Genomic DNA, 112256 nt, shown 5'->3' on the forward strand with positions numbered 1-112256 from the left:
AACTCGACATCCGCGCCACCACCTCCAAGGGCGACATCACCGCCCGCAGCCTCTGATCGGCGACAGCGCCGCCATCGCCCCGCCTGGTGCGCCGGCATCGCCGCCGTCCCCTATCTCTGGGCCAAGAACACCGTCAACAAGGCCTGACCATGAACCAGCCGGACAGGGCCGCCAGACCAACAGGTCTGACGGCCCTGAACCTTTCCACCCAGCACACGCCGCATCGAGGAAGTCTCCGATCCAGATCGGAGACTTCCTTTCCTGTTTCGGCGCGTCCCGCCCGCCGCTACGTCCTGTATCGGAAGAGGATCCGGCCGCGGGTGAGGTCGTACGGGCTGAGCTCCACGAGCACCCGGTCATACGGCAAGATCTTGATGTAGTTCTTCCGTATCTTCCCGCTGATGTGCGCTAGCACCTTGTGCCCGTTCTGGAGCTCCACCCTGAAGGTGGCGTTGCGCAGGCACTCGATGACGGTGCCCTCGATTTCGATTCCGTCTGCTTTTCTTGGCATATCTCGCACTTCTCTGGTCGGTGACTGTGAGGACGGTGCGGGTGGGGCGTCAGCGGAGCACCAACTCCAGGTTGCTGCTCGCACGCCGGGCGCCGACGCCCTCGAACAGCGCCATGGCCGCCCCGTTGGATTCGTTCACGTCGGCCGATGCCGCCTCGACCCCGCCGCGGTGCAGCGAACCCAGCACGTGGGCGAGCAGCGCCCGAGCGATACCGCGGCGGCGCTGGTCGGACCGGACCGCGATCAGTCCGATCCGTGGCTGCCGGGTCACCGGCGCCAGCCGGACCAGCCCCACGTATCCATCGGACTGTGCCGCAGCCGCGTACTTCGACGGGTCCAGCAGGGTGACGCCGTCCGGGCGGGGCAACACCTCAGCCGGCATCTCCTGCCATCCGACGGTGGACTCGATTTCGTCGCGCACAACGCGATCCAACTCGCGCAGAGGGCCCTCCTCCGCCTCGCCGACGGCCACCATCGTCACGCCCGACGGCGGTGGCACCGAGCCGAGTCCCGTGACCCGCGGATCGGTGGGCACGAGGTACTCCCACTCGCGGCGCCGGGTCGTGAAGCCGGCTCGCTCCCAATTGGACGTCAAGTCGAGGTCGGCCTCGTCGACCACCGTGTACAACGGCTTCGGCAGGTCCGGCAGCATGGCATCGGCGAGTTGGTCGAAGACCGCGTCGTGCCACGCGTCGATGCTGAGGAAGATCCGCCCGTCGGGCCTGCGCGAAGTGTCACCGCGGCCGACCACCCGGTCGTCCTCCACGGCGTGCCACTGCGTCTCCGCGACCCGCGTGATTACTACGGCATGTTCGCCCATGCCCGAAGTGGAATGCACAGAATTCATAAGTTGTCGCCTTCCGGGATTGCCTGGTCGAGGCACTCCCGGCGACACCTACGTCAATCGCCCGACCGTGACGACGAGGGGGAGCACCCACATCGATACAGCGTTCATGGGTCTCACCTCCTCGCGTGATGTCACGGTCTGCGGCAAACTATCGGCCCGAACGTCGCTTCGTCCAACCATTTTCCCGCCGGCCATCCCGGCGGCCCGCCCATGCGCTCAGCTGCCGCATCGAACGCTGTTGATCGTTCACGAGAGTTCAGCGCGGTCGGCGCGATGGCGTGTGGTCCTGGCAGGCGTGACGGATCGTCGTACGTCCTGATCCGGGAACGGCCGGCTCCCCCGAATGGGGGAGCGGCCGCCCCGCTCCGGCGCGATGCGCGAGCGGCGCCGGGCCGGGAACGTGGAGGAGTCACCCCCATGTCCCCCCGGAGGGCAGACTCCATGAAGATCCGCAGAGCGGGCGCCTTACTGGTCGCGCCCGTCCTGGTCGCCTGTGCGGCCACGTCCCCGCCTGGCGCGGCCGGCACGCCGAGTCCCAGCGCCTCCGCCGTCCTCGCCGTGTACCGGGAGCTCGCCGGCTGCCTGCGTCAGCATGGCGTGCCGAACTTGCCCGACCCGGTCCTGGACGCACAGGGGAACGTCCAGTTCAACTCCCCCGCGCAGGTCCCCGTATCGGCGAAGACCGCGTGCGCGTCCATCGCGGCGCGGCTGCCCCCGGAGAACGGCAAGGGACCGAGGTACACCGCGGCTGAGATGGCCAAGCTCAGACAGCTCGCTCAGTGCTTCCGTGACCACGGCGTCCCCGACTGGCCCGACCCCAATTCCAGCGGCGAGTTCCCCCTGCCGAAACGGCTCCTCGACCTGGGCAAGCGCGGGTTCCGCGACCAGCTCCCCACGTGCAGGCGGTACTTCGTGGGCAAGAGCATCACGATCGTCTCGGCGACGGAGACCAGGTGAACCGCCCGATCGCCGTGGTGGCGGGCGTCGTGGTGCTGGCGGGCGCGGGCGGCGCCTGGGCCGTGCTGCGGACCGATGTCCCGCCGGCGGCCGCCACGTCGACGGCCATGGGCACCGCCCAGGTGATTCGCACCGACGTCGCACAGCAGCAGCAGGTCAACGGGACCCTGACGTATGAGGGCCTCTACCAGGTGCTCGGCTCCGGCGCGGTGATCACGCGGCTGCCCGCCATCGGCAGCACGATCACCAGAGGCCAGACGCTCTACGAGGCCGCCGGTCGCCGGGTCCCCCTCTTGTACGGCTCCCGCCCGGCGTGGCGGACGTTCGCCCTCGGGATGACGGACGGTGCCGACGTGCGGCAACTGGAGGTCAACCTGCGCGCGCTCGGGTACACCGGGTTGACGGTGGACCGGCACTTCTCCCTGGCGACTTATCACGCCGTCCGCAGGTGGCAGCACGACGCTCATCTCCCCGTGACCGGGACCGTCCCGCTGGGTCAGATCGCGTTCCTCCCGGTCGCGCTCCGGGTCACGGGCCACGACGCGCAGCTCGGCGCGGCCACCGGTGGCCCGGTGCTGCACGGCACGAGTGGGGTCCCGATCGTCTCGGTCCCGCTCGATCCCGCTGAGGTGCCGAGCGTCAAGATGGGCGGCCTGGTGCTGATCACGCTGCCCGACGGCACGACGCGCGACGGCCGTGTGACGGCCGTCAGCTCGGTGGCGTCCACCTCACAAGCACAGGACGGGCCGGCGCAGTCGTCGGTCCCGGTCACCATCCGGCTGTCGGGCCGTGTGGGGAACACGCTCGACCAGGCGCTGGTCCAGGTCGCCCTCACCAGCGAGGAACGCAAGGACGTGCTCGCCGTGCCCATCGTGGCGCTGCTGGCCCGGCCGGGCGGGACGTTCGCCGTCGTCGTGGCGGGCCGTCTGGTCCCGGTGCAGGTCGGGCTGTTCGACGAGACCGCCGGCCTGGTCGAGGTCACCGGCGTCGACGAGGGCATGAGCGTGGAGGTGCCGGCCGGATGAACGGGAGCGCGGTCCTGGAGTTGCACGACGTGTGGAAGGTCTACCCGGGGGAGCCGCCGGTGGAGTCCGTCAGAGGGATCGGCCTGACCGTCGAAGCGGGGGAGATGGTCGCGGTCCTCGGGCCCTCGGGGTCGGGGAAGTCCACCCTGCTCCATCTCATGGCCGCGATCGACCGGCCCACCTCCGGTTCGGTACGGCTGGCCGGGCATGCCGTACAGAATCTGGGGGAGCGCGGGCTCGCGGGCCTGCGGGCCCATCACGTGGGAGTCGTCTTCCAGCAGTTCTTCCTTCTGGACAGCCTCACCGCGGTGGAGAACGTCGCCACGGGGCTGCTCTACCGGGGCGTGGCGGCCGGAACCCGGCGTGAGCGGGCGGAGGAGGCGCTGCGGCGGGTGGGCCTCGGCCACCGTCTCGGGCATCGCACGGCGAAGCTGTCCGGCGGAGAGCGCCAACGGGTCGCGATCGCCCGCGCTCTCGTCGGCAACCCGGCGATCGTCTTCGCCGACGAGCCGACAGGCAACCTCGACTCCGCCAACGGCGCGGAGATCGTCACGCTCCTTCGCGAGCTCAACGTCCAAGGGACCACGCTCGTGATCGTCACTCACGACCAGGGCGTGGCCGCGGCCTGCGCGCGCCGGATCGAACTCCGCGACGGAGAAGTGGTCGACCCGGCCGCACGGGAGGCCGTCCGATGACGCCCATCGACGCCGTGACGACCCCGCCGCGATCCCGGGTGCGCGCCGCCGACCTGCTCGCCACCGGGACCCTGGGCCTGCGGACCCGGCGACTGCGGGCCGTGCTGTCCGGGCTGGGCATCGCGATCGGCATCGCCGCCATCGTGGCCGTGGCCGGGGTGACCCGATCCAGCCAGGCCGCCCTGCTCGCCCAGATCGACCGGCTCGGCACCAACCTGCTCACCGTCTCCAGCGGCACGGGCTTCGCCGGCGGCGAGCGGGAGCTCCCAGCGGAGGCCACGCGGATGTTGCGCCGGGTCGACGGAGTGCTCGCCGTCGCGCCGACCGCGCAACTGCCCACAGAGAACGTCTACCGCAATCAACTGGTCCCGGCGGGTCAGACCGGCGGCCTCGCCGTACGGGCGGCGGACGAGTCGCTGCCGGCCACACTCGACGGGCACCTCGGACAGGGCAGGTTCCTCGACGCGGCCACGGCCGCCTACCCGGTCACCGTGCTCGGGCACGAGGCGGCCACGACGCTCGGGATCACCAGAGTCGACCCCGGCACGCGGGTATGGCTCGGCGGCCACTGGTTCACCGTCGCCGGGATCCTCGATGCGCTCCCGTTCGCCCCCGAAGTGGACAGATCGGCGCTGATCGGGTTCCCCGTCGCGCGGTCGATGTTCGGGTACGAAGGTCACCCGAGCCGCCTCTACGTCCGCGCACACCATGAGCGGGTGACCGAGGTATCGGCGTTGCTCGGGGTGACGGCGAACCCGACGAACCCCGATCAGGTCGAGGTGACCCGCCCTTCGGACGCGCTCACCGCCCGCGTGGCCGTGGCCCAGTCGTCCGCCGTGTTGTTCCTCGGGCTCGGCGCCATCGCGCTGCTCGTGGCGGGCATCGGGATCGGCAACATCATGGTGATCTCGGTCCTGGAGCGGCGCGCCGAGATCGGGCTGCGGCGGGCGCTCGGGGCGACCAAGGCCCACGTCGCGGGCCAGTTCCTCGCCGAGTCGCTGGTGCTCGGCGCGCTCGGGGGCGCGGCCGGCGTGCTGATCGGCTGCGCGGTCACGGCGGCGCTGGCGCACAGCCGGGGCTGGGCCACGCAGATCCCGGTGGAGGCGCTGTGGGGAGGCCCGCTGGTCGCCGTCCTCGTCGGCGGGATCGCGGGACTCTACCCCGCGTTCCGCGCCGCCCGCCTCGCGCCGGCCGAGACGCTGCGGACGGGCTGAGATCGGACGGGAGTCAGGTGCCCCCGTCAGGTGTCCAGGGCCTCATCCAGGCGGATGAGGCCCTGCTGTAACCCGAAGATGGCCGCCTGGGTCCGATCGGCGAGCCCGAGCTTGGCCAGGATGCTGGAGACGTGTGTCTTCACCGTCTCCCTGCCGAGCCTGAGGGAACGGGCGATCTCCGCGTTGGAGCGGCCCCGTGCGAGCTCGGCGAGCACCTCGCGCTCGCGTGGGGTGAGGAGGTCCATCGGGTTTCTGCGGCGGCCCTGCCGTACCCGCTCGATGAGCAGGGCCGCGGTGCCCGCCTCCAGGACGCTGCCGCCCACTGCGGCAGCCCGTACGGCCTCCACCACCTGGTCCACAGCCGAGGTCTTCGACAGGTAGGACAGCGCCCCCAGCCGGACGGCCTCGATCACCCGCTCGTCGTCGAGGAAGGAGGCCAGCACGATCACCGCCGGACCGCCCGCCAGCTCCCGGAGCACGGCGAGCCCGTCCATGCCGGGCATGACCATGTCCAGCAGCACCACGTCGGGCCGGAGCGCGGGAATCGCCGCCAGCGCGTGGGCGCCGTCGGCGCACTCGCCGACCACTTCGATGCCGTCCTCCTGGCCCAGGACGAACCGGAGGCCCTGCCGTACGACCTCGTGGTCGTCGACGATCAGCACCCGGATCACGGCCGCTCCCCGGTGCTCGTGAGGACGGCCGTGCCGGTCCGGGACGGCGGCTCCGCCGAGGCGGACGGTAGCGAGGCGGCGACCGTCGTGCCCTGGCCGGGCGCCGTCCACAGGTCGAACGTGCCGTGCAACTCCTCGACGCGTTCGCGCATGAGCCGCAAGCCCATCCCGTGGTTCACGGCCACCGCGGACGGATCGAAACCCGCGCCGTCGTCACTGATCTCCACCCGTACGGTTCCCTCCACCCGGGCCAGCCGTACCCGCACGATGCTCGGATCGGCGTGTTTGATCGCGTTGCTGAACGCCTCCTGGACCAAGCGCAGAACGGCGTGCTCCGCCGCGGGCGCGAGCGGGACCTCGTCGAGCCGCGTCTCGACCCCCAGTCCGAGCCGGGTCTCGTAGGCCCGGCAGAGCTCCTCGATCGCGGGCACGAGACCGGCGTCCTCCAGCGCGACCGGCCGCAACTCCAGCAGGAGAGCCTGCATCTCCCGCATGGCCCTGGTCGCGGTCCGCTCCATCGACTCGGCCTCGTTCTGGAGCCGATCGGACGCCGCGCGCCGCATCCCCGCCGCCAGGAGGCTCAGCGAGAACAGATCCTGGGAGATCGAGTCGTGCAACTCGCGGGCGATCCGTCCCCGCTCCGCCTGCCGCGCCTCGGCCTGCCCAGCCCTCCGCTCGGCCTGCAGCGCCGACTCCAGCCGCTCGGTCATCCGGTTGAACGACTCCTCGAGCCGGCCCACCTCGTCTCCCTCGGTCACCGGGACACGCGGACGGAAGTCACCCTGGGCGACCGCGCCGGTGACGTCCGCCAGACGCCGCACCCGGCCGATCAGCCGCCGCGTGCTCAGCAGCCCGAAGATCAGGCCCACCGGCACGACCAGGACCAGCACCAGGGCACCGGGTACGAGCAGGCGCAACAGCGACCCGGGCACGTCGCCCGCCCCGCCGGAACCGGAGGGCGCCTGCACGTGGACATACCCGGCGATCTTGTACTTGGGTGCCACGGCCGTCTCCATGCCGGAGGACGGCGTGCCTGGGGGATAGAGCAGCACCGGACTCGACCACCACGTCGCGTCTCCCATGCGGGTCTTCCCTCTGCCCCCGCCACCCTCGGGGAAGAGGCGCACGTCGAGCGGGGAGCCCGGGGGATAGATGCCGTTCGCGGAGCTGGTGACGACCCGCCCGCTCACGTCGGCCAGGACCTCGACGGGCTGATCCGTCGCTTTGCCGTCGGTGACAATGATCTGCACGCCCTTGTCCTGCTTCACCGGGCTCCCGTCGAGGGATATCTGCCCTTTAGTCACTTTCTGGGCCATGATGAGCAGTTGCTTCATGGTGGCGGCGGGAGTGGTGACGTTGAGGTTGCTGAGGGCGAGGCTGAGGATGTTCGCGTCATGGTTGGCCTGGGCCTGGACGCGGTTCTGAAGGCCGGTGTCGTCGACGATCGACGGCACGTAGACACCGAGCAGCACCGACTCGACCACCAGTACGGCCGCCGCCGTCACGAGCACATACGAGGCGGCCATACGGCGCCTGAGTCCCATATCGGCAGCGTAATGTTCTGGTTCGCCCCGGTCCTCCCCCTAAAGGGGGACCATCTCCGACCCTGGGGCGCGCTCAGCGAGGCAGCGTGACCAACCCCGTCTCGTAGGCGATGATCACGAGCTGAACCCGGTCCCGTGCGCCCAATTTGGTGAACAGCCGTGACACGTGCGACTTGGCGGTGGCCACCGTGATGAAGAGATCCTCCGCGATCTCGGTGTTCGACCGGCCGCGTCCGACCAGGGTCAGCACTTCCCGTTCCCGCTCGGTGAGGCCTTCGACCGGTCGTGGGGAGCGCTCCGGAGCAGCAGTGGGGCGCCCGACGAAGTCCGCGATGAGACGGCGCGTCACGCCCGGCGCGATCAGCGCGTCGCCGGCGGCGACCACGCGGATCGCCGTGAGGATGTCGTCCAGCGCCATGTCCTTGACCACGAAGCCGCTCGCGCCGGCCCGGAGAGCGCCGTAGACGTGGTCGTCCTCGTCGAAGGTGGTCAGGACGAGGACGCGGGCCGTCGCCGGACCGGCGGTGATCCGGCGAGTGGCCTCGATCCCGTCCATGCCGGGCATCCGGATGTCCATCACCACGACGTCGGGGTCGACGTCCCTGACCAGTTGGACCGCCTCGGCGCCGGTGGCGGCCTCGCCGACGACCTCCAGGTCGGGGTGATCGGCGATGAGGACGCGTAGACCTGATCGCACCAAGGGCTGGTCGTCGGCGAGTACGAGCCGGACGGTCATCGAAGCTCCGCCGGAATTCCGAGGGGTTCGGGCAGCGGCAGCCTCGCCATCACCCGGAAGCCGCCCTCGGGACGCGGACCGGCGCTGAGGTGGCCGTGCAGCAGGCCGACCCGCTCCCGCATGCCGACGATGCCGAAGCCGTGGGACGAGCCGTTCTCGGTGGCGCCGCGCCCGTCGTCGACGACCTCCACGGTCAGTTCCTCGTTCCCGTAGTCGATGGCCACCCGGCAACGCCCGGTGCCCGCGTGGCGGACCACGTTGGTCAGCGCCTCCTGCACGATGCGGTACGCGGACAGGTCGATGTCGGCCGGCAAGGGACGCTGCTCCCCGCTGTGGCGCACGTCGACGCGTACCCCCGCGTCCGCGGTCGCCGCGGCCAGGCGTTCGATGTCCGCCAGACCGGGCGAGGGCTCGAGAGGCGCCTGCCCCGAGGCCGCCGCGCCCGGGTCGGATTGACGGAGCGCCACCAGCGTGCGCCGAAGGCCCGACAGGGTCTGTCTGCTGGTGGTCTCGATGGCTCGCAGCGCCTCGCGGGCCTCCGCGGGCTGTGTCTGGATGACCCGGCTGCCGACCCCGGCCTGGATGGCGATGATGCCGATACTGTGCGCGACCATGTCGTGCAGTTCCCGCGCGATCCGCAGCCGTTCGGCGGTCACGGCCTCGGCCACCTCCTGCGAGCGCAGCGCCACCGCGTGTTCGCGGCGTTCGCGACTGAGCAGACCGACCGTGCAGGATGCGGCCGTCGCCAAGAGGGCGATCACGCCGTTGAGGATCAGGTTGTCCCCGTGAGCGAACCCGCCGATCACCAAGGCTTGAACGGTGAGAGACACGCCCACTACGACGATCGAAGCTCGCCGGGTGCGGGTGGCGACGATGAAGCCCAGGACGAGGTCCACCGCCAGATACGACAGGAACTGGCCCTGGTACGACACCGCCAGGCTCGCATCGTGAGGTGTGATCACCACCACGGCGGTGGCCCCGAGGAGAGTCATGGCCAGAGCCAGCAGCGGCATCCGTCGCAGCACACCGACGAGCAGGCTCACAGCCAGCAGCGACCCGACGGCGTGAACCGTGCCCGAAGCCCGCGGGGCACCCCCCACCAGCAGAGTCACCATGACCAAGTACAGGACACCCCCCACCCAGGCCATGACCTTCGATCTCGTCATCGGCGGAGTCCCCTCTCGCGAGGGAGGTCGCGGTGCGAAGCGCGTGCAGGCAACGGGGTCCTCCGTGTGGTGGCCATGCCGCGAGACTAACCAGACGCCGCCCGCGAGACATCGGCCCGGGGACGTACGCCTGCGGGCTGACCCGGCAGCGCGATCACCGCCCAGGGTCACCCGTGACGCCCTGACTGAAGGTCGTGATGGTGGCCGTGTCGCTCCGTGGAACACCTGTTAATTGTCGCCGTGGATTGTCGCGTGATTGGAAAGGTTAGCGCCAGGTTAAATGGCAAATGGCAGGTTAAGCAGCATTGTTCCAATGTTTGACTACATGCCTTACTGAGGCAAGCCGCGATCTCTAGGTTCTTCTTGCTGCTGATCAAGCTAAGAGGAGACCGACATGGACAGGAGCCCCGCAGTCCGGGGTCGCGGGATCAGGAAGTCCTTCGGTGATGTGGTCGCACTCGACGGCATGGACCTCGACGTGGGAGCAGGGCAGGTCCACGGCCTGGTCGGCCCGAACGGCGCGGGCAAGACGACGCTCCTCGGTCTGCTGCTGGGACTGGCGGTCGCGGACGGCGGCAGCCTCGAGATCCTGGGTACGCCGGTCGGGCGGACGCTCGCCGTCCCCGAGGGCGTCGCGGGCTTCGTGGACGGGCCCGGGCTCTATCCTTCGCTCACCGCTCGGCAGAACCTCTCGGCCCTCGCCTCATTGCGCCGGTACGACGCCGGTCGCACCACCGGCGTCGACGACGCGCTGGAGCAGGTCGGGCTCACCGACGTCGCCGACGACCGTGTCCGGGGCTTCTCGCTGGGGATGCGCCAGCGGCTCGGACTGGCCGCCGCGCTGCTCACCACGCCGCGGCTGCTGGTCCTCGACGAGCCGGCCAACGGCCTGGACCTCGCCGGCAAGCAGCATGTGCACCGCGTCCTCACCGGACTCGCCGCGGAAGGGACCGCGGTGGTCCTGTCCAGCCACCGGATGGACGACCTCGCCGCGCTGTGCTCCGAGGTCACCATCCTCGCCACCGGACGGGTCGTCTTCTCCGGGCCGCTGAGCAAGCTGGCCGCCGAGAGCGGGGAACTCGACTACCGGCTGCTCACCTCCGACCCGGAGGCCACCCGCCGGCTGGCGGCAGAGACACCGGGGCTCCGCGTCGTGCCCGGCCGCGACCCCGGCCAACGGGCGGACGCCGACATCGTCGTCCGCGGACCGGTGCCGGCCCTCGACGAGCTGGTCGTGCGGCTCGTGCAGGCCGGCGTGGCGCTCCGAGAGCTGGGGCCCGTGATGACGCCGCTCGAGGCCGCGTTCCTGGCCCTGACCGGGACCGGCGCCGAGCCCGCGCAGACCGACCAGGAGGACCTGTGATGACCGCGACCGTCGCCCGACCCCGGGCCGACGCCCGACCGGCGCCTGTGCTGCACGGCTACCGGTTCGAGCTGGTCAAGCTGCTCTCCCAGTGGCGGATCCGCCTGCTGCTGCTCGCCTGCTGGATCGCCCCGGCGGCCTTCGTGGCCGTGGTGAGCCTGCAGAGCTCGTTGCCCGCAGACACGGTCTTCGGCCGCTGGATGAACGCGACCGGCTGGGCGGGGTCGCTGGTCGTGCTGGACTTCTCGTGCAGCTGGGCGCTTCCGCTGCTGACGGCGCTGGTCGCCGGCGACGTCTTCGCCGTCGAGGACCGGCTGGGCACCTGGCGCCACCTCCTCGTGGCGGTCCGCTCCCCGCGGCGGATCTTCGTGGCGAAGACCCTTGCCAGCCTCACCGTGATCCTGTTGCTGGTGGCCGGACTCACCGCGTCGGGCATCGCCGGTGGTCTGGCCGCGGTCGGCAACCGGCCCCTTGCCGGCCTGGACGGCCATCTCCTCACCCCGGCGGACGCGGCCGGCACGGTCCTGCTCGCGTGGGCCTGCGCGTTGGCGCCGACGTTGGCGTTCGCCGCGGTCGGCCTCCTCGGCTCGGTCGCCCTGGGCCGCTCTCCGATGGGGCTGCTGATGCCCGCGCTGCTCGCCTTCGTGCTGCAGCTCGCGCAGCTGCTCCCGCTGCCGGTGGCCGTGCAGCTCGCCCTGCCGAGCCACGCCTTCCTCGCCTGGCGCGGGCTGTTCACCAGCCCGGCGCAGGCGGGTCCCCTCCTCATCGGCCTCGTGGTGAGCCTCGTGTGGGCGGTCGTCGCCACCGCGCTGGCCTACCTGCTGTTCCTGCGCCGTGACTTCACCGACCTGACATACGACGGGTCGGGCCGGCGGGCCCTGGTGGCGGGGGTGTTGCCGCTGGCGGGCGTGGTCGCCCTCACCATCGGCGTGATCGCCGTCGCGACCCCGGCCACGGGCACGGGGATCGAGAAGGTGAAGCTGCAGGACTCGCTCGCCACGGCGTACTCCCACCTCTACCGGCTGCAGACGCAGGAGCTCCATCGCCCTGACGTCCCCGAGGCCCAGCTGCAGGCCACCGCGTCCTGCGACAAGGGAGACTCCCTGGTCGTCGACGAGGGACCGGGCAACGACTGGCGGTGTGTCGTGTCCTGGCACGTCCCCGGCGCGACCGCCGTGGGCAACGCCATCTACCAGCTCGACGTCACCGCAGACGGGCGGTACGTCGCCGACGGAGACGGACCCAAGGAGGTGAACGGCTACTTCCAGGTGCGCACCCCGAACGGGGACGCGCCCAACCCCCTGTGGCAGTTCGACGGGAACGTCGACCTGCTCACAAGCACGACGAAGGAATAGTTTCATGCACGTCACGCGTCAGCGCGTCACGAAGGACCGTTTCGGACTCCGACCCACCGGCCGCCGGGTTCAGCTCCTCGCAGCCGCCACCGCCGCTCTGGTCGTCGCCGGCGGGGGCATCGCCTACGCCAGCACCGATGGGTTCGGCTACTACCAGGTCGGCCAGACCACCGGTAATGGCCTGGTCGTGTCCGGCGACCAGGCCATCAAGCCGATCGGTGACCGCCTCGTCATCAACAACGGCAAGATCATGTCGTCCACGGTCAGCCCGGACGGCACCCACCTCGCGGCCGCGGTCACCGACGGTGGGGCGGCGCTCGCCATCGTCGACCTGAAGACCTACACGGTTCAGCAGGTCGTCAGCAACTCCGCGTCGTCCACCCCGCGCCTCAGCGGCGCCGACGTGGGCCAGGAAGGCCCCACGTACTCGCCCGACGGCAAGCACCTGTGGCTGGGCCGGACCGACGGCTACACCCGGCTTGACGTGAACGCGGACGGCAGCGTCACCAACCCGGTCGACATCAAGATCCCGGCGGACGGCTCCAAGCACGCGCTGGCATCCGCGGCGGTCTTCTCGGCCGACGGCTCCACCGTGTACTCGGCGGTCAACGGCCAGAACCGCGTGGTCGCGCTCGACGCGGTGACCGGCGCCATCAAGCAGAGCTGGGTCGTGGGCAACGCCCCGCGCGGCATGGTCCAGGTCGGCAACAAGCTGTACGTCAGCAACGAGGGCGGGCGTCCGGCCAGGCCCGGCGAGACGACGATCAACTCGTACGGCACCCAGGTGCCGGCTGACCCGATCACCGGTGCCACCACCACCGGTACGGTCAGCGTCATCGACCTGGCGACCCCGGCCGCCGCCGCCAAGAGCATCGACGTCGGTCTGCACCCGACCGCCGTGTACGCCAAGGACGGGGCGGTGTTCGTCACCAACACCGCCACCAACGACGTGTCGGTCATCGACACCCGCAAGGACAAGGTCGTCCAGACCATCGCCACCCAGCCGTGGCCGGAGGCCTCGGTGGGCTACGAGCCCGACGCGGTGACGCTCACCCACGACGGTCATCTGCTGGTGACGCTCGGCCGCGCCAACGCGGTCGCCGTCTACCGGTACAAGAACCCGCAGGAGCCGGTCAGCTACGTCGGCCTGCTCCCGACGGACTACTTCCCCGCGGAGATCACCACCGTGGGCGACGACGTGGTCGTCTCCAACACCCGTGGCATCGACGCCCGCCGCCCCACCACCGCGGCCGGGCACGGCACCCACGACACGACGTCGAGTGTGACGCGGTTCAAGCTGCCGTCCGACAAGGCGATCGCCAAGTACACGGACACGGTCTTCGCGCAGAACGGCTGGGGCAAGAACGACCTCAAGGAGGCCCACGGCAACAAGCAGAAGGCCGTGGCGGTCCCCTCGCGTCTCGGCGACCCGTCGACCATCAAGCACGTCTTCCTGCTGGTCAAGGAGAACCGGACCTACGACCAGGTCTTCGGTGACATCCCGCAGGGCAACGGCGCCCCGGCGCTGGCCCAGTACGGCGAGAACGTGACGCCGAACCAGCACGCGCTGGCTGAGCAGTTCGGGCTGTACGACAACACCTACGACATCGGCACCAACTCCGCCGAGGGTCACAACTGGCTGATGCAGGCCGACAACCCGGAGTACACCGAGTCCTCGGCCGGCGAGTACCTGCGCAGCTACGACACCGAGGACGACGCTCTCGGCCACCAGCGGACCGGCTTCATCTGGTCCGGTGCGCAGGCGGCCGGGAAGAGCGTGCGGGACTTCGGCGAGTTCCACCAGTTCCTGACCAAGCCGGCCGGTGCGAGCTGGCAGAACCTGTACTGCGACACCAAGAACATGCAGGCGACGGGGCAGAACACCGCCTACACCCTGAACTCGTCTTCGCCGATTCCGTCGCTCAACAACGTGTCGGTGCCCGGCTTCCCGAAGTTCGACACCAGCGTCCCGGACGTCTACCGCGCCGAGATCTGGAAGCAGGACTTCGAGAAGAACGGTCCGGCGAACCTGAACATGTTCTGGCTCTCCAGCGACCACACCGGTGGTCCGGTGAACGGAGCCGCTCAGGTCGCCGACAACGACCTCGCGGTCGGCCAGATCGTTGACGAGATCTCGCACAGCCAGTACTGGAAGGACTCCGCGATCTTCGTGGTCGAGGACGACTCCCAGGCCGGCACCGATCACGTCGACGGCCACCGTGCCCCGGTCCAGATCATCAGCCCCTGGGCCCAGCACGGTAAGGTCGACAGCCGCTACTACACGCAGATCACCATGGTCCGCACCATCGAGCAGATCCTCGGGATCCACCCGATGAACCAGAAGGACACCGCGGCCACCCCGATGACCGAGGCCTTCACCAACAAGCCCGACTACACGCCGTTCACCGCCCTGCCGAACCGCACCTCGCTGACCCTGGGTCTGTCGACCGCGAACCTGCCGACCTGTGGTGCGGACGTCCCGGCGCCGCAGGACCCGGCCGCCGCGGCCGCGCCGACGGCGAAGGTGCCGGCGGCCGAGCAGGGGACTGCGGCGAAGTGGGGGGCCTGGAAGTCGCAGCAGAAGTTCACCGGGCCCGACGCCAGGGCCGACTCCGCCAGCCCCGAGCAGATGAACCGCTTCTCGTGGTACGAGGCGCACGACTTCAAGAAGCCCTACCCGGGTGAGACCAAGATTTACACGCCGGACCAGGTGCCGGGTGCCTACATCCCGTCGTCGGAGAACGACGGCTGACCTTCGCACAACTCACAGGACGGCCCGCCGGGATCCCGGCGGGCCGTCCGCCCATGTGAGCTCCTGACAGAGTTGGACCGGGCGGCGCCGTCGGATGTTCAGCCTCCGGACGACAGTCGGCGGAGGTCGCGCAAGGTGCCGACGAACGCCGGGGACAGCACGAGCAGACTCGCGCCCGATGCCGCGGACAGAAGGTGCGGTTGCTCGCTGCTCACACTGGTGCCCAGGAGGATCAGCCCTGGAAGGGTGCCCGCGGCGGCCAGGCACCACAGGCCGAGCCGGAGTCGGGCCGGTGACGGCGGTACGGCAGTGGCCGCACCGAGGCTCGCCACGATCCGGCAACTCTGGATCGCTCCGAGTGCGAGCGCCGTCCACCAGCAGATGAGCAGGATCGGCCGGAGCAGAGCCGGCGCGGCGGTGTATGCGCCCGTTTGCACGGCGGCCGTCACGACCGCGGTGAGGATCGCGGGAACCGCGAAGCCGCAGGCCGCGCGGTGCAGCAACGTGAGCGCGGCGTCGAGAGTGGGCCGCGGGCGCGGGACGACCAGCACGAGCCCGAGCATCATCACGATGGCACAGGCGTTCATGGGCCACGTGTGCGCGCCCGCCAGAGAACGCGGGGCGTCCAGTTCCATGGCCGCATGGGTGAGGAACCAGCAGGCCGCTGCGAGGACGACGGCCATCGTGGCCATCCGCTGGCGTCGCTGGACGGGGGAGTCGACCGGCCAGATCGCCGGGCGCAACCACATGCCCGCCACACTCACCGCGAGATTCGCCCAGGCCGCCCGGCCCGCGTGTTGTACTTCGAGCTCCAGGTCCGCGCCCCACCGCTGCCGGAAGGCGGCGGGGTAGAGCCTGATCAGCCGGAGAGCGGGGTTCACGCCGGACTCACCCCGAGCTTTCGCAGCCCGGCCGCCGCAACTCGCGCCATGGACCGCAGTTCTCGTTCGAGCGTCTCGCGGCCGCGGGGCGTGAGCTGGACGGGGCGCTGGCGGCCGGTGCCGTCCAGGGACTCGATCAGCTCCTTGGCCTCCAGGCGGCTCAACGCGCCGTACAGGCTGCCCGGTCCCAGGCGTTGCCCGGTCAGCTCCTCGATGGCGTTGTTGATCGCGTAGCCGTGCATCGGACCGTCGGCCAGCACGCACAGCACCAAGGTCTGAGAGTCGTTGATCTGCACGCCCTCACATTACTACGCGCCGAGTAGTACGTGCCGTGTACTATGACCCTTGTGAACGAGACACCTTCGGCGGCGATCGGTGAGCGGAGCAGGCGACGGCTGCAGGTCCGTACAGGCCTTCGCGGGCGCTCCTGGGTACGGGGAGTGCTCCGGATCGCCCTGGCGTCCGTGTCGGCCGTCGCGGCACTGGGCGGCGGGTACATCGCCTTGGCGGCGGTCCGTCACGCGCAGCCCGTCACGCTGCCGACCCCGACCGGTGCGTACGGCGTGGGCCGCACCACCTTCGACTGGACCGACCATGCCCGCGCCGACCCTCTCGCCACGACCCCCGGCCTCGCCCGCGAACTGTCCGTCTGGTTGTGGTACCCGGCAGATCCCCGGGCCGGGGGACCGCCTGCGCCGTACGCGCCCGGTGCCTGGGAACAACTGCACTTCACCGGTCCGGCCGGGTTGGGCCAGACCAGCTTCGACGCCATCCGAACCCAGTCGCGTGACGACGTGCCGGTGGCCGCCGGCCGGTTCCCGGTCGTCGTCCTCGAACCGGGGCTGGGGATGGCCGCTCCGCAGTACACCTCGCTGGCGGAGAACCTGGCCAGCCACGGTTACCTCGTCGCGGGCGTCACCCCCACCTACAGTGCGAACCTGACCGTGCTCGGCGGGCGACCGGTGCACGCCACCGATGCCGGCAACCCGCCCGTGTTCGACGCCGCCGACGCCGGCGAAGCCACCCGGGCCGGCGACCGTCTCGTCACCGTGTGGGCCGCGGACGCACAATTCGCCGCCGCGGAGGTGGCGGGTCTCGACGGGAGCGCCCGCTTCGCCCGGCACGTCGACGCGACACGCGTCGTGTATCTCGGCCACTCCCTCGGCGGCGCGGCGGCGCTGGAGGCCTGCCGTACGGATCCGCGATGCCGGGGCGCCGCGGACCTCGACGGCGCCCAGTTCGGCTCGGTCGCACACGTGGGGTCGAGCGAACCGATGATGATCCTCGCCAGTCAGGACTCGTGTGTGACCGGTTCCTGCCAGGCGGACGACCCCGTCGGCCTCGCCGAGCGCGACGCCGCCCGAGCTCTGCTGGCCGCAAGCACGGGGCCGGTCTGGTGCCACCGGATCGACGGCAGCGGCCACTTCAACTTCAGCGACCACGCCGCCTACTATCTGGCCACGCCCCTGCACCGCCTCCTGGGGTTGGGAGCCGTCGACGGCCGCCGCGGCCTCGCCATCACCAACGCCTACCTGACCGCGTTCGTGGACCATGTCGTCCGTGGCACCGCCGAGCCTCTGCTCTCCGCGTCGTCGGCGGCCCCGGACCGGCGGTGCTCGCATTGATCGAAATCACCGGCGACGCTCATGCCCGTTCCGTCCGGAGAATCTCGGTCACCGACTGGCGGGCGCCGAACCGCGTCGTGATGGCGGTGAGCAGAGCGACCACGAGTAGCGTGCCCAGCAGGATGGCGACCAGTTGCCAGGCCGGCGGGATGGTGAGCATCCGCTGTTGCGCCGCGGCGCGGTACAGGTAGAGGCCTGCCGGTATGCCGACGATCGCGCCCGGCAGCGCGGGGAGCAATTGCGTGGCCGCCATTGCGACGCTGACCTGCCGGGACGTCGCGCCGAACGCCCGGGAAAGCGCCGTCATCCGCCTTGCGTCGGTGATCGTCGCCCGGGCGATGAACAGGGTGTTGACGGCGGCCACCACGATGAGCATGACGGTGATGATCGCGGTGAGCTGGCCGAGCCGGTCGGCGCGCGGGCCGGGCGCGACGGAGAGGTCCTGGCCGGCGGTGGGAAAAATCGCGACGACGCCGGTGACCGCGACCGCGATGCTCAGCGCGTTGAGCGCGCCCCGGGCCGGCCGGCGGGCGATCAGCCGTATGCCGAGCAAGAGCGGGACGGGCAGACGCGCGGAGATCGCGAGCAACCGCGCGCGGCGTCGCGGGGGGCGGGGGTGTTCGGTGAGCGCGCGCACCGTGCTGACCCGCGCGGCGCGCATAGCCGGCACGAGCGTCGCGACGATCGCGACCACCACGGCGATCGCCACCGGCGGGGCGATGGTGGCGGGGGTGAGCGCCGGCGCCCCGGGTGCGCCGACCAGTCCGGCGCCGGCGGACGCGATCACCGGCGTGAGCAGCCGTCCTGCGATGATGCCGAGCGCGGCGGCGACCAGCGCCATGGCGAGGTGTTCGGCGAGGAGCACGGCCGCGACCAGTCGAGGTGTGCCGCCGACGGCCTTGAGCAACCCGACGCGCCTGGTCTGGTCCACTATGCGGCGGCCGGCGAGCACGGCCATCCCGGCGATCGCCAGCATCGCGAGCAGGAGGCCGCTGACCTGCATGGCGATTTGCTCGCTCTGTACGAGGCCGGTGTCGGCGTCCTGTATGTCCTGCCACGAGATGAAGAACGTCCCCGGCCACCTTTCGGCGAAGGTGCCCGGCCCGGTGCGCTGGGCGGCGAACGCGGGCGCCGCGGACGGATCGGCGAGCTTGAGGTTCAGATAGAAGGACAGAGGACGGGCATCGGTGGCCAGCGCCGTCGTCTCCGGGCCGGTGAGCCAGACGAGCCCGATGTCCGGGGCGCCGCCGGACGGCGGGCTCGGGAACGGCACGTCGCAGACGATGTGACAGATGTTGCTGGGGTAGGACGGCAGGCCGGCGGTGACCGCGGTTCCGGCGACCCGGTACGGCCTGCCTCCCAGGGTGACATCGTCGCCCGCGTGGACTCCGAGGTCGTCGGCGAATCCGCGTTCGATCACCACCTCGCCGTCGCGCACCCATCCGCCCTCTGCCACCAGTGGCTGATCGACGGAGGCCGGACTCGGGTCGCGGCCCTCCGCGGCGACGCCCTTCGAACGGCCGTGCGCCTCGATCGTGGTGTATGCCAGGGGATAGGGCCCCGTGTGGCCGACGACTCCGGGGGTGCTCATGAGTTCATCGACGGCGCCCGGGGGGAACGTCTGGTTGTTCCTCAGCATGAAGCTGGCGACGACGTCGGGTCCGGCCGTCGCCTGCCGGGTCTGCCGGTAGGGGTTGTCGGTCACGCCGTTCAGGGCGAGCCCGACGGACAGCGCGGTGACGGCGACACCGATCACGAGTACGACCATGACCGCGTCGAAGGGGCGCCGGCGCAGGTCACGGGCTGCGAGACGGCCGAGGAGCACGAAGCGGCCCATGCCCGTCACCCGTCCAGCCCGGCGAGGGTACCGAGGTCGCCGTGGGTGCCGCCGGTGAGGATGGTCTGGTCCACGAACGTGCCGTCGCGCATCGTGATGAGCCGGTCGGCGGTGGCCGCGATCCGTGCGTCGTGGGTGACGATCACCAGGGTCTGCCCGGCCTGGTGGAGGTCGTCGAACAGCCGCAGCACCTCGACGGTCGCCGCGCTGTCGAGGTTGCCGGTGGGTTCGTCGGCGAGGATCACACGCGGCCGGTTGCTGAGTGCCCGGGCGATCGCCACCCGCTGACGCTGGCCGCCGGAGAGCGCGGACGGGAGGAATCCGGCCCGGCCGGCCAGGCCGACCCGGTCGAGCAGCTCTGTGGCGTGCGCCCGGGCCGCACGGGCCGAGCGTCCGGCGAGCAGCGCTGGGACCTCCACATTCTCCACCGCGGTCAGCTCGTCCATCAGGTGGAAGGCCTGGAAGACGAAGCCGATGGCGTCGCTTCGCAGCCGCGCCAGGGCGCGTTCGCCCATTCGGTCGATGCGCCGACCCGCGAGATGGATCTCACCGCCGGTCGGCCGGTCGAGGCCGCCGAGGATGTGCAGCAGCGTGGACTTGCCGCAGCCGCTCGGGCCCATGATGGCGACCGTCTCACCGGCGACGACGTCGAGGTCGACGTCGTCGACGGCCCGTACCAGCCCGGCCGCCCTCCCGAACTCCTTGGTCAGGCCGCAGGCGCGCGCACCGGCATGTCGTCGATCATGAGTCGGCCCTTCGTGTGGTCCAGTTGCGTTCGCAAGCTTCGAGCCACCGCAGATCCGCCTGGAGCCGCAACACGAGCCCCTCCAGGAGCAGGGTGGCCTGGGAGCCGTTCGGCTCGCCCATCGCCGCGCGTTGTGCGTCGCGCAATCGGCGCAGCAGTTCGCGTCGTTGCGTGTCGACCAGTGCGATCGGGTCCGCCAGCCGGGCTGCGGCGGCGGCGAAGAGCTTGAGGTGGAACTCGGTCGGGGCGAGCCCGGGCCAGTCCACTTCGGCGAGCCATTCGGCGACCCGTCGCTGGCCGGCGGGAGTCAGCGCGTACACCTTGCGGTCGGGCCGATCAGGCAGACCCTCCGCGCGCTCCCAGCCGACCAGGCCCGCCTTCTCCAGTCTCGTCAGCGTGACGTAGATCTGGCCGGCGTTCATCGATTCACCGAGCGGACCGAGAGCGTCGAGGAGCTGGGCCCGCAGTTGGTATCCGTGCGACGGCTCCTTGGCCAGCAGGGCCAGCACCACTTCCTGCATCACGCCCCCTAGGGGATAACGGTTATCTAAATGAATAACGGTTATCTACAATGACGTCAAGAGCCGCACAGTGCGTCGCGGTGAGGCCGGGGGAGGATCAGGTCACCGGGCGCGGACGACCGCCCTGCTCACTGCGCTCGGGCCGACTCCCGCCGATATATGGACCACCTACGCGCCGCACGTTGTTCTTTGCCTGGTGAGGGGAATCCGGGAGCGCGCCGAATCGTTACTCAGCGTAGTCGGACGTCGCCGAACGCAACGTAGGTGGGTATGAGCAGCAGCGTCTCGCAAGGCAGGATCCCGGCACACTCACCCCCCAACCACGTTGTGTGGCGCCGTTGGGCCGGTTGGCTGGCGCTCATCGTGATCGCGTACGTGATCGGCGAGTCCGCCGAGGCGGTGCTGCCGGCGGCGCATCTGCTGGCTCCACTGGTGGCGGGACTGGCCCTGGCCGCGACGGGACTGACCGCCGATCAGGTACCGGCCCGCCTCAATCGCACCTGCCAGGCCGGGCTCGGGGTGCTGATCGGCAGCTATCTCAACCCGAATACGTTGGAGCACGCCTCCAGCGCCATGCTTCCTCTGACCGTCGTCACCGTGGCGACCATCGGACTCAGCCTCCTCGCGGCCGCCGTCATGGCCCGCACCGGCCGTATCGACCGGGCCAGCGCGACCTTGGGCATGGTCGCCGGAGGGTCGGCCGCGGTGATCTCCACCGCTCAGGACCACGACGCCGATTCGCGTACGGTCGCCTTCCTGCAGTGCCTGCGCGTCGCACTGGTCGCCGCCACCGCGCCCCTCGTGGTCCACTGGATGATCAGCCCGCAGTCGACCGCCCCCGTCACGGCCACGCCGTACACGGGCGGTGGCTGGCGCGTGGTCACGGGCGACCATCAGGGGATCGGGCTTCTGCTCCTGGCGGGTGTCGCCTTCGCCGGCGTCCTCATCGGCCGCGCCGTCCGGCTGCCCAGTCCCGCGCTGCTCGGGCCGATGCTCCTGACGGCCGCCATCACGGCCGCGGGCTTCTTGGAGGAGTTCGCCCCCACCGGCCTGCTCCGCGCGTTCCTGTTCACCATCGTCGGCCTCGACATCGGGCTGCGCTTCACCCGCCCCGCCATGGCGCACATACGCCGGTTGCTGCCACTCGCCCTGTGCTGCACCGTCGCGATCAGCATCGCGTGCGCCGGCCTGGCCTGGCTGCTGTCCGCGACGGTGCGGATCCCCCTGACAGACGCCTATCTCGCCACCACGCCCGGCGGAATCAACGCCGTCTTGACCACGGCCGTCGCCACCCACGCCGACGTGTCCCTCATCTCCAGCGTGCAGAGCGTGCGGCTGTTCATCATGGTCCTGCTGGCACCCTTGGTCATTCGACTCTTCACGCCGAGGCCGAGGCCGGTCGGTCCCGGCAGCGGGTAGACGTGGGCAGACCCGTCTCACGAACGTGGTCGCCGACGGTCGCTCCGTCGGACGTCAGAGCTAGCGGGTGGCCAGCCAGGCGAAGCTCGCCACTCCGGCGGCGGTGCAGTAGACCGCGAACGGGATCAGGGTCCGGGTCTGGAAGTACCTGGTGAGGAACCGTACGGCGAGGTACGCGCAGACGAACGACGCGGCGCTCCCCGCGAGGACCTGGCCGTGGATGCCGTCGCCGAGCGGGCCGAACAGGTCGGGCAGTTTCAGCACGCCCGCGGCGAGGATGACCGGCGTGGCGAGGAGGAAGGAGAAACGGGCGGCGTCGTCGTGGTCGAGTCCGCGGAACAGCCCGGCCGCCATGGTCGCTCCCGATCGGCTGATGCCGGGCAGCAGTGCGAGGACCTGTGCGGTGCCGATGAGCGTGGTGTCGCGCCAGGACCGCGTGGTGATGCGTCGATCACTGGCCAGATCCGTGGTGCCGCGGTCTCCGGTCGTCGCCGTATCGTCCGGCGTCCCGCCGATCATGGGGGGTGTCGTCGCGTGCCGGGTGTCGAGCGCCCGCCGGCGCAACAATTCCGCGCCGTAGAGGATCACGCCGTTGAGGGCCAGGAAGAGCGCCGCGGGAAGGGGGCGGCCGAGGACGGTCCTGAAGGTGTGCTCCAGGAGCAGGCCGGTGATTCCTACGGGAATCGTGGCAATGATGATCATCCAGGCCAGGCGTTCGTCCGCTGTGGCGACGCGCCTGTGGCGTACCGACGTCACGAATCCGGTGACGATCCTGAGCCAGTCGCGCCAGAAGAACACCATGAGCGCGAGCGCCGTCGCCACGTGCAGCCCCACGATGAAGGCCAGGTACGGCGACTCCTGTGTGGAGACGCTGAGATCGTCGGCCCAGCGACCCCCGACCAGCGCCGGCAGGAGCACGCTGTGTCCCAGGCTGGAGACGGGGAACAGTTCGGTGACGCCCTGGAGCGCGCCGACGACGAGAGCCTCCACGTACGAGAGATGTCCGCTCATCGGTGTCCTCCGCCGACGGCGCCGGGCTCGGTCCCTTCGGCGGCGCGACGGCCGCGCCGGTGTCGCACCACTTCGACCAGCAGCGGCATGAGTGAGATCAACACGATCAATGCGATGACGGGCAGAAGGTACCGGTCGATGTTCTGCGCGCCCACGGCGTCACGGAGTGTGCCGGCTGCCAGGTAGCCGACGAGAAGGATGGCGTCGGTCCACAACAGGCCGCCGAGGATGTTCCATCGGAGGAAGCGCCCGAAGGGCATCTGAAGGATCCCGGCGACGGGATTGAGGAGCGTCCGTACGACGGGGACGAAGCGGGCGAGCACCACCGCTTTGGCGGGGCCGTACCGGTCGAAGTAGGCCTCGGCCCGGGCCACGTGGGCGGACTTGAACAGGCGCGAATCCGGCTTGGCGAACAACCGGCGGCCGAAGCGCGCGCCGAGGTGATGGCCGAGTTGAGCGCCGATGATGGCGGCAAGGGGCGCGACCAGGAGCAACAGCGGCAGGCTGAGCCGTACGCCGACGATGTCCCGTGCCACGGGGGAGGCGGCGATCCCGGCGAGGAACAGCAACGAGTCGCCCGGCAGGAAGAAGCCGACGAGCAGACCGGTCTCGGCGAACAACGTCGCCGCCACGCCCACCACGCCGAAGGCCTGCAGCAGCGATTTGGGATCGAGGAGGTTGACGGCGCCGAGGGCCGTGGACGTGGCCGCGCTCACGCGGATCGCACCGCCGTGGCACGGGATCGACACCGTCCGAGGAGAAGCCTCACCGTGATCTCCTTCCATGCATACGGCTGTTTGCCCAGCTGAGTACGGTATGACCCTACACGGTGTAGGAAGTGCGTTCCTACGCGTTGTAGGAGCGATGTCGCCGGGCGAGCGCTCCCGCGACTCCGGCGGGTACGGTGTAGACCGACGAATCGAGGTGAGATGGCACGCAGGGACGCGGCCCGGTCGAGACGGTCGGCGGGTCAGCTGGAAGGCGAGATCCTGAGTGCCCTGTGGGCGGCCGACGGGCCGATGACCGCGATCGAGGTCCAGGCGGCCGTCGGGGGCGATCTGGCCTACAACACGGTCCACACGATCCTCACTCGCCTTCACGGCAAGGGACAGGTTCACCGGCTGGGTCCGGCGGGCCGCTCGACGTACCGGCCGGTGAAGGGGGCCGCGGAGGCGGCGGCCGAGCAGATGCGGGCCGTTCTGGACACTGGCGCCGACCGCAACGAGATCCTGATGCGCTTCGTCACCACGCTCGACGCGGCCGACGAAGCCGCTCTCCGCGCCGCGCTGGGCGACGAGGGCTCGCCGTGACCGTCGCCGTCTACCTGCCCCTGCTGGTCAGCTTCGTGCTGGCGATGTCCGCGCGGCCGGTCGCGAAGGTGCTGCCGCCGCGGGCCGGTCTGTGGACGTTGACGGCGGCGTCGATGATCGCGGGGGCGGGGACCGTCTGGACGTCTCTTCTGCTCGGGTCGCTGCTCGTCGACGACATTCCGGCACTCGACGCCGCGGAGCGGCTGGTGCCGATCGACGACACGGTGTCCCTGGCGGCCGCGGTGCTCCTCGCGGTGGGCGCGGTGCGTTCGTTTCTGGCCGTGCGCCGGCTGCTCCAGGCCCGGCGGCGCCTGCGCCGGCTCAGCGCGATGCCGGGCGGGGACTTTCTCGTGGTGGCCGATCCGAGACCGGACGCCTTCGCCGTTCCGTCGCGCACCGGCGGCGGGCGCGTCGTCGTCACTGAGGGCATGCTCCGCGCGCTCGACGCCGGACAGCGGCGGGCGCTGATCGCCCATGAACGGGCGCATCTGAGGGCGCGGCATTCCGTCGCGTTGTCGCTGGGCGAGCTCGCCGCGGCGATGAATCCCCTGCTTGTTCCCGTACGCCGAGCCATCGGCTTCCTGTGCGAGCGGGACGCGGACGAGGACGCCGTCGCCGTGGCGGGCAGCCGCCGCCTCGTCGCCGAAGCTCTGGCGGTCGCTGCCCTGGCCAGATCGACCTCCGCGGTCGCCTCTCCCTTGGCGCCGGGCTTCCACCAGGTCAGTGTGGCCGACCGGGTCTCCGCGCTCCTGGCCCCCGAGCCGGTCACCCGCGGTTGGCATCTGTGGGCCGTCGCGGCGATGACCCTGCTGGCGGTGGGGGCGTCGTTCGACGCCACACGGGACTTCGCGTCGATCGTCGTGATGCTCGTGATGCACTGAGCGTGCTCACGCCGCGGGAAGGCGCACCTCGATCAGGCCGCCGTTCGAGAGCTTCGCGGTCAGGCTGCCGCCCGCCGCGTCGGTGAGTCTGCGGGCGAGTGCCAGACCCAGGCCGGCGCCCTCCCCGGGGCTCGCGGCGGCTCCCTGGATTCCGGGCATGAAGACGGTCCCGATCTCCTCGGGGCCGAACCCGGGACCGTCATCGGCGACGGAGAAGACCACGTCGTTCCCGTCACGGCACAGTCCCAGCACGATCGTCGCGCGGCCGTACCGCGCGGCGTTGTCGAGCAGAGGGTGGAGTATGCGGAGCACCACATCCCGATCGCACGCGACGACGAGGTCCGCCCGGGCGGACGGATCCAGCCGGACGTCCTTGCCCAGGTCGATGTAGGAGCGCAACGCCGCGTTCGCCGCTTCGACGGCTTTGCACGTACCCGTGGACGGATCGATGCTCTGCTGGGCCAGCCCGATCAACGTGTCGACGGTGTCGGCCAGCCGGTCGGTTCCCGCGAGGACCTGCCGGAGCGCGGCCCGCAACTGCTCGGGCGGCCGGTCCTGGCGAAGTGCGATCTCGGTCTCCAGCCGCAACTGCGTGAGAGGAGTCCGCAGTTCGTGCGCGATCTCGGCCGTGACCCGCTTCTCGTGCCGAAGGGCGGCCGACAGCCTGGCCAAAAGCGTGTCGAGAGTCGCGGCCAGGCCGGTCAGCTCGTCACGCGGAGGTCCCAGTCCGAATCTCCGATCGAGATCCCGTTCTGACCACGTGGCCGCCTGGGCGGTCATCTGCCCCACCGGCCGGAGCGCGTGCAGCACCGTACGGCGGATGAAGAAGGCGCCTATGGCCAGGATCAGCACGTCGAAGACCAGGGCCCCGATGAGGGCGGTGCGCGCGGCGTCCTCGTACGGAATCATCGACACGGCGGCCACCACCGTCGCGTTGGGCGCGCCGGCGTCGCGCAGGCGAAGGGCCAGCATCCGTGTGTCGTGCGACACGTCACGGACGACGGTACGCGGGGATCGGCCGACGTCGCGAGCGTCCCCGTCGAGCGGGCTCGATCGCGGCGGGCTGCTGATCAGAGATCCTTTGCCGTCGAACACCCACACTCTGTTGTCGAGCGCCTCGTCGTAGGGGGTGTCCGTGAGCATCAGCCGCCCCTGCCGGCTCGTGATGTTCGCCGCCGCGGCTTCGGCCCTCGTGTGAAGGACGCCGTCGGCGTCCTGTTGCAGCCGCCACGACAACACGGAGGAGAACCCGATCGTCAGCGCCGCGAGTGCCGCGGCGAGCGTTGCCGTGGCGGTGATGACGAGCTTGTTGCGGATCACGAGATCGAATACCCGACGCCGCGGATCGTGGTGATCAACCCGGCCTGCCCCAACTCGGTGAGCTTGCGGCGCAACCGGACGATGTAGGCGTCCAGTGTGTTGTCGTGAACCATGGCGCCGGGTGGCCAAGCCGCGTTGATGAGCGTCCGGCGGCGGATGACCTCGCCCCGGCGCGCCAGCAGGAGCGCGAGGATGCGGAACTCCGTCGGCGTGAGCGCGGCCGCCCGGTCCCCGTCCCGGACGGTGTGGGTGGCCGGGTCCAGGTGGAGTCCGGGCGGAGTGGGCCGCTGGGAGGCGCTCCGCCGGATCAGGGCCCGCAGCCGGACGACCAACTCGTCGAAATGGAAGGGCTTGGGCAGATAGTCGTCCGCGCCGGAGTGGAATCCCGCCAGCCGGTCCGTGATGCTTCCGCGCGCGGTGAGGAAGAGCACCGGCGCCTCCACCCCGCGTGCCCGGATCGCCATGCACAGATCCCGGCCGTCGACGTCGGGGAGGCCGATGTCCACGATGAACACCTCGGGAGCCGCTGCGTCGATACGGCGGAGCAGGTCGGACCCGGTGGAGACGCAGACGGGCACCTCGAACCCCTCCTCGCGCAGACCACGGCTGAGCACCTGACGCAGGGCGGAGTCGTCCTCGACGATGGCGACGGTCGCGGTCATGGGCGTCGGCTCCCTACACGTTGTAGTAGGTCGGAGTCGACAGACTACGCGACGGCCCGAGAAGCCCCCGACAGAGCGTCGCCGCACGTGAAGCCACGTGTCACGCAGTCAGGTTGAGTTCAGGTGCGGGGTGCCAGCCTGGCTCGATGATGAGTCCTGAAGCGAAAACGGCCCACTGGGGAGCCAGACAGGCCCTCAGCAAGGTGCCCGCGGTCACGGTCCATTTCTGGATCATCAAGATCCTGTGCACGACCGTCGGCGAGACCGCCGCCGACTTCCTCAGCTCCACCCTGAACCTCGGGCTGACCACCACCACCTACGTCATGGCCGCTCTGCTGGCCGTGTTCCTCGTCTTCCAGTTCAGGGCCGGGACGTACAGGCCATGGCTCTACTGGCTCACCGTGGTTCTGATCAGCGTCGTGGGCACACTGATCACCGACAACCTGACCGACGGCCTGGAGGTTCCGCTGGAGACCACCACGGTGGTCTTCGCACTGGCGTTGATCGCGACCTTCGCCGCCTGGTACGCCAGAGAGCGGACGTTGTCCATCCACACCATCTCCACCATGAGGCGCGAGAGCTTCTACTGGCTCGCCATCCTGTTCACCTTCGCTCTCGGAACCGCGTCGGGCGACCTCGTCGCCGAACGCCTGAACATGGGTTACCTCCCGTCCGCGGTGATGTTCGGCGCACTGATCGGCGTCATCGCCCTCGCCTACGGGGTGATGAAGGTCAACGCCGTCCTGACCTTCTGGCTCGCCTACATCCTGACCCGGCCCCTGGGGGCGTCCCTCGGCGACTACCTGTCGCAACCGGGCGACGAAGGCGGACTGGGCCTCGGCACCGTCGTCACCAGCGCGCTCTTCCTGATCGCCATCGTGGGCTTCGTGGTCTACCTGACCATCAGCGGGCGCGACCGGGACCTCCGCGGCGCGGCGCTCCCGGCACATGGGCGGACCGCGTCGGTCGGCCGCGCACGCCGGGCGGCCGACGGACGCGATCACAGGAGGTGACCGTGCCGCAGCGTGTACGGACCTGGCTGCTGGGATCGGGCGCCAGATGGTTGCGCTGGACGGCCCTGCGGCTGCTCGGCCTGGCCAACCTGTGGCGGGCACGCCGCGATCATGCGGCCGGCGCGGACGTCGTCCGCATTCTCCTCTTCCACGCCTTCGGCATGGGCGGCACGATCCGCACGGTGTTCAACCTGGCCGGCCATCTGGCCCAGGAACGAGACGTCGAGGTCATCAGCGTCGTCAGGACCAGGGACAGGCCGTTCTTCGACGTTCCTCAGGGAGTCAAGGTGACCACCCTGGACGACCGGACTCGGCAGAAGACCGGAGCCGCCCGATGGCTGGCGCGGCTGCCCAGCGTCCTGGTGCCCACCACCGAGCCGGTCTACCGGAGTTGCTCGCTGTGGACCGACCTGCTGATGGTTCGCCGCCTGCGCGGTCTCCGTGGGGGCACACTGATCACGACGCGTCCGGCGCTGAACCTTCTCGCTGCCTCCTTCGCCCCACCTGAAGTGATCACTGTCGGCCAGGAACACCGCCACCTGACCGCGCACAAACGGCCGCTCCGCGAGGTCATCGCCCGCAGGTACGGCAGGTTCGACGCGCTCGTCACGCTGACCAGGACCGACCAGGAGCAGTACGCGGCGCTGTTACCCGGCCTGCGCCTCGTCCGCATTCCCAACGCCCTGCCGCCGCTCGGCGGGGAACATGCTCCGCTGGACGGCACCTCGGCCGTGGCGATCGGCCGGCTCGACCGGAACAAGGGGTTCGACCTGCTGATCTCGGCGTGGGGCATGGTCACGGAGCGATATCCGGAATGGAACCTGCGGATCTTCGGGTCGGGCCCGTGGCTCGAGCGCCTGGACACACAGATCAGGGACGTGGGCCTGGAAGACAAGGTGTTCCTGATGGGGCGCACCGACCGGGTCGGCGAGGAGCTGTCCAAGGCGGGGATGTTCGTGCTCAGCTCGCGTTCCGAGGGCATGCCGATGGTGTTGCTCGAGGCGATGAGCAAGGGGTTGCCGGTCGTGGCGTTCGACTGCCCCACCGGGCCGGCCGAGGTGATCACCGATGGCCTGGACGGCCGCCTGGTCAAGGCCGAGGACGTCGACGCGTTCGCCCGCACGGTCTGTGAACTCATCGAGGACGAGCAGGCGCGGCGTGCCCTCGGTGCCGCGGCGGCTCGCACGGCCGCCGCGTACGACCCCGCCGACATCGGCAGGCGGTGGGACGACCTGCTCGAGGAGCTGGTGCGTGGCCGCGACCGGACCACCCGGCGGCGAACTGCATGACCGCACTCGCCGCCGGCGTCGCGCTGCTCGGCTCGTTGTTCTTCGCGCTCGGCGCGGTGCTGCAGCAACATGAGGCCGCCCGTTTCCAGACCCCCCGTATGCTTGTGCTCCTTCGCAGGCCGGCCTGGCTGGCCGGCGCCGCGGCGAGCGCCGCCGGGGCCACCCTGCACATCGTCGCGCTGAGCCTCGGGCCGCTGAGCGTGGTGCAGCCGATGGGAGTGGCCAGCCTCCTGTTCGCCCTGCCGATCGCCGCCGCGATGCACGGCCGCAGCCCGGGACGCGGCGAACTCGCCGCGGCGTGCCTGGTGAGCATCGGGCTGATGGGGCTCGTGCTCCTCGTCCCGCCGTCCTCCCAGACGCCGCAACTGACCAACGCGGGGGCGGTGGCCATGCTCACGGCCATCGGTCTCGCCGCCCTGGCCTGCTTCGGCCTCGCACGGTTCTCGGCGGGTGCCGTCCGCAGCGCCCTGCTCGCGGTCGCGGCAGGAGTCCTGTACGGCGCGACCGCCACGTTCACCCACGTCGTCGTGGGGGGAGCGGGTGACAACCTGTGGCTCCTCGCGGCCCTGCCCCTGCCGGCGGTGCCCGCCCTGATGCTGATCCAGCGCGCGTACGCCGCTCCTGCCGGGCCGGACGCGCCGGGTGCAAAGAGTGGGAGCGGAGAGCGGGGGAGGGGACATTTCGGTGTGGCGTTCGCCACGCTGCAGGTGGCCGATCCGCTCACCGCCGTGACCTGCGGCGCCGCGCTCCTCGGGGAACCCCTGCCGGACCACACGGCGATCGCCGTCGCTTTCGCCCTGGTGGCCGGCGCCGGCATCGCCATGCTCGCACGAACCACGCCGCTGACCACATGAGCGCCTCGACAGCGCCTCGACAACGCCTCGACAAAGGATCGATGACCTGATGAACGCCTTCCCTCTTGACGCCGTGCCTCCCCTCGAACGGCAGGCTCCGCACACGCCGTCACAGGGAGTGGACGCCGGCCGTGGCAGCACCGTCCTGATCGCGACCGACACCTACCCGCCTGACGTGAACGGCGCCGCGTATTTCAGCCACCGCTTGGCGAGCGGGCTCGCCGCCCGCGGCGCCGAGGTCCATGTGGTGTGCGCCTCCGATCAGGGCCCGCCGCGCGTGGAGAACATCGACGGTGTCGTGGTCCACCGGCTGCGTTCCGCTCCACTGCTCGTCCACCCGACGATGAGAGTCAGCGTGCCCGCGGGGCTGGGCCGTACGCTGTCGCGGTTGATCGGCCAGGTGGGCCCGGAGGTCGTCCACGTGCAGGGGCACTTCGTGGTGGGCCGGGCGGCGATCGCGGCGGCTCGTACGGCCGGCCTGCCAGTGATCGCGACCAACCATTTCATGCCGGACAACATGTTCCAGTTCGCCCACGTGCCGGTCCGGCTTCGACGGCGTGTGGGCGACCTCGTCTGGAGTGACTTCACCCGGGTGTTCGCCCGCGCCGACCGCGTCACCACTCCCACGCGGATAGCCGCGGAACTGCTCGCCACCAAGGGCTTCACCCGCGACGTGGAGGCGATCTCCTGCGGGATCGACCTGCACAGGTTCCAGCCGCAGCCTCAGCAGTGGGCGAGGCGACGGTTCGGGCTGGCCGACCGGCCCACGGTCCTCTTCGTGGGCCGCCTCGACGAGGAGAAACGCCTGGACGAACTGGTGTGGGCCCTTCCCCACGTGCTGAACCACGTCGACGCCCAGATCGTGTTCGTCGGGAGGGGCGGGAAGAGAGCGGCCCTGGAGCGGCTCGCGGCACGCGTCGGCGTGGACGGACGGGTGCGTTTCCTCGGTTTCGTCCCTGACGCCGCCCTGCCGCAGGTGTACTCGGCCGCCGACGTGTTCGCCATGCCGGGGGTGGCCGAGCTGCAGAGCATCGCCACGCTGGAGGCGATGGCCAGCGGGCTGCCCGTCGTGGCGGCCCGCGCCATGGCGCTGCCGCATCTCGTGAACGGCAACGGCTACCTGTACCGGCCCGGTGACGTCAGGGAACTGGCCCGTCATCTGACCGCCGTTCTGAGCTCGGCCGAGCTGCGCGGCTCCATGGCCCGGGCCAGCCTCGCGCTGGCGGCCACTCACGATCACCACCGCTCTCTCGCCCGATTCGAGGAAATCTACGCGGAGCTGCAGTGGCAGGCAGCGCGGAAGCTTCGTCGATAGCTGAGGACTGCCGTCTGGGAGAAGGACACGAGCGCCGGACCTCTGACCGCCTGTCGGCGGCTCGTGCAGGTCAGGGCCCGTGTCCCGTCGGTGAGGTGGACGACAGCCACCGGCACGGCTCCCGATGAAGCCATGGCTCAGGCGGAGCGCAGCGCGTCGGTCGGGGCGAGGCGGGCGGCTCGCGTGGCCGGGTAGAGGCCCGCGAGCGCGCCGATCAGCACCGCGGCTCCGAGGCCTGCGGCGATGCCCGCGGGCGGGATGAGCGGGTGCCAGTGGTGGTTGATCGCGGTGATGTAGGTCGCGGCCGAGCCGAGGATCGTCCCGGTGAGGCCGCCGAGCGTGGCCAGGAGCAGTGATTCGAGCAGGAACTGGGTGGCGATGTGCGGTCGGGTGGCGCCGAGGGCGCGGCGCAGGCCGATCTCGGTGCGGCGTTCCAGCACGGAGATGACCATGACGTTCGCGATGCCGATGCCGCCGACGAGCAGGGCGACGGTGCCGAGGCCGAGGAGGAGGGATGTGGTGGAGTCGGCGACGAGCAAGCGGGATTCGAGCGCGTCGGACGGGCGGGTGACCGCGACGTTCTCGGGCGCCTGGGGATTGACGGCACGGGCCAGCAGGCCCGCGGTTTTCGTGACGTGCTCGACGGCCGCGCGCAGGTAGAGGCGGGTGGGATGCCCGGTGTAGCCGAGTGAGCCGGCCACGCCGGTGCCGATGAGGGCGGACCGGTCGATCTCGGGGGCGAGCTCGACGGGCTGCAGGATGCCCGCGACGGTGAACCATCGGCCGCCGAGCCAGACGCGGGTGGCCGGATCCAGGTGGGCGATGCCCAGCGTGTCCGCGGCCCCGTGGCCGAGCACCACGACCGGGTAGCCGCTGGTGGCCGAAGTGAGGAACCTCCCAGCTGCGAGGTGGCCGTCCAGGGTGGACAGCAACGTCGTCTCGGTGACCCGGACCTCCAGCCCGCCCGACTGTCCGACGGGGATGCGGTCGTTGCGGTAGACGCCCGTGTCCTGGAGTTGGGCGGTGGCGGTGACGCGTTCGACGCCGTCGGTGCGGGCGATGCTCGTGCGCGCGGTCGGCGGCAGCGGCTCCTCGTTGCCGCCGAGGTCGGCCACGGTCAGCAGGTTGGTGCCGAGACGGTCGATCCGGTCGAGCAGTTCGGACTGGCTGGAGCGGGTGATGCCCAGCACCGCCACGATCGCGGCGATGCCGATGGCGATGCCGAGCGTCGACAGCGCGGTCCGCGTCCTGCGGCTGCGCAGCCCGACCGTGGCCAGCGGCACCAGATCACCGGCGCGCAGCCGGGAGACGGGCGTGGTCATGACTCACCGCCGATCCGGCCGTCGTGGATCTGGATGCGGCGGGTACAGGCGGCTGCGACATGCGGGTCGTGGGTGATCACGAGCAAGGTGACGCCGTCGGCGTTGAGGTCGCGGAGCAGGGTGAGGATCTGGTCGCCGTTGGCCGAGTCGAGGTTGCCGGTGGGCTCGTCGGCCAGCACGAGGGCGGGACGACCGACCAGGGCGCGGGCGATGGCGACCCGCTGGCGTTCGCCGCCGGACAGGAGACGGGTCAGATGGCCGACCCGGTGGGACAGGCCGACGCGCTCGAGCGCGTCCATGGCGGCGGTACGGCGGCGGCGCGGCGGCAGGCCGCGGTAGAGCAGGCCACCGGCGACGTTGTCGAGGGCCGTGAGATGGTCGAGCAGGAAGAACTGCTGGAAGACCACGCCGATCGTGTGGGCGCGCAGCCCGGACAGCCGCCGGTCCGACAGTGTTTCGATGCGCTCGCCGGCCAGGTGGACCGACCCCGCGGTGGGACGGTCGAGCCCGGCGGCAAGGTTGAGCAGCGTGGTCTTGCCCGATCCGGACGGGCCGAGGACCGCGACCATCTCCCCGGCCCGTACGGTCAGATCCACCCCGCGCAGCGACTCGACGGGAGGCGTGCCCGGGTAGGTCTTCACCGCGCCCTCGAAGGACAGCACGACATCGTTCATGGGGCGGTTCATGAGATCGTTCATGAGATCGTTCATGGGGCGGTTCATGAGACGGGCACCTCCACCTTGGCGCCCTCCTCGATGCCGGTCACCTCGACGGTTCCCGACTGGTCGTCGTAGAGCCCGGGCACGACCTGGACGAGCCTGCGGGCGGTGCCGTCCAGCACCGCGACCTGGTAGCCGCCGTTCGAACCGGCCAGCAGGGCGGTGACCGGGACGGTCAGCACGTTGCGCCGCCGCTGGCTGATCACGTCGACGTTGACCGGAGCCTGGTCGAGTTGGGCGAGTTCCCTGCCCGGCTTGACCAGGCTGATCGTCAGCGGGATGGTGGCCGGGCCCTCACTGCCCGGCGGCCCCTGCTGCTGCTGGGGTGGCGCGGTCGCCACCTTCCCGATGGAACGGATCCGCCCGTCATAGGTGTGTGAAGATCCGTAAAGGGAGACGCTGACCCGGTCTCCCACATGTACCTGCGACCGCCGATCGGTCGGCAGGGAGACGTGGACGACCTTTTTCGTGGAGCTCACCACGAGCATCTGAGCGCCGGGCCCGGCCAGCGCACCCGCGGGGTTCTGGATCTGCGTGACCCGGACGGCCCCCGACAGGAAGATCACGTCGCCGGGCTCCAGTCGTCCCGTCCGGGACGCGTAGGGCAGGCCGCGCGCCTTCTGCCAGCGCCGCACGGCCGCCGCGGTGGAGGCGGAGAAATGCCGGTCCACGGTCCCCGGCTCCATGCCCAGCGCTTTCAGGTTGCGTTCGAGTTGCTTGACGTCGGCGCCGTCGGTCATGCCCAGAGCGAAAGCCCGGTAGGCGGGCGTCCGGCCATACAGCAGCACCGCGGACGCGGCCCCGACGGCGAACAGGCGGCCTCCGCGCTTGATCACCGCACCCGGTGCGGGAACCGAGGTGATCACTCCCGGCGGGAGCTGGCTGATGATCGTGAACGATCCGTCGTAGCCGAGGGTCCCCCCGAGCGGCATCCGGGCGACGATGTCCCCCCGGCCGACCGTCACCGACGTGACGGCCACCGGCGATCCGCTCACCTTGGGAGCGGCAGGATCCTGACGGGTGATCGCCCAGGCGCCGGTCCCGGCGGCCGCGACCGCGGCGACGACAACGAGCACGCCCCCGGTCCTCATGAGCCGAGGATCCTGCCGGACCAGAACTGCTGGCACGCGTCCGCGGCGGTCCTCACGCGGTTCGATTTGCCCTCGGCCTGCAGCGGCGTTCCGGACATCGGGAAGCTCCCGTCGGCCTTGGGGTCGGGCCACTCCGGAAGTCCGTGCTGGCGCATGCATTTCGCGAAGTTCCGCAGGGCGGGCACGTCCTTCGGACCCGGATCCCCCACTCGTCGTGGCCCGCGCTTCCTGGGTGGGGATGCGTCCGACATCTGGTTGAGGAGCGACTTGCACTCGGGGAAGCCCTCCAGCGAGCGGAACACGGTCTTCACATCGCCGTTTCCACCGGGAAGGTTGAAGACGATGTCGTCGCCTTCGGCGTTCGCGACCGGGTCGGGGAAGTTCGGGTGGCCGTGGGCCCGGGCGCACTGGGCCATTTTCCTTCCGATCGTCATCAAGCGCTGGACGTTGTTCTGACTGGGCGAGGGGGACGGTGTGTCGTCGCCGCCGGCGGCTGAGCACCCGGTGATGCACACCAGGGCCAGGGCCGTGCAGGCAAGGATGCGTTTCATGCTCCCAAGGTTGGACGTGGCGCCCGGGCCGCCGCGTCTGCCGTCCGGTGGACCCGGATGTATATCTCACGACAGATCCGCTTTTCATCCCGGCGCGGATACCCTGCCGCCATGCGCACGTTCCTGGGCGACTGCGCCATGGTCATCGTGCTGGCCGTGACCAGTGCGCTGCTGGGCGCCGACCCCTTCTTCGACACGCCGGCGCAGCGCAAGATGATCAGCGTCTACGGGTCGGCGGACGACTGGAGACTGCAGATTCTCTGCTGGTGGCTGGCGGCCCTGCTCGCGGTCGCGGCTATCTTCGCCCGGCACCGGTGGCCGCTGGCGGCGATGCTGCTCGCCACGGCGTGCGCGGCCTCGCACCTTCTCGGCTGGCCGGCGATGACGCTGGTCTCGTCGAGTCCCAAGGCGGTGCTCGGCAGCGATCTGCTGCCCCTCGACCTGGTCGTTCTGGTCGTTCTGTACGCGCTGGCGAGTGCCGCCGGTACTCGCCGGCTGTCGCTGGCGGTGCTCGTCGCCCTCGAAGCCGGGCTGGTCGGCATCGGCCTGTTCGGTCCTCTCCTGGACACCCCAATTCTCACCATCTTGGCGAAGACCAACCCGGCGAAGAGTCCTGCCGACAAACTCGCTCTGGCGGATCCGCTGGCGGACGTGCTGTGGACGGCTCTGTCGTATGCGGTAGTTCCAGCGTTGCTGCTGGGCATCGCCTGGGCCGCGGGTGACAACGCCCGGACCCGCCGTTTCCACTTGGCCGTCCTGCAGGCGCGGGCGGCCGACCTGGAACGCGAACAGGAGCAGCGGACGGCCCTGGCCGTCGCGACGGAACGCGGACGGATCACACGTGAGCTCCATGACGTCGTCGCGCACGGCCTTTCCGTGATGGTCGTCCAAGCGCAAGGGGCGCAGGCGGCTCTGCGCCGGCATCCGGAACGCAGTGAGGTCGCGCTGACCAATGTGATCACGACGGGTAGAGCCTCGCTGGCCGAGATGCGCCGGCTGCTCGGCCTCGTGCGCACCGACCCGTCACTCGCTCCCCAGCCCAGCCTGGCCGCGCTTCCCGACCTGATCGAAAGCGTCCGGTCCAGCGGAACCCCGGTCGAGTTCGCGGTCACCGGCGAGCCCGCGACACTGCCCGCGGGCATCGAGTTGTCCGCCTACCGGATCGTCCAGGAGGCGCTCACGAACGCCTTGAAGCACGCTCCACCGGGCAGCCGCTGCAGCGTGGACCTGTCCTTCAACGCCGACACCTTGCACATCCGGGTCGCGGACACCGGCGTGGCCGGGGAGACACCGGTCTTCGGCAACGGGCTGCGCGGCATCGCGGAACGGGTGAACGCACTGGGCGGGACATTCAGGGCGGGACCGGCCGACCATGGTGGTTTCGAGGTCACCACGGTCCTGCCCGTGGCGGTGCCGGCATGATCCGGGTCGTGATCGCCGACGACCAGGCCCTGGTCCGCACCGGCTTCCGCATGATCCTGGACGAGACCGACGACATCCGGGTGGCCGGTGAGGCCGCCGACGGTCTGGCGGTGTTGTCAGTGGCGGCGCGGGAGGCGCCTGACGTCGTCCTCATGGACGTCCGAATGCCCGGGATCGACGGCATCGAGGCGACCCGCCGCCTGCGCTCCGCGGCGACCGGTCCGCATGTGATCATCCTGACCACCTTCGACCTGGACGAATACGTCTACGCGGGCCTGCACGCGGGTGCCGCGGGGTTCCTGTTGAAAGACACCCTCGCGGCCGACCTGGTCACCGCGATCCGGACGGTCGCCGCAGGCCAGAACGTCGCCGCGCCCACGGTCACCAGCCGCTTGGTCAAGCACTTCGTCGACACGGCGACGCGCCCGGCGGACGGGTCAGGCCTGGCCCTCCTGACGTCCCGCGAACGCGACGTCCTTTCACTCATCGCCCAAGGCATGTCCAACCACGAGATAGCCGACCGTCTCGTCATCGGTGAAGGCACCGTCAAGACCCACGTCAGCCGCATCCTCGCCAAGCTCCAGCTCCGCGACCGCATCCACGCCGTCATCTACGCCTACGAAACCGGCCTCGCCGCCTAGGTGTACTGACCACGGACGTTGGTGACGGGGCAGCGGGATCAGCGACACAGTGCGGGCCCGCGGCGCAACGCCCGCTCATCCGCAGGGGCGGAAGTGTCGCCGGGCGGTATGACGTGGCGGGCAGGGGCGGGAGAACCGCGGGCAGGGGCGGTACGTCACTCGTCGAGCGCTCCGCCACCCCGGTGCGTCGGCGAGGTCGTGGTCGCGTCGAGGAACCCGCTCAGGAGCTCGCCGACCGTGTCCGGCGCGTCCTCGATGCTGTAGTGCCCGACTCCCGGCAGTTCGGTGACGATCCCGTCCGGGAAGGCGGACGTGAACAGGGGAAGAAAATACGCGCTGTTCAAGGTCCGGTCGGCGCCGCCCCAGATCGCCAGGGCCGGGATCTCGGCCAACTTCGCGCGGGCCGCATCGGTCGGAGCTTCGAAGACGTGTGCGCCGGTTGCGAATCCCTTCGCCCACCCGATCGCTCCTCGGCTCTCGGCGGGCGTCGGGAAGGGCGCGCCGTACGCCTCGATCCAGGTCTCGGAAATGATCTGATTGTTCTCGAACCCGTTGAGCTTGAGCGTGCTCAGGATGTTGTACTTCAGCTCACCCAGCACGTTTTCGAGCGTTCCGCTCTGGTTGGCCTGTGCGATCCACCGGAACCATGGGGATTCGTCGCCGTTGTCCTCCAGCGCCTCGGCCAGTCCGGGTTGACCGAACGGCGTCGGGCCGTTGATGGAGACGACCCGCGCGATGCGATCCGGGTGCCGAGCGGCCAGCCCCATGCCGACCGGGCCGCCGAAATCGTGCATGACGAGCGTGATGTCGTCGAGGTCGAGGTCGAGTATCAGCGACTCGAGATTGTCGATGTGGTCCTGCAGCCAGTAGGTCCGGTCCGCCGGCGTCTCGCTCTTCCCGAAGCCCATGTGATCGGGCACCACGACTCTGTGGGTGGGGGAGAAGCGACGGACAAGATCGCGGAACAGGTATCCCCAGGTGGGCTCGCCGTGCAGGCAGAGAAGGACGGAACCGGCACCCTCGTCGACGTAGTGCATCCGGAATCCGGGCGCTGAGCTGTAGTGCGGCGCGAACGGGAAGGTTCCCCGGAAGGTCTCGGCAGCGGCGATCATTTCGGCTTGTTCTCCCTAAGCGGTCAAGCGGTGGTAGTAAATTGAAACCACCGTGAGCATAGGTCAGGTTGGTTTTTATTTGCAACCAGCCGTGGCTTGGAAGGATCCGGAAGGGAAGGCGGTCACATGGAAGCGACGAGCACGAAGCCGGCCACGGGATGCCCGGTGGCCCGAACGGTCGACGTCCTGGGCGACAAGTGGTCACTGCTGATCATCCGAGACGCGTTCGACGGAGTGCGGCGGTTCGGGCAGTTCCAGCGCAACCTCGGTGTGGCCAAGAACATCCTCAGTGCCCGGTTGCGCACGCTCGTCGGCGCCGGCGTACTGCTCAGCGAGCCGGCCTCGGACGGCAGCAGCTACCGCGAGTACGTGCTCACCGACGCGGGCCGGGAGCTGTTCGATCTGATCGTCACCCTTCGCCAGTGGGGGGAGGCTCACGCCTTCGAACCCGGCGAGGAGTACGTCCCGCTGATCGACGGGGTAACCGGCGAGCCGCTGGCGAAGCTCACCTATGTGCGGCCGGATGGCAGCCCCGTTCGGGCTGACGGCACCCATCTCGGCGAGCCGCGCCGGATGCCCTGAGGCGAGGCAGGCCGCGACGCCGTTGAACGCCCCCATCCCGTATGCCGTCGGCCCATCGCGAAGCGGCGGCGGGCCCGGGGGTCTGTCCGCGGATCCGGTGCCCCCGCAGCGAGGGCCGCGGGCGGCCGCCGATCACGGCAGGGCGTTGGTGCAGAATGCTCCGCATGACTAAGACAGTGAACCTCCCTGACGGCACGGCACTGCCGTTGATCGGTTTCGGGACCTGGCAGCTGCAGCCCCAGGCGGCGTACGAGTCGGTGCGTGCGGCGCTTGAGATCGGTTACCGGCATGTCGACACCGCGACCTTGTACCAGAACGAGTCGGACGTCGGCAGAGCCGTGAAGGACAGCGGCCTGGACCGGGAGCAGATCTTCGTCACCACCAAGCTCCGCCCGGCGGACGCGCGACATGCCCGCCGTACCCTCGAGTCGAGTCTTCGGCTGCTCGGCACCGGCTACGTGGATCTCTGGCTGATCCACTGGCCGACGGACCAGGACGAGCTCGTCCCGGCATGGCAGGAGATGTTGTCCGCCAAGGACGCCGGACTGGTCCGCAACGTCGGGGTCAGCAACTACAGCCCGGAACTGATCGACCTGGTGACCGAGGCCACGGGACGGCAGCCGGCGGTCAACCAGATTCCGTGGAGCCCGGCGCAACACGACCCGGCCCTGCTGGAGGAGCACCGCCGCCGAGGGGTGGTCGTCGAGGGCTACAGCGGCCTCAAGAACACCGACCTGCACAACCCGGTCCTCACCGAGATCGCCCGAAGGCACGAAGTCACTCCCGCCCAGGTCGTCCTCCGCTGGCATCTGGAACACGACATCGTGATCTTGCCCAGGTCCTCCCGCCGGGAGCGCATCGCCACCAACTTCGACCTGCAGGGCTTCGACCTCACACCCGAGGACGTCACCGCGATCGACGCGTTGGCCTGATCGAAGACGGGGGTGCGGCGGCATGAACGCGCGGACGCCCCGAGTTCTCCTCTGGAGCTCGTCGCGGGCGTCCGCGCGCCGGTTCAGCCGCGGCCCAGTCCGGCGGCGACCGGCTCCTCCGCCGACTGTGTGCGGACCGGCGGACGCAGCAGCACCAGGACCCTGTGCCAGGGGCGCTCGGCGTCCTGACCTGTGACGAGCGGGGCCGTCATCCCGAGCGCGGACTGGCGGGCTCGGTCTCAGTTTCTCCCCGCCGCGACTCGTGATTCACCTGCCACTGTGCCCCGCGGGTACCGTGGGCCGCGTCCACGCGACTGAGGGGGAACGAAGATGGCCGACGACGCTGCACGCGACGAGGAGTACCGCCGGTCCCTCGCCCGCCACTCCACCGCATCAGGGTTGCTGATCACCGACGTCGCAGGGCGGGCGCTGCTGGTCCGCCCCACCTACAAGGAGGGGTGGGAGTTCCCCGGCGGCTCGGTCGACGACGGCGAATCACCGTGGGACGCCGCAGTCCGGGAGGTCAAGGAAGAGCTCGGCGTGACGCTGTCGGCGTCCCCCGTGCTGCTGTGCGCGGACTGGATGCGCCCACACGATACTGAGGTCGGCGGGTTCCGGCTCATCTTCGACGGCGGTGTGTGGGCCCCCGACCAGCTGTCCGCGATCCGCCTGCCTGCGGACGAGTTGAGCGAGTGGCGGCTGGTCGAGGTCTCGGACGCGGAGGCCTACCTGCCGATCGTTCGGGTGCGCCGACTGCAGGCGGCCGTGTCGGCTCGCCGTACGGGCCGCGTGGCCTACCTGGAAGACGGCTGCCTCCTCGCCTGAGGCCTGCCGCCTCACCAGCAGTGCAGGTTCCAGCGTGAGAGATCGTCAGCTTCGGCGCTTCGCTCGCCGACGCCCGGGCTTCCGCTGGTGGGGTACTCCGGGCGGCTGTATCCGGCCGGGTGGGGGAGCGGGTGGTGCTGCCTGTTCCGGGTTGATCATCTGGCTGAGCGCGGTTGTGTTCCCTCTCAGTGGCGACGAGCGGTGATGATCCAGGCGCGGGAGTCGAACCAGACACCGTCGTCACTCAGGTGTGCGGACAGCGTCTCGCGCAGACGCCCGACCGCGCGTGCCGCGGCGGCGGGGCCCAGTCGCTTCAGCACCTCGCTGGTGCAGGTGAAGCCGCGGACCCAGTCGAGGGCGGCGGCCACATCCGGACCGTAGTAGACCGGCTCGTGGACGTCGGCGAAAACGACGTCGGTGAATCCCGCAGCCTGAAGGATCTCCGTCGCGGTCGGCGGGTCGGCGAGTGAGAACGGATCCGGTCCCCCGGAAACACTGGCTACCGGCCCGTCGGCTACTTCGAGGGATTGGCGGATGGCGACGTCCCACTCGTTGTGCTCGGGTGGCTGCCAGACCATCATCACCAGGCGCCCGGTCGGACGCAGCGCCCGCCTGACGTTGGTGAACGCGGCGACGGAGTCGTCGAAGAACATCGTGCCGAACCTGCTGATCGCCAGGTCGAAGCGCTGTTCCGGAAAGCGGTGGACCTGTGCGTCGGCGTGCTCGAAGGTGACGTTGCGGACCCCCTCCGCCCGGGCGAGTTCGCGGGCACGTTCGACGGCGGGCGCGGAGACGTCGACCCCGAGCGCACCGCCTGCCTGGGCTGTGCGCGCGGCCTGACGGGTCGTCTGCCCGGCCCCGCATCCGATGTCGAGGACGTGGTCGTGGAGCTGGACGTCACAGGCCCGGCGCAGTATTCGGTCGTGCCGCCGTAGTTCGGCGTCGTAGCCGCTGGGGCCGGGCGTGTGTTCGCCTGTGGCGTGTCGCATCGCGATCCCTTCACGGCGGCCTGGGCGCTGTCGATCACCGGCCCCTGTCATGAGTGACCCTTCTTTCAGCCCCTGGGGGCTCTCCGGAGCCTGGCAGGGATCCGGGCGCGGGGGAAGGCGCACCACGATGCCGGCGAGGTGTAGTGGCCGCCGCAGGGCCAGGCAGCGGGTTTGCCCAGGTTGGTACCGTGATTCTGTTCGGGAAGGGGGCCCGTGATGCCTGATGTCATCGATCGGTTGATAAGCGCAGTCAATGCCCATGATCAGGGCGCGCTGATGGAGTGCTACGTCCCAGGGGCTGTCGCCGTGTGGCCGGAGATGCAGGCAGAAGGCTGGGACGAGATCATCGCCTTCCAAGGGCACATCGTCGAGGGCTTTCCGGACATGCGGGTGACGGTGTGGGACAAGATGGTGTGCGACGACAACGTGGTGGTCGAGGGAACGGTCACAGGTACGCACACGGGACCGTTCCTGCTGGCCGAGGGCGAGGTGCTCCAGGCGACCGGTCGAAGCGTCAGTGTGCGTTGCTGCTGGGTCTTCACGGTGGAGCATGACCTCGTCGTCAGCCAGCGCGGCTACTACGACCAGTTGGAGTGCTACAGCCACCTCGGCCTGAGGCTTCCCGCGCCGGAGTGACGTTCGCCCGGCTCTCGCGGGAGAAGGCGGACGACCTGGGGGAGGCACGATCCGGTCTTCGCCGAAGCCCTCAGCCGATGGCTCGCACCGGTATGCATGGCGGAAGGGCCCCCTTGCGGGAGGCCCTTCCGGGTCAGTGCATGAAGGGCCAGATCACCTCTTCTTGATGAGCGTCACGTTGACGGACTGGGTCGCGCTCTGACCTGCCGTGTTCTTGAACGTGATCGTGAGGTTGACGGGAAGCCTGCCCGACTTGATCAAGGTTTGGCGGTACGCGGGCGCGACCGTCACGGGAATCGTGAAGGTGCTCGCCTTGTGCACCTGGCTGGTGTCCGTGACCACCTTGTCGCCGGACAGGGTGACCGTACCGGCCGTGTTCACGGTGACGAGGATCGTTGCCGTGCCCGCGTCGGTGTTGGTCTCCACCTTGTCGATCTTCACCGTCGGCGGCGGGATCACCGGGGCCACTGTGTAGGTCACCGGCTTGGAGCGCGTCGCGTTACCGGACGAGTCGACGACCAGCGCCTGGAACGTGACGTGCTTGCCCGCGTCCTTCGAACTCGGCGTCCAGCTGAGCTGATACGGCGCGGTAGTGGTGCTGCCGACCTTGGTGCCGTCGACGATCAGGGTCGCCGACTGGACGGCGAAGTCATCGGTGCCGCGGATCAGCGGATGCACCGTCGATCCGACCTGGAACTCCGATCCGTGCCCCGGGTCGGCCACTTCGGCCGTCGGTGCGTGGTCGGCGATGCGCCCGACTCCGGTCGGCACCTTGCTCGGCGGCGACGAGCGAAGACCCGTGACGGTCACCGTGGCCGCACCCGTGCTGTCGGGGCCGGAGACCGCCTTGAGCCCTGTGCGCGGCGTGTGGCCGGTGCCGAGGTAGCTGCCCGACACGGCGAACGGGGCGCCCTCGCGGACGGCGGTGTTGTCGGCGTTGGCGTTGTACACCGCGAACCCGTTCCCGGTGATGACGTCGCCCGAAGCAGTGAGCGCTCCGGCAGTGTCGGTACCGGCGTCGGTCGACAGGATGCCGTACGACTGCGACGGTGCGGGCGTGTAGTAGTTCCCGGTGATCCGGCTGTTCTTCACGAAGCCGGTCACACCGCTGGTGTACTTGACGCCGACCTGCGGGTACAGGCTGTTCGGCTCGCCCTTGACGACGGTGCCGGTCACGTAGCCGTGGTACCGGATGCCGGTCCGGACGGTGTTGTCCGGGCTGCCGTCCTTGCCGCGGGCGCCGTCGAACAGGATTCCACCGGATTGGTAACCGGTGATCACGCTGTTCGTGACGGTGAGCTCGCTCTCGACCGTGCCGGAGCCTGCCCCCTGGATGACGCCGGTCTTGACGATGCCCCAGCCGTGCGGGTGTGCGGCCGATTCCTGTGCGTCGGTCGCGACCTTCATCGGACCTATGACGCTGTTCGCGACGCGTCCGGCAGCGCCGAAGTAGGCGACACCCGCCTCGGCCCAGACCTTGCCCGAGGTCACCGTCACGCCCGAGATGTCGACGAACATCTCGTTGGTGTCGGTCGAGCCGAGAGACTGCCTGGATATCGTGATCACGTTGCCGCCACCGTCACGCAGGTACGGCTGATCGCCCGCCAGGGTCCCGAGCGACTGGTCCGGCTCGATGATCACCTTGTCTGCTCCCGCACCCTTGATCTTCAAGGGCTTGTTGATCGTCAGGCCGTTCCTCGCGCCCGCCTGGACGGGGTTGGATGCGCTGTTCGCCGGAGTCGACGACTCCTGGTAGACGCCCGCGCACACCACGATCGTGTCCCAGGGCGCCGCATGGTCGACGGCCGTCTGGATCGAGGTGAACTGGGCGTTCGGGCACTGCTTTTTGTCGTCGTCGACGGTCCAGGTCGTGTTCCCCTGCGGGTTGGCGACCACGTCGTTGAGCTTGACGTCGCCCGGAGTGTTGTCGTACGCGGCGAGGTAGGCCGCCGGGTCCGGACCGCCGAGGGCCGACCGGCCGTAGCCGGCGCCGTTCGCCCTGTCGCCGTCCGAGAGGATCTTTGACCCCGCCTCGCTCTCCTGGAACCGCACATCGGCCATCTCGATCGAGCCGGACTTCGGCAGGTCACCTACACCGAAGCGGAACTCGAGCTTCGACAGGGAGCCGGTGTCCACGCCCTGTGCCGCGAACTCGCCGAGCGGGACGCGGATCTGGTCGAGGACGATGTGCGTGTTCGGTGTGTTCGTACCGGTCGACATGTGCAGAGCGTTGCCCCAGCGCGGGTCCCCGGCGTCGACCGTGCCCTCGTGACCGGCCGTGTCGCTCAGCGCGATCACGAAATGCTGAGTCGTCGAGGCCGGGTCGTACGACGTCGGCGACTCGTTCGGCCACACCGGGTTCGCCGGGGTGCCGTTCACCGTCGTGTCTCTGGTGTTGTCGCCGCGGTTGTCGGCGCCCGGGTTGCGGATGTCGAAGAAGTTGACGGCGGCATCCAGAGCCAGAGCCTTGAGGCCGCGCATGTTCTTCGACGCGGCCGGGATCTGGGCGGTGAGCGTGGCAGGCGAGTTCTGGTCCCACGCGAGAGTGAGCTGGCGACCGTAAGAGTGGTTGATCGGGCTGTTCTCACGGGTGCCGTTCTGCCCGCCGACCGCGCTCGCCGCAGGCAGCGGGCAGGGCTTGGCCGCGGCCGGCAGCCCGCTCTTGCCGAGTTGCGACGGGGCGAAGTCCTGGGGCTCCGGGTTGCACCAGTCGTAGCCGCCCGCGGTCGAGACCGGCTTCGGCGCGACACCGGCAGCCTGCGCGTACGGGTCCGCGAAACCGCTACCGCTCAGGGAACCGCCGAGGGCGTTGAGCGTGAGCGGGTTCTCCACCTCGGGACGTATCACGTCCACCCGCTCCTGCGGCGCGGCGAAGTAGGTCGTGTTGACCCGCTCGTCGCAAGGGATGGCCATGCCGGACGGACTCGTGGGGCAGGCCGCCGGCGGGATCTGCAGCCCGGTGGAGGTGTCCGAGAGTTCGCCGGTCATGTACGGCTGGAAGGCGCCCTCACCACCGATGTAGCGGCGGAGGAAGGCGGCCATCGTCGCCAGTCCGAGCTTCTCCTGGTCACCCATGCGTGCCGCGTCACCCGAGAACTTGGTGTTCACCGCGGGATTGAGCGGATCGGAGTTGTCGATCGCGTAGTTCAGGTTCGGGTCGGTGTAGCTCGCCGCACCACTGAGCCGCAGGTTGTGCGGGTGGATGTTGTTGGTCGCGAACGGTGCCGAGTTGCCGCACGCCGCGTCGTTGTTGCCCTGGCCGTCCGCACCGCCGTCGGCATACCAGACGGTGTTGTACCAGTTGTGGATCGCACCCAGGTGCTCCACCTGGATCCGCGGGAAGGGATCGCCCGGGTTGACGTACTGGCTGCGCTCGAACAGCCGGGCGCCCTGCAGGTTGGAGACGTCGCCGTCACACATCGGCAGGATCGACATGAACGGCATGCCGTACGGAGCCTTGCGCTCGTAGTCCACCGGCGCCAGCGATATGACACCGCGGATCGGATAACGCGGGCCGTCGGTGCGGATGCGGTTGTAGTCGAGGAAGTTCGCGACCGCGTCACCACCCCGTGAGTGGCCCATCAGGCCGATACGGGTCATGTCGAGGTGACCGGAGAGCGTCGTGCCGATGGTCGTGTGCGTATCGACGGGCAAGCCTCTGGCCCGGCTCGCCGCACTGATCGCGTCGAGGGCGGCGGCGATGAGCATGCGCCGGTTGTGCATGCCCTTCCCCTTGTTGTTGTCCTGCCGCATCATCAACTGGTCCTGCGAGATGGAGAACGTCGTGTATCCCCACGTGGCGAGGTTCTCCGCGAGGTATGCGTAGCCGTTCTCGTTGTGCTTGAACTGCGCACAGGTGGCCTGCACGCTGTCCTGGCCGGCGTCACACGAGCCGTGGTTGCCGTGCACCAGGATGATCAGTGGCGATGGCCTGGTACGCCGGGTCCAGTCCGGCATGTAGAGCTGACCGCGGATCTCGACCTGCTCCGGCGCCTGCGCCGTCCCTGCCGTCGGTGCGGCTCCGTCGGAGTTCGGCTCCTCGATGGTCGCCAGGCCGAACTTGGCCTCTTGGATGACCTGATGCCCGAACGGTCCGCGGGCCGTCGGGTCAGGCAGGCCCGCCGAAGTCGTCGTTCGCGTCGCCGCCGCGGTCGGCGCCGCCGTCGTAGAAGCCTTGGCCGGCGCCGCCGTTGCCAGCGAGGTCAGCGCTACCGGGACCGTCAGTGAGACGATCACCCGGAGAAGCACCCGGGCGCTTCTCCGTGTTCGTGCTTTCACAAAGCTCTCCCGAAAAAGGAGTTGATAAGTTTGCACTCGGGACGTTAACCAGCCCACGTTTCTTGGGGGTTTCTTGAGGCGACCGTCTCATTTGTTGAGATCTTGTCGGCGGGGCGCACGGCCTGTTTCGAGGAGGCGTGGGAGGTCGCCTATAACGCCGAACGGCGACCCCCGCTACGATGCCTGGGCCGCCGAATCAACGGCCTGGTCGACCTGTTGTCCTGGGCAAATGGCATTCATGTCATCGTGCGCGGGGAGCGCCCGCATCTCGGCGCCCAGTTGTGTTTCACCGACATCGACGGAGGCCCGAGGGGGAGGGCACCCGTAGCCCCTGTAACACCGGCATCCGGCGCGCCGGCGGGCCATAGGCACGACCACCCGCCGAAGCGAGAACCGGACCGGATTCATGAAAGTCGAGGTCGGGGCGCAAGTTGATTGTCTGCCGGTCGGGAGAGGCCTTGGCAATGCCCCCGCGTGTCGTTAATTTTGTATTAAGAAACTGTATCGGCGACTCAATTATTTAACGCCGAATAATTGCGCGTGTAACAAGGCTCGGCGTAACAGGGCTCAGAATCGAGTTGGCGGAGCCCGCGATTTCCATTACCTCGGCCCGGGGTGATTTCAAGGTTGTTCTTCGCCCGGGGCGGGTCGCTGTCCCAACCGGTGCCGGCCACGCCCGCCGAGGGCTGCGCGGCTTCTACCGGATCGCGGTCGGTCGATTGGCGTGAACGACGGGTCGCCGGCCGATCCCGGCCGTGGTCTTCTCGGTCGCCGTAGGCGCCAAGGGCCGCCTCGCTTGGGCCAACCCGCGTACGGACCGCGTCAATATTCAGGCGATAGCCGTATGTAGCGCGTCAAAGCGGGAAGTACGCCCAGATTTTGCACTTTGCTTTCCCTTGGGCTGCCTGATCGGGTGGCTGACGCCCCCGTCCCAGGAGTGGGGATCGCCATCAGGAAGCGCGGTCGCGACGTCGCGAAGGTGCGGTCGCGCATCGGGGGCACCCCCACCGGCAGGGCCCTCGACCTGGTGGATGAGCCTGTGGTGGACGCTCTCGAGCCCAACCTGTCCCTCGGCAAGGAGTAGTGATCGCAGGTGCCACGCGGGCGGTTACGGGTCTACCTCGGGGCGGCTCCCGGGGTCGGGAAGACGTTCGCGATGCTCGGCGGGGGACGCCGGGCCATGGAGCGGGGCAGGGACGTGGTCGTGGCTCTCGTGGAGACCCACGACCGCCCGCACACCGCCGAACTCCTCGACGGCATGGAGATCATCGCTCGCAAGACGATGGTGTACCGGGGGACGACCTTCAGCGAACTCGACGTCGACGCCGTCATCGAGCGCGCGCCCTCCATCGCGCTGATCGACGAGTTGGCCCACACCAACGTGCCCGGCTCGCGCAACGCCAAGCGGTGGCAGGACATCGAGGAGATCCTGGACGCCGGCATCGACGTCGTCTCGACGGTCAACGTCCAGCACCTGGAGTCGGTGAACGACGTCGTCGAGCAGATCACCGGGGTGGCGCAGCAGGAGACGGTGCCCGACGAGGCCGTCCGGCGAGCCGACCAGGTCGAACTGGTCGACATGTCGCCGGAGGCGCTCCGCCGCCGGATGGCCCACGGCAACGTGTACAAGCCCGAGAAGGTGGACGCGGCGCTGTCGAACTACTTCAGGGTCGGCAACCTGACCGCACTGCGCGAGCTGGCCCTGCTCTGGGTCGCGGACAAGGTCGACGACCAACTCGACCGTTACCGTGCCGAGCAAGGGATAGCCACGACGTGGGAGGCACGTGAACGAGTCGTCGTCGCGCTGACGGGCGGTCCCGAGGGTGACACCCTCGTGCGACGGGCCGCTCGCATCGCCGCCCGCACCAAGGGGGCCGACGTGCTCGCCGTCCACGTCACCAGGGCCGACGGCCTGAAGGGAGGCGATCCGGCCAACCTGACCCGTCAACGCACCCTCGTGGAGGACATGGGGGGCACCTACCACCAGGTCGTCGGCGAGGACATCCCGCGGGCGCTGCTCGACTTCGCCCGAGGCGTCAACGCCACCCAGCTCGTTCTCGGCGCGTCCCGGCGGGGCCGGTTCGCCCAGATCTTCTCTCGTGGCGTGGGCGTGGAGACGACCGCGCTGTCCGGATCCATCGACGTTCACATGGTCACGCATGACGAGGTACGGAAGGGGCGCCGGCCGGCCGGGCCTCCCGCCGCACTCACTCGGACGAGGCGGCTGATCGGGTGGGGTGTCGCCGTCGCCGGAGTGCCGGGGCTCACGGCCGCGCTCATCCCGTTCAGAGACCAGCTGTCGCTGCCGAGCGAGATCCTGTTCTTCTTGCTGATGGTCGTGGGCGTCGCGCTCATCGGAGGCATGTGGCCGGCCATCGTGGCCGCGATCGGCGGCTCTCTCCTGCTCAACTACTTCTTCACGCCACCGATCAACGAGTTCACGATCTCGGATCCGGAGAACCTGTTCGCCCTGGTCGTCTTCGTTCTCGTCGCGGCGGCGGTCAGCACCATCGTGGACGTCGCGGCCCGGCGCACCAGGGAGTCCGCGCGAGCCGGAGCGGAGGCCCAGATCCTCTCGACCCTCGCCGGCCACGTGTTGCGCGGCGAGGCGGCAGTGCCCTCCCTGCTCGCGCGGATGCGCGAGACGTTCGGCCTGACCTCGGTCGCGCTGCTCGAGCGCCGGCCGGAGGCGGGGCAGACGCCGGATGACCGCTCCGACCCGGACACCTGGCGCATCGTCGCCACCTCCGGTGGGGTTCCCTGCACATACCCGGCCCTCGCCGACACCGACGTCGCCATCGACGACAACCTGGTCCTCGCCGCGCGCGGCCGGCTCCTGGAGGCCTCCGACCGCCGCATGCTGGAGGCGTTCGCCGCCGAGACCGCCGTGGCACTGCGACAGGAACGGCTGAGGGAGGAGGCCGAGCAGGCCAGACCGCTCGCCGCGGCCGATCGGATGCGCACGGCCCTGCTCGCCGCCGTCAGCCATGACCTGCGCACGCCCCTCGCCTCGGCGAAGGCCGCCGTGGACAGCCTGCGCAGCACCGATGTCGAGTGGTCCCCCGAGGACCACGAGGAGTTGCTGGCGACTGCCGACGAGTCCCTGGTCAAACTGGATCGTCTGGTCACCAACCTGCTCGACATGAGCCGCCTGCAGGCCGGGGTGCTCGGCCTGGCGCTGCAGCCCGTTGCGCTCGACGAGATCGTGCCGAGGGCGATCGACGATCTCGGACCGCTCGGGACCACCATCGAGACCGACTTCAGCACCGACCTGCCCGAGGTGATCGCCGATCCGGCCCTGCTCGAACGGGTGCTGGTCAACCTGACGTCCAACGCGGTTCGCTACACCCCCGCCGGACGGAAGGTCCTGGTCACCGGAAGTTGGCACGGCAATCACGTCGAAATCCGGGTCATCGACCGCGGACCCGGGATTCCGCGCGAATCCTATGACCGTGTGTTCCTGCCGTTCCAGCGTCTCGGCGACCGCGACAACCATTCGGGGGTGGGCCTCGGCCTCGCCCTGTCTCGAGGGTTGTCCGAGGCGATGGGCGGGACGCTCGTACCTGAGGAGACGCCAGGGGGAGGTCTCACCATGATCGTTTCCCTGCCCATGGCACCGGCGGCGCATCCCGATCAGGTTCCCTTGTGACGCGGATCGTCATCGTCGAAGACGTCCACTGCCACAACGCGTCGCTGTGCCGCTGCGGGCGAGGACGGTAATCCCGCTCGCCGTTGATGCGGGGGATCCCGCCGGTACCAGAGCGGCTTCCTGGGAAGTCCCACCGATGAATGGCGTTGTCGAACCGCCCCCTTTATACGTAGACTCATACGTACAAGTGGAGGTTGGCGATGCCGAACAAAACGATCTATGTGTCCGAGGATGATCTGGCGCTCTTCCAGCGGGCTCAGGAGCTCTCCGGGGGAAATCTGTCTCAGGCGATCTCGGCGGCACTGCGACGCTACATCGAGATGGAGGAGGGGCGCCAGGAGGGTTATGACGAGATCATCGTGGAGATCGGCCTGCAGGGTGTCGGGCGCAAGCAGCGCTTCTCCGGAGTGCTCCTCGGCGAGTGGGGGCGTACCACTGGAAGCCGGGTCGAGATGTTCCGGGTCTATCGGTCCCGCAAGGGCAAGTTCGTCCTGCATGTGGACCGCTCTCCCGACTGGACGGACGGATCGGATTCCGACAACTGGCTGTCGTGGCGGACTCTGCTCGGCCTTGGCGATTCGAGTTGGGGCTTCGTACAGGGTGAATCCACGTTGGAGGTCGTTGACTCCTTCCAGGACCTGCGCGGGAAGGTGCCCGACGAGTTCTACGAGTTGATCGCTGACCTGGCCGAGCGTCCCGCCGTGGAGGATCTCGACATCTGAGGGCTCGACCGGCTGGAGGGGAATCGTCGGTCCTCGGGCCGGCGGTGGTCCGCCGGATCGCCCCTACTAGATCAAATAGGAGGAGCAATGGAAGGAGAAAGGCATGATCGAGGCCAGGCTGAGAGACAGCCGGAACCGCGGGTGCGTGTCTCCGATGGTGATCGGGACAAGGTCGTTCAGCGGCTTCAGCTGGCGTTCGCTGAGGGGCGCCTGACATCTGAGGAGATGGACGAGCGGCTTGAGCTGGCTCTTACGTCCACGTCTCATGGCGATCTGATGCCGGCTGTCGCCGGCCTGCGTGACGATCTCGTGGATGACGTGGTGGAGTTGAAGTCCACGGGTGGGAGCGTCAGGCGAGCGGGCGAATGGCGGGTTCCGCGCCTGCTTCGGGTCGCCTCCACGCATGGCGGCGTGAGGCTCGACCTGTCCGAGGGCGTCATCGACCATCCGGAGATCCAGATCGAACTCCACGTCACGTACGGCTCCGCGACGATCATCCTGCCGCGCGGCGCGACAGCGGAGGCGGATGAGGCGTTCGCTGAGTGGGGCACCGTGACCTGCAAGGTGCCGGGGCGAAGGCGTCCAGGGAAGCTCCACGTCCGGATCACCGGGGAGCTGGCCTACGGTTCCTTGAAGATCCGCCACCGGCGCACATGGTTCGGAACCCACCGCTGAACGACGGGGATATGGCGCTGGCCCGGCACCGGCATTCCCCGCGCTGATCGATCGGGCATGGTCGGGCGGCGGCAAGTAGGCGTCCCGTACATGCCCGTCACCCGGTCGTCGATCGACGTTTTCGACGGCTGAACTTTCGGTTCGACAACCATCCGGACGGTCGGAAATCGATCGGCCGCCCTGCCGTCATGCCCTGACCGCGTTTCCGGACCCCCCGAGGAAGCAAACAACCCCCCGAACAAGCGAGCAGAGGAGAATCCCCATGCCCCCCGCGATCATGGCCGAAGGCCTGGTCAAGAAATACGGCGACGTGACGGCCCTCGACGGGATGGATCTGTCCGTCCCCGAGGGGACGGTGTTCGGGCTGCTCGGCCCGAACGGCGCCGGAAAGACCACAGCCGTGCGGATCCTGACCACATTGCTGAAGCCGGACTCCGGCCATGCCACCGTCGCCGGCCTCGACGTCGTCGGCGACGCCGGGCGACTGCGATCCCGCATCGGAGCGTCCGGGCAGTACGCCGCGGTCGACGATCACCTCACCGGCGCGGAGAACCTGGAGATGGTGGGACGCCTCCACCACCTGGGCACCCGGCGCAGCAAAGAGCGCGCTCGAGAACTGCTGGAACGCTTCGACCTGGTGGAGGCGGGAGATCGCCCGGTGCAGGGCTACTCCGGAGGCATGCGGCGCCGGCTCGACCTCGCCGGAGCGCTGGTCGCCGACCCGCCGGTGCTGTTCCTGGACGAGCCGACCACCGGCCTCGACCCCCGGGCCCGGGCCGGCTTGTGGGACGTCATATCCGAGCTCGTCGCCGGCGGCACGACGCTGCTGCTCACCACCCAGTACATGGAGGAGGCCGATCGGCTCAGCGACGGGATCGCGGTGGTCGACCACGGCCGCGTGATCGCGCTCGGCACGGCCGATGAGCTCAAGGACCAGGTCGGCGGCGACCGGATCGAGCTGACGGTGACGAACGCGGAGGACCTGGCGACCGTACGGCGGGAACTGGCCCCCCTCGCCGTCGGAGACATGCGGACCGATGCCGCCGCACTGCGGGTGACGGTCCCGGTGACCCATGGCGCGGCGTCGCTCACCGACGCCCTGGGCAGGCTGGCCGCCGAGCGGGTCACCGTACGGGATGCCGGCCTGCGACGGCCGACGCTGGACGACGTGTTCCTCGCGCTCACCGGGCACGAGGCGACCGCGAACGAGAGCGCCACCACGAAGGAGAACCCCACCGCGACCACTACCGCGAAGGAGCACAGCCGATGAACGCCCTCCAGGCGGCGATCTCCGACGGCATGACGATCACCAAGCGCAACGCCCTCAAGATCAAGCGGGCGCCCGACCAACTTGGGGGCGCGATCATTCTCCCGATCGTGTTCGTCCTGCTGTTCGCCTACGTCTTCGGCAGCATGATCGACGTGCCGGGCATGTCCTACCGCGAGTACATGGTCCCCGGGGTCTTCGTCGTGGCGATCGTCTCCGGTGCGCAGATCACCGGCTACACCCTGACCCTGGACCTGCGAAAGGGCATCTTCGACAGGTTCCGCACGCTCCCGATGGCGCCGTCGGCGGTGCTGATCGGCCAGACGCTCTGCGACGTGCTCATGAACCTCACCAGCATCGTCGTGATGGCCGTGGTGGGGCTGGCCGTCGGCTGGCGGATCAACTCCACGCCGTACGAGGCCGTCATGGGCTTCCTGCTGCTGTTGTTCTTCTCCTACGCGTTCTCCTGGGTGACGGCGACGGTCGCGCTGGCTCTGCGGACGCCCGAGGTGTTCAACAACGTCGCCACCGTCGTGTCGATGCCGCTGATGTTCCTGTCCAACGTCTTCGTCGACAGCTCACGCCTTCCCGGGCCGCTGAAGGTCGTCGCCGAGTGGAACCCCGTCTCCACGATCGTCCAGGGCGCGCGAGAGCTGTTCGGCAACACCAGCCCCGCCATGCCCGTCCCCGGCGCGTGGCCGCTCCAGCACGCGGTGGCGACGTCGCTGCTCTGGTCGGTGCTGATCCTGACGGTGTTCGCTCCGCTGGCCACGCGCCTGTACAAGAGGGCGGTCAGCCGATGAAGTCCGTGCGCCGGACGGGTTCTGGCGCACGGACGGGGCTAACCGAGCAGGCCGTCGGCGAGGGGGCCGAGGGAGAGCGCGGGCAGGAAGTTGAGCAGCGCCACGATCAGCGCGACGCCCGTGGCCAGGACGACGAAGCTGACGCCCTGGGTTCGCAGCGTGCCGGCGGTCACCGCCTGAGGTTGCCGTCGCACCAGCCTCCCGGCCAGCGCCAGGACGAAGGCGATCGGCAGGTATCGCCCGATGAACATGGCAGCGGTCATCGTGAGGTTGTAGAACATCGTGTTGCCGTTCAGCCCGGCCATGGCGCTGCCGTTGCTGTTGACGTTGCTGGTGTAGGCGTAGAGCACTTCGGTGAGGCCGTGAGCTCCGACATTGCCCATCGACGACACTCCTGCCGGGAGCCCTACGGCCAACCCGGTGAAGGCGAGGATGAGGGTGGGCGAGACCAGCGAGTAGAGCACCACATAGCGCATCTCGGTGAAGCCGATGCGCTTGCCCATGAACTCGGGCGTGCGGCCCACCATGAGGCCGCCCAGGAAGATGGCCACAAGCACGACCATGATCAGGCCGTACAGGCCGCTGCCCGTGCCGCCGGGAGCGATCTCGCCCAGCATCATGGCCGCGAGCAGCACTCCGCCGCCGAGACTGGAAAAGCTGTCGTAGGAGGCGTTGAGCGCGCCGTCGGCGGACGCCGTCGCGGAGACGCCGAAGAGCGTGCTCGCGGGGATGCCGAAGCGGGTCTCGGTCCCTTCCGTCTGGGCGCCCACCGCCTGTGCGACCGTGCCCGTGTGGGCGGCCTGGGCGAGGTTGCCGGCGATGAGCAGCAAGCCGAACAGGATGCCGACCACGGTCAACATGGTCCAGCCCAGCCTGAGGTTGCCGGCCATCCGGCCGAAGGTCCGGATGAAGGCGGTCGGGACGATCAACATGATCAGGATCTCGAGGGAGTTGCTCAGCGACGAGGGGTTCTCGAACGGGTGGGCGCTGCTGGCGTTGAAGAAGCCGCCGCCGTCACCGGTCATGAGCTTGACCGGCTCCCAGGAGCCGACAGGACCGCCGATCAGGGTCTGCGTGCCGCCCGCGACGGTGTTCACAGTCTGCGCGCCGTCCAGGTTCTGCTGCACGCCCATGCAGATCAGCACGATCCCGAAGAGGACCGCCAGTGGCAACAGGACGCGGAAGACGCTGCGGACCAGGTCGACCCAGAAGTTGCCGATCTCCGTGCCGCTCCGCCTGACCAGGCCGCGGATGAGCGCGAGGCCGACGCACATGCCGACGGCCGCGGAGGCGAAGCCCTGCACGCCGAGCCCGGCCATGACGGCCAGGTGGCCCGTCGTGGCCTCGCCGGCGTAGTTCTGCCAGCTCGTGTTGGTCGTGAAGCTGACCGCGGTGTGCAGCGCCAGCTCCCATGACATGCCGGGGTGACCGAGCGACCACGGCAGGGAGCCCTGGAGAGTCAGCAGCGCGAACAGGGCCGCGATGCCGAGCACGGAGAAGGCCATCAGCGCCAGCAGATAGTGGCGCCAGTCCTGCTCACGGTCGGGATCGACGCCGCAGATCCGATAGAGGCGGCGCTCGATGGCGAGGTGGCGGCCGCCGTCCAGGGTGCGGGCCATGTAGTCGCCCACGGGGACGTGGAGGACCACCAGGAGGGTGAGGACGAACAACGCTTGCAGCCAGCCGTACATGATCAGGACTCCCGGTCCAGCGCGAGGTTGAGCGTCAGCACGTTCACGCCGGGCTCCCCGAGGAAGCCGAGAGCACGGCCGGTGGTGTTCTGCTTGATGACGTCCTCGACCCTGTCCAGGCTGAGGCCGCGTTCCCTGGCGACGCGAGGGGCCTGGAGAGCGGCGTACGCCGGTGAGATGTGCGGGTCGAGGCCGCTGCCGCTCGCGGTGACCGCGTCGGCGGGCACCACGGGGTCGGCCGGCGCGTCGCCGCGGACGGGGACGACGAGCGCCTTGCTGTAGTCGTCGCCCGGCTCGGCGCACTCCACGGCGACGCCTTCATAGGTGGCGAGGAAGGGCGTGGCCGGGCATGCCTGGTTCAGGCTGACCACGCGGGTCGCCCGGCCGCTCAGGCCCTGCTCGCGGAACACGCCGAGTACGGCGCCCACGCCGTCGGAGGTGCAGTACGGCCGGGCACCGCTGACCTGCTCCAACTCGCCGACGGCCTTGCTTCGCGCGCAGACCTCGGTGAGCAGGCTGAGCTTGCCCGACTCGGGGTCGGCCGGGTCGGGAAGCACGTCGACGACGCTCTCCGAGCCCTGGTTGCTCGCTCCGGTCGCGCCCGGTTCGTAGCCGTCGCCGGCGGCCGAGGGGCGACTCTGGAAGTACCGCTTGATGGGCTCGCCGTCCGTGCCGGTGAAGGACTGGCCGATGAGTTCGCTGCCGGCGACCTTCCCGTCCTTCTCAAGATGGGAGCCGTCGGCTCTGCGACCGAGGACCGCCTGGGCGATTCCGGTCATTGCGAGCGGGTAGACCAGGCCGACGGTGAGGGTGAGCACCACGACGACCCGCAGGGCCGCCACGTGATGGGCGAGCCACCGTGGAAGACGGTTCATGATCATATTCCTGGGATGAACTGGACGACGAGGTCGATCAGCTTGATGGCCACGAAGGGCACGATCACGCCGCCGAGGCCGTACACCCACAGGTTGCGGGCGAGCAGCTGGGAGGCGCTGGAGGGGCGGTAGCGCACGCCGCGCAGGGCGAGCGGGATCAGCGCGACGATGACGACGGCGTTGAAGATGACGGCGGACAGGATCGCCGAGAGCGGTGAATGCAGGCCCATGACGTTGAGCCGGGACAGGCCCGGATATATGGGCCCGAACATCGCGGGGAGGATCGCGAAGTACTTGGCGATGTCGTTGGCGATCGAGAACGTCGTGAGCGCGCCGCGAGTGATCAGCAGTTGCTTGCCGATCTCGACGATTTCCACGATCTTCGTCGGGTCGGAGTCGAGGTCGACCATGTTGCCGGCCTCCTTGGCGGCCGACGTTCCGGTGTTCATCGCGACCCCGACGTCGGCCTGCGCCAGGGCGGGGGCGTCGTTGGTGCCGTCACCGGTCATCGCGACCAGGCGGCCGCCCTCCTGCTCCTTGCGGATCAGGGCGAGCTTGTCCTCCGGAGTCGCCTCGGCCAGGAAGTCGTCCACCCCGGCCTCGTCGGCGATCGCCCGCGCTGTGACCGGGTTGTCGCCCGTGATCATCACGGTGCGGATGCCCATCCGGCGCATCTCCTCGAACCGGGCACGCAGGTCGGGCTTCACGACGTCCTTGAGATGGATGACGCCGAGGACGCGCGTCTGCTCCGCCACGACCAGGGGAGTGCCGCCGGACGCGGACACGCCTGCGACTATCTCGTCGAGCTCCGGCGGAACCGGCCCGCCGTGTTCTCGCACCCATGAGGAGACGGAGGCGGCCGCGCCCTTGCGCAGGCTGCGTGAGGGGAGGTCGACCCCGGACATCCGGGTGACGGCGGAGAACGGTACCCAGACGCCGTCGACCTCGGCACCCGCCTCCTGGCCGACGTGCCGGCGGGCCAGGTCCAGGATGGAGCGTCCCTCGGGTGTCCTGTCGGCGAGGCTGGACAGCAGGGCGGCGTGCGCGAGGTCGGTCTCTCCGGTCTCACCGACGGGGATGAAGGAGTCGGCCTGCCGGTTGCCGAACGTGATGGTGCCGGTCTTGTCCAGCAGCAGGGTGTGCACGTCGCCCGCGGCCTCCACGGCCCGGCCCGACATCGCGAGCACGTTGCGCTGAACCATCCGGTCCATGCCGGCGATGCCGATGGCGGACAGCAGCGCGCCGATCGTGGTCGGGATCAGGCAGACCAGGAGCGAGACCAGCACGACGCCGGAGATGCCCGCGCCGGTGATGGCAAGGGTGTCGGGGGCGGCTGCCATCACGCCCTTGGAGAAGATCGCCATCGGCTGGAGCGTGACGGTGGCCATCAGGAAGATGATGGTCAGCGCGATCAGGAGCAGGTTGAGAGCGAGTTCGTTCGGGGTCTTCTGCCGCTTGGCGCCCTCGACGAGACTGATCATGCGGTCGATGAAGCTCTCGCCCGGGTCCTGGGCGATCCGCACCACGATCCGGTCGGACAGGACGCGCGTACCGCCGGTGACCGCGCAGCGGTCGCCGCCGGACTCCCGGATGACCGGGGCCGATTCACCGGTGATCGCTGACTCATCGACGCTGGCCACCCCGTCGACCACGTCGCCGTCGCCGGGGATCAGCTCACCGGCGTCGACGACCACGACGTCGCCTCGCCGCAGGAGCCCGGCGGGAATCTCCTCGGCGCGGACCGCCGACGATGGGACGTCCTCGGCCCAGCCCACGACGCGCCGGGCGACGGTCTGCTGTCTGGTGAGGCGCAGCGTCGCCGCCTGAGCGCGGCCCCTGCTCTCGGCCACCGCCTCGGCCAGATTGGCGAAGATCACGGTGAGCCAGAGCCAGACGGTGATCAGCCAGCCGAAGAGCGACGGATGAGGGACCGTGAACACCGTGGTCAGCACGGCGCCCACCTCGGTGACGAACATGACGGGGTTACGCCAGAGAGCCCGGGGGTCGAGCTTGCGCAGCGCCTCCGGGAGCGCCTTCCACAATTGCCGTGGATCGAGTATCCCGGCGGCGACCCTGTGGGCGGGTCGCGGCTCCCCGGCGCGGGTGGTGTCCGGAGCGACCGGCGCTTCGACGGCCATCAGAACCTCTCAGGGAAGCGGATCGCGAGGAGGAGGTACACGAGCAGAGCGACCGAAACGATCAAGCCGATAAGATTTTCAACAGTCACCGGAGATCACCATAAATTCCACTCCAAGGATGCGTTTAGAACGTAGAACCTCTTATAAGGGGTCACGCAAGTCACTTAACGTGTTCACCACGAAATCCCTGCGTCACGTTGACGCGGATCAGCCTTCGAGTAGGTGATCGGTGTCTCGCCGAGATCGCGCCGGTCTCCATGGCTCGACCTCTGGATCGCGAGGCGAGCTGCCGCGGCGGGATCGACCGGTTGGACGTCGATCGCATCGCCCACATGCACGGCCTCGCCGTCAGCGATGACCATCCGACTGATCTGCGTTGTTCCTGTAGGTTGGTGCCTGGTGCGCCGGGAAGTCTGGTCGGCAATGGGGCTTCCGAGGGGATGCGGTGCAAGGCGTACAGATCGTGCTGTTCCTGGTCGCGGTGGCCACCGTCGTGGCCACGTTCGCCGACCGGATCAGCGTGCCGGCCCCGTCATTGCTCGTCGTCGCGGGTGTCGTCGCCGGGCTTCTCCCCATCGCCGACCGGATTCACGTCACGCCGGAGATCGTGAGCCTGGTGGTGCTGCCGCCGCTGCTGTACGCGGCGGGGGAGGAGCTGTCCTGGCGCGAGCTCAAACGGCTGTGGCGGCCGGTCGCCCTGCTCGCGGTCGGGCTCGTTCTGGTCTCCGCCGCTGCGGTGGGGTTCGTCACCGTGATGCTGACCCCTCTCCCGCTGGCCCTGGGATTCGTGCTGGGGGCGGTGCTGGCGAGCACCGACCCGGTCGCCGTGACCGCGTTGGGCCGCAGGCTGGCTCTGCCGCCCCGGCTGCAGACTCTCGTCCAAGCGGAAAGCCTGTTCAACGACGCCACCAGCCTCATTCTGTTCCGGATCGCCACCGCGGCCGCGGTGGCCGGCGGCGCGGTGAGCTGGACCGGCGTCACCGTCGACTTCGCCAGGCTGGCCGGCGGCGGAGTGCTGGTCGGGGGAGTGGTCGCCGTCGGCGTCTCGTGGGTGCGGCGCCGCACCGAGGACCCGGTCCTGGAGAGCGTGATCGCCCTCATCGTCCCCTACCTGGCCTATGTGCTGGCCGAGGCCGTCCACGCCTCGGGGGTGACCGCCGTGATCGTGGCGGCCGTGATCCTCGGCATCAGGCAGCACGAGCTGACCAATCCCGGCACCCGGCTCCAGTTGACCGCCGTGTACGGAACGCTGATCTTCCTGTTGGAGAGCGTCGTCTTCAGCCTCATCGGCCTCCAGTTGCCCGGTCAGATCCGAGAGCTGTCCGCGGCCGAGCGGTCATGGGTTCCCGCCGTCCTCGCGATCGCGCTCACGCTGGTCGTCGTCCGGGTGGCCTGGATGTTCCCCCTGTCGGCGCTCCGGCAATGGCGCACAGGAGGACGCCTCCGGCCGTCCTGGCAGGTGCCCGCGGTGATCTCCTGGGCCGGCGCCCGTGGCGTGGTGCCGCTCGCCGCGGCCCTGTCCATCCCGCTGACCACCGCCACCGGGCTGCCGCTGCCTCATCGCAGCCTGCTCATGGTCCTGGCGACCGGCGTCATCGTCGTGTCCCTGGTCGCGCAGGGGTTCACCCTCGCGCCGCTGGTCAGGCTCTCGGGTCTCGCGGTCAGCCCCGACCACTCGCGTGCCGAATACGTCAGGGCCCGGCGGCGGCTCACCGAGATCGCCGCCGGCTACATCGAACAACTCGAGGACCTTGAGGCCGTCTCGCCGGCCATGCTGGCGCATGTCCGGCGGTCTGTTCAGACCCAGATGGATCTCGACCAGGAGTCCGAGGACCTGACCGATGTCTACGGTCAGATACACCGCGACGTGCTCGCCGTACAGAGCGACGCGCTCTCTCGCATGTACGCCGCGGGCGAGATCGGGCAGGAGACGCACCGCCGCCTCCAGCGCCACCTCGACCGGCAGGACCAGCGCTTCATCGACGAGTGAGAACGGAAGCACCGCAAGGGGTAGTCCTGATGTACATCAGCAGAAGGATCCTCGACCAAGGAGAGGCGATGTCCGACATCGTCGAGCGGTACGACATCCCCGAACAGCACTTCTGGCTGCACGGGCCCCGATCGGGCCCGGCGGTCGAGTTCGACGCCCGCACCGGGCTGTGGAATGTCTACGGTTACCCGGAGATGCACGAGGTCCTCGGCGGCCCCGCGACGTACTCCTCCGACACCGTGCGGGTGGTCCCCAAGGAGCTGATGCCCGGCGAAGACGACTTCTCGCTGAAGGGCTTCATCACCCAGATCGACCCGCCGAAGCACGGCAAGCTGCGCAAACTGGTCAGTAGCGCATTCACCCGTAAGGTCGTCGCGGATCTCGAACCGAGGATCGCCGCACTGACCCACGAGCTGCTCGACGCGGCGCGTGAGCGCGGCGGGTTCGAGCTCGTGAGCGATCTGGCCTATCCGCTGCCGGTCATCGTCATCGCCGAGTTGCTCGGGGTTCCCAGCGGGGATCGTGCCCTGTTCAAGCAGTGGGCCGACGCGTTGTTCCAGCGTGACACCGAGGTCTCGCTCAACCGGACCGCCGAGGAGCGAGGCGCGGACATCGAGGCCACGATGAGACCGTGGAAGGAGATGTCCGCCTATCTCGCCGCCCACGCCGCCGAACGCCGACGGCAGCCGCGCGCCGACCTGCTCACCAGACTGGTGGAGGCAGAGGTGGACGGCGAACGCCTGCCCGACGACCAGGTGGTCAACTTCGCGATCGTCCTCCTGCTCGCGGGGCACATCACCACGACGATGCTGCTCGGCAACACGGTGCTGTGCCTGGACGCCTTCCCCGAGCAGCAGGAGAGGGTACGCGCCGACCGCTCCTCGATCCCGATCGTCATCGAGGAGTCCATCCGGTTCCTGACCCCGTTCGCTCTCCTCGGCCGCGCCACGACCCGCGAGGCCCGGCTCGGCGGCGTGACCATCCCGGCCGACCAGATGGTCATGATCTGGCTCGCGGCGGGCAACCGGGATCCGCGCCGGTTCCCCAACCCTGACGTCTTCGACCCCGACCGCGACCCCAACCCGCACCTCGGCTTCGGCCGCGGCATCCATTTCTGCCTGGGCGCGCCCTTGGCCCGGCTGGAGGGACGGGTCGCGCTGAACATCCTGCTCGACCGGTTCGACGCCCTGCGTACCGACCCGGACGACCCCGTGCAGTTCATCCCCATGCCGTCCCTGACAGGAGTGCGCCGCCTTCCGCTCATTCAGGGGTGACGCCGAACGGCAAAGGCCAAGCCGCCCGGAAGGCCGTCGCAGCCGGCGATCAGGCCAGGGCAGCGGGCGATCCGGGGCGACGGCGAGGCGATGCGGAGGATGTACGGCTTGCCCTCCGTCGCCACGTAGATCTTGCTCCCGTCCACCACGCGCAGTGTGATCGTCGGAACGCCGTTGATCTCCGTGGGCGGCCCACCGTGGCATGTGCACCTCGACATGGTCCGACGCCCCCACGAGGCAGTCGTTCGCCCGGGCACAAGGACCCTGCGCTCGCGCGGAAGCGGCGTCCGGCCCTGTGTCCCAGCATGGATCTCAGGCCCCGCGCCCATGATCGTTGTTTTTCGGGTCCGAGGACCGTGGGCGTTCCTTCGCGCGGACCCCGCGACTGCCCCACGTAGGCGGGGCTCGGCCCCCACACCTGACGCGCTTGGAGACCTCATGACCTTGACCCCGCAGGTGCCCACCGTCAACGGCCCGGTGGCCGTGGACGATCTGGGCACCGTACTGATGCACGAACACGTCTTCGTCCTGAGCGAGGAACTACGGCGGAGCATGCCGGAGAGCTGGGACGAGCAGCGACGCGTCGACGACGCCGTGGCCCGGTTGACGGCCCTTGCGGAAACGGGCGTGTCCACGATCGTCGATCCGACCGTCATCGGCCTCGGCCGGGACGTGCGACGCGTCGCGTCGGTCAACCAGCGCGTGGACCTCAACATCGTGGTCGCGACCGGCCTCTACACGCTGGCGGACGTGCCGCACTACTTCCGCTACCACGGTCCGGGAACGCTGCTCGGCGGCGCGGAGCGCATGACCGAACTGTTCATCCGTGAACTCACCGAGGGCATCGCGGACACCGGCATCAAAGCGGCCTTCCTCAAATGCGCGATCGAGGACGAGCTCACACCGGGTGTGGAGCGGGTGATGCGGGCCGTGGCGCAGGCCCACCTCAGCACGGGTGCGCCGATCACCGTCCACACCAGTGCGCACGCGCGCACCGGCCTGACCGCACAGGAGATCCTGCGCAGCGAGGGCGTCGACCTCGGCGCGGTGGTCATCGGGCACAGCGGTGACACCGCCGACCTGGACTATTTGCGCCAACTCATCGACAACGGCTCCTACGTCGGCATGGACCGCTTCGGACTGGACATCCTGCTGCCCGGCGACCAACGAGTGGCGACCGTCGCGGCCCTCGCCCGGCAGGGACTGGCCGACCGGATGGTCCTGTCACACGACGCGTCGTGCCACATCGACTGGTTCCCTCCGGGTGTACGCGAACAGATCGCGCCGAACTGGCACTACACGCACCTGCACGAGCAGGTGCTTCCGGCGCTGCTCCGCGCCGGGGTCACCCAGGCGCAACTGACCACCATGCTGGTGGACAACCCGCGCCGGTACTTCAGCCCGGCCAAGCCCTAGCAGCGCCCGTGGGGCGGTGCCGCTCGGCGACCGGAGGGTTTCAGCCGAGCGCATCGCCTTCGCCGGATCCGGTGCTCGGCTCGGCTTTCGACGGCGAGGTCCGCCTCGGATGGAGAGCGTCGTTGCGGACGTCGGTGGGCGTTCTGCCGAACTGCTGCCGGAACGCGGTGGTGAACGCCGCATGGCTTCCGAAGCCGCAGGCGTGGGCGATCTGCGAGATGGACGTGGCCGCCCAACTCCTGCTGGCCAGCCTGGACCGGGCGAGTTGCAGCCGCTCGCGACGGATGAGGTCACGCGATGTGGTGTCGGACGCTTGCAGCACCTGCTGGATGTAGCGGGTCGACCAGCCGAGCGCCCGCGCGATCCTGGTGCCATCGAGGTCCGCGTCGCAGGCGTGCTCGCGGACGTAGCGCCGGATCGAGGCCTCCACTCGGGCACGCTGCCCGCTGGGCGCTGAATCGGTGCCGCCCTCCGCCGCCAGGCACACCAGATCGAGCAGCCGGTCGCACGCGATGTCGAAAGTCGTCGCGGAGAACTGCTCACGCTCCTCCTGCAGTGTGGCCACCACCTGCCTGACCACCCTGCCCAGACCGATGGAGGAGTCGAGCGTCACGGGCTTGCGGGTCACTGCCAGGCTGCGGGCGGCCACGTCCTGCTCACGCATGATGAACGCGATGGACAGGAAGTCGGCGTCGTGGGCGAAGGCCAGCGGCCGGTCGATGTCGCACAGCACCATGGAGCCGCGCCGGATCTCGGCCGACGACGGCCCCTGCTCCACCCACGCCGTGCCCGCCAACGGCACCAGAAGCTCGTAGGTTCCCCGCGGATCCGACCGGATGTGCCGCCGGTCCCGGCGTACCACTTCCTGACCTCCACTGCAGAGGGCCAGAGCGTAAGTCGCGGACCGCTGCCAGTCCAGACTCCCTGCCCACGGGGCCGCAGGGTCGGGCACACTGATTCGGCCGGCGCCATGCAGGCTGGTGAACGCCTCACCCCAGGCGCCCACCGAGGCGATCGGAGCGGCCGTATTCCAGGAATACATGCCTGATTCTAAAACGGGCTGAACGGGGCGATAACTAGCCAAAATGGAGATGCCGGCCCCTGGCGATCAGACCGAGACGTACCGATCCTTCCGCTAATCGAGCGCGGAGAGACGGCGGCGCCGTGGCCGCCGGGATGTTTCCGACAAGGGGATGGACACGACGCCCCGTCTGTTCGCTCAGAGTTGTCCGGGGCCGGCCATGCGGTAGAAGAAGGGTCCCAGCCCGGCGGAGGCGACGGCTTGGATGAGTGGGAGGTGGTCTTCCAGCATCCGCGCGTGCTCCAAGTCCCCGATATGGACGGGGTCGAAGCCGGCGTCGACGATGAGTTGCTCGGTGACCTGCCGAGCGTCCGGGTCGGCGGCGAACAGGTTGCCCGGGCGGACCCGCTGCTCTTCGATCTGGTCGTAGATCACCGCCCAGTTGGTGTTGAAGCTCTTGGCGGTCGGCCCGCCGATGATGGACTTGATCTCGTGCGCCTGCGACGGGAACCGGGCGGAGCGTTGCCCATAGGCGTTGGTCGCGTCGATGGTCACCTTGCCGGCGATGCCGGTCACGTTCGCCAACGCCGCCGCGATCGCCGGCCCGGGAACGGCGACCAGGACCACGTCTGCCGACGATCCGTCACCGCCGTCACGGCCCAGGGTGATGACCTCGTGCCCGGCCTTCGACCAGATCTTGGCCAGTCCGCCGCCGATGCGGCCCCGACCCACCGTGACGATCCTCATGTGCGACCCCTGTCTGGTTGCCTGACCACGACCCCTTGGGCCGGAGTTCCGATCATTCCACGGCGGCAGGAGGGCGGCGGCTACGGCTTCGGTGCCGGGGGATCGGGGCGCCGGTGGATGGTGACACGGCCGACGGGGAAGATGCCGATGAGCAGGCGACGTCGAGATGCCCTCTGCGGTGTCTTGACGGTGGCCCCGGACTCAGTCCTGCGGCGGCCAGGTGGGGATCTTTCCCCGCCCGGACGGAAAGCGGATGTTCTTCGACCGGACGAACTCGTGCAGCGTCTCGACGGCGTTCTCCCGGCCGAAGCCGCTGCCTTTGACTCCGCCGAACGGCGAGCCGAGGAACGAGCGACGCATGTAGTTGTTGACGAACACCATGCCGACCTCCAGGCGATCGGCGATCCGGCCGGCGCGGACCAGATCCGTGGTGCAGATCGCGGCCGTCAGGCCGTAGTCGGTCCCGTTGCAGATCTCGATGGCCTCGTCTTCCGAGGTGAAACGCATCACGCAGGCGATCGGCCCGAAGATCTCCTCCTGGGCGAGGGTCATGTCGGCTGTCACGTCCGCAAGGACGGTGGGCGGCACCCAGTAGCCGTCCGCAAGCCGCTCGTCGGTGGGGATCCTTCCCTGCGTCACCAGGCGCGCGCCTTCGTCGAGACCGGTCTGCAGGTACGCCATGACCTTGTCCCGCTGGCGGGCGTCCACCATCGGTCCGATGTCGGTCGCCGGATCCAGGCCGTCACCGACCACCAACTGCTCGGTGGCACGCGCGAACCGCTCGAGGAACTCGTCATGGATGGAGTCGTGCACGAGGATCCGGGCGGTGGAGGTGCAGGCCTCGCCCTGGTTGTAGAACATGCCTTCAAGCGCGACGTCCAGCGCGACGTCCAGATCCGCGTCCTGGAGAATGAGCAGCGCGTTCTTCCCGCCCAATTCCATCGTGGCGTAGGTCAGATGCTCGGAGGCGCTCTGGAGGACCCGCCTGCCCGTCGCGGTCGCGCCGGTGAAAGTGATCCGCTCCACGCGCGGATGCGAGGCCAGCGCACGACCGGCGTCGATGCCCGGTACGGCGTTGAGCACCCCGGGAGGCAGCACCTCGTTGGCCAGTTCGACCATCCTCAACACGGTCAGTGGCGCCTGTTCGCCGGGTTTCACGATCACCGTGTTTCCCGCCGCGAGTGCCGGTGCGCACTTCTTCGTGAAGTGGATCGGCGGCCAGTTGAACGGCAGGATCGCCGCGACGACGCCGTACGGCTCGTAGACCACGCGAGCCTCGATCGGACCCTGGTCGAGGATCTCGCCGTGCAGGGTGTCGGCGAGGCCGGCGTAGTAGTCGTAGCCGGCGTGGCTGTAGGAGACGTCGAACCTCAGCGCGTCGCGACGCGGCTTGCCCACTTCCCGGGCTTCGATCTCGGCCAGTTCGTCGACATGTTCGCGGATCTTCGCGGCGACCAGACGCAACAGCCGGCCGCGTTCGCGAGGCGAGGTGTCCCGCCAAGCCCTGAACGCACCTCGTGCGTCGGCCACTGCGCGGTCGACGAGTTCGGCGCCTCCGGAGACCACCCGGGCGAGCGGCTGCCCTGTGGCCGCCTCCATCACCGTGAAGGTGTCCTCATCACCGGGGTCGACGAAAGCACCCCCGATGAAGGCACCCCAGACCTCGCTTCCCCCGATCGGCGGGGGGACGGTCCCGAACGTCGTGGTCGTCATACGGACTCCTTCGAAGGAGAGACACGCTGATGACGGCAGGGGCTGTGGCTTTCCGACGAGTCGGGCGGTTGCCTCTGCAATCGATTGCGGACAATATCTCCCCTGAAAGGACCGTCAAGGCATGGCCGGTGGGACCGGTCTGATGGAGCTGACGCGGACGTCGCCTGTCGCATCACCATCCGATAATCGAGTGCCGATGCATAATTCCTGTTCAAGCCGTTGTCCAGCGCCTTCTGTGCGTACCCTCGGTGCGGCACTCCTATGGACGGGCCTTCGATGTGTGATCTCGAAGGCCAGCCGGCCGTCCGAATCAACGTACGTCCACTGGGGCTCAACAGCTGCACTCGTTCGCATTTTCCCGTCCAGCGCTGCGAAGGTGAACGTCACGGCGAATGCGCGAGAATCCGGTCACCGGCACACGGATGGGGCTCATGTACGGTCCGACGTATGCACGATGAACGCATGCGGGCCGCCCGCCTGCTGGACGCTCAGGCCAAGGCCGTCGAGCTGTTCGCCGAGGTGGGCGAACGCGGCCTGATCGTCCCAGGTGAGAGCGAGCGGGCGGTCAGCGACCGGATCCGTGACCTGGCGAACGAGATGTTCGGCGTCAAGCGCTTCTGGCACAAGCGGATCCTCCGCTCCGGACCCAACACCCTCCACCCGTACCGGAGTAACCCGCCGGACCGGATCATCGAGGCCGATGACATCGCATTCGCCGACTTCGGCCCGATCTTCGAGGAGTGGGAGGCCGACTTCGGGCGCACGTTCGTGCTCGGCGACGACCCGGTCAAGCACCGGCTGCGCGCCGACCTGCCCGAAATCTTCGCCGCCGGTCGGCGATACTTCGAAGCCCACCCGGACATCACCGGCGAGGAACTGTTCTCCGAGGTCGTACGGCTGACGCGCGAGGCGGGGTGGGAGTACGGCGGCCCGCACGCCGGGCACCTGGTGGGGGAGTTCCCGCACGAGAAGATCAACGGCGATCAGCTCGAGTGGTACATCGCGCCCGGCAGTGACCGGCCGATGCGGCGCACCGACCGGACCGGACACGACTGCCACTGGATCCTGGAGATCCACCTCATCGACCGAGAGCGTGGCTTCGGCGGTTTCCACGAAGAACTCCTCGACCTCGTGCCAGGTGCGTCAGGCGCGGACCGATAGGCCGACCAGAGCTCCTCGGCATCGCAAGCGCGGGCGACCTCCGTCCGGCGACGCACGCTCGTAGGGTGAACCCGTGATGATCGACCCCCACCTGACACCCAACTGGGCGTCGTCGGCGCTGCTGACGATCGACGTGCAACGCGACTTCCTCTCCGGCGCGCCCCACGGGGTGCCCGGCACCACTGAGCTGCTGCCAGCCATGGCAGACCTTGCGGCGGCGTTCCGCCGTGCCGGGCGGCCGATCGTGCACATCGTCCGTCTGTACCGCCCCGACGGCCATGACGCCGACCTCGTCCGGCGGTCCCTGCTGGCAAGTGGCGCTCGGATCGTCCTCCCCGGCAGCGCGGGCAGCGCCCTGGCCGAACCGCTGCTGCCGCCCGGCGCTCCGCCACTGGACGCGGACCTGCTGCTCAGCGGCCGCCCGCAGCACTTGGGCCCGCAGGAGTACGCCCTGTTCAAGCCTCGCTGGGGCGCCTTCCATCGGACCCCGCTCGACGAGATCCTCCGCGGCTGGGACGTGGACACCCTCGTCATCGCCGGCTGCAACTTCCCCAACTGCCCTCGCGCGACGCTCATCGAGGCCAGTGAACGCGACTACCGCCTGGTCCTGGCCGAGAACGCCGTCTCCCGCCTGACGAGCAGCGGATGCGACGAGATCAAGGGGCTGGGTGTGACCCTCGCGGCCACAGACGCGATCGCCGCCGCGCTGGATGCCGAAAGGAGCACCGTATGACGGTCACCCGAGCGGGCGACTTCGACTACGACAGTCACGGGCACGGCTACGCCGTACAGCGCCGGCCTGATCCGCGCATCGCCGCGCAGGTGCACACGGCGATCGGTCCCGTGCGCAGCCTCATCAACGTGGGCGCGGGAGCCGGATCCTACGAGCCCGAAGACCGGTACGTCGTGGCGGTCGAACCGTCGGAGGTCATGCGGGCGCAGCGACCCGCACACCGGGTGCCCGCGCTCGACGCGATCGCCGAACACCTCCCCTTCGACGACGGGGCCTTCGACGCCGCACTGGCCTCGGTCACCGTGCACCAGTGGTCGGACGCCGCCAAGGGCCTGAGTGAGATGCGCCGGGTCAGCCGCGGACCGGTCGTCGTGCTCACCTTCGACGGCGACGCACTCGACCTGTTGTGGCTGGCCGAGTACTGTCCCGAACTCGTCGCCGCCGAGCGCCGCCGATACCCCGAGATCGACTGGATCGCCGAACGGATCGGGACGACGAGCCGCGTGGAGACGGTCCCGATCCCACTCGACTGCGTGGACGGATTCACCGAGGCCTACTACGGCCGTCCGGAGCGCTTCCTGGAACCCGAAGTGCGCAGATCCCAGTCGGCCTGGGGTTTCGTGGACGAGGCCGCCGAACGGCGCGCCGTCGACCGCCTGCGCGCCGACCTCGAGAGCGGTGCCTGGGACGCCCGCTTCGGCCACCTACGCGACCAGCCCGAGTTCCACGGCTCCCTACGCCTGGTCATCGGCCTTCCATGACGGGTCTGGCCGTCCACGTGATGCAGGGTCGCCACCGACGCGACGACGTCGAACGAGGCGGGCTCGAAGGGGTGGGTCAGGAAGTCGCTGAGGAGGTAGTCGACGTCATCTCGGTGCTCGCGGGCTTGGTCGATGCTGGGCGCGTGGAGGTCGATGCCGGTGACGTGCGGCACGACCTGCCGGAGTTCGCGGGCGAGCATGCCCTCGCCGCAGCCGACATCGAGGGCGTGCTGAGCGCCATCGGGGACCGCGCGCAGGATGCGGGGGTGGTAATGGATGTTGTGGTTCCACCGCCTGCCGTTCTCCTCTGCCATGTGATCATCTTGCCGGACACGGGGGCCTGACACATGTCGTCGGCGAATCTGCGTACCGGCTGCCGCGACACGATTCAACGGACTGGTCATGCCCGACGATGCCGAGGCCGAGCTGAACGGCTACCGGATGCGTAGGGCCAGGCGGATCGACCGGCAGCGGCAGGCCGACATCGCCGGCGGCGCAGGGCTCGAGGTGGGTTCGCCTTCCGCAAGGTTTCATCGCGTGCTCGCGGTGGGGCCATCCGCGCTTCTTAGTGGATCTTTTTAATCGGGTGCGCGCCCTTGATCGAACTGGGCGTAGCGGGGGGGTTGCCTCCGTTCATCTCTTGAGCCCGAGGTACCGATGAAATTGATGGTCTTGAACCATCGGTGTACGAGGCCACTGCTGGCGGCGCTCGCCGCGGCGGCCACGCTGGCGGTCCTACCTGCCGCCGCGTACGCGGACGGCAGTCGGCCTGCGCCGGTTACCGGCGGAATCCCCTTGATCAACACGACCGAGAAGATCGGTCCGGGGATCAACCTGCAGCACGTGAAAGCGCTTGACCAGAAGGGCTGGTACAACGCCCAGTTCCTGACTGTGGACCTGTCCGACAAATCGGTCGGCACGGACCTGCTGACCTCCGGGCCGGTCGCGTCCGGCGGGCCGCTCAGCGCGGCCGCCAACAAGGCGGGCGCCGTCGCGGGCGTCAACGGCGAGTTCTTCGACATCGGCAACTCCAACGCGGCGCTCGGCGGCGAGATCCAGGACGGGCAGCTCATCAAGACCGCCGACATCGGCGGCCGCCAGCACGTCGGCGTCAGCGATGACGGCATCGCCCAGCTCGTGGACCTCACGGTCAACACGACCGCGAACTTCACCGGCGCGGACCACAAGGTCCTGTCGATCAACGCCGCGAACGGCGGCGGGGTCCCTGCGGACGGCCTGATCGCGTTCACGTCCGCGTGGGGCGACTACAGCCGCAACCGCGGCCTGACCGGCGTGGCCAACGATCAGATCGCCGAGGTCCTGGTCGAGAACGGCTCGGTCGTGTCGGTCACGCCGAATGGTCCCGCGGGCTCGGGGGCGATCCCGGCCGGCGGCTTCGTGCTCGTCGGGCGCGGCGCCGCGGCGACCGCGATCCGCGCGCTGCGGCCCGGCGACCCCGCGACGCTCAGCTACGCGCTCGCCGACGACGTCGCCAAGACGATGAAGTTCGCGCTCGGCGAAGGCGGCACCATCGTCTCCGGCGGCCAGGTCGTCGGTGGCCTCGACACCTCGATCGCCCCGCGCACCGCGCTCGGCTTCAAGGACGGCGGCCACACGCTCGTGCTCGCCACCTGGGACGGGCCGGGCGGCACCGGCAAGGGCGGCGTCGGGATCGACGAGGAGGCGCGCGACCTCGCCGCGATGGGCGTGCAGACCGCGGTCAACCTCGACGGCGGCGGCTCGACCACGATGGTCGCTCGCGCGCTCGGCGAGGACGACGCGACCGTCCGCAACGTCCCGTCCGACGGTCAAGAGCGCAGCGACCCGAACGGCGTGGGCGTGTTCGTCGCGAAGGGCGACGGCAAGCTGCACGAGCTTCTCCTGAAGGCCGCGCCGGGTGCGGCGTCGGCCGACGGCGGCGTGAAGGTCTTCCCGGGGCTGCACCGCGCGCTCGTCGCGCAGGGCGTCGACAACCACCAGACGCCGGTGACGGTCGACGCGAAGTCCGTGCGGTGGTCCGCTCACGGGGCGTCCGTCAAGGGCGGCACGCTCGCGGCCCCGACCAAGGCCAAGCCGCACGGCACGATCACGGTCAAGACGAAGGTGGGTCACGAGGCGGCGCGTGAGAATGTCACCGTCCTCGAGCCGGTCGACAGCGTCGAGCTGTCGTCCCAGCGCCTGTCGATCGCCGACGCGACGCCCGCCAACGCGGTCACCGTCTCCGTGACCGGCCGTGACGGCCAGGGCTACACGGCCCCGATCGACCCGCAGGACCTGTCGCTCGACTACGACCACAGCGTCGTGGACATCCAGCCGGTCGACGGCAAGCTGAAGATCACGCCGCTCACCGCCGCTGGCACGATCCTGACCGTCTCGGTCGCCGGCAAGTCGGTCCAGCTCCCGATCACGATCGGCGTCGAGACCAAGACGGTCTACGACTTCGACGACGACGTGCTCGCCCGCTGGCGCAACAACAGCACTGCGGCCACGACGTTCTCCGCGGACCCCGACGGCCTGCGGATCACCTTCAACGCGATGCGCAACGTGGGCATCGTGGCGGCGTCGGCGGCCCAGCGCGTCGCGGTGCCCGGCCAGCCGCTGCGCATTCGGGTGCGGATCAAGTCGAGCATCAGCGTGCCGAGCGGCCTGACCTACATCGCCTACTACGACGCCAACGGCAAGAGCACCGGCGTCTACGGCACCGGCCTGACCGCGAGCAGCGACTGGCAGTACGCGACGTTCACGCTGCCGGCCAACACGGCGTTCCCGATTTCGATCTCGACCTTCCAGGGCATCAACACGAGCGTCGCCCAGCAGAAGGCGGGCACGTTCGTCCTGGATCGTATCGAGGCCGACGTCCCGACGTCGATCGACCTGCCCGCCCAGCCCGGCCTGCGGTCCGACCCGCTCATCTCCGATGACGGCTCGCTGCCCGAGGGTCACGACACGTGGCGGTTCGCCACGCTGTCGGACGTGCAGTTCACGGCCGACAACCCGGCGCTGACCCAGGTCGCGACGACCGCCATCAAGCGGATCCGGCAGACCAAGCCCGACCTGCTCGTCCTCAACGGTGACATCACCGACCGCGGCCTGCCGCAGGACCTCGCGCTCGCCCGCAAGGTGCTCACCGACGCCGGATGCGACCTCATCCCGGTCGGCCAGGAGCCGGCCGAAAACAGCACGCCGAATCCGAAGGCCGGCTCGATCCCGTGCTACTACGTGCCGGGCAACCACGAGTCCTACGGCCTCAACAACGTCCAGTCCGACCTGACGAACTTCACCAACGAGTTCGGCCGGCCGTACCGGACGTTCGACCACAAGGGCACGCGGTTCATCCTGCTCGCCAGCTCTCTGGGGTCGCTGCGCGGGTCGGCCTGGGACCAGCTGCCGATGCTGCAGCAGGCGCTCGCCGACGCCAAGGACGACAAGTCGGTGCACAATGTGATGGTGTTCGCCCACCACCCGGTGGACGATCCCGCCGAGACCAAGTCCAGCCAGCTCGGCGACCGCGACGAGGTCGCGCTCATCGAGAACATGCTCACCGACTTCCGTGACTCCACGGGCAAGGGCGCCGCGATGGTCGGATCCCACGCCCAGATCGCCAACGTCCACCGCCTCGAAGGCGTCCCGTACGTGGTGCTGCCGTCCTCCGGCAAGGACCCGTACGGCACGCCGGACCGCGGCGGTTTCACCGGCTGGGTCGACTGGTCGGTCGACTCGCGCCAGGACGCCGACCAGCAATGGCTCGAGGCCGACGTGCGCGCCTTCGCGCAGTCCATCACGCTCAACACCCCGGACTCGCTTGAGGTGAGCACGACCGCGCAGCTCTCCGGCAGCATCGTGCAGCCCCAGGGCGTGTCCACGGGCACGCGTGTCGTGCCGCTGCAGTACCCGATGTCGGTCGACTGGAGCGGCTCGTCCAACCTGGCGATCGGCAGCGGGAAGGACGCCATCGACAAGGCCCGTAAGTCACACAAGATCGTCGCGATCCTCGACCCGCAGACCCGGACGCTCACCGCGCTGCGTACGGGCTCGGTCACCGTATCGGTCACCAACGACTCGATGCGCGCCTACACCGACGACAGCTCGCTCGCGCCGATCACGACCTCGAAGACCATCCAGGTCACGAGCGGCGGAAAGTGACCGTGACCAACTCCGGCACGCAGCCGCTGCGGATCGGCTCCTTGCTGATCTGACGCGCGAGGCGGCCCGGCTGAGGGCGAGCACGTACGTGCTCGCCCTCAGCGCACGCGAACCGACCGTCCGAACGCGATCATCCGCGCGGTGCCGTTCCCGATCCACGATCCGGCCGGCTCCGTGGACGAGATGCGCACCCTCGTCCGCGGTCAATAGCGAAGACGCCGGTCGAGGCGGGCGTTCTTGTGCGCTAGGGTCCGCTCCATGAGCGGAGCCGACGATCTTCTCCACCGGATTGAGACAACCCCGGAGTTGGCCGATCTACTGGTGTGGCCGGGTGACTTCGACATCGAGCGGCGTGACCCTGTTGAGCAGTTGAGGCTGCCATCCGGACTGTCACTGACGCCGATAGCGGGAGACGGCAGTGGCGGTACCTATTTCCTGTGCGGAGCGCCCGGCACCACGCGCCCCGTTCTGTACGCCGATTCCGAGGGCCACGCCACCTTGATGGCGGCCGACCTGGTGGAAGCGCTCACTCTGATCGCGGCGTTCCCCTACTGGCAGGACCTGTTGCATGGACATTCGGCCGAGGAGTTGGAGGAGGAGATCCGAAACGACGACCCTGACTATGCGGCCGCCCACACCGAGCTCATCGGCCTTCTCGGTGTCACTCCGCCCACAGAGGAGGAAGCGGTCACACGCCTACGCGCCTCAGCGTCCCGCACCGTTCCCGACTTCCTGCCCATCGCCCTCCTCGATGAGGGCGAAAGCATCTACGAACTGCTGTGATCTCCTAGCCGTCGGCCCGTCTGAGAGGGCCGAGACCACCGCGGCGGCCGTTCGCCCGATCACCACTCGGCGGCCAGGACGGCGGAGGCGGCTGCACGACCTCGACGAGGTCACCGCCGGCGGCTTCCGGGAATCGATGTGCGGTCGCCGCCGTTGTCGCGAACACGGGGCCCGCATCGGGAACCGTCCGGACGAGACGCGCCGTACCCGGCCTGCAAAGACGACGCTCCCCGACGAAAGGGAGCTGTCATGGCGTGGCTCATGGTTGTCGCCGCTGGTCTGTTCGAGGTCGCGATGGCCTACATGCTCAAGCTGAGCGATGGGTTCTCCGTACCGCCGGCGAGCGTGGGGTTCATCGTGTTCGCCCTGCTCAGCTTCGGTCTTCTCACCCTCGCTCTGAAGGACCTCGATGTCGGTACGGCTTACGCCGTCTGGACGGGCATCGGTGCCGTCGGCACGGCCACTCTCGGCATGATCTTCTTGGGAGAGGACGCATCCCTCCTCAAGATCGTCTCGGTCCTGCTCATCCTCGCCGGCGTCGTCGGTCTCAACCTGGCGGGCGGCGGCCACTAGAAAGTGGTACATCCGATGAGCCGGGAAGTGGACTAGTTCACTGGTCCGCTTCCCGGCTAGCGTCGAAGACATGGACGTAGATGTAAGAGGCAACAGCGTACTGAGCCTGCTTTTCCACGGGACGCCGTCCAAGCTTCCCGACCCCGCCGATGTGATGACCGCGCTCATCGAACTGCCGCCCGGCGACCCCGGCTCCCCGCCGCACCGGCACTCGGGCCCGGTCTACGGCTACATGGTCGAAGGGGAGATGATCTTCGAGTTGGAAGGCGAGCCGGAGCGGGTGATCCGCGCGGGCGAGGCGTTCTGGGAGCCCGGCGGCGACGTCATCCATTACCAGGCGGCCAACAACCTGGCCGACTCGTGGAGCCGGTTCGTCGTGGTCATGTTCTGTGTGCCCGATGTGCCGATGCTCACCTACGTCGACGATGCAGAGCTCGCGGCCCGCGCCGACCGCCGTGCTCCCCGGCCGAACTGATCGGCGGCAGGCATGCGGATCTTTCTTGCGGGAGCGACAGGGGTCATCGGCCGGCGGGTGGTGCCGCTGCTGGTCGCCGAGGGACACCAGGTCACGGCCCTCACCCGGAAGCCCGACCGGGCCGCCGCGCTGCGCGCGTCGGGGGTGGAGCCTGTGGTGGCCGACGCCCTCGACGGCGCGGACCTCGCCGCTGCGGTCATAGAAGCAGCACCCGACATCGTGATGCACCAGCTCACCGACCTGGCCGCGGGCGACTTCGCGGCGAACGCGGCACTGCGCAGGCAGGGCACCCGCAACCTGGTCGACGCGGCACTGGCCGCCGGCGTACGCCGGATGGTGGCGCAGAGCATCGCGTGGATCTACGAGGCGGGAGACGCGCCGGCCGATGAGCCGACGCCGCTCGACCTCGCCGCACCGGGGGAGCGGGGAACGAGAGTAGGGGCCGCGGCGGCGCTGGAGGCGGCCGTCCACGAGATGCCCGAGTGGGTCGTGCTGCGCTACGGGGAGTTCTACGGCCCCGGAACCTGGTACGCGCCCGACGGCCTCGCCGCGGACATGGCGCGGGCAGGGGGACTGGCCGCCGGCGGCGGCGTGGTCTCCTTCGTGCACGCCGACGACGCCGCCACCGCGGCGGTGCAGGCACTCGACTGGCCCGCCAATGGTGCGGTCAACGTCTGCGACGACGAGCCGGCGCCGGGCCGGGAATGGGTGCCCGCCTTCTGCGCGGCCGTGGGCGCCTCACCTCCGACTCCGGCGGACACCGGCCGGCCGGGGTGGGCGCGCGGCGCGGACAACCACCACGCCCGCAAGCACCTCGGCTGGGTGCCGAGGTATCCGTCGTGGCGGGACGGCTTCGCGGCGTTCGCCGGCGGCACCCCTACCTGATGGCGCCGGGCGGCCTGCCGACCAGTGAGACCAGCATGTCGAGCGCGCGGCGCCAGGCGTGCTGCGGCGGCGAAGCGTAGCCGATGACCAGGGCGGCGGGATGCTCCTCGCTCATCGGGTGCCAGTAGCCCGCGGTGTGCAGGCCGTGCAGGAGCAGTCCCGCGCGCTCCGCCGTGGCGACCAGTTCGCGTTCGGCGGCCGCCGAGGCGACCGGCAGCAGCGCGTGCAACCCGGCGGCGACTCCTGTGAGCAGCGTGTCGGTGACCGCCGCCAGCTGGTCGGCCAGCTCGTGGCGCCGGCGCCGGTAACCCAGCCGGGCCCGCCGTACGTGCCGGTCGTAGCCGCCGTGGGAGAGCAGGTCGGCGAGCACGAGTTGGTCGATCACGGGGAGCGCCGAGCCGGTCTCCCGTACGGTCCGCAGCAGCGGATCACGCAGCGAGGCGGGCACCACCAGCCAGCCGAGCCGCGCCCCCGGCGCCAGGGTCTTGCTGGTGCTGCCCGCGTAGATCACCCGATCGGGGGCCAGCGCCTGCATCGCGCCGACCGGTTGCTGGCCGTAGCGGAACTCGCCGTCGTAGTCGTCTTCGATCACGTAGGCGTCGTTCTGCCGGGCCCAGTCGATGAACGCCGCGCGCCTCCCGGGCGCCAGCACGACGCCCCACGGATGCTGATGGGCCGGAGTGAGCAGCGCGAACCCCGTGCCATCCGGGAGGCCCGACGGATCGGCGCCGTCCGCGTCCACCGCCAGCGGCACCGGGGCGAGCCCCGCCGCGGCCACCAGTTCACGGTGAAACACGAACCCGGGGTTCTCGGTCGCCGCACGCCAGGCGCCGAGACGGCGGAAGGTGCGCGCGAGCAGCGCGAGCGCCTGGGTGAACCCCGCAGTGATCACTGTCGATTCGGCGCTCGCCCAGACTCCGCGGGTCCGCGAGACGTAGTCGGCGACCGCCGAGCGCAGCGCGGGCATCCCCGCGAGGTCGGGGTAGCCCATCTGCTCGGACTCCATCGCCGACATCACCCGGCGGACGCTCGAAACCCAGTCCGCGCGCGGAAACGTGCTGACGTCGGGCCGGCCGGGACGCAGGTCACCCAGGGAGGCGGCGCGAGGCTCCACAGGACCGTGGCCGACGGCCTCGCCGGTGCCGGATTCCGGCAGCACGTCGGCCACCCGGGTGCCGGATCCGCGCGCGCCCGTCAGCCACCCCTCGGCGATCAACTGCGTGTAGGCATGGACGACCGTTCCCCTGGACAGGCCGAGGTCGGCGGCGAGACCACGGGTGCCCGGGAGCCGGGTGCCCGCGGTCAGCCGCCCCGACCGCACCGCTTCACGTAGGGCGGCCTCCAGCGACCGCCCCACCCCGCCGGCGCCGGGCAGGTCGAGATGCAGGTCGAGCCCCGACCCGAATCCGGCCCGGCCGTCGTCCGGCGAGCCCTGCATCGACCGACCCCCCTGTGGCGTTCGCCCTCGTCCCGCACCTCATGTCATATCAGGCCGTGACGGCGAGATCGGCGATCGGGATGGATCCGGGGATCCGATGGCAGTGACGCGAATCACCGTCACCGACGCCCGATCGACGTCACATCTCCCGGGCCGATCCCGTCATGTGAGTGAGGCAAGGTTAGGGGGGCCCAATGCGTTCGCTGTCGGCCAAGCGCCGCTCGTTTCAGTTCTCACACTGGTCGTTCATGTTCGCGGAGATCGCCGTCTGGTCGTTCGTCGTTCTGGCGGTGACCGGGGCGGTGCTGATGGTGTTCTACGACCCCGGCATGTCCCGGGTGACCTATGACGGTTCGTACGGCCTGCTGCGCGGAGTCTTCGTCAGCAAGGCCTTCGACTCGACTCTGCATCTGAGCCTGGAGGTGCGCGGCGGGCTGCTCATCCGCCAGGTCCACCACTGGGCGGCGCTCGTCTTCGTGGCGGCCGTCGTGTCGCAGTTGCTGCGTGTGTTCCTCACCGGCGCGTTCCGCCGCCCGCGCACCGGGCAGTGGCTGATCTGGGTGACGCTGCTGGCGCTGGGCATGGCCGCGGGCGAGACCGGCAACGTCCTGCCCGACGACTTGATGTCGGGTGGGAGCATGTGGCTGATCGTGTCGGTCGTGCAGTCCATCCCGGTGGTGGGAACCTGGGTGTTGTCGTTGCTGTTCGGCCAGGGCTTCCCCGGTGACCGGGTCATTCCGGTCATGTACGGGGGGCACCTGCTGATCGCGGTCGTCGTGGCCGTACTGCTGGTCGCGCGTGAACTGCTGGTGCGGCGGCACGGCCATTCCCGGTTCGTCGCCTCACTGCCGGCGCCGCGTCGCGCCCGCCCGATGATGGCGCTCGCCACGATCGGCACGCTGATCATCCTCGGGTTCGGGTTCCAGATCGCCCCTATATGGCTGTACGGCCCTGCCAAGCCGACGCAGATCTCGGCGGGCTCGGTTCCCGACTGGTACATGGGGTTCCTCGACGGCGCTCTCCGGATCATGCCCGGATGGGAACTCACGATCGGGGATCACACGCTCAGCCTCGCGGTCCTCGTCCCCACGCTGGTGGTACCCGGGGTCTTCTTCACCGCCCTGGCCGCCTACCCGATGGCCGAGCGCTTCCTCCTTTCGCGACGCGGCCGCCGCGACGCGCTTGGCCGGCCCAAGACCTCGGGCCGCATGGCCCGCGAGACGCTCGCACATGACCTGCTCGACCGGCCACGTGAGACGCCGGTGAAGACGGGCATCGCGGTCGCCGGCGTCACGTTCTACGGCCTGCTGTGGGCGGCCGCGGCCAACGACCAGATCGCCGTCCAGTTCCAGCTCGCGGTCGAGGCTGTGACGATCTTCTTCAGGTTCGCCGTGCTCATCGGCCCTGTCATCGCCTTCGTCGTCACCCGGTGGATCTGCCTCGCACTTCAGCAGACGGATCACGACGTGGCCGAGCACGGAGTGGAGACCGGGATCATCACGCGGTCCCCGGACGGCGGATTCCACGAACGGCTGGAGCCGGCGCGGCAGGAGCGCCGGGATCCGGCGATCACCTCAGGGGGACGATCGTGACATCGAACAGGCCACAGGTCGTGATCGTCGGGGGAGGGGTCGCCGGATGCCAGGCGGCCCGAGCCCTGTCGCGCAGGGTGGGAGACGGCGCGGAGATCGTGCTGGTCAACCCGGCCGGCGTGGCGCTGCATCCGGAGCTGCTCCCGCAGGTGATGACGGGCGTCCTGAGCCCGGACCGGGTGAGCGTGCCGCTGGCCGAGACGCTGCCGGGTGTGCGGGTGGTGCTCGGCACGGTCACCCACATCGACGCCCACGCCCAGCGCGTGCTTTACGACGGCGGCGTGCTGGACTACGACCGGCTGATCGTGGCGGCGGGAGGCGTGAGCGAAGTCGCCCAGGTCTCCGCGGTCTCGGCGCACAGCGTCGGCTTCCACAACGTCGGGCAGGCCCTCCATCTGCGTGATCACATCCATCGGCAGCTCTCCCTGGCCGCCGCGAGCACCGACCCCTTCGAACGCGCGGCGCGCTGCACGTTCGTCGTGCTCGGCGCGGGATACGCGGGTACGGCCGCGGCCTCGGCCGGGCAGTGGCTGTCCCAGTCGATCGCCTGCCGCGACCCGCGATTGCGCGGGCAGCCGATCCGTTGGATCCTGGCCGATCCCGCCGAGTGGCTGCTGCCTGACATGCGGCATCGCCTGTCCAGGACGACGGCGCGGATGTTGCGGTCGCGGGGCGTGGAGGTCCGGACGCGGACCTCGCTCGGCCAGGTCACCTCCCGGGGGCTGCGGCTCACCGACGGTGAGTTCATTCCCACCCGCACGATCGTGTGGAGCTTCGGGGTCCGCCCCGATCCGCTCGTGACCAACCTCGCACTGGCGGCCGAGCAGGGCAGGATCAGGGTGGACGAGCACCTGGCCGTGCCCGGCCATCCCGAGATCTATGCCTGCGGCGATGTGGCCGCGGTCCCCGACCTCGCCAGGCCCGGCAAGATCGCCCCGATGAGCGGGCAGCATGCCCTGCGCCAAGGCAGGCTGGCGGGCGGCAACGTCGCGGCCTCCATCGGGTACGGCTCGCGCCGGCCGTACCGGCACAGGATCCACGACTCCATGGTGGACCTGGTCCGGACGCCGGAGCAGCCGCTGCGCGTGGCCTGAGCGCCTGGTCCCGGTTCATGCGTCCTCTTCGTCACTGCGTGTTCCCCCAGGGCACCAGTGTTAGAGACTGACCGAAATTGGCGAAAAGTCTTGTTTTTTCGACCTTTTAGTGATCAAGATGGATGCACCGTTCGGGGCCTTCCCCACCGGCCTTCGCGCACGACAGCGACCCACCGCTTCCCCCGCGATGAGAGGAACCCCATGACCCGCAAGCTCCGCTTCGGCGGCAGGCTCGCCGCGATTGCGGTCGCGACCGCGACCGTCGCCGCCACGGCCGCGTTCGCGCCCGCCGCCGCCGCCGCCGCCCAGCCCGCGCCCGCGACCCCACCCATCGCATACGTCGACGTGTCCGTGGCGACCGTCTGGACCAGTCCTGACAGTCCGCGTCCCATCGACGCTCCCGCGCTGACCGACCCGGCGGATCCCGAGAAGTGGCTCGCCGCCATGACGGTGGACGACAAGCGGGGCCTGACGAGCGGCAACCTGACCCAGACGCAGGTCCTCTACGGTCATCCCGTCTACGTGCTGGCCCAGCAGGGCGACTGGGCCGAAGTCGCGGTGCCGGGTCAGGCCACGCCGAAGAACTCGCTGGGCTACCCGGGCTGGGTGCCCAAGGCGCAGCTCACCAGCAACGCCGGTTACACCGCTGTGGCCGCCCACAGCCCCTTCGCGCTGGTGGACCGAGCCCCGACCACGTGGCTCTACAACGATCTCGGGCGGCGTTCGAAGGCACTGAAGATCAGTGCGAACACCCGGCTGCCCGAGCTCGCGCGCGTCGGCGACTCCGTCCTCGTCTACACCCCCGATCACGGGACGAAATGGCTTTCCGCCACCGATGTCAGCGTGTACAAGTCGGAGACCGACATCCCATATCCGACCGGCGCAGATCTGGTGAACTTCGCGAAGAAGTTCATCAACGTGCCGTACCTGTGGGCAGGCCGGGCCGGGTTCGGCTTCGACTGCTCCGGATTCACCTCCACCGTGTACGAGGCCAACGGCATCGCCATCCCGCGCGACTCCGGCGCTCAGGCCACCTACGGCGGTGGCACCAAGGTCGACCGGGCCGACCTGCAACCCGGCGACCTGATCTTCTACGCCCACAACAACGGCACCGGCTCGATCTACCACGTGGCCATGTACATCGGGAATCAGCAGATGATCGAGGCGTACGACGCCGCGACACCGGTCCGGATCACCCCGGCGCGGTTCAACACCGACTACTGGGGCGCGGTGCGGTACCTCGCCGCGGGCCACTGACGGTTCGCGCCCACGTCGGCGTCGCCGTGGGCGCGGCTGTGCCTGATCGGGTCCCCGCGCCTTGGTTCGCGGGGACGGCGAGGCATCGCCGCGCTCGCCGTGCGCTCACCGTGACAACCGGCGAGCCGGGTCTGGCACGGGGGAGGACTCGGTCGACGTCTGGGCGTCAACGGGCCGAGGACAGGACCCGTGCGAGCCAGTCGTTGCGGGTGCGGCGTGCCGTGACGGAGACCCGCGCCTGAGGGTAGAGCGCGTCGAATCCATGGAAGCCCCCCGCCCAGACGTGGAGTTCCGCCTGACCGCCGGCGGCCCAGATCCTGGTGGCGTAGTCGACGTCCTCGTCGCGGAAGACCTCGGCGGTGCCGGCGTCGATATAGGTGGTGGGCAGGCCGGAGAGGTCGTCGGCGAGCGCGGGTGAGACGTAGCCGGGCACGTCCTCGTCTGCGAGGCCGGCGAGGACTGCCCGCCATCCGAACTCGTTCATCTCGCGGGTCCAGACGCCCGGGTCGCCGGAGTACTGCCGGCTGGAGATGGTGGTGTTGCGGTGGTCGAGCATGGGGCAGATGAGCACCTGGGCGGCGATCGCCGGGGTGCCGCGGTCGCGCGCCATCAGGGTCACGCCGGCGGCGAGTCCGCCGCCGGCGCTGGCTCCCGCGACGACGATGCGGGTGGGGTCGATGCCCAGCCGGTCGGCGTGCTCGGCGACCCAGCACAGACCGTGGTAGCAGTCCTCGACCAGGGTCGTGCCGGTGGCTTCCGGAGCCAGGCGGTAGTCGACGGAGACCACGACGGCGCCGTACAGGTCGAGCCACTCCAGCGGGATGTCGATCTGCGAGAAGCGATCTCCCATGATCATCCCGCCGCCGTGGATCCAGTAGACGCACGGTGCGGCCGGGGAGCGATCGGCCCCGGCGGAGCTGAAGATCGACAGGGGGATCTGCGCGCCGTCCGGGCCGGTGACGGTGACCTCGCGGTGCTCGACGCCGCGGCCTTCGAGGAGGGTTTCAACCGGTGTCGGCGGGAGTTGGCGGATCTGCGCGAGCACCTCTGGGCTGAGCTGCGACATGAGGGGCATGTCGGCAAGGAGCGCGCGAAGTTCGGGGTCGATGCCGGGTCGTGCCGGTGCCATGGTGGAGGGTTCCTTTCGCGGGGGTTTCTTCGGGTGATCGAGCGGGTGCCGTCGGATGGAGGGATGGAGATCCGGCCGGTGGTCGTCGCGTCCGGTTGGCGGGCGTCCCAGACGTGCAGCGAGGCGACGGCGGTGGGCGCCGTCAGGTCGAATCAGAAAAGGCCCGTCGGGCGTCGATCTCAGAAGGCCGCCTTGCCCCCGACCGGCACCTCGTCGATGTACTGGGACTCGCCGGTGAGCAGCGGCTGGAGCTTCGCGACCAGCGCCTGGGCCTGTTCGGTCGCGAAGAAACTGCTGTGGGCCTCCGGGCTGGTCCAGCCTTCGGTGACGTGGACGATGTCTCGGTTGCCGGCCGAGCGGCTGACCAGGAAGACGACGCAGTCCTCGTGCGGCAGGGACGGCGCGTTGAGCAGAAGCTCGACCAGTTCGTCACCCCTGCCGGGCCGCGCGGTCATGGTGGCGTGAAAACCGTGGTTGACGCTCATGGGGCTCTACCTCTTCGATTGCGGAGCTGTCGTGCACTCCTGGGATATCAACTCACCCATGAAAACATCTCTACCAGCGGAAACGTTAGAACTATGCTCCTGATCTCTTGCCTGATCCTGCCGTTGTGGCGAGTATCGGCTTAGTGGTTCAATCGGGTCATGTGCCTCGACGAGCTCAACGAGCTGATCACCCGTCACGCGCGGTCCGACGGGACCACCGCCATCGACGGCGTCCTGATCTCGAAGGTCGAGCAGCCGACTCCACCGTCACCGTCCATGTCCGGCTCGGTGCTGGCACTCATCACGCAGGGCGCCAAACGCATCGCGCTGGGCGACCGCGTCTACGACTACGGCGCCGGGCAGTACCTCATCGCCTCGGTCGACCTGCCGATCACCGGCCACTTCACCGAGGCCGGCCCAGAGCGGCCGGCGATGGGCTTCGGCCTGACCCTGCACCCGGCTGCCGTCGCCGAGCTGCTGCTGCAGGCGGCCCCCGGAGACCTCCCGCCAGCCGGCGGCAACGCGCCGTCCAGCATGGCCGTCAGCGACGCCCCCGCCGAACTCGTCGACGCGGTGATCCGACTGCTGCGCCTGCTCGACCGGCCGCGCGACATCACCGTGCTGGCGCCGCTGATCAAACGGGAGATCCTCTGGCGGCTCATCACCGGCGAGCAGGGCGCGATCGTCCGCCAACTGGGCCTCGCCGACAGCAGCCTCACCCACATCGCGCGCGCGGTCCAGTGGATCCGCGACCACTACACACAGTCCTTCCGCGTCGAGGACGTCGCACAGTTGGCCGGGATGAGCGTGTCCGCCTTCTACCGCAATTTCCAGGCGGTCACCGCGATGAGTCCCATTCAGTTCCAGAAACAGATCCGGCTCCAGGAGGCCCGCCTCCTGCTCGCCACCCACCCCAACGACGTCACCGGCGTCGGCATCCGCGTCGGCTACGACAGTCCGTCACAGTTCAGCCGTGAGTACCGCCGCCAGTTCGGTGTTCCACCCAGCCAGGACGCCACCCGCCTCCGGGCATCCGCAGCCGATCATGTCGCAACGACGCGGTGGCCTTCGGCCGCACGTCGGCCCTGAGCATGCCGTGACGAGGAGAACACGGGCGCTGGCGCCACCACGGCCTGGGATGGTGATCGCTGAAATTCGCGCGCAGTAGCAGCCGTCCGGCGGGCCTGAGCACCCTGGCCGGCTCCCGGGCCGCCCGCGGCCTGTCCTGGACGTGGTCGCGGAGGCTCAGCGTGCGGGCAGGGCGAGTCCCATCCTGGCCGCCGCGCCGTCCAGCAGTACGGCCAGCCCGTGACGGAACCGGTCGCGTTCTGACCGCCCGCCCAACAGCCGGGGGAACACCTTCCGTGGATCCTCGCCGCCGAACAGCGCTTCGGTGTACGGGAAATCCCCGCTGGCGTACTGGGACTCGGCGAACCGCATGGCCTCCTCGAACACCTCGTCGCCGTCGGAGGCCGCGTTCGCCGTGCGCACCTCGGCCGAGCGCAGCACGTTCCCGCTCACGTAGTCGTCGACCATGGACAGCAGCGCGAACTTGGCCGGGGCGTCCAGCCCCGTGCCGGCGAGGGCGGCGAGCGACTGTTCGAAGTGACGCATGGCGTTGGGGCCGGCGGGCGCGTTCTGCAGGGAGTTCAGGGCCCAGGGATGGCGCATCAGCACGTCCCAGGTGCGTACCGCGACCGCGGTGAGCGCGTCGTACCAGTGGGCCGGGAACTCGTCGGCGGGGATCAGCACCTCGCCCATGATCGCGTCGTCCATCAGCGCGACCAGCTCGTCCTTGGTGCGGACGTAGTGGTAGAGCGTCATGGTGCCGGCGCCCACCTCGCCGGCGATCCGCCGCATCGAGACGGCGGCGAACCCCTCGGCGTCGGCGATCGCCAGCGCGGTCGACGCGATCTGGTCGCGGGTGAATTTCGGCCGGCGGCTGCCGGGCTCCCGCCGGGTCCAGATCAGTGCAGAGTCCTCACCGCTTGCCATTCGTACACTGTACCGCTAGCGTTATTGGTACAGCGTACGAAATATGAGTACATGGTACGAACAAGTGGAGGGCGTCATGACGAACGTCGATGTGCTGATCGTCGGTGCCGGGCCGACCGGGCTGACCCTGGCCTGCGAACTCGCGGTGCGGGGCGTCCGATTCCGGATCATCGACCGGGCCGGCCGGTTCTTCGGCGGGTCACGCGCGGACGGCATCCAGCCGAGGACCATGGAGGTCTTCGCCGACCTTGGGATACTCGACCCGATCCTGGCCGCCGGGGATCTCGGCATGGTGATGCGCGCCTACCGGGGGGACGAGATCGTCTGGGAAGGGCGGATGGGCGACCCCGTCGAGCCGACGGCGTCCGTGCCGTACCCGAACATCTGGTTCGTGCCTCAGTTCCGCACCGAGGAGATCCTCCGCGAACGGCTCGCCGACCTCGGCGGGCGCGTGGAATCGTCGACCGAATTGACCGACTTCACCCAGGACGCGGACGGCGTGACGGCGGTCCTGGCCGCCGACGGGACTTCCGAGACCGTGCGCGCCCGATACCTCGTGGGTGCGGACGGCGGGCGCAGCACCGTGCGCAAGCGGCTGGGCATCGTGTTCCCTGGCGAGACCGACGAGAACACCACGATGCTCTTCGCCGACGCGAGGGTGGACGGGATCGGCCGCGACCACGGCCGGATCTGGCAGACCGGCGACGACATGGTCTCGCTGATGCCGCTGGCCGGCAGCGACCTGTTCGTCGTGGTGGCCAGGCCGCCGAAAGACGAGGACGAGTCGATCCGCGACTACCTGCGACGACAGGTCGCCGAGGCGTCCGGCCGGCCCGACATCCTGATCCGTGAGGTGACCTGGCACACCACCTGGCGGGCGAACACCCGGCTGGCCGAGCGCTTCCGGGACGGCCGGGTCCTCCTGGCCGGCGACGCCGGGCACGTGCACCCGCCGACCGGCGGACAGGGCATGAACACCGGCATCCAGGACGGCTACAACCTCGGCTGGAAACTCGCCGGCGCCCTGGCCGGCGCCCCGGCTCTCCTCCTGGACAGCTATGAACCCGAGCGGATCGCGGCGGCGCGCGCCGCCCTGGACATCAGCACGGCGCTGCTGGACAAGCACATGCGAGGCGACGACGACGCCCACGTGCGCGGCCCCGAGGTGCACGGGCTCACGCTGAACTACCGCGGCGGCCCCCTCTCATGCGACGAGCGCGCCACCTCAGGCCCGGTCGCGGCCGGCGACCGGGCGCCGGACGCACCCGCGACCACGCCCGGCGGCCGTCCGATCCGGCTGTTCGACCTGTACCGCGGCCCTCACTGGACGCTGCTCGCCTTCGGCTCGGCTCAGGCGCCCGCGGTCGCGACCCTCAACCACTGGTACGGCCCCGCCCTGCGCGCCCACACCGTGATCCGTCCCGGCGAACCCGCCGGCGAGCACGCCGTGCTGGACGCCGCCGGACACGTCCGGACCGGATACGGCGCGGCCGACGACACCGTGGTGCTGGTCCGCCCCGACGGCTACATCGGCCTGATCGCCGGCCACGGAACCGTCGAGCAGGTGGCCGAGTACTGGACGGCGCTGCACGGCACCACCGTGACCGGAACCACCACGATCGCGGGATGATGCCCGGCTCAGCCGCAAGACTCGGCGACCAGATCTCCAGAGCGGAGAGGTCCGCCTCCATCGGACGGTCCTCTGCGACTCGCTCTCGCCGCGTCGGCTACTGGAGCCCGGCGCGGACGGACGTGATGCGCTGGGTGTTGAAGCCGAGCCAGTGCATCCGGCCCACGTAGCGCGCGTGCTCGATCTTCAGGCAGCGGTCCATGATCACCGTCGCGCCGCCGTCCTCCGCGATCCGCGCGCCCTCCTCGTTGATAACACCGAACTGGCACCAGAGGGCGCCGGCGTGGATCGCCACGGCATCCCGCGCGATCTGCGGCAGCGCGTCCGGCGCGCGGAAGACGTCCACGATGTCCACCGGCACGGGCACGTCCAGCAGGCTCGGGTAGCACGTCTCCCCGAGGATCTGCGTCTCGCGGGGATTCACGGGGATCACGCGGTAGCCGTGCCGCTTGAGGTAGTAGCCGACGAAGTGGCTGGCTCGCAACTCGTTGTTCGACAGGCCCACGATCGCGATGGTCTTCGCGGAGTGGAGCACGCGTTGAATGGTCAACGGGTCCTGGTAGTGCCCGAGATCGGTCATGGCCTCGCTACCTCTTTCCCGCTGTCTTGGCGACGTGCGCGAAGCTCTGTTCCAGGTCCCAGATCAGATCCTCGACGGACTCGGTGCCGACCGACAGCCGCACCGTCCCCGGCGCGATCCCGGCGGCCCGGAGTTCGTCGTCGCCCAACTGACGGTGCGTCGTGCTGGCAGGGTGGATGATCAGGCTCTTCGCGTCGCCGACGTTCGCCAGGTGGGACCAGAGCGCCACGCCGCGGATGAGGTCCTGCCCACCGGCTCGGCCACCGGCGCAGTCGAACGAGAACACCGCGCCGGCACCACGCGGGAGGTACTTCTCCACCAGCGGCCGGTACCTGCTCGACGGCAGGCCGGGGTAGGTGACGTTGTCCGCCAGCTCGTGCGACTCGAGGAACGCCGCGACCGCCCGCGCGTTCTCCACATGGCGTTCCATTCGCAGCGACAACGTCTCGAGCCCTTGCAGGAACAAGAACGCGTTGAGCGGCGCGAGCGCCGCGCCGAGATCGCGCAGGGTCTCGGCGCGCAGCTTCATCAGGTAGCCGTAGGCCCCGAACGTCTCGTGGAACTGGAGGCCGTGGTAGGCCGGCGACGGATCCGCGATCACGGGGAACCGTCCGTTGGACCAGTCGAAGGTGCCGGCCTCGACGACGACGCCACCGATGCTCGTGCCGTGACCGCCGATGAACTTGGTCGCCGAATGGATCACGATGTCGGCGCCCCATTCGATCGGGCGGCACAGATACGGAGTCGCGAACGTGTTGTCCACGACCAGCGGCAGATCGTGCTCGTGCGCGATGGACGCCACGGTCTCGATGTCCAGCACGTTCCCGGCCGGGTTGCCGATCGTCTCGCCGAAGAAGGCCTTCGTGTTCGGGCGGACCGCCTGCCGCCATGCGTCCGGGTCATCGGGGTCGACCCACGTCACCTCGACGCTCATCTTGCGCAGCAGGTGCTTGAACTGGTTCACCGTCCCGCCGTAGAGCGCCGAGGACGAGACGACGTGGTCGCCTGGCTCCAGCAGCGTGAAGAGCGCGGCTGCCTGCGCGGCGATCCCGCTGGCGAACGCCACCGCGCCGGAGCCGCCCTCCAGGTTCGCCACTCGCTCCTCGAACACCGCGACGGTCGGGTTCATGATGCGCGAGTACGTGTTCCCGTACTCCTGGAGGTTGAAGTACGCCGCCGCCGACTCCGGGTCCTCGAACACGTAGCTGGTCGTCTGGAAGATCGGCACCGCGCGTGCGCCCGTGTTCGGGTCGGGCCGTTGACCGGCGTGTAGTTGTCGTGTCTCGAATCCGAACGCGCGAGCTTCCTCCGCGCGGGGGAACTTGTCGGTCACCAATGCCTCTTCCTCGACGTCATCCGTCGGCCAGGAACCGGCGGATGATGGGCGTCTGACGTGCTTCCTCGATGAGAAAACAGTCGTGGCCGTACGGCGCATCGATCACCTGGAGCTCGACCGGCTTGCCGAGAGCGCCAAGCGCCTCCTCGATCTCCTCCGACGCCGACGGCGGGTACAGCCAGTCGGAGCTGAACGCGATCAGCAGCGTCCGCGCCGAGACGTGCTCGAGCGCCCGCTCGAGCGATCCACCGCCGTGCTGCCGCGCGAGATCGAAATAGGTCAGCGCACGTGACGTGTAGAGATAGGTGTTGGCGTCGAAGCGCTTGACGAACGAGTCGGCCTGGTGGCGCAGGTAGCTTTCGACCTCGAACTCGGGTTCGGTGATCGTGTGGCGGATGTCGTCGGCGAACTGCAGTCGCCGGCCGAACTTGTCGTTCAGCGCCGGTGCGGACAGGTACGTGACGTGGCCGACCATCCGCGCCACACCCATGCCGGCGTGGGGCGCACGGCCCGTGCCGTAGTAGTGGCCGCCTTGCCAGGCGGGGTCGCGCATGATCGCGTCACGCGCGATCGCGTTCCAGGCCACGCCCTGCGGGTGCAGGGCGTGCGTGCTGGCGATCACCACGATGGCATCGACCTGATCAGGGAACAGGATCGCCCACTCCAACGCCTGCATCCCGCCGAGCGAGCCGCCGGCCACCGCCGCGAGTCGCTCGATGCCGAGGGCGTCCAGGAACGCCCGCTCGGTGCGCACCATGTCCGCGACGGTGATGACGGGGAAGTCGGACCCGTACGGCTCTCCCGTCGCCGGGTTGATCGACGACGGCCCCGTCGTCCCGCGGCAGCCGCCGAGCAGGTTCGTGGAGATGACGAAGAATCGGTCGGTGTCGAACGCCTTGCCGGGGCCGATCATCCCGTCCCACCAGCCGAGTCCCTTGCCGGCCGTGCCGTCGCGGTCCGCGGCCGCGAACCCGTCGCGGGTGCTGCCCTGGGGCGGCGTCTTCGACAGGCCGGCCGCGTGGGCGTCGCCGCTGAGCGCATGACACACCAGGATGACGTTGTCGCGCTCGGGGGAGAGGGTGCCGTAGGTCTCGTACGCCACGCGGATCGGGTGCAGCGTCTGCCCGCAGTCCAACTCCACCGGTTCCGGCAGGTCGAGGTACTGGGTTTCGACGATGCCGACCGAGTCGGCGGGGAGCGTCGGGGCTGACACCATGGGCGGAATCATATCTCTAGTCATATTCCGCCCGGCCACGGTATTGTCAAGCATCCCGATGGGAAATGCAGGGAAGAGCGGAAGGGCACACGCGACATGACCACGATCGACAACGGAGTCAACGTCCAAGCTCTGCTCGACGCACGCGAGGTGCTGAAGGGCGCACCCGAGGCGGCTCAGTTCACCTGGCGGGCATCCTCCAAATGGCAGAACGGCGTCCACAGCACGACGACGATCCAGAACTTCTTCGGCCTCGGGCAGGAGCAGAGCCACAAGAGTGAAACGGTGTTCACCGCCGACCACCCCGAGGTCTTCGCGGCGGAGGACAACGGCATCACGCCGATCGAGTACCTCCTCGTCGGCCTGGCGGGCTGCCTGACGGCAGGCGTGGCGTCCGTCGCGCAAAATCGCGGCATCCAGTTGCGGTCGGTCGAGTCGACGGTCGAAGGCAACCACGACATTCGCGGGATCCTCGGTGCCGACAGCGACGTGCGCAACGGCTTCAACGACATCAAGGTGACGTTCACGATCGACGCGGACGCCTCGAAGGAGGACATCGAAGCGCTGGTCGCCCAGTCCCAGAAGCGCTCCGCCGTGTTCGACGCCCTCACGAACCCCACGAACGTCACCGTCGAAGTCGCCTAGGAGGCCGGGCCATCGAACGCACCACCGCGGTCGTCATCGGCGCGGGACACGCGGGCCTCGCCGCGAGCCACTTCCTCCGTGACCGGTCGATCGACCACGTCGTGCTCGAGCGCGGCGAGGTGGCGAACTCCTGGCGACGCGAACGCTGGGACTCCCTGCGGCTGCTCACTCCCAATTGGCAGAGCCGCCTGCCGGGCCATCGCTACGAGGGCCCGGACCCCGACGGCTACATGACGATGGGCGAAGTGATCGAGTTCATCGAGCGCTTCGCCGCCGTCTCGCGCGCTCCCGTCCGGACCGGCACGGACGTCACATCGGTGCGACGAACCGACGACGGATACCACGTGACGACGAGCCGCGGCGAAATCGGCTGCCGGGCGGTGGTCATCGCGAGCGGCGCCTGCAACCGGCCGACGGTGCCCCAGTTCACCGATGCGGTGCCAGCCTCCGTCCTGCAACTGACGCCGTTCGACTACCGCGGCCCCACCCACCTCCCCGATGGAGGCGTGCTCGTCGTGGGAGCGTCGGCGACCGGCGTGCAGTTGGCGGCGGAGCTGAAGCGGTCGGGGCGGCCGGTGATCCTCTCGGTGGGGGAGCACGTGCGGTTACCGCGCCTGTACCGCGGACGCGATGTGCTGTGGTGGATGGACGCGTCGGGCGTATGGGACCAGCGCCACGACGAGGTCGACGATCTGACGCGGGCCCGGCGGTTACCCTCGCCCCAGCTGGTCGGGACCCCCGAGCGCGGAACGCTCGATCTCAACGTGCTCGCCGCGACGGGTGTCGAACTCGTGGGCCGCTGGGCGGCCGTGCGTGACGGACGTGCGCTGTTCTCCGGCGGCCTGCGTAACGTGTTCTCGCTGGCGGACCTCAAGATGCGGCGCCTGCTGGACTCGTTCGACGAGTGGGCCCGGGCTCACGGGCGCGAGGCCGAGGTCGATCCTCCCGAGCGCTTCGCGCCGACACATGTGCCCGAGTCGGCGCGTTGGCAGCTCGACCTGCGAAGCGGCGAGATCCGCACGATCGTGTGGGCCACGGGGTTTCGGCCCGACTACGGGTGGCTCGACGTGCCGGTGGTCGACGCGAAGGGCCGGCTGCGCCACGAGGGCGGTGTGGTCGACAGCCCGGGACTGTACGCGCTGGGGTTGCCCGTGCTGCGGCGGCGCAAGTCCACTTTCATCCACGGCATCGAGGACGACGCGCGTGAGGTGATCGATCACCTCACGCGGTGCCTGGCCGTCCGCCGTTGATCCCTGGCACGTCCTGAGCTCAGAACAGACCGTTGGTGGGGGGCTCGGTCCCGTTGAGCCGGAAGGCGCCGACCACGGCGGCCTTCCAGTAGCGGGGGTTGTGATTGGCGACGGTGCGGGCGTTACGCCAATGCCTGTCCAGATTGTCGGTCCGCCCGGGCGCTGGCCACCGAGCCGGAGGTCATCGTCTGCGACGAGCCGGTGTCCGCGCTGGACGTCTCGCTGCAGGCGCAGATCCTCGACCTGCTCGCCGACCTGCAGGCCCGGCTGCGCGTGGCATACCTGTTCATCTCCCACGACCTCGGCGTCGTCTACCACGCGAGCGACCGGGTGCTGGTGATGCGGGACGGGCGGGTGCTGGAGTCCGGTGACGTGCGTACCGTGTTCGCCGATCCCCAGCACGACTACACCCGCGAACTGCTCGCCGCGATCCCGCGCCTGACCACCCACGCGGCGCCGCCGCCCACCCCCATGGGAGTGAGCTGACGGCCACGCTCGTCGTGCGTGGCGGTCACGACGGAGCGTCGTGTTCGGATGCGACGACCACGACGCCGGGCCCGGCAGGCTCTATGAGCGAGTCGCCTCGTAGTCGGGCAGTGCGGCCGGGGTGGTCCGGGTCGCCGGGCGCATGGTCAGGACCAGTACGGCCAGCCCGGCGAAGATGACCGCGGCGATGACGCCGATGACGTGCAGGCCGGCGGTGAACGCCTCTCGCGCGGTGTGCAGCAGTTCCGCGCCCTGGCCGGCGGGAAGGTGCCGGCTGGCGGCGACCGCGCCGGCCAGCGAGTCGGACGTGCCGTTCATCCGGCTGCGGTAGACCACCGCGGCCACCACACCGAGCAGCGCGAAGCCGAGCGAACCGCCGAAATAGTTGCCGGTCTCCGACATCGACGCCGCCGAGCCGGCGCGCTCCGGCGGAACGGACCCGACGACCAGCCCGGTGCCCAGCGCGAACAGCGGGCCGGTGCCCAGCGCCAGCACGGCGATGCCGATCATCACCAGCGGCAGGGCGCTCGCACCGTCGGCGCCGACCAGCAGCAGGCTGCCCAGCGCCGATCCCGCCAGCCCGCCGGCGATCGCGGTCGTCTGCTTCATCCGCCGGGCCAGCGCCGGAGCGGCCATGGTGCCGACCGCCACGCCCAAGCCCATCGGTGCGAACAGCAGCGCCGACGCGACCGGCGAGAAGCCCAGCACGCTCTGCAGATACTGGGTCACCAGCAGGCCCGTACCGGCCATGGCGATGCCGGCGAAAGTCAGCGCGACGAGGATGGCCGTGAACGGGCGGTCGCGCAGCAGCCGCAGGTCCAGCAGCGGCCTCTCCAGTCGCAGCTGACGGCGTACGAAGAGGAATCCGAGGGCCGCGCCGACGACGAGTGCCGCCGTCGGCACGGCCGACACGCCCTCGACGATCAGCTGCTTGATGCCGTAGAGCATCAACAGCACCGCCGCGAGCGACAGCCCCACGCTGGCCGGGTCCAGCCGGCCGGCCTGGTCGCTGCGGAACTCCGGGAGCAGGAACGGCCCGGCGAGCAGCAGCAACGCCATCGCCGGCACGGCGACCAGGAACACCGATCCCCACCAGAAGTGCTGGAGCAGGAATCCGGCGAGCACGGGTCCGATCGCGCCGCCGGTGAACTGGCAGGTCGCCCAGATCGCGATGGCCTGCCCGCGCTGCCGTTCGTCGCGGAACATGTTGGTGATCAAGGCGAGTGTGGACGGCGCGAGGGTCGCGCCGGCGACGCCCAGCAGCGCACGCGCGACGATCAGCATCAGCGGGCTGACCGCGAAGGCGGCCACGACCGACAGGACCGCGAACGCCGCTCCGCCGATCATCAGCAGCCGTCGGCGGCCGATCCGGTCGCCGAGCGTGCCCATCGTGATGACCATGCCGCCCACCATGAGTCCGTAGCCGTCGCTGATCCACAACTGCTGGACGTTGGTGGCCCCCAGGTCGGCGCTCAACTGTGGGAGCGCGAGGAGCAACGCCGTGGCGTCGATCGCGACGAGCAACGTCGGCAGCGTCAGGACGACCAGTCCCAGCCATGCCCGGTTGATACGCATATCCGATCTTCCTGTTCTCTCGACGATTCGCCGGTTGGTCGGAGCGGCCGAGAGCTTCTTGACATCGGTACGGAGGAAATCTCTCGCGTCTGCCATGGTGGGACGTGACCAGATGACGACTTCGTGGTCCGGGCGATGCGATGACGAAGAAGTCGTGCGGATTTCCTGGCGGGGGATGTCAAGACGGCGGCGGCGGCTCCGACCAACTGGTCGAAGGGCCCGACCGGGGCTCGCGAACCACGAGGAGTACGAGATGAAGTTCCTGATCAACCTGCACATCAACCCGGCCGTGCTGGACGCGCTGACCGACGAGGAGAAGGCGGCGATCGGCGATGGCCACGGCGCGTTCATCGAGGCGCTGAAGAAGTCCGGCGAGCTGATCAGCACGCAGGCGCTGGCCGACCCGTCACAGGCCGCCGTGGTGTCCGTGCGCAACGGCCAGCCGGTGGTGACCGACGGGCCTTTCCTGGAGTCCAAGGAGTATCTGGGCGGCTTCTACCTGATCGACTGCGAGAACAAGGAACGGGCGATCGAGCTGGCATCGCAGATCCCGGACGCCGCGATCGAGGGGCTGGCGGTCGAGGTGCGGCAGGTCATGTTCGCTGACGGACAATTGGAGGCATGACCACATCAGCCATCGAGGACCTGCTGCGTGAGCTCACGCCGCAGGTCCTCGGCGTGTTGGTACGCCGGCACGGCCAGTTCGAAGGGTGTGAGGACGCCGTGCAGGAGGCCGTCCTCGCCGCCACCGTGCAGTGGCCGGCCGAGGGAGTGCCGAGCAGCCCGCGCGGCTGGCTGGTGACTGTCGCGTCCCGGCGGCTCATCGACCAGATGCGCAGCGACCACGCGCGCCGCGAGCGGGAGTCGGCGACGGCCGCCGAGGTGGTCCCCGAGGACGTGCCGGACACCGACGACACTCTCGTCCTGCTGTTCCTGTGCTGCCATCCGACGCTGACCGCGGCCTCCCAGACCGCCCTGACATTGCGGGCGGTCGGCGGCCTGAACACCGCTGAGATCGCCCGCGCGTTCCTGGTGCCGGAGGCCACGATGGCGGCCAGGATCAGCCGGGCCAAGCAGCGCATCAAGGCCGCCGGCAGTTCGTTCACCCTTCCGGGCGATGCGGAGCGCGAGGAGCGGCTCCAGGTCGTCCTGCACGTGCTCTACCTGATCTTCAACGAGGGGTACACCGCCTCCTCGGGCAGCGAGTTGCACCGCGTGGACCTCGCGCACGAGGCGATCCGGCTGGCCAGGATGGTGCACGCGCAACTGCCCGAGGACGGCGAGGTGACCGGGTTGCTCGCGCTGATGCTGCTGACCGACGCCCGCCGGGAGGCTCGGACGACGGCGGCCGGCGATCTGGTGCCGCTGGACGAGCAGGACCGCACGAAATGGGACCGCGAACTGATCGACGAGGGCATCGAGCTGGTCAAGGCCTCGCTGGCCGGTCCGGCGCTGGGGCCCTACCAGCTGCAGGCCGCCATAGCCGCCACGCACGCCGACGCGGCCACGGCGGAGGCGACCGACTGGCCGCAGGTGCACGCCCTCTACCTGATCCTGGAACGGATCGCGCCCAACCCGATGGTCACCCTCAACCGGGCGATCGCGCTCGCCGAGATCGAGGGGCCGCGGACCGGGCTGGACCTGCTGTCCACGTTGGACGGTGACGAGAGGATGGCCGGGCATCACCGGCTGCTGTCCGTACGGGCGCATCTGCTGGAGAAGACCGGCGACACGGCCGGGGCGTACGAGCACTACCGGCGCGCCGCGAAGGCCACCGCCAGCATCGCCGAGCAACGCTACCTGGAGTCCAGGGCCGGCCGGGTGAGAACATAGACGCCGCCCTCGTCACCAGGGTCTGTTTCCATGATCCGCTCGTGGGCCGTCGGAGATCTGACGGTCGCGTCAGGTGATCTCGATGACGACTTTGCCGGAGGTGCCTCCGGCGGCCAGCGCGCGCTCGTAAGCATCGGCGACGGGCCGCTCTCGCTCGAAGTACACGTGCTCGGGACGGCCGGCGCCGTACGGGCCGTGGAGGTAGTGGACTTCCTCGGCGACCGGGCGGCTCCTGCCCCGTGCGAGGCTGATAATTTCCCGGCATGGACGCGATCATCCGGCACGGACGGGTTGAGGATGTCGAGGCCCTGCTCGCCTTCTGGCGCGTGGCCGCCGAAGGGACCGACCGCCACGACGATTCCGCCAAGGTGGAAGCGCTCATCGAGCATGATCCCGAGGCCGTCCTCATCGCCGAGGTCGACGGGGAGATGGCCGGCACGCTGATCGCCGGCTGGGACGGTTGGCGGGCCCACCTCTACCGACTGGCCGTGGACCCCGCCCGTCGGAGGCAGGGGATCGGGACCGCGCTGCTCCGGGCAGCCGAGGAGCGCTTCGCCGCCTTCGGCGCGTTCCGGGCCGACGCGATGGTGCTGCTGGACAACGAACTGGCCCATCATGTCTGGGGAGCCGCCGGCTACGTGTCTCAGCCTGAGTGGTCTCGTTGGGTCAAGCCTCTGATGTGAGATCGCGCGGTGGCCGCCATGGTCTGTGGCCACGCCGTGTCTCCGGCCGTCGTCATGACGGTCGGAGACACGGCGGCCGGAGACACGGCGGCCGGAGACACCGCGGTGACCGGTCGAGCCCGGGTCACACCGTCGCCCGGCAGCGGCTACGGGCGGCCCACCGGCGGCTTGGTGTAGTCGCATACGCCGGTCGGGAAGATCTGCTTCAGCGTGGCCCTCTGCGCCGAGCTGGGTCGCCACGAACCGTAGTCGCCCCTGGCCACCGCCTTGTCGACCGGCTGGAGCCGGCACTTGTACATGTCCTCGTCGAACGGCCCGCCGGCGACGATGCGCGACGTGGAGTGGATCGGGAACTGCTCGGTGCAGGCCCCGTCCGCCCTGTGGTCGAGGACGCCGTCCCAGACGTGCGAGCCGGAGGCGATGAGCCGCCCGTCGGTGGCGAAGCACCGGTCGGTGGCCTCCGAGGGCTTGTTCTGGCCCACGGTGCGCTCCGGGTGCTTCCGGATGTTCGCCATCCACGTGTCGACGGCCTTGAACGCCTCGGGGAGCTGGGTCGACTGGGCGCCGCCCGGCCGCGCGTCCGTGAACCAGATGGCCTGGTTGTCCGCGTTCCCCTGCGCCTCGATGATGCGTTCCCTGCTGGCGAACGACTGACGGCTGTTGTGCATGTTCAGCTCGTCCTCGAGGTAGTGCCGCCAGTCGATGATCGGGATGTCGATCCTGCCGCGGAACACCATGCCGGACCGGTAGGCCGCCTCGATCGCGCCGACGTCGCCCTCGGTGCGCGGCGCAGGAGTCGCGCCGCCGTCCGGGCTCAGGGTCATGTTGCGCGAGCTCCACGGGTCGAACGTGCCGCCGGGCACGAACGGCGCGCCCTCCTGCACCATGTCCTCCGGGTCCTTCCACCCGCCGACGGTGGCGTTGAGGTGCAGGAACTCCTCGGGGGTGAGGGTCCCGTCGTTGAGTGCCCGGAGGCCGTACTGGACGCCGACGTTGTCGAAGGTCCTGCGCGCGAAGCCGTCCGGCTTCACCCCGTAGATGTTGCGCAGATCATCGAAATGGGTCCATTTCACCGTGTCCATGACGCCCTTCGGCTCCATCAGACCCTGGTTGGAGCCGGCAGACCCGTAGTGCGGGTTGAGCGTCAGCGGACTGAGCCCGCGCCAGCCGTTGACGCACTCGCTGGAGCCGGGCTTGCCCGTGTACGGGTTGCGGACCGTGCTGCTCGAGTTCATCCCTTCGAGCAGCTTGCGGTTGTCCCAGTTATGCCACTTGGGGTTGCCCGCGTCGGTGACGTCCATGAAGTACTCGAGCAACTCGCAGTCGCCGACGTGGATGCCCTGCGTGACCATGTCCGGATAGGCGTACACGGGGATGGCGGCGTCGATGAGACCGGGATGGTTCTGCCCGTACACGTACTGCTGAAGGCCGCCGCCGGAGGCGCCGACGCCGACGGTGTACAGCGGCTCGCCGTGCTCCTCGATGAACCGCTCCTTCACCATGAGGGCGGTCTCGCCGCCGACCTGAAGGTTGTAGTGGTTCCCGGTGTCGTTGCCGGTGGAGTAGGCGACCGCGTAGCCGGCGGCCAACCCCTCTTCGGCCTCGAACATGTCGTCGATCGTGGTGCCGAGCTCGCCCTGGGTGTGCCCGATCCCGACGCCGCCCGAGCTGAAGCTGTAGATCAGGCGCCTGTTCCAGGCCGAGTCGGCTGCGTGGTTCGCATCCACCTTCAGGGGGCTCAGCATCGCGATGCTGTAGATGAACCGGTTGATGGTGCCGCGCTCCCAGCGGACGACGAAGTCGACGACGCGACCGTCCGACGTCGTGGTGGTGGCGAGGTCGGCGGGCCGGCTGCCGTCGGCCGGCAGCGGCTTCCACCCACCGCTCGTGGTCCGGGAGACGAAGTCGACGCGCGGCTTGACGCTGCAGTCGCGGCTCCACCCGGCGATCTGATCGGTCTTCTGCCCATTCGCGTCGAGCGCGAAGACCGGCAGGCCCACGTGATCATGGTTGTCGACCAACGGCTGCCCGAGGCCTGACTGCTCGGTCTTGCAGACGAACGGCTCCTGCTGGGGGCCGGAGAAGATCGGCCCGGTGATGCTGTGGTTGTTCAGCGTGAGCCGTGCGTCACGGTGGCGGTCACCGGCCGCCTCCGCCGTGAGGACGTTGACGCCGGTCCGCATCCCGTCGACGAGACCGACGAGCGTCCGCCGCTGATCACCCGCGGAGAAGTCGCGCGTGACCTCCGCGCCGTTCAGGCGGATCTTGACCCGCTGGGGGGAGACGTCGTCCGGGACCTGCACCTGCACCCGGGCGTCTCCGCCCGACACCTGGTCGGGACGGCTGGACAGCACCGTGATCTGCAGGTCGTGCTTGCCGCCGTTCCCGTTGTCGTTCTTGTTGTCGTGCGACGGGCCGTGGGACGGACCGCCGGTCGCGGACGCGACCGCGGGGCCGGCCGCGGTGAAGAGGGAGGCCATGGACATTGACGCGATGGACAGTGACGCGATGACGGCGAGGCGCATGCGCCGCCCGCCGGATGGGGACCGCAGGTGCACTCCTAGGGGGTCGCGGGGCTTGCGGGCACGAGACGGGTCACGGCCCGGTCCAGCGGTCGAGGTAGCAGGGGTGGTCGCCGCAGGTGTCGACGACCACGCCGTCGAGGAGGAAGGTCGCCAGTTGCTCCTGGCCGGCCGCGGTCTCCGTGGCGTCCGGCCCGTGCGGGTCCACGCCCTCGCTGTTGGGCACGTTCTCGACGGGCGGCGGCGGTGTCCCCTCGACCTCACCGTCTACGGTGCGCAGCGGCCCGATGTCCCACAGCGTGATGGTCGCCGGCCCGCGGTACGGCGAGTGCTCCATCCGGGGAACTCCCCAGAACGGCGTCTTCTCCCGCGACCGCCCAGGGTCGAGGATGGGCGTGCGGATGCGGGCGCCGATGGTGCGTGCCTCGACCCCCGCGGACCAGGTGGAGACCTGGTGATCACCGTAGGACGCGAGCAGGAGCACCTGGTGCGCGGGAGTGTTCGGATAGGTGTCGGTCGTCATGTGGTGCGCGTAGCCGCCTGCCTCCGACCGATCCCACAACATCTGCAACAGCCCGAAGATGATCTGCTGGTCGAGCTTGTCGGGATAGTTCTGGTCGAAGATCGCCTGGAAGGGTGCGAAGTCGACGCTGCGGTTGAGCAGCAAGCTGTAGTTCATGCCGGGAACGCCGAGCACGCCACGGGTGAAGTCGGGCGCCACCGCGGTGAGGGCGCCGCCCATGATGCCGCCCTGGCTCCCGCCCAGGTAGAGCAGTTCACGGGTGTCGATGACCGATTCGGTCCGGCCGTTCTCGTCGAACTGGAAGGCCGGGTTCGCCGCGAAGCCGTCCGGATGAATCATCGCCCGGCCCAGATAGAGGAAGTCGAGCATTCCCTGCTGGCCGCGGTCGGCGACCGTCGGGAACTTCGAGAAGTCGCCATAGGCCTCGGCGGCGGTCGCACGGTCGTCTCGCGCGAGGCCGATCCAGTCGGTCGCGCAGAACATGATGCCGTGGTCGTCGCCGAGCGTGTACAGCTTGCCGGAATCGACCTCGCCGGCGCTGCCGAGCAGGCCGTGGCCGTACAGCGACGGGTGCACCTTGTGGATCCGCCCGCCTGAGACGGCTGAGCGGGGAATGTTGCAGATGAAGTTCGCGGCCCGCTCGTTGCCGGGGATCTGGGTCGGCGAAGAGGAGCCGTTCGAGTAATGGAACGTCGCCCCGGATGGGCAACCGCTCTCATCGAGGTAACACGGCACGAAGACGCGTCCCGCGACGCGGCGGGCGACCTGGTCGTTTTCGCCCGTCTGACACCCGTCGGCGCCGCACTCGCTGAAGTCCTGCACCGAGTCGACGGCGAACCGCGGAGAGCGCCCTTGGACGCGCTTGTCGTCCAGGTCCCTGTCGCCGAGTTGCCGGAAGGCGTCGTCGCGGATGTGCAGCATCCGCTCGGAGAGGCCACGTTCGCCGGCGACCGTGAAATCCCAGGCGAGGTAGAGGCTCTGCCTTTTCACCCCGGACTTCTCGAGCGTCGCGAAGATCTTGTTCATCTGCGCCAGACGCCGCGAGTCGACCTTCCCGGCGCCGTGCTTCCCGCCGCCGTGCTGGGAGTCGGCGTACGCCGCGAAGGCGGGGCCGGGCGGGATGAGCCGGCCCGTCCGGTCGCGCATCGAGCGGAGCGCGACGATATAGCGCGTTCCCTCCGCGAGGTTCGCGGCCGGGTGGATGATCAGAGCCTGGCGGGCGGGATCGGTCGCGTTGGCGTCGAGTTCCGCCCAGTACGCCGTGCGCTTGCCGGTGCGGCTGTTGAGCAGCACGATCGGCGCGTCATCGTCGAGTGAGGCGCCGATGTCGGTGATCGGAGCCGCCTTGGTCTTCGTCAAATCGACTCCGGGCACCCTGGTGAGGATCGGCGTGCCGGGGCTGAACCCGTCGTTTCGGTTCCATTCCGTCGGGTCGATCGGCGTGCCGGCGATGTTCTGCGGCATCATCCCCGGTGAAAAGGCGATCCGTCGGCCGGTCTCCGTGGACGGGTCGGGAACGGTGAAATAGTCGTCGGGAAACGGCAGCAGGCAGGCGGACGGGTCGATCGGGTCGCAGCCGGATTGCGGGCTGCCGCGGTCGGGACCGTGTCCGGCACCGGGACCGGCACTGGGACCGGGGGGCGGGGTCGGTGCTCCTGCGGCCGCGGCGACAGGAGTGCTCACCATCAGGGCGGCCGTGACGGCCAGCGCGCTGAACAAAGCGAACGAGCGATTCATGCAACTTCCTCGGCTAAAGCCAGAATCGGCGTCGTGGGATGTTAACTCGATCACACGTCCGACAACTATCGGCGTTCACCCGAGAGTTCAGGACCGTTCGTTGTGATTTCTCCCAAGCGCCTGCAGGGTCAGCGCCGCACCCAGCACGAGGACGCCCCGCCCCGACCCGACGGAGTACCCCGTGAGCTCGTTTATCCGGGTCAGCCGGTAGTCGAGGGTGTTGGGATGGATGTGCAACGCGGCCGCCGTACGCATCCGGTGGAAATCGTTGGCGAACCACGCGGCGAGGGTCTGCACGAGTTCGGGCCCGGATTCCAGCGGCTGGAGGACGTCGGCCAGACGCCGGCCCACCTCCCCGGCGCTCGTCAGCACGTACTCCAGCAGGACGTCGTCGAGTGTGTACGTTCCAGGAGCGGCGTTCAGCCGTACGGCGAGCCGAAGCACATGGTCGGCCTCCGCCGCCGCGGGGGGCACGCCGCCCAGATCCGCTCCCGTCGCGACCGCCGCGAGCACCGGGGCGTCGGCGGCCTTCGCCATGCGCGCCACCATGCCCGCGGCCCGGGTGGCACGGTCGTCCGGGTCTGTGCGCGGGAGGAGGACCACACCGCCGCCGGGCGACAGGACGCTGAGCGACTGCGGCTCATGAGCGGAGTCGCCGGACAGGCTCTGCTCCATCCGCCGCAACTTGCGGCGGGCCGCCACGGCGCTTTCCACCTCCTCGTCGCGCTCGTCCACTGAGGACTCGACCCGAACCGCCAGCACGTGATATCCGACGGCCAGTCGATGGCCGGCGCGCTCGGCCAGTTGGCGTGCGGGCATTCCCGCGAGGAGCGCCTCCGCGAGTCGGCGACGCGCCTCCCGATCCTCGTCGTGGATCGCCTGCCGCTCCTCGAGGTACGCCGCGGCGACCGCGCCGGTGACGACGTTATTGAACGTGATCACCAGGTGCGCGGCCTCGAACAGGTCCGCACGCTCGTCCTGATGCGCGTCGTCGCAGAGTTCCTGCCACCCGATCCTCGATCCCACGCGATAGGCCGCGAGCACCATCTCCAGCGGCACATGTTCCTCCGCCCGCCGGGCCGCGCTGCGGCGGACGATCAGAAGCTCTCGCTCATCCGGCAGTTCGTCATGGCTGAGGACGCGGAGAAAGAGCCGCAGGTTGTGCCGGCAGATCTGGAGGACCTCACCCTCCAACTGCTCCCTGGGCAGGTGGGCATAGAGGGGGATCTCCGCTACGAAGGCGTCGACCATCCGGTCGGCGAGCAGGTCGAGACGCGTCGCGACACGCTCGGCGAGAGCGTTCAGTCGACGCATGTCGGTCCGGCCGCCATTCTCACAGGCCCTTCGATGATCAGGTGAGGTCATCGTATTCCCGGCCGCGTCGGCGTGACGACGGCGTGCGGAGAGGCCCATGCGGCGACGGGCGCTGTGGTTGTGACAGGGAGGGTGCTGGGGTCGAGCGCCGGCTCGGCCCCAGCACCGATCTGGAGCGGTCCTGTCACATCACAGCGTGGCGCACTGACCCTGCTTGGGGCCGGTGACGGTGTTGGGCTTTCCGTTGTCGACCGGGGCCGGTCGATTGCCCGCGCAGTTCAACGGACCGGTGATCTTGTTGCCGGAGATCACGGTGGTTCCCCCGGTGCCGGTGACCGACACCGGGCCGGTCACCGTGTTGACGGCGCATCGCCGGGCCGGGTCGCCGATGGTGACCGATGTGGCGCCGTTGACGTTCACCGAGCCGGTCACCGTCGTGTCGCAGAGGGCCACCACACTCGCACCCGAGGCCTCCACCGGTCCGCTGACCTTCGCACCGGCGGTGGTCAGCAGGCCTGCGCCCGCTCGGACGACCACTGGCCCGGTCTGAGTGGCGCCGTCGAGGCACAGCACGCCCGAGGAGACGACCAGTGGCCCGGTGTGGTTCGTGGTCTGGATGGTCGTGCACCCCGGCTCGGTGGTCGAGAAGTAGTACGTGTTTCCCGCCTTCGTGTCGAACTCGAGGAAGCCGTCGTGGACGGTCACCGCGGTGAAGTGGCCCTTGTCGTCGGTCACTGTGACGGCTGATGTCGGCCACGGGTTCTTCAGCCTCAGGTTGCCGCCGGCCTTGCTCGTGATCTCCAGCGAGTGCACCACACCCCCGGTTTGCGCGGCGGACACCTCGAACGCGCCCTTCGCCAGGAGGCGGTGGAAGCTCGCGTCGCGGTTCGCCGGCCAGTCGGGGAAGACCGCCAGTTTCTCGCCGTCGCCGTACAGGAGCATGCTGTTGAGCCCCTCGGTGGCCGCCGCCTTCTCGATGCCATGGAAGCCGTCGGCCACGGCGAGGTTGGGGGCGAGGCCGATGGTGCCGTTCAGCTGCGTCTTGAGCCGGGTGATGAGGGTCTCCGGGTCGTAACCGACGCGGGCGGCCTGGGCGAACACCTTCGCGAAGGCGTTGAGCTGGCCCCAGGAGTTCATCTGCTGCACGGACGCCTGGCCCCGTGCGAGGTCCGCCGGTGACGAGAAGATGTCGACCTCGTCGCCGGGCTGGATGACCTCCAGGTTCACGGTGTTGTCGCCGGAGCGGAAGTTCGGGCCGGGCTGCCCGTTCTCCCCGATCATCGTGCCGTCGTCGGCGAGCGCGTAGACCGAGGCGCCGTTGCGAGTCGTGGTCGGCGTGGGCGCGAGCCGGTTGAGCATGTCCTCCCAGACCGCCCGCTGATTCGGGTCGTCGTTGAGGAGCTTGCTCGCTTCGATGAGGGTCTTGAGCGTGGTGCGCAGGAACGGGACGTCTGGGCTGGAGTTGCGGCCCCAGGTGTTCTCGTGTGGTCCGGCCCAGAGGTTGAGCCGCCCACCGGGGGTGCCGCCGTCGTCGAGCCAGTCTTCGAAGAAGGCGGCGATCTCCTTGAGGTACGGGTACGCCTCGTTCTGCAGGAATGCCTTGTCCTGGGTGTACTTCCAGTAGTCGACGTAGAGCATGGCGTTGAACAACCCGTTGCTCGTCTGCTGCAGGTACGAGCCGGGGAACTGGCCGCTTCCCTGCCCGCCGCTCGTGCTGCCCCATGGCCCGATGCCGACGGGGAACAGGACGCCGTCCGCGCCGCCCGCGAGGTCGGGTCGTGTCGCGACGTAGTCGGGCTTGATGCGGGACACGTCGTTCTTGGCGCGGGCCTTCGCCGCCGGGACGTAGTCCTTGACCACCTGGTAGTACGGCAGGGACAGTTCCGGCCGGTTGCTGGAGTACACGCCGTAGAAGGGCGCCTGCGCGTTGTAGTTGAGGTGGTAGTCGCCGGAGAACATCGGCTGGTCGGTGGTGAACCAGATCCCGTACAACGCCGGTGCGAGCTTCCCGGGCCGCGAGGCGGACCCGATCTCGTACTGCGCCCCGTAGTAGTAGCGATCGAGGACCGGGTCACCGAGGTCGACCCACGACTGCAGCCAGTAGGCCTTCCACCAGTCCGCCTTGCGTTGCGCGAGCTCTGTGAGGGATGCCGTGGTCTGGCCGGTGATGAGATCCTGGGCGGTCGCGAGTGTGTCGGTGGGGTTCCGGCCGCCGCCGCCCACACCCGTGACGATCTGCACGGTGGTGCCGGGCTCAAGCCTGAAAGTCGCCTTCGCCGTCGCTGAGGTCGAGGTGTTCGTCGCGGCCGGCCTCTGCAGTTCGGCGCCGATCACCCTCGTCGCAAGCGTTGCCCGGGACACCCATTTGGCCGTCGGGATGTTCTGGGTCTCCCTGGTCGCCCACAGCGTCGAATCGTCGACCCCGGAGGTCTCGGTGTAGCCGCCGTTCGCGCTGCCGGCGCCCGACCAGGTCGAAAGCTGCAGGTCGACCGGGTCGGTCGCGTGCGAGGTCAGCTCCGTCACGACGACGTTGCTGTCGCTGCCCTGCCAGGTGTGCATGGTCAGGTGCGCGTCGTCCATGGACATGTCGGTGTCGATCGACGGGTCGAGGATGTTCTGTCGCTCGTGGAAGGGCGGCGCGGGAGGAGGAGTCGTCGCGTTGGGGTCGGCGTACACCTCGATCTGGCCGAGGCGCGCCCGCGGGTTCTGGGTCGAGTCGGGCGTCGACTCCTGTGTCGGCTGCACGTAGTACACGCGCACCCAACGCGCTGACACCGGGGTGAAGCTGATGTCCGTGGTGTTCGCCGTGTTGTTCGTGGATGACGTCAGCGTCGTCCACCCCGGAGCGTTCGGATCTGTGCCGGGGGCGGTCGTGTCGTCGCTGTATTGAATCGAGAACACCTTGGGGGTGTTGGCGTCCTGACCCGGACGGGCGGCGGCGTCGTGCCGCAGCACGATGCGCCCGACCGTCGTCGGCGCCCCGAGGTCGAGGCGGAACCACTGCGGCTTGCCGACGTCGGAGAACCAGCCCTCGAATCCCGAGTTGGGGGTCCACTGGCCGTTCACCGCGCGGCTCGCGTTACTGGAGTTGGTGGATACGGCCACCGGCTTGTTCAGCGCCAGATTGAGCGACGTCTCTACCGGAGCCACCGCCTGCAGCGTGACACCGCCGAGTCCGGCCGTCTGGATCGAGGAGCCGCCGTTCCAGAAGTCGCCTTTGGAGATGATGAAGGTCTTGACCCCGCGGGAGCCGGCGGAGCTCACCCCGACGTCACCGTTACCCAGGTAGGCCGTGTTCGGCATCGTCTGGCTGATCGCACCGGGGTAGTTCTCGTTGTTCCAGTCACCGGTGATTCCGGCGAGTTTCTGCGACAGCGTGGCCCATTCACTCGTCGGTGTCTCGGCCGATGCCGGGGCAGCGGATGTGGTGACGACGCCGCTCGCCATCGCGAGAGCCATGGCGAGGGATAACGTTATCTTTCGTGGCATGAATGCCCGGACCAGGGCATGTGACGTCCTCATGGGCTTCTTTCTTTGCGGAGAGGGGCTGCTTCGGAACAGATGTCTGGCTGGTCCGCACTGATCGTGTGCACTGATCGGCCCCACCGCGGCGGGGGCGCTCCAGTCGAGGGATCACTCAGGCGCTCCTCATCCGAGGGGGGAGGGACGGAGGTCATGGCGTCAGCAAGCGAGACCGCATTTACGCGGCGAGACATCCGAGCTATCGGCCCGGTTTTTGGGAAGTTAGCCCGTTGTTACCGCATCGTCAAGAGTCAAGGGTGGCGATACACCCGATGTCTGCTGGAGTTCTATCCCACTTAGCGCCATTCGGCCGAATCCGTCCGCGTGGCGCGCATCCGTGACCCCCCGGGGCCCGGTGATCGATCGGCGGCGTCGGCTGACCTGCGGTCCACGCGGATGCCCTCGAACCCCCCCATTCCGGGGCCGCGGGTTCCTCCTCCGGAGGCGCTCCAGGACTACCGGATGGTCTCGCGCGCGGTGAGCGCCCCGAGGCCACGGATGAACAGCTCCAGATGACGGCGCGCGAGGTCGTGCTTCGCCTCCGGGGACAGCGGGCCGGGGAGGGGGCGGGCGATTCGCACGAGCATCATCCCGACGTCCTCGAAGGTGACGTCGGGAGGCAGCACGCCGGCCGTCCGCGCCGTGGCGAGGATCTGCCGCACGGCGCGGGCGGACAGATCGCGCATGGGGCCCAGTTCGGGGTCGTTTTCGAGGTCGAGCACGTCCATCAAGGCCGGCAACACCGCGGATACCCGCAGTTCGAGCGCCTCGCGAAGATAACGCGCGAGCGCGGCGAACGGGTCGGGCTCCTGCTCGACGGCCGCGCGTGCCGCCGCCGCCGTCCTGGTCAACGCGTCCAGAGCGAGCGCGTGCAGCAGGGTTTCCCGGTCGGGGAACCGGCGATACAACGTGCCGATGCCGACTCCCGCGCGGCGGGCGATCTCGTCGAGCGGCACGTCGTGCCCCGACTCGGCCACCAGGTCCCGCGCGGCGAGCAGGATCTGCTCTTGATTGCGTCGAGCGTCGGCCCTCAGCGGCCTGGCCATCGTCCCGCCCCCTCCAGCTTCATGCCGGCAGCATAGCCAGTAACTGGAGGAAAATTCTCCACTTGGTCTTGTCGGAGTCCTCTTGCCATGTGACAGTGAATCGGAGGGTTTTCCTCCGCTTAAAGATGGACCCGAAGGAGAAAGGGAGAGATCACCATGAGTCCGCAACAGATACTCGATCTCGTCAACCGCTGGGCGCAGGCCGAGATGGACGGCGACGTCGACGCCTATGACGACCTCCTCGCAGCGGACTTCGCCGGCATCGGCCCCGTCGGGTTCACCCTCGGCAAGCAGCAGTGGGCCGCCCGCCACCAGGGATCCCTGAAGAATCACCGCTTCGAGATCCTCGAGCCGCAGGTGCGGTTCTACGGCGACACCGCGATCGTGGCAGGAGTTCAGGATCAGCGCACCACCGCCATGGGACGTGACGTCAGCGGGTCATTCAGGCTCACCCTCGTGGCCGTACGACGGGATGAGCGCTGGCTGATCGTCAACATCCAGCTCAGCGGTCCGCTCCAGTCCCCGGCGGACCCGCCGCCCTTCGCCCGCGACGGCCACGCTGTCGGGCAGGGCGCACCGGCCGTCGCGACGATCTCCCGGGCCGAGCTCCGATCCGCGATGCACACCGGTACGGTCACCGTCGTGGACGGGCTGCCCGGACCCGCCTATCGGCGCAGGCACCTGCCCGGTGCCCTGAACCTGACCGCCGAGGATGCCGCGAAGTCGGCGGACGATCTGCTGCCGGATCGATCCGCGGCGATCGTCGCTTATTCGACGGACTCCGCCTGCACCCGAGGCCCCGACCTCGTCGCCGAGTTGAGGCACCTCGGATACCGCGATGTACGCCTGTACTCCGAGGGGATCGAGGGCTGGACCCGGTCGGGTCTCCCCGTGGAGAACGATCAAACCTGAGCATCCGCCGCCACCCCGAAGGCCGCCGGCGCAGGCGGTGGTGTCGGCGTGGCCTCGGGCGTCTACAGCGAGCGCGGTAGGCGAGGACCATTCCCAGGGCGGACGTCACGGCATGTGACATCGGTGAGTCTTGAGGCATGAACGACACGGTGCTCGCCTTGGCCCTGTGCGTGGCATCGTCGGTGTGTTATGCCCTGGGGGCGATCGCGCAGCGGCGCATCGCCCTCACACCCACGATGGACGCGTTCCGATGGTTGTGGGCCCTGGGGCTGAACCTCGCCGGAGGCGCGCTGCACGTCGCCGCTCTGAGGTTCGGTCCGGTGACGATCGTCCAGCCATTGGGCGCGTTGACTTTGGTCTTCGCGCTGCCGATGCGGCGCGAGCCGTCCGCGACATCCCGCTCCGAGTGGGCCGGGGCGACGCTCATCGTGATCGCGCTGGCGGGACTGGTGTCGCTGATGCTTCCCGCAGGTCCGCCCGCCCTCAGCGCGTACCAGGTGCTCGTGGTCGGCGGTGTGAGCGCGGGCGTGACCGCCGCGCTCATGGCCGTCTCCGCGGCACCTTCCCCGATGATCCGTGCGCTGTCATTGGCCGCCGGAGCCGGGATCGCCTTCGGCACCGCGTCCGCACTGGTTCCCGTGGTGCTCGCGGTGACTGGCTGGACGGTCCTCATGGCGGGCGGACTGGTCGGCTGCTTCGCGCTGGCAGGGGTGGCGCTGTCGCAGTCCTCCTATCGTGACTTCGGCCTGGGTCTGCCCTTGGCGGCCCAGACCATCGCCAATCCCGTGGCCGCGATCGTGATCGGATTCACCGTCCTGGGTGAGGGGATCCGGTTCGGGGGGCTCGCCCTCACTCTGGTCACCGCCGCGGTGATGGCCTGCGGCGTCGCGATGCTCGCCCGCGGCGAGGAGGCTCGGCGAGCCGTGTCCGCGCATGTCGCAGGCTCGCGCATCGAACGGCATGACACTCATCCGGCATCTGCGTCAGGACGATGACGAGTCCATCCTCCGAACGCGCGAGTTGAAGGCGACCTCCTGGCCGGTGCGGAGATCAGCACAAGCAGGTGATCGTGAGGTCCGGACGGATGCGGTGGCGTGCCGCCACGGCCGGAGCGCTCCGAGCCCGGCCTCAGCGGAGGAGCGCGTCGACGTCGAGACGGTAGAGCGCGCTGAAGAGCGGCCAGGTCAGAGCGGCCATCTCAGCGGGAGGCAGGGGGCAGCCGCGCTGGAGCCAGTCGGCGGCCACGCCGATGAGCGCCCCGGCGGTGAACACGGCGGGAACGTCGTGCGGGATGTCCACCGGAGAGCCGCCACGCTCCAGGAGATCACCACCGGCGGCGGCCTGGCGTACGAGGTCGTAGACGGCCGCGGCGATGCGCCGGCGGATGTGGTCGACGAGGCGCGCGCTGCCCTGGGGCCCGAGGAGGGCGCGGTAGAGGCCGGCGTGCTCGGCGAGACTCGCGAAGAACGCCTCCAGCGACTGCGTCGCGTCCCGCACCGGGTCGGCCGAGTGGGGGCCCGGCGCGGGCAGAGAGCCGATCAAGTCGTCGATCATCGCGGTACAGGCGGCCTCGGCCAGCTCGTGGACGTCGCGGTAGTGGTCGTAGAAGGTCGAGCGGCTCACGCCGGCGTGTTCGGCGACGTCGGCGACGCTGATCCGGGACAGGTCCTGCTCCTCGACGAGCTGGATCAGCGCGCTCGCTAAGGCCGCGTGGGTGCGGCGCACACGCCGGTCACCCGACGAGGTGTTGCTCTCCCTGGTCGTGACCACACCGCCAGCTTACCTTCTGACTACACATGTACGTTTTCCTACACATGTAGGGTAATCTTCTGAACGGCGCGACCACCGAGAGGACTGCGACGCAACAGGAACCCCATCAGCCGCCTGTCCGCAGGCGATCGACCATCCACGCGGAGGAGATGCCCGATGAGCCTCGACGAGCAGGTCCTGAGCTACCCGATTCCCAGTGACGCGGCGCTCGAGCCGCCCGCGGAATGGGCGGAGCTGCGGAGCAAGTGCCCGGTGGCCCACGTGACGCTGCCCAGCGGTGACCAGGCGACACTGTTGACCCGCTATGAGGACGTCAAGCGGGTGCTCGCCGACCCGCGCTTCACCCGCCAGCTCAACGCGCCCGACGCCGCGCGGCTTTCGGCAGAGGGGGACGGGGTCTTCAGCAGCGAGATGGCGCAGATCATCCCCGACGGAGGCGATGAGCACCAGCATTGGCGGCGCCTGGTCGGCAAGTGGTTCACCGCCAAGCGCATGGCCGCGCTCCGGCCGTCGATGGAGCAGATCGCCGAGCGGCTCATCGACGACATGGTCAAGTGCGGCCCGCCCTGCGACCTCAAGGCCGGCCTGGGCTTTCCGCTTCCGGTGTACGTCATCTGCGACATGCTCGGCGTCCCGGCCGCCGACCGGGAACGGTTCTCCTACTGGTCCGACGCCCTGCTCAACCTCACCCGCTACAGCCGGGCCGAGATGGAGGCCGCCCAGGGCGAGTTCTTCCAGTACATGTCCGACCACGTCGCGACGAAGCGCGCCGAGGCGGGGGACGACGTCCTCAGCGAGCTGATCGCGGCCGGCGGCCCCGAGGACGGCGGGCTGACCGACCTCCAGATCCTGGTCACCGGCATGGCGCTGCTGGTCGCCGGGCACGAGACCACCGCCAACATGATCGGCAAGATGGTCTCCATGCTGCTCGCGGACCGCAGCCGGTGGGAGCGGCTGCTGGCCGACCCGTCGCTGATCCGCACCGCGGTGGAGGAGGCGCTGCGGCTCGACGCCAACTCCGGCTTCGGCCTGCCGCGCTATCTGCGCGACGAGACCGAGGTCAGCGGAACGGTCCTGCCGCGCGGCACCACCGTGGTGTGCAGCATGGCCGCCGCGAACCGCGACGAGAGCGTCTTCGAGGGCGCCGCGGAGATGGACCTGCGCCGCAGCCCCAACGCGCACCTGGCCTTCGGCGTCGGCGCCCACTCCTGCCTCGGCCAGGCGCTGGCCCGCACCGAACTGCAGGTCGTGCTCGAGGTCCTGCTGCGCAGGCTCCCTTCTCTGGAGCTGGCCGTTCCCGTGGAGGAGCTGGAGCGCGTGGAAGGGCTGGCCGTCGGCGGCCTGCGTACGGTCCCGGTCCGCTGGTGACGTGGCACCGCCGTGCGCGGCCCGCAGAGAGGAAGCCGACATGAAAGTCACCGTGGACGAAGACAAATGTTGCGGCGCCGGCCAATGCGTGCTGATCGCGCCGGAGGTGTTCGACCAGCGCGAGGACGACGGCATCGTCATCCTGCTCGAACACGAGCCCGGTGAGGGCCGGCACGTCGCGGTCCGCGAGGCCGCCGCCGTCTGCCCCGGCGCCGCAATCGAGGTGACCGACACGGAGTGAGCTTGACGCTCCTCCCGCTGGGTGGCGGCGGAACGGTGACGCCGTCCTAGGTTCCGGAGATGACCTGGACGGCGGCACCGGGCGATCCATCAAATTATTCCTTGACACGAATATTCTCTGTCGAGAATACTCGTGCCCATGGACGCACTCCTCATCGCGCTGGCCGACCCGGCCCGCTGGCGGCTCGTGAGCCTGTTGGCCGAGCGGCCCCGCTCGGTCGGCGTCCTCGCCCAACTCGCCGAGGCCCGCCAACCGCAGACGACCAAGCACCTGCAGACCCTCGAGCGCGCAGGCGTCGTCACCTCCGAGCGCATCGGCCAGCGCCGCATCTACGCGCTCCGGCCCGGTCCACTGCGGGATCTGGCGGCGGCGCTCAGCCGACTCGCAGACACCGCGGACCAGGTCGGCGGCCCGCGCGCGACCTTTGACCGCTACGGGCTCCGCCTCGACGCAGAGCGGCTCGCCGCGGAGGAGCCGGGGTGGGCCGACGGCTCGTTCAGGTTCCTCCGGCCGCTGGCGGGGAGCCCCGAGCTGGTTTGGCGCCATCTGACCGAGGCCTCCCTGCTCGCCCGATGGTGGACGCCCGACGACCTCCGCGTCTCCGAGCTCGTCTTCGAGGCGCGACCGGGTGGGCGGATCGTCCAGGAGTACCGCGATGCGGAGGACGCCGACGGCTCCGACCTGGTCGCCGGGCGCGCGGAGGGAATCGTCGACGACGTTCGCCCCGGTGAGCGCCTCGCCTATCGACTCTCCCCTCTGCTTCCGGACGGCGGCCTCTCCTTCACCGCCCACGTCGACCTCGGCCTCCGGGCCACCGACACCGGCACGGACCTCGAGGTCCACTACCGGATCACCGACAGCACCGTCGACTCCGCGGACTTCGTCGCAGGCATCGAGATCGGCTTCGGCCAGAGCCTCGACAAGCTCGCGGCGACCCTCGCCGCGGACTCGCACGACACCGAC

Annotated in this window: 100 protein-coding genes, 1 pseudogene and 1 riboswitch (1 of these 102 running past the window's edge); of the genes and pseudogenes, 54 read left to right on the forward strand and 47 right to left on the reverse strand. The window is 69.5% G+C overall.

Features of this window, described 5'->3' with window-relative positions; translation table 11 throughout:
- Positions 1 to 286: 286 nt before the first annotated feature.
- Together infA and Psi02_RS18235 are read right to left on the reverse strand one after the other, a co-directional pair.
- Positions 287 to 511 (reverse strand): translation initiation factor IF-1, encoded by a 225-nt coding sequence (gene infA, locus Psi02_RS18230; RefSeq protein ID WP_203975597.1) that lies wholly within the window; start codon positions 509 to 511, stop codon positions 287 to 289.
- Between the two features lie 49 nt (positions 512 to 560).
- The gene (locus tag Psi02_RS18235; protein ID WP_239094974.1) at positions 561 to 1331 is read right to left on the reverse strand and encodes a GNAT family N-acetyltransferase; all 771 of its coding nucleotides are present in this window, start codon (positions 1329 to 1331) and stop codon (positions 561 to 563) included.
- 468 nt (positions 1332 to 1799) lie between these two features.
- Here Psi02_RS18235 and Psi02_RS18240 point away from each other — a divergent pair, with 468 nt between their 5' ends.
- The 4 genes from Psi02_RS18240 to Psi02_RS18255 are packed head-to-tail and all read left to right on the forward strand — an operon-like array spanning position 1800 to position 5249.
- Entirely contained in the window at positions 1800 to 2315 is a 516-nt protein-coding gene (locus Psi02_RS18240; RefSeq protein WP_203975601.1) for a hypothetical protein, read from the forward strand.
- A complete protein-coding gene (locus Psi02_RS18245; protein ID WP_203975603.1) occupies positions 2312 to 3340 on the forward strand; it encodes a peptidoglycan-binding domain-containing protein in 1029 nt (342 codons plus the stop codon). Before Psi02_RS18240 ends, Psi02_RS18245 begins: the two co-directional genes overlap by 4 nt.
- Positions 3337 to 4035 (forward strand): ABC transporter ATP-binding protein, encoded by a 699-nt coding sequence (locus tag Psi02_RS18250; RefSeq protein ID WP_203975605.1) that lies wholly within the window; start codon positions 3337 to 3339, stop codon positions 4033 to 4035. Before Psi02_RS18245 ends, Psi02_RS18250 begins: the two co-directional genes overlap by 4 nt.
- Complete coding sequence (locus tag Psi02_RS18255; protein WP_203975607.1) at positions 4032 to 5249, forward strand: ABC transporter permease; 1218 nt, start codon at positions 4032 to 4034, stop codon at positions 5247 to 5249. Before Psi02_RS18250 ends, Psi02_RS18255 begins: the two co-directional genes overlap by 4 nt.
- A gap of 26 nt (positions 5250 to 5275) precedes the next feature.
- On the opposite strand, the gene Psi02_RS18260 is transcribed toward Psi02_RS18255, so the two are convergent.
- The 4 genes from Psi02_RS18260 to Psi02_RS18275 form a co-directional block, all read right to left on the reverse strand.
- The gene (locus tag Psi02_RS18260) at positions 5276 to 5920 is read right to left on the reverse strand and encodes a response regulator transcription factor (RefSeq protein ID WP_239094975.1); all 645 of its coding nucleotides are present in this window, start codon (positions 5918 to 5920) and stop codon (positions 5276 to 5278) included.
- Positions 5917 to 7464 (reverse strand): HAMP domain-containing sensor histidine kinase, encoded by a 1548-nt coding sequence (locus Psi02_RS18265; RefSeq protein ID WP_203975609.1) that lies wholly within the window; start codon positions 7462 to 7464, stop codon positions 5917 to 5919. Before Psi02_RS18265 ends, Psi02_RS18260 begins: the two co-directional genes overlap by 4 nt.
- A gap of 73 nt (positions 7465 to 7537) precedes the next feature.
- Positions 7538 to 8200, reverse strand: coding sequence for a response regulator (locus Psi02_RS18270; RefSeq protein ID WP_203975611.1), 663 nt, complete (start codon positions 8198 to 8200; stop codon positions 7538 to 7540).
- Positions 8197 to 9366 (reverse strand): sensor histidine kinase, encoded by a 1170-nt coding sequence (locus Psi02_RS18275; protein WP_203975613.1) that lies wholly within the window; start codon positions 9364 to 9366, stop codon positions 8197 to 8199. Before Psi02_RS18275 ends, Psi02_RS18270 begins: the two co-directional genes overlap by 4 nt.
- Before the next feature lie 394 nt (positions 9367 to 9760).
- Between Psi02_RS18275 and Psi02_RS18280 the strand changes: the two genes are divergently transcribed.
- Genes Psi02_RS18280 through Psi02_RS18290 form a run of 3 tightly spaced genes read left to right on the forward strand, consistent with a single transcriptional unit; the run spans position 9761 to position 14836 of the window.
- Positions 9761 to 10729 (forward strand): ABC transporter ATP-binding protein, encoded by a 969-nt coding sequence (locus Psi02_RS18280; protein WP_203975615.1) that lies wholly within the window; start codon positions 9761 to 9763, stop codon positions 10727 to 10729.
- Positions 10729 to 12084, forward strand: a complete 1356-nt coding sequence (locus Psi02_RS18285; protein WP_203975617.1) for an ABC-2 transporter permease family protein — start codon at positions 10729 to 10731, stop codon at positions 12082 to 12084. Before Psi02_RS18280 ends, Psi02_RS18285 begins: the two co-directional genes overlap by 1 nt.
- A 4-nt stretch (positions 12085 to 12088) precedes the next feature.
- A complete protein-coding gene (locus Psi02_RS18290) occupies positions 12089 to 14836 on the forward strand; it encodes an alkaline phosphatase family protein (protein ID WP_203975619.1) in 2748 nt (915 codons plus the stop codon).
- A 98-nt stretch (positions 14837 to 14934) separates the two neighbouring features.
- Here the strand turns inward: Psi02_RS18290 and Psi02_RS18295 are convergent, their stop codons facing one another.
- Together Psi02_RS18295 and Psi02_RS18300 are read right to left on the reverse strand one after the other, a co-directional pair.
- The gene (locus tag Psi02_RS18295; RefSeq protein ID WP_203975621.1) at positions 14935 to 15717 is read right to left on the reverse strand and encodes a hypothetical protein; all 783 of its coding nucleotides are present in this window, start codon (positions 15715 to 15717) and stop codon (positions 14935 to 14937) included.
- Positions 15714 to 16013, reverse strand: coding sequence for a PadR family transcriptional regulator (locus Psi02_RS18300; RefSeq protein WP_203975623.1), 300 nt, complete (start codon positions 16011 to 16013; stop codon positions 15714 to 15716). The genes Psi02_RS18295 and Psi02_RS18300 overlap by 4 nt, the downstream gene beginning before the upstream one ends.
- Before the next feature lie 51 nt (positions 16014 to 16064).
- Between Psi02_RS18300 and Psi02_RS18305 the strand changes: the two genes are divergently transcribed.
- Entirely contained in the window at positions 16065 to 17342 is a 1278-nt protein-coding gene (locus tag Psi02_RS18305) for an alpha/beta hydrolase (protein WP_203975625.1), read from the forward strand.
- 19 nt (positions 17343 to 17361) lie between these two features.
- On the opposite strand, the gene Psi02_RS18310 is transcribed toward Psi02_RS18305, so the two are convergent.
- From Psi02_RS18310 to Psi02_RS18320, 3 genes are read right to left on the reverse strand one after another with little or no spacing between them, the layout of a single operon-like run.
- Complete coding sequence (locus Psi02_RS18310) at positions 17362 to 19179, reverse strand: ABC transporter permease (protein WP_203975634.1); 1818 nt, start codon at positions 19177 to 19179, stop codon at positions 17362 to 17364.
- A 5-nt stretch (positions 19180 to 19184) separates the two neighbouring features.
- Positions 19185 to 19889 (reverse strand): ABC transporter ATP-binding protein, encoded by a 705-nt coding sequence (locus Psi02_RS18315; RefSeq protein WP_239094989.1) that lies wholly within the window; start codon positions 19887 to 19889, stop codon positions 19185 to 19187.
- Positions 19890 to 19920: 31 nt separating this feature from the next.
- Complete coding sequence (locus Psi02_RS18320; protein WP_203975635.1) at positions 19921 to 20445, reverse strand: PadR family transcriptional regulator; 525 nt, start codon at positions 20443 to 20445, stop codon at positions 19921 to 19923.
- Positions 20446 to 20715: 270 nt separating this feature from the next.
- On the opposite strand from Psi02_RS18320, the gene Psi02_RS18325 reads away from it, so the two are divergent.
- On the forward strand, positions 20716 to 21864 hold the full coding sequence (locus Psi02_RS18325; protein ID WP_275415203.1) for an AbrB family transcriptional regulator: 1149 nt from the start codon (positions 20716 to 20718) through the stop codon (positions 21862 to 21864).
- A gap of 60 nt (positions 21865 to 21924) precedes the next feature.
- Here Psi02_RS18325 and Psi02_RS18330 read toward each other — a convergent pair whose 3' ends face one another.
- Positions 21925 to 22875: an undecaprenyl-diphosphate phosphatase gene (locus Psi02_RS18330; protein ID WP_203975637.1), complete on the reverse strand. Its 951-nt coding sequence runs from the start codon at positions 22873 to 22875 to the stop codon at positions 21925 to 21927.
- On the reverse strand, positions 22872 to 23624 hold the full coding sequence (locus tag Psi02_RS18335; RefSeq protein ID WP_239094976.1) for a DedA family protein: 753 nt from the start codon (positions 23622 to 23624) through the stop codon (positions 22872 to 22874). The genes Psi02_RS18330 and Psi02_RS18335 overlap by 4 nt, the downstream gene beginning before the upstream one ends.
- A 180-nt stretch (positions 23625 to 23804) precedes the next feature.
- Here Psi02_RS18335 and Psi02_RS18340 point away from each other — a divergent pair, with 180 nt between their 5' ends.
- Positions 23805 to 24185 carry a BlaI/MecI/CopY family transcriptional regulator gene (locus tag Psi02_RS18340; RefSeq protein ID WP_203975639.1) on the forward strand — a complete coding sequence of 127 codons (381 nt, stop codon included), beginning with the start codon at positions 23805 to 23807 and terminating at the stop codon, positions 24183 to 24185.
- Positions 24182 to 25066 carry a M56 family metallopeptidase gene (locus tag Psi02_RS18345; protein WP_203975641.1) on the forward strand — a complete coding sequence of 295 codons (885 nt, stop codon included), beginning with the start codon at positions 24182 to 24184 and terminating at the stop codon, positions 25064 to 25066. Before Psi02_RS18340 ends, Psi02_RS18345 begins: the two co-directional genes overlap by 4 nt.
- Positions 25067 to 25072: 6 nt before the next feature.
- Here the strand turns inward: Psi02_RS18345 and Psi02_RS18350 are convergent, their stop codons facing one another.
- Both Psi02_RS18350 and Psi02_RS18355 read right to left on the reverse strand, forming a co-directional pair.
- The gene (locus Psi02_RS18350) at positions 25073 to 26386 is read right to left on the reverse strand and encodes a sensor histidine kinase (protein ID WP_203975643.1); all 1314 of its coding nucleotides are present in this window, start codon (positions 26384 to 26386) and stop codon (positions 25073 to 25075) included.
- Positions 26383 to 27048 carry a response regulator transcription factor gene (locus Psi02_RS18355; RefSeq protein WP_203975645.1) on the reverse strand — a complete coding sequence of 222 codons (666 nt, stop codon included), beginning with the start codon at positions 27046 to 27048 and terminating at the stop codon, positions 26383 to 26385. The genes Psi02_RS18350 and Psi02_RS18355 overlap by 4 nt, the downstream gene beginning before the upstream one ends.
- A gap of 146 nt (positions 27049 to 27194) precedes the next feature.
- On the opposite strand from Psi02_RS18355, the gene Psi02_RS18360 reads away from it, so the two are divergent.
- From Psi02_RS18360 to Psi02_RS18375, 4 genes are read left to right on the forward strand one after another with little or no spacing between them, the layout of a single operon-like run.
- The gene (locus Psi02_RS18360) at positions 27195 to 28061 is read left to right on the forward strand and encodes a COG4705 family protein (RefSeq protein WP_203975647.1); all 867 of its coding nucleotides are present in this window, start codon (positions 27195 to 27197) and stop codon (positions 28059 to 28061) included.
- Positions 28062 to 28063: 2 nt separating this feature from the next.
- On the forward strand, positions 28064 to 29350 hold the full coding sequence (locus Psi02_RS18365) for a glycosyltransferase family 4 protein (RefSeq protein WP_203975649.1): 1287 nt from the start codon (positions 28064 to 28066) through the stop codon (positions 29348 to 29350).
- Entirely contained in the window at positions 29347 to 30204 is an 858-nt protein-coding gene (locus Psi02_RS18370) for a DMT family transporter (protein ID WP_203975651.1), read from the forward strand. The genes Psi02_RS18365 and Psi02_RS18370 overlap by 4 nt, the downstream gene beginning before the upstream one ends.
- A gap of 49 nt (positions 30205 to 30253) precedes the next feature.
- Positions 30254 to 31519 carry a glycosyltransferase gene (locus tag Psi02_RS18375; RefSeq protein ID WP_203975653.1) on the forward strand — a complete coding sequence of 422 codons (1266 nt, stop codon included), beginning with the start codon at positions 30254 to 30256 and terminating at the stop codon, positions 31517 to 31519.
- A 137-nt stretch (positions 31520 to 31656) separates the two neighbouring features.
- Here the strand turns inward: Psi02_RS18375 and Psi02_RS18380 are convergent, their stop codons facing one another.
- The 4 genes from Psi02_RS18380 to Psi02_RS18395 are packed head-to-tail and all read right to left on the reverse strand — an operon-like array spanning position 31657 to position 35202.
- Positions 31657 to 32841 (reverse strand): ABC transporter permease, encoded by a 1185-nt coding sequence (locus tag Psi02_RS18380; protein WP_203975655.1) that lies wholly within the window; start codon positions 32839 to 32841, stop codon positions 31657 to 31659.
- Entirely contained in the window at positions 32838 to 33515 is a 678-nt protein-coding gene (locus Psi02_RS18385; protein ID WP_203975657.1) for an ABC transporter ATP-binding protein, read from the reverse strand. Before Psi02_RS18385 ends, Psi02_RS18380 begins: the two co-directional genes overlap by 4 nt.
- A 44-nt stretch (positions 33516 to 33559) precedes the next feature.
- Complete coding sequence (locus Psi02_RS18390) at positions 33560 to 34651, reverse strand: peptidoglycan-binding domain-containing protein (protein WP_203975659.1); 1092 nt, start codon at positions 34649 to 34651, stop codon at positions 33560 to 33562.
- Positions 34648 to 35202: a hypothetical protein gene (locus Psi02_RS18395; RefSeq protein ID WP_203975661.1), complete on the reverse strand. Its 555-nt coding sequence runs from the start codon at positions 35200 to 35202 to the stop codon at positions 34648 to 34650. The genes Psi02_RS18390 and Psi02_RS18395 overlap by 4 nt, the downstream gene beginning before the upstream one ends.
- Positions 35203 to 35313: 111 nt before the next feature.
- Between Psi02_RS18395 and Psi02_RS18400 the strand changes: the two genes are divergently transcribed.
- Positions 35314 to 36624, forward strand: a complete 1311-nt coding sequence (locus tag Psi02_RS18400; protein ID WP_203975663.1) for a sensor histidine kinase — start codon at positions 35314 to 35316, stop codon at positions 36622 to 36624.
- On the forward strand, positions 36621 to 37265 hold the full coding sequence (locus Psi02_RS18405) for a response regulator (RefSeq protein ID WP_203975665.1): 645 nt from the start codon (positions 36621 to 36623) through the stop codon (positions 37263 to 37265). The genes Psi02_RS18400 and Psi02_RS18405 overlap by 4 nt, the downstream gene beginning before the upstream one ends.
- Before the next feature lie 155 nt (positions 37266 to 37420).
- Here Psi02_RS18405 and Psi02_RS18410 read toward each other — a convergent pair whose 3' ends face one another.
- On the reverse strand, positions 37421 to 38377 hold the full coding sequence (locus Psi02_RS18410) for an alpha/beta fold hydrolase (RefSeq protein WP_203975667.1): 957 nt from the start codon (positions 38375 to 38377) through the stop codon (positions 37421 to 37423).
- 126 nt (positions 38378 to 38503) lie between these two features.
- On the opposite strand from Psi02_RS18410, the gene Psi02_RS18415 reads away from it, so the two are divergent.
- Together Psi02_RS18415 and Psi02_RS18420 are read left to right on the forward strand one after the other, a co-directional pair.
- Positions 38504 to 38959, forward strand: a complete 456-nt coding sequence (locus Psi02_RS18415) for a winged helix-turn-helix transcriptional regulator (protein ID WP_203975668.1) — start codon at positions 38504 to 38506, stop codon at positions 38957 to 38959.
- Between the two features lie 164 nt (positions 38960 to 39123).
- Positions 39124 to 39891 carry an aldo/keto reductase gene (locus Psi02_RS18420; RefSeq protein WP_203975670.1) on the forward strand — a complete coding sequence of 256 codons (768 nt, stop codon included), beginning with the start codon at positions 39124 to 39126 and terminating at the stop codon, positions 39889 to 39891.
- Between the two features lie 83 nt (positions 39892 to 39974).
- Here the strand turns inward: Psi02_RS18420 and Psi02_RS40720 are convergent, their stop codons facing one another.
- Positions 39975 to 40103: a hypothetical protein gene (locus Psi02_RS40720; protein ID WP_275415205.1), complete on the reverse strand. Its 129-nt coding sequence runs from the start codon at positions 40101 to 40103 to the stop codon at positions 39975 to 39977.
- Positions 40104 to 40221: 118 nt separating this feature from the next.
- Here Psi02_RS40720 and Psi02_RS18425 point away from each other — a divergent pair, with 118 nt between their 5' ends.
- Positions 40222 to 40716 carry an NUDIX domain-containing protein gene (locus tag Psi02_RS18425; RefSeq protein WP_203975672.1) on the forward strand — a complete coding sequence of 165 codons (495 nt, stop codon included), beginning with the start codon at positions 40222 to 40224 and terminating at the stop codon, positions 40714 to 40716.
- Between the two features lie 185 nt (positions 40717 to 40901).
- Here Psi02_RS18425 and Psi02_RS18430 read toward each other — a convergent pair whose 3' ends face one another.
- Complete coding sequence (locus Psi02_RS18430; RefSeq protein ID WP_203975674.1) at positions 40902 to 41705, reverse strand: class I SAM-dependent methyltransferase; 804 nt, start codon at positions 41703 to 41705, stop codon at positions 40902 to 40904.
- A 216-nt stretch (positions 41706 to 41921) separates the two neighbouring features.
- Here Psi02_RS18430 and Psi02_RS18435 point away from each other — a divergent pair, with 216 nt between their 5' ends.
- The gene (locus tag Psi02_RS18435) at positions 41922 to 42341 is read left to right on the forward strand and encodes a nuclear transport factor 2 family protein (RefSeq protein WP_203975676.1); all 420 of its coding nucleotides are present in this window, start codon (positions 41922 to 41924) and stop codon (positions 42339 to 42341) included.
- Positions 42342 to 42494: 153 nt separating this feature from the next.
- Here Psi02_RS18435 and Psi02_RS18440 read toward each other — a convergent pair whose 3' ends face one another.
- Entirely contained in the window at positions 42495 to 46619 is a 4125-nt protein-coding gene (locus tag Psi02_RS18440) for an Ig-like domain-containing protein (RefSeq protein ID WP_203975677.1), read from the reverse strand.
- A 913-nt stretch (positions 46620 to 47532) separates the two neighbouring features.
- On the opposite strand from Psi02_RS18440, the gene Psi02_RS18445 reads away from it, so the two are divergent.
- The 6 genes from Psi02_RS18445 (at position 47533) to Psi02_RS18470 (ending at position 53735) form a co-directional block, all read left to right on the forward strand.
- A complete protein-coding gene (locus Psi02_RS18445) occupies positions 47533 to 47703 on the forward strand; it encodes a hypothetical protein (RefSeq protein ID WP_203975680.1) in 171 nt (56 codons plus the stop codon).
- A 9-nt stretch (positions 47704 to 47712) separates the two neighbouring features.
- Positions 47713 to 50268: a DUF4118 domain-containing protein gene (locus Psi02_RS18450; protein WP_203975681.1), complete on the forward strand. Its 2556-nt coding sequence runs from the start codon at positions 47713 to 47715 to the stop codon at positions 50266 to 50268.
- Positions 50269 to 50468: 200 nt separating this feature from the next.
- The gene (locus Psi02_RS18455; protein ID WP_203975683.1) at positions 50469 to 50990 is read left to right on the forward strand and encodes an EXLDI protein; all 522 of its coding nucleotides are present in this window, start codon (positions 50469 to 50471) and stop codon (positions 50988 to 50990) included.
- Between the two features lie 87 nt (positions 50991 to 51077).
- On the forward strand, positions 51078 to 51665 hold the full coding sequence (locus Psi02_RS18460; RefSeq protein WP_203975685.1) for a DUF1707 SHOCT-like domain-containing protein: 588 nt from the start codon (positions 51078 to 51080) through the stop codon (positions 51663 to 51665).
- A 262-nt stretch (positions 51666 to 51927) separates the two neighbouring features.
- Positions 51928 to 52935, forward strand: coding sequence for an ATP-binding cassette domain-containing protein (locus tag Psi02_RS18465; protein ID WP_203975689.1), 1008 nt, complete (start codon positions 51928 to 51930; stop codon positions 52933 to 52935).
- Positions 52932 to 53735, forward strand: coding sequence for an ABC transporter permease (locus Psi02_RS18470; protein WP_203975690.1), 804 nt, complete (start codon positions 52932 to 52934; stop codon positions 53733 to 53735). Before Psi02_RS18465 ends, Psi02_RS18470 begins: the two co-directional genes overlap by 4 nt.
- A gap of 38 nt (positions 53736 to 53773) precedes the next feature.
- Here Psi02_RS18470 and kdpA read toward each other — a convergent pair whose 3' ends face one another.
- The 5 genes from kdpA to Psi02_RS18495 form a co-directional block, all read right to left on the reverse strand.
- On the reverse strand, positions 53774 to 55426 hold the full coding sequence (gene kdpA, locus Psi02_RS18475) for a potassium-transporting ATPase subunit KdpA (RefSeq protein ID WP_203975691.1): 1653 nt from the start codon (positions 55424 to 55426) through the stop codon (positions 53774 to 53776).
- A gap of 2 nt (positions 55427 to 55428) precedes the next feature.
- On the reverse strand, positions 55429 to 56301 hold the full coding sequence (locus tag Psi02_RS18480; protein WP_203975693.1) for a potassium-transporting ATPase subunit C: 873 nt from the start codon (positions 56299 to 56301) through the stop codon (positions 55429 to 55431).
- Between the two features lie 2 nt (positions 56302 to 56303).
- Positions 56304 to 58439, reverse strand: a complete 2136-nt coding sequence (kdpB, locus tag Psi02_RS18485) for a potassium-transporting ATPase subunit KdpB (protein ID WP_203975695.1) — start codon at positions 58437 to 58439, stop codon at positions 56304 to 56306.
- A complete protein-coding gene (gene kdpF, locus Psi02_RS41085; protein WP_203975696.1) occupies positions 58439 to 58528 on the reverse strand; it encodes a K(+)-transporting ATPase subunit F in 90 nt (29 codons plus the stop codon). Before kdpF ends, kdpB begins: the two co-directional genes overlap by 1 nt.
- 84 nt (positions 58529 to 58612) lie before the next feature.
- The gene (locus Psi02_RS18495) at positions 58613 to 58801 is read right to left on the reverse strand and encodes a hypothetical protein (RefSeq protein WP_203975698.1); all 189 of its coding nucleotides are present in this window, start codon (positions 58799 to 58801) and stop codon (positions 58613 to 58615) included.
- An 83-nt stretch (positions 58802 to 58884) separates the two neighbouring features.
- On the opposite strand from Psi02_RS18495, the gene Psi02_RS18500 reads away from it, so the two are divergent.
- Positions 58885 to 60429, forward strand: a complete 1545-nt coding sequence (locus Psi02_RS18500) for a Na+/H+ antiporter (protein ID WP_203975700.1) — start codon at positions 58885 to 58887, stop codon at positions 60427 to 60429.
- Between the two features lie 68 nt (positions 60430 to 60497).
- Positions 60498 to 61703: a cytochrome P450 gene (locus tag Psi02_RS18505; RefSeq protein ID WP_203975702.1), complete on the forward strand. Its 1206-nt coding sequence runs from the start codon at positions 60498 to 60500 to the stop codon at positions 61701 to 61703.
- Here Psi02_RS18505 and Psi02_RS18510 read toward each other — a convergent pair.
- The gene (locus tag Psi02_RS18510; RefSeq protein ID WP_203975703.1) at positions 61694 to 61921 is read right to left on the reverse strand and encodes a hypothetical protein; all 228 of its coding nucleotides are present in this window, start codon (positions 61919 to 61921) and stop codon (positions 61694 to 61696) included. The genes Psi02_RS18505 and Psi02_RS18510 overlap by 10 nt on opposite strands.
- 220 nt (positions 61922 to 62141) lie before the next feature.
- Between Psi02_RS18510 and Psi02_RS18515 the strand changes: the two genes are divergently transcribed.
- Complete coding sequence (locus Psi02_RS18515; RefSeq protein ID WP_203975706.1) at positions 62142 to 63119, forward strand: phosphotriesterase family protein; 978 nt, start codon at positions 62142 to 62144, stop codon at positions 63117 to 63119.
- Positions 63120 to 63159: 40 nt separating this feature from the next.
- Here Psi02_RS18515 and Psi02_RS18520 read toward each other — a convergent pair whose 3' ends face one another.
- The 3 genes from Psi02_RS18520 to Psi02_RS18530 form a co-directional block, all read right to left on the reverse strand.
- On the reverse strand, positions 63160 to 64161 hold the full coding sequence (locus tag Psi02_RS18520; RefSeq protein ID WP_203975708.1) for an AraC family transcriptional regulator: 1002 nt from the start codon (positions 64159 to 64161) through the stop codon (positions 63160 to 63162).
- A gap of 177 nt (positions 64162 to 64338) precedes the next feature.
- Positions 64339 to 64887 carry an NADPH-dependent F420 reductase gene (locus Psi02_RS18525; protein WP_203975710.1) on the reverse strand — a complete coding sequence of 183 codons (549 nt, stop codon included), beginning with the start codon at positions 64885 to 64887 and terminating at the stop codon, positions 64339 to 64341.
- Positions 64888 to 65088: 201 nt separating this feature from the next.
- Positions 65089 to 66600 (reverse strand): aldehyde dehydrogenase family protein, encoded by a 1512-nt coding sequence (locus Psi02_RS18530; protein ID WP_203975713.1) that lies wholly within the window; start codon positions 66598 to 66600, stop codon positions 65089 to 65091.
- A gap of 447 nt (positions 66601 to 67047) precedes the next feature.
- Here Psi02_RS18530 and Psi02_RS18535 point away from each other — a divergent pair, with 447 nt between their 5' ends.
- The 3 genes from Psi02_RS18535 (at position 67048) to Psi02_RS18545 (ending at position 69255) form a co-directional block, all read left to right on the forward strand.
- On the forward strand, positions 67048 to 67761 hold the full coding sequence (locus tag Psi02_RS18535; protein ID WP_203975715.1) for a M24 family metallopeptidase: 714 nt from the start codon (positions 67048 to 67050) through the stop codon (positions 67759 to 67761).
- A 76-nt stretch (positions 67762 to 67837) separates the two neighbouring features.
- The gene (locus Psi02_RS18540; protein WP_239094990.1) at positions 67838 to 68494 is read left to right on the forward strand and encodes a cysteine hydrolase family protein; all 657 of its coding nucleotides are present in this window, start codon (positions 67838 to 67840) and stop codon (positions 68492 to 68494) included.
- A complete protein-coding gene (locus Psi02_RS18545; RefSeq protein ID WP_203975718.1) occupies positions 68491 to 69255 on the forward strand; it encodes a class I SAM-dependent methyltransferase in 765 nt (254 codons plus the stop codon). The genes Psi02_RS18540 and Psi02_RS18545 overlap by 4 nt, the downstream gene beginning before the upstream one ends.
- Before the next feature lie 62 nt (positions 69256 to 69317).
- Here Psi02_RS18545 and Psi02_RS40975 read toward each other — a convergent pair.
- A pseudogene (locus Psi02_RS40975) lies at positions 69318 to 69659 on the reverse strand (class I SAM-dependent methyltransferase); the annotation flags it as partial.
- A 268-nt stretch (positions 69660 to 69927) separates the two neighbouring features.
- Here Psi02_RS40975 and Psi02_RS18555 point away from each other — a divergent pair.
- The 5 genes from Psi02_RS18555 to Psi02_RS18575 all read left to right on the forward strand — a co-directional run bounded on the left by Psi02_RS18555 (position 69928) and on the right by Psi02_RS18575 (position 76114).
- Complete coding sequence (locus Psi02_RS18555) at positions 69928 to 73398, forward strand: phosphodiester glycosidase family protein (protein ID WP_203975727.1); 3471 nt, start codon at positions 69928 to 69930, stop codon at positions 73396 to 73398.
- 258 nt (positions 73399 to 73656) lie between these two features.
- On the forward strand, positions 73657 to 74181 hold the full coding sequence (locus tag Psi02_RS18560) for a hypothetical protein (protein WP_203975729.1): 525 nt from the start codon (positions 73657 to 73659) through the stop codon (positions 74179 to 74181).
- 164 nt (positions 74182 to 74345) lie between these two features.
- Positions 74346 to 74411: riboswitch (guanidine-III (ykkC-III) riboswitch) on the forward strand.
- 19 nt (positions 74412 to 74430) lie between these two features.
- A complete protein-coding gene (locus tag Psi02_RS18565) occupies positions 74431 to 74754 on the forward strand; it encodes a DMT family transporter (RefSeq protein ID WP_203975731.1) in 324 nt (107 codons plus the stop codon).
- Positions 74755 to 74824: 70 nt separating this feature from the next.
- Entirely contained in the window at positions 74825 to 75229 is a 405-nt protein-coding gene (locus Psi02_RS18570; protein ID WP_203975733.1) for a cupin domain-containing protein, read from the forward strand.
- A gap of 12 nt (positions 75230 to 75241) precedes the next feature.
- Complete coding sequence (locus tag Psi02_RS18575) at positions 75242 to 76114, forward strand: NAD-dependent epimerase/dehydratase family protein (protein ID WP_203975735.1); 873 nt, start codon at positions 75242 to 75244, stop codon at positions 76112 to 76114.
- Here Psi02_RS18575 and pdxR read toward each other — a convergent pair.
- A complete protein-coding gene (gene pdxR, locus Psi02_RS18580; protein ID WP_203975738.1) occupies positions 76107 to 77552 on the reverse strand; it encodes a MocR-like pyridoxine biosynthesis transcription factor PdxR in 1446 nt (481 codons plus the stop codon). The two genes, Psi02_RS18575 and pdxR, sit on opposite strands and share 8 nt — an antisense overlap.
- 194 nt (positions 77553 to 77746) lie before the next feature.
- Between pdxR and Psi02_RS18585 the strand changes: the two genes are divergently transcribed.
- The 3 genes from Psi02_RS18585 to Psi02_RS18595 all read left to right on the forward strand — a co-directional run bounded on the left by Psi02_RS18585 (position 77747) and on the right by Psi02_RS18595 (position 81495).
- On the forward strand, positions 77747 to 79144 hold the full coding sequence (locus Psi02_RS18585; RefSeq protein WP_203975740.1) for a cytochrome b: 1398 nt from the start codon (positions 77747 to 77749) through the stop codon (positions 79142 to 79144).
- Positions 79141 to 80238: an NAD(P)/FAD-dependent oxidoreductase gene (locus tag Psi02_RS18590; protein ID WP_203975741.1), complete on the forward strand. Its 1098-nt coding sequence runs from the start codon at positions 79141 to 79143 to the stop codon at positions 80236 to 80238. The genes Psi02_RS18585 and Psi02_RS18590 overlap by 4 nt, the downstream gene beginning before the upstream one ends.
- A 201-nt stretch (positions 80239 to 80439) precedes the next feature.
- Complete coding sequence (locus Psi02_RS18595) at positions 80440 to 81495, forward strand: C40 family peptidase (RefSeq protein ID WP_203975743.1); 1056 nt, start codon at positions 80440 to 80442, stop codon at positions 81493 to 81495.
- A gap of 166 nt (positions 81496 to 81661) precedes the next feature.
- Here Psi02_RS18595 and Psi02_RS18600 read toward each other — a convergent pair whose 3' ends face one another.
- Positions 81662 to 82624: an alpha/beta hydrolase gene (locus Psi02_RS18600; RefSeq protein ID WP_203975745.1), complete on the reverse strand. Its 963-nt coding sequence runs from the start codon at positions 82622 to 82624 to the stop codon at positions 81662 to 81664.
- A gap of 179 nt (positions 82625 to 82803) precedes the next feature.
- A complete protein-coding gene (locus tag Psi02_RS18605) occupies positions 82804 to 83109 on the reverse strand; it encodes a putative quinol monooxygenase (RefSeq protein WP_203975747.1) in 306 nt (101 codons plus the stop codon).
- A 159-nt stretch (positions 83110 to 83268) separates the two neighbouring features.
- Between Psi02_RS18605 and Psi02_RS18610 the strand changes: the two genes are divergently transcribed.
- Entirely contained in the window at positions 83269 to 84198 is a 930-nt protein-coding gene (locus tag Psi02_RS18610; protein ID WP_203975749.1) for an AraC family transcriptional regulator, read from the forward strand.
- Between the two features lie 156 nt (positions 84199 to 84354).
- Here Psi02_RS18610 and Psi02_RS18615 read toward each other — a convergent pair whose 3' ends face one another.
- Positions 84355 to 85104, reverse strand: coding sequence for a TetR/AcrR family transcriptional regulator (locus tag Psi02_RS18615; protein WP_203975751.1), 750 nt, complete (start codon positions 85102 to 85104; stop codon positions 84355 to 84357).
- A 76-nt stretch (positions 85105 to 85180) separates the two neighbouring features.
- Here Psi02_RS18615 and Psi02_RS18620 point away from each other — a divergent pair, with 76 nt between their 5' ends.
- Positions 85181 to 86734: an FAD-dependent monooxygenase gene (locus Psi02_RS18620; protein WP_203975753.1), complete on the forward strand. Its 1554-nt coding sequence runs from the start codon at positions 85181 to 85183 to the stop codon at positions 86732 to 86734.
- Between the two features lie 97 nt (positions 86735 to 86831).
- Here Psi02_RS18620 and Psi02_RS18625 read toward each other — a convergent pair whose 3' ends face one another.
- Genes Psi02_RS18625 through metX form a run of 3 tightly spaced genes read right to left on the reverse strand, consistent with a single transcriptional unit; the run spans position 86832 to position 89866 of the window.
- Complete coding sequence (locus tag Psi02_RS18625; protein WP_203975755.1) at positions 86832 to 87314, reverse strand: CoA-binding protein; 483 nt, start codon at positions 87312 to 87314, stop codon at positions 86832 to 86834.
- 7 nt (positions 87315 to 87321) lie between these two features.
- Complete coding sequence (locus Psi02_RS18630) at positions 87322 to 88647, reverse strand: O-acetylhomoserine aminocarboxypropyltransferase/cysteine synthase family protein (protein ID WP_203975757.1); 1326 nt, start codon at positions 88645 to 88647, stop codon at positions 87322 to 87324.
- A gap of 19 nt (positions 88648 to 88666) precedes the next feature.
- Positions 88667 to 89866 carry a homoserine O-acetyltransferase MetX gene (gene metX, locus Psi02_RS18635; RefSeq protein ID WP_239094977.1) on the reverse strand — a complete coding sequence of 400 codons (1200 nt, stop codon included), beginning with the start codon at positions 89864 to 89866 and terminating at the stop codon, positions 88667 to 88669.
- 96 nt (positions 89867 to 89962) lie between these two features.
- Here metX and Psi02_RS18640 point away from each other — a divergent pair, with 96 nt between their 5' ends.
- The 3 genes from Psi02_RS18640 (at position 89963) to Psi02_RS18650 (ending at position 92247) form a co-directional block, all read left to right on the forward strand.
- Positions 89963 to 90511, forward strand: coding sequence for an OsmC family protein (locus Psi02_RS18640; RefSeq protein ID WP_203975759.1), 549 nt, complete (start codon positions 89963 to 89965; stop codon positions 90509 to 90511).
- Positions 90512 to 90546: 35 nt separating this feature from the next.
- The gene (locus Psi02_RS18645) at positions 90547 to 91761 is read left to right on the forward strand and encodes an NAD(P)-binding domain-containing protein (RefSeq protein ID WP_203976012.1); all 1215 of its coding nucleotides are present in this window, start codon (positions 90547 to 90549) and stop codon (positions 91759 to 91761) included.
- A gap of 201 nt (positions 91762 to 91962) precedes the next feature.
- Entirely contained in the window at positions 91963 to 92247 is a 285-nt protein-coding gene (locus Psi02_RS18650; RefSeq protein ID WP_203975760.1) for an ABC transporter ATP-binding protein, read from the forward strand.
- Positions 92248 to 92328: 81 nt separating this feature from the next.
- Here Psi02_RS18650 and Psi02_RS18655 read toward each other — a convergent pair whose 3' ends face one another.
- Complete coding sequence (locus Psi02_RS18655; RefSeq protein WP_203975761.1) at positions 92329 to 93822, reverse strand: MFS transporter; 1494 nt, start codon at positions 93820 to 93822, stop codon at positions 92329 to 92331.
- Positions 93823 to 94075: 253 nt separating this feature from the next.
- Between Psi02_RS18655 and Psi02_RS18660 the strand changes: the two genes are divergently transcribed.
- From Psi02_RS18660 to Psi02_RS18670, 3 genes are all read left to right on the forward strand, one after another.
- A complete protein-coding gene (locus Psi02_RS18660) occupies positions 94076 to 94447 on the forward strand; it encodes a YciI family protein (protein WP_203975762.1) in 372 nt (123 codons plus the stop codon).
- The gene (locus tag Psi02_RS18665) at positions 94444 to 95655 is read left to right on the forward strand and encodes an RNA polymerase sigma factor (RefSeq protein ID WP_203975763.1); all 1212 of its coding nucleotides are present in this window, start codon (positions 94444 to 94446) and stop codon (positions 95653 to 95655) included. The genes Psi02_RS18660 and Psi02_RS18665 overlap by 4 nt, the downstream gene beginning before the upstream one ends.
- A gap of 263 nt (positions 95656 to 95918) precedes the next feature.
- Positions 95919 to 96338, forward strand: coding sequence for a GNAT family N-acetyltransferase (locus tag Psi02_RS18670; protein ID WP_203975764.1), 420 nt, complete (start codon positions 95919 to 95921; stop codon positions 96336 to 96338).
- 146 nt (positions 96339 to 96484) lie between these two features.
- Here Psi02_RS18670 and Psi02_RS18675 read toward each other — a convergent pair whose 3' ends face one another.
- The 5 genes from Psi02_RS18675 to Psi02_RS18695 all read right to left on the reverse strand — a co-directional run bounded on the left by Psi02_RS18675 (position 96485) and on the right by Psi02_RS18695 (position 107002).
- On the reverse strand, positions 96485 to 98818 hold the full coding sequence (locus Psi02_RS18675; RefSeq protein ID WP_203975765.1) for a DUF6351 family protein: 2334 nt from the start codon (positions 98816 to 98818) through the stop codon (positions 96485 to 96487).
- Positions 98819 to 98933: 115 nt separating this feature from the next.
- A complete protein-coding gene (locus Psi02_RS18680) occupies positions 98934 to 101120 on the reverse strand; it encodes a hypothetical protein (RefSeq protein ID WP_239094978.1) in 2187 nt (728 codons plus the stop codon).
- Positions 101121 to 101207: 87 nt separating this feature from the next.
- A complete protein-coding gene (locus tag Psi02_RS18685) occupies positions 101208 to 102434 on the reverse strand; it encodes a PucR family transcriptional regulator (RefSeq protein ID WP_203975767.1) in 1227 nt (408 codons plus the stop codon).
- A gap of 189 nt (positions 102435 to 102623) precedes the next feature.
- Positions 102624 to 105893, reverse strand: coding sequence for a discoidin domain-containing protein (locus Psi02_RS18690; protein WP_203975769.1), 3270 nt, complete (start codon positions 105891 to 105893; stop codon positions 102624 to 102626).
- Positions 105894 to 106411: 518 nt separating this feature from the next.
- Positions 106412 to 107002: a TetR/AcrR family transcriptional regulator gene (locus tag Psi02_RS18695; RefSeq protein WP_203975771.1), complete on the reverse strand. Its 591-nt coding sequence runs from the start codon at positions 107000 to 107002 to the stop codon at positions 106412 to 106414.
- Between the two features lie 156 nt (positions 107003 to 107158).
- Between Psi02_RS18695 and Psi02_RS18700 the strand changes: the two genes are divergently transcribed.
- Complete coding sequence (locus tag Psi02_RS18700) at positions 107159 to 107914, forward strand: SgcJ/EcaC family oxidoreductase (protein WP_239094979.1); 756 nt, start codon at positions 107159 to 107161, stop codon at positions 107912 to 107914.
- Positions 107915 to 108051: 137 nt separating this feature from the next.
- Complete coding sequence (locus Psi02_RS18705; RefSeq protein WP_203975773.1) at positions 108052 to 108909, forward strand: DMT family protein; 858 nt, start codon at positions 108052 to 108054, stop codon at positions 108907 to 108909.
- Positions 108910 to 109042: 133 nt separating this feature from the next.
- Here Psi02_RS18705 and Psi02_RS18710 read toward each other — a convergent pair whose 3' ends face one another.
- Positions 109043 to 109684, reverse strand: coding sequence for a TetR/AcrR family transcriptional regulator (locus Psi02_RS18710; protein WP_203975775.1), 642 nt, complete (start codon positions 109682 to 109684; stop codon positions 109043 to 109045).
- A 156-nt stretch (positions 109685 to 109840) separates the two neighbouring features.
- On the opposite strand from Psi02_RS18710, the gene Psi02_RS18715 reads away from it, so the two are divergent.
- From Psi02_RS18715 to Psi02_RS18725, 3 genes are all read left to right on the forward strand, one after another.
- On the forward strand, positions 109841 to 111052 hold the full coding sequence (locus Psi02_RS18715; RefSeq protein ID WP_203975777.1) for a cytochrome P450: 1212 nt from the start codon (positions 109841 to 109843) through the stop codon (positions 111050 to 111052).
- A 40-nt stretch (positions 111053 to 111092) separates the two neighbouring features.
- A complete protein-coding gene (locus Psi02_RS18720; RefSeq protein WP_203975779.1) occupies positions 111093 to 111293 on the forward strand; it encodes a ferredoxin in 201 nt (66 codons plus the stop codon).
- Positions 111294 to 111431: 138 nt separating this feature from the next.
- A protein-coding gene (locus Psi02_RS18725; protein ID WP_203975788.1) for a metalloregulator ArsR/SmtB family transcription factor crosses the window boundary here: on the forward strand, positions 111432 to 112256 show its 5' portion. The gene runs 117 nt beyond the window's last position; 825 of the gene's 942 nt are visible here — the first part of the coding sequence; the start codon lies at positions 111432 to 111434; its stop codon lies beyond the right edge, outside the window.

It is taken from the genome of Planotetraspora silvatica (assembly GCF_016863315.1).
GTDB lineage: Bacteria > Actinomycetota > Actinomycetes > Streptosporangiales > Streptosporangiaceae > Planotetraspora > Planotetraspora silvatica.

What these genes read in the sequence shown, in the direction of transcription:
- Psi02_RS18625 (WP_203975755.1), bottom strand. Translation starts at nt 87,314, where the DNA reads ATGACCGATCTCGGGCACTACCAGGACCCGTTGACCATTCAACGCGTG.
- Psi02_RS18515 (WP_203975706.1), top strand. Translation starts at nt 62,142, where the DNA reads ATGACCTTGACCCCGCAGGTGCCCACCGTCAACGGCCCGGTGGCCGTG.
- Psi02_RS18575 (WP_203975735.1), top strand. Translation starts at nt 75,242, where the DNA reads ATGCGGATCTTTCTTGCGGGAGCGACAGGGGTCATCGGCCGGCGGGTG.
- Psi02_RS18620 (WP_203975753.1), top strand. Translation starts at nt 85,181, where the DNA reads ATGACGAACGTCGATGTGCTGATCGTCGGTGCCGGGCCGACCGGGCTG.
- Psi02_RS18510 (WP_203975703.1), bottom strand. Translation starts at nt 61,921, where the DNA reads ATGTCGAGGTGCACATGCCACGGTGGGCCGCCCACGGAGATCAACGGC.
- Psi02_RS18505 (WP_203975702.1), top strand. Translation starts at nt 60,498, where the DNA reads ATGTCCGACATCGTCGAGCGGTACGACATCCCCGAACAGCACTTCTGG.
- Psi02_RS18640 (WP_203975759.1), top strand. Translation starts at nt 89,963, where the DNA reads ATGACCACGATCGACAACGGAGTCAACGTCCAAGCTCTGCTCGACGCA.
- Psi02_RS18255 (WP_203975607.1), top strand. Translation starts at nt 4,032, where the DNA reads ATGACGCCCATCGACGCCGTGACGACCCCGCCGCGATCCCGGGTGCGC.
- Psi02_RS18355 (WP_203975645.1), bottom strand. Translation starts at nt 27,048, where the DNA reads ATGACCGCGACCGTCGCCATCGTCGAGGACGACTCCGCCCTGCGTCAG.
- Psi02_RS18570 (WP_203975733.1), top strand. Translation starts at nt 74,825, where the DNA reads ATGGACGTAGATGTAAGAGGCAACAGCGTACTGAGCCTGCTTTTCCAC.
- pdxR (WP_203975738.1), bottom strand. Translation starts at nt 77,552, where the DNA reads ATGCAGGGCTCGCCGGACGACGGCCGGGCCGGATTCGGGTCGGGGCTC.
- Psi02_RS18285 (WP_203975617.1), top strand. Translation starts at nt 10,729, where the DNA reads ATGACCGCGACCGTCGCCCGACCCCGGGCCGACGCCCGACCGGCGCCT.
- Psi02_RS18470 (WP_203975690.1), top strand. Translation starts at nt 52,932, where the DNA reads ATGAACGCCCTCCAGGCGGCGATCTCCGACGGCATGACGATCACCAAG.
- Psi02_RS18675 (WP_203975765.1), bottom strand. Translation starts at nt 98,818, where the DNA reads ATGGCCTCCCTCTTCACCGCGGCCGGCCCCGCGGTCGCGTCCGCGACC.
- Psi02_RS18435 (WP_203975676.1), top strand. Translation starts at nt 41,922, where the DNA reads ATGCCTGATGTCATCGATCGGTTGATAAGCGCAGTCAATGCCCATGAT.
- Psi02_RS18320 (WP_203975635.1), bottom strand. Translation starts at nt 20,445, where the DNA reads ATGCAGGAAGTGGTGCTGGCCCTGCTGGCCAAGGAGCCGTCGCACGGA.
- Psi02_RS18480 (WP_203975693.1), bottom strand. Translation starts at nt 56,301, where the DNA reads ATGAACCGTCTTCCACGGTGGCTCGCCCATCACGTGGCGGCCCTGCGG.
- Psi02_RS18370 (WP_203975651.1), top strand. Translation starts at nt 29,347, where the DNA reads ATGACCGCACTCGCCGCCGGCGTCGCGCTGCTCGGCTCGTTGTTCTTC.
- Psi02_RS18390 (WP_203975659.1), bottom strand. Translation starts at nt 34,651, where the DNA reads ATGAGGACCGGGGGCGTGCTCGTTGTCGTCGCCGCGGTCGCGGCCGCC.
- Psi02_RS40720 (WP_275415205.1), bottom strand. Translation starts at nt 40,103, where the DNA reads ATGACGGCCCCGCTCGTCACAGGTCAGGACGCCGAGCGCCCCTGGCAC.
- kdpB (WP_203975695.1), bottom strand. Translation starts at nt 58,439, where the DNA reads ATGGCCGTCGAAGCGCCGGTCGCTCCGGACACCACCCGCGCCGGGGAG.
- Psi02_RS18545 (WP_203975718.1), top strand. Translation starts at nt 68,491, where the DNA reads ATGACGGTCACCCGAGCGGGCGACTTCGACTACGACAGTCACGGGCAC.
- Psi02_RS18465 (WP_203975689.1), top strand. Translation starts at nt 51,928, where the DNA reads ATGCCCCCCGCGATCATGGCCGAAGGCCTGGTCAAGAAATACGGCGAC.
- Psi02_RS18330 (WP_203975637.1), bottom strand. Translation starts at nt 22,875, where the DNA reads ATGAGCGGACATCTCTCGTACGTGGAGGCTCTCGTCGTCGGCGCGCTC.
- Psi02_RS18695 (WP_203975771.1), bottom strand. Translation starts at nt 107,002, where the DNA reads ATGGCCAGGCCGCTGAGGGCCGACGCTCGACGCAATCAAGAGCAGATC.
- Psi02_RS18420 (WP_203975670.1), top strand. Translation starts at nt 39,124, where the DNA reads ATGACTAAGACAGTGAACCTCCCTGACGGCACGGCACTGCCGTTGATC.
- metX (WP_239094977.1), bottom strand. Translation starts at nt 89,866, where the DNA reads ATGGTGTCAGCCCCGACGCTCCCCGCCGACTCGGTCGGCATCGTCGAA.
- Psi02_RS18360 (WP_203975647.1), top strand. Translation starts at nt 27,195, where the DNA reads ATGATGAGTCCTGAAGCGAAAACGGCCCACTGGGGAGCCAGACAGGCC.
- Psi02_RS18235 (WP_239094974.1), bottom strand. Translation starts at nt 1,331, where the DNA reads ATGGGCGAACATGCCGTAGTAATCACGCGGGTCGCGGAGACGCAGTGG.
- Psi02_RS18400 (WP_203975663.1), top strand. Translation starts at nt 35,314, where the DNA reads ATGCGCACGTTCCTGGGCGACTGCGCCATGGTCATCGTGCTGGCCGTG.
- Psi02_RS18275 (WP_203975613.1), bottom strand. Translation starts at nt 9,366, where the DNA reads ATGACGAGATCGAAGGTCATGGCCTGGGTGGGGGGTGTCCTGTACTTG.
- Psi02_RS18310 (WP_203975634.1), bottom strand. Translation starts at nt 19,179, where the DNA reads ATGGGCCGCTTCGTGCTCCTCGGCCGTCTCGCAGCCCGTGACCTGCGC.
- Psi02_RS18700 (WP_239094979.1), top strand. Translation starts at nt 107,159, where the DNA reads ATGAGTCCGCAACAGATACTCGATCTCGTCAACCGCTGGGCGCAGGCC.
- Psi02_RS18265 (WP_203975609.1), bottom strand. Translation starts at nt 7,464, where the DNA reads ATGGGACTCAGGCGCCGTATGGCCGCCTCGTATGTGCTCGTGACGGCG.
- Psi02_RS18425 (WP_203975672.1), top strand. Translation starts at nt 40,222, where the DNA reads ATGGCCGACGACGCTGCACGCGACGAGGAGTACCGCCGGTCCCTCGCC.
- Psi02_RS18680 (WP_239094978.1), bottom strand. Translation starts at nt 101,120, where the DNA reads ATGAATCGCTCGTTCGCTTTGTTCAGCGCGCTGGCCGTCACGGCCGCC.
- Psi02_RS18690 (WP_203975769.1), bottom strand. Translation starts at nt 105,893, where the DNA reads ATGGCTCTCGCGATGGCGAGCGGCGTCGTCACCACATCCGCTGCCCCG.
- Psi02_RS18585 (WP_203975740.1), top strand. Translation starts at nt 77,747, where the DNA reads ATGCGTTCGCTGTCGGCCAAGCGCCGCTCGTTTCAGTTCTCACACTGG.
- Psi02_RS18495 (WP_203975698.1), bottom strand. Translation starts at nt 58,801, where the DNA reads ATGGTCATCGCTGACGGCGAGGCCGTGCATGTGGGCGATGCGATCGAC.
- Psi02_RS18250 (WP_203975605.1), top strand. Translation starts at nt 3,337, where the DNA reads ATGAACGGGAGCGCGGTCCTGGAGTTGCACGACGTGTGGAAGGTCTAC.
- Psi02_RS18240 (WP_203975601.1), top strand. Translation starts at nt 1,800, where the DNA reads ATGAAGATCCGCAGAGCGGGCGCCTTACTGGTCGCGCCCGTCCTGGTC.
- Psi02_RS18460 (WP_203975685.1), top strand. Translation starts at nt 51,078, where the DNA reads ATGGAAGGAGAAAGGCATGATCGAGGCCAGGCTGAGAGACAGCCGGAA.
- Psi02_RS18660 (WP_203975762.1), top strand. Translation starts at nt 94,076, where the DNA reads ATGAAGTTCCTGATCAACCTGCACATCAACCCGGCCGTGCTGGACGCG.
- Psi02_RS18615 (WP_203975751.1), bottom strand. Translation starts at nt 85,104, where the DNA reads ATGGCAAGCGGTGAGGACTCTGCACTGATCTGGACCCGGCGGGAGCCC.
- Psi02_RS18270 (WP_203975611.1), bottom strand. Translation starts at nt 8,200, where the DNA reads ATGACCGTCCGGCTCGTACTCGCCGACGACCAGCCCTTGGTGCGATCA.
- Psi02_RS18380 (WP_203975655.1), bottom strand. Translation starts at nt 32,841, where the DNA reads ATGACCACGCCCGTCTCCCGGCTGCGCGCCGGTGATCTGGTGCCGCTG.
- Psi02_RS18565 (WP_203975731.1), top strand. Translation starts at nt 74,431, where the DNA reads ATGGCGTGGCTCATGGTTGTCGCCGCTGGTCTGTTCGAGGTCGCGATG.
- Psi02_RS18560 (WP_203975729.1), top strand. Translation starts at nt 73,657, where the DNA reads ATGAGCGGAGCCGACGATCTTCTCCACCGGATTGAGACAACCCCGGAG.
- Psi02_RS18525 (WP_203975710.1), bottom strand. Translation starts at nt 64,887, where the DNA reads ATGAGGATCGTCACGGTGGGTCGGGGCCGCATCGGCGGCGGACTGGCC.
- Psi02_RS18455 (WP_203975683.1), top strand. Translation starts at nt 50,469, where the DNA reads ATGCCGAACAAAACGATCTATGTGTCCGAGGATGATCTGGCGCTCTTC.
- Psi02_RS18405 (WP_203975665.1), top strand. Translation starts at nt 36,621, where the DNA reads ATGATCCGGGTCGTGATCGCCGACGACCAGGCCCTGGTCCGCACCGGC.
- Psi02_RS18665 (WP_203975763.1), top strand. Translation starts at nt 94,444, where the DNA reads ATGACCACATCAGCCATCGAGGACCTGCTGCGTGAGCTCACGCCGCAG.
- Psi02_RS18375 (WP_203975653.1), top strand. Translation starts at nt 30,254, where the DNA reads ATGAACGCCTTCCCTCTTGACGCCGTGCCTCCCCTCGAACGGCAGGCT.
- Psi02_RS18685 (WP_203975767.1), bottom strand. Translation starts at nt 102,434, where the DNA reads ATGCGTCGACTGAACGCTCTCGCCGAGCGTGTCGCGACGCGTCTCGAC.
- Psi02_RS18385 (WP_203975657.1), bottom strand. Translation starts at nt 33,515, where the DNA reads ATGAACGATGTCGTGCTGTCCTTCGAGGGCGCGGTGAAGACCTACCCG.
- kdpA (WP_203975691.1), bottom strand. Translation starts at nt 55,426, where the DNA reads ATGTACGGCTGGCTGCAAGCGTTGTTCGTCCTCACCCTCCTGGTGGTC.
- Psi02_RS18720 (WP_203975779.1), top strand. Translation starts at nt 111,093, where the DNA reads ATGAAAGTCACCGTGGACGAAGACAAATGTTGCGGCGCCGGCCAATGC.
- Psi02_RS18520 (WP_203975708.1), bottom strand. Translation starts at nt 64,161, where the DNA reads ATGTATTCCTGGAATACGGCCGCTCCGATCGCCTCGGTGGGCGCCTGG.
- Psi02_RS18535 (WP_203975715.1), top strand. Translation starts at nt 67,048, where the DNA reads ATGCACGATGAACGCATGCGGGCCGCCCGCCTGCTGGACGCTCAGGCC.
- Psi02_RS18655 (WP_203975761.1), bottom strand. Translation starts at nt 93,822, where the DNA reads ATGCGTATCAACCGGGCATGGCTGGGACTGGTCGTCCTGACGCTGCCG.
- Psi02_RS18610 (WP_203975749.1), top strand. Translation starts at nt 83,269, where the DNA reads ATGTGCCTCGACGAGCTCAACGAGCTGATCACCCGTCACGCGCGGTCC.
- Psi02_RS18280 (WP_203975615.1), top strand. Translation starts at nt 9,761, where the DNA reads ATGGACAGGAGCCCCGCAGTCCGGGGTCGCGGGATCAGGAAGTCCTTC.
- Psi02_RS18595 (WP_203975743.1), top strand. Translation starts at nt 80,440, where the DNA reads ATGACCCGCAAGCTCCGCTTCGGCGGCAGGCTCGCCGCGATTGCGGTC.
- Psi02_RS18705 (WP_203975773.1), top strand. Translation starts at nt 108,052, where the DNA reads ATGAACGACACGGTGCTCGCCTTGGCCCTGTGCGTGGCATCGTCGGTG.
- Psi02_RS18430 (WP_203975674.1), bottom strand. Translation starts at nt 41,705, where the DNA reads ATGCGACACGCCACAGGCGAACACACGCCCGGCCCCAGCGGCTACGAC.
- Psi02_RS18340 (WP_203975639.1), top strand. Translation starts at nt 23,805, where the DNA reads ATGGCACGCAGGGACGCGGCCCGGTCGAGACGGTCGGCGGGTCAGCTG.
- infA (WP_203975597.1), bottom strand. Translation starts at nt 511, where the DNA reads ATGCCAAGAAAAGCAGACGGAATCGAAATCGAGGGCACCGTCATCGAG.
- Psi02_RS18600 (WP_203975745.1), bottom strand. Translation starts at nt 82,624, where the DNA reads ATGGCACCGGCACGACCCGGCATCGACCCCGAACTTCGCGCGCTCCTT.
- Psi02_RS18415 (WP_203975668.1), top strand. Translation starts at nt 38,504, where the DNA reads ATGGAAGCGACGAGCACGAAGCCGGCCACGGGATGCCCGGTGGCCCGA.
- Psi02_RS18290 (WP_203975619.1), top strand. Translation starts at nt 12,089, where the DNA reads ATGCACGTCACGCGTCAGCGCGTCACGAAGGACCGTTTCGGACTCCGA.
- Psi02_RS18530 (WP_203975713.1), bottom strand. Translation starts at nt 66,600, where the DNA reads ATGACGACCACGACGTTCGGGACCGTCCCCCCGCCGATCGGGGGAAGC.
- Psi02_RS18715 (WP_203975777.1), top strand. Translation starts at nt 109,841, where the DNA reads ATGAGCCTCGACGAGCAGGTCCTGAGCTACCCGATTCCCAGTGACGCG.
- Psi02_RS18325 (WP_275415203.1), top strand. Translation starts at nt 20,716, where the DNA reads ATGAGCAGCAGCGTCTCGCAAGGCAGGATCCCGGCACACTCACCCCCC.
- Psi02_RS18395 (WP_203975661.1), bottom strand. Translation starts at nt 35,202, where the DNA reads ATGAAACGCATCCTTGCCTGCACGGCCCTGGCCCTGGTGTGCATCACC.
- Psi02_RS18540 (WP_239094990.1), top strand. Translation starts at nt 67,838, where the DNA reads ATGATCGACCCCCACCTGACACCCAACTGGGCGTCGTCGGCGCTGCTG.
- Psi02_RS18605 (WP_203975747.1), bottom strand. Translation starts at nt 83,109, where the DNA reads ATGAGCGTCAACCACGGTTTTCACGCCACCATGACCGCGCGGCCCGGC.
- Psi02_RS18410 (WP_203975667.1), bottom strand. Translation starts at nt 38,377, where the DNA reads ATGATCGCCGCTGCCGAGACCTTCCGGGGAACCTTCCCGTTCGCGCCG.
- Psi02_RS18670 (WP_203975764.1), top strand. Translation starts at nt 95,919, where the DNA reads ATGGACGCGATCATCCGGCACGGACGGGTTGAGGATGTCGAGGCCCTG.